General features: G+C 71.6%; 84 protein-coding genes, 2 tRNA genes and 2 pseudogenes (1 of these 88 running past the window's edge). 46 read left to right on the top strand and 42 right to left on the bottom strand.

Annotated elements, in window-relative coordinates; translation table 11 throughout:
- From ACH4EB_RS20435 to ACH4EB_RS20425, 3 genes are all read right to left on the bottom strand, one after another.
- Window positions 1-828, bottom strand: partial view of a carbohydrate ABC transporter permease gene (locus ACH4EB_RS20435; protein ID WP_398348947.1) — the 5' portion only. The gene continues 15 nt to the left of window position 1, outside the view; 828 of the gene's 843 nt are visible here — the first part of the coding sequence; the start codon lies at window positions 826-828; its stop codon lies beyond the left edge, outside the window.
- Between the two features lie 9 nt (window positions 829-837).
- Window positions 838-1,800, bottom strand: coding sequence for a carbohydrate ABC transporter permease (locus ACH4EB_RS20430; RefSeq protein WP_398348946.1), 963 nt, complete (start codon window positions 1,798-1,800; stop codon window positions 838-840).
- An 87-nt stretch (window positions 1,801-1,887) separates the two neighbouring features.
- Window positions 1,888-3,219, bottom strand: a complete 1,332-nt coding sequence (locus ACH4EB_RS20425; protein WP_398348945.1) for an extracellular solute-binding protein — start codon at window positions 3,217-3,219, stop codon at window positions 1,888-1,890.
- Between the two features lie 191 nt (window positions 3,220-3,410).
- Between ACH4EB_RS20425 and ACH4EB_RS20420 the strand changes: the two genes are divergently transcribed.
- Window positions 3,411-4,478, top strand: coding sequence for a LacI family DNA-binding transcriptional regulator (locus ACH4EB_RS20420; protein ID WP_398348944.1), 1,068 nt, complete (start codon window positions 3,411-3,413; stop codon window positions 4,476-4,478).
- Window positions 4,479-5,374: 896 nt separating this feature from the next.
- Here ACH4EB_RS20420 and ACH4EB_RS20415 read toward each other — a convergent pair.
- A complete protein-coding gene (locus ACH4EB_RS20415; protein WP_398348943.1) occupies window positions 5,375-6,490 on the bottom strand; it encodes a helix-turn-helix domain-containing protein in 1,116 nt (371 codons plus the stop codon).
- A gap of 124 nt (window positions 6,491-6,614) precedes the next feature.
- On the opposite strand from ACH4EB_RS20415, the gene ACH4EB_RS20410 reads away from it, so the two are divergent.
- Window positions 6,615-7,265, top strand: a complete 651-nt coding sequence (locus ACH4EB_RS20410) for an NAD(P)-dependent oxidoreductase (RefSeq protein ID WP_398348942.1) — start codon at window positions 6,615-6,617, stop codon at window positions 7,263-7,265.
- A 572-nt stretch (window positions 7,266-7,837) separates the two neighbouring features.
- Here the strand turns inward: ACH4EB_RS20410 and ACH4EB_RS20405 are convergent.
- The 4 genes from ACH4EB_RS20405 to ACH4EB_RS20390 all read right to left on the bottom strand — a co-directional run bounded on the left by ACH4EB_RS20405 (window position 7,838) and on the right by ACH4EB_RS20390 (window position 10,750).
- A tRNA-His gene (locus ACH4EB_RS20405) sits at window positions 7,838-7,913 on the bottom strand.
- 108 nt (window positions 7,914-8,021) lie between these two features.
- A complete protein-coding gene (gene orn / locus ACH4EB_RS20400; RefSeq protein WP_398348941.1) occupies window positions 8,022-8,630 on the bottom strand; it encodes an oligoribonuclease in 609 nt (202 codons plus the stop codon).
- 5 nt (window positions 8,631-8,635) lie between these two features.
- Window positions 8,636-10,129 (bottom strand): GlxA family transcriptional regulator, encoded by a 1,494-nt coding sequence (locus tag ACH4EB_RS20395; RefSeq protein WP_398348940.1) that lies wholly within the window; start codon window positions 10,127-10,129, stop codon window positions 8,636-8,638.
- A 348-nt stretch (window positions 10,130-10,477) separates the two neighbouring features.
- On the bottom strand, window positions 10,478-10,750 hold the full coding sequence (locus tag ACH4EB_RS20390; RefSeq protein WP_398348939.1) for a hypothetical protein: 273 nt from the start codon (window positions 10,748-10,750) through the stop codon (window positions 10,478-10,480).
- Window positions 10,751-11,169: 419 nt separating this feature from the next.
- Here ACH4EB_RS20390 and ACH4EB_RS20385 point away from each other — a divergent pair, with 419 nt between their 5' ends.
- Window positions 11,170-11,691, top strand: coding sequence for a universal stress protein (locus ACH4EB_RS20385; RefSeq protein ID WP_398348938.1), 522 nt, complete (start codon window positions 11,170-11,172; stop codon window positions 11,689-11,691).
- Window positions 11,692-12,206: 515 nt separating this feature from the next.
- Here the strand turns inward: ACH4EB_RS20385 and glmS are convergent.
- Entirely contained in the window at window positions 12,207-14,036 is a 1,830-nt protein-coding gene (glmS, locus tag ACH4EB_RS20380) for a glutamine--fructose-6-phosphate transaminase (isomerizing) (protein WP_398348937.1), read from the bottom strand.
- Window positions 14,037-14,108: 72 nt separating this feature from the next.
- Window positions 14,109-14,384 carry a hypothetical protein gene (locus ACH4EB_RS20375; RefSeq protein WP_398348936.1) on the bottom strand — a complete coding sequence of 92 codons (276 nt, stop codon included), beginning with the start codon at window positions 14,382-14,384 and terminating at the stop codon, window positions 14,109-14,111.
- A 203-nt stretch (window positions 14,385-14,587) separates the two neighbouring features.
- Between ACH4EB_RS20375 and ACH4EB_RS20370 the strand changes: the two genes are divergently transcribed.
- Entirely contained in the window at window positions 14,588-16,198 is a 1,611-nt protein-coding gene (locus ACH4EB_RS20370; RefSeq protein ID WP_398348935.1) for a beta-N-acetylhexosaminidase, read from the top strand.
- Between the two features lie 96 nt (window positions 16,199-16,294).
- On the opposite strand, the gene ACH4EB_RS20365 is transcribed toward ACH4EB_RS20370, so the two are convergent.
- The 4 genes from ACH4EB_RS20365 to ACH4EB_RS20350 are packed head-to-tail and all read right to left on the bottom strand — an operon-like array spanning window position 16,295 to window position 22,039.
- Window positions 16,295-17,449: an acyl-CoA dehydrogenase family protein gene (locus ACH4EB_RS20365; protein ID WP_398348934.1), complete on the bottom strand. Its 1,155-nt coding sequence runs from the start codon at window positions 17,447-17,449 to the stop codon at window positions 16,295-16,297.
- Window positions 17,450-17,452: 3 nt separating this feature from the next.
- Window positions 17,453-18,391, bottom strand: a complete 939-nt coding sequence (locus ACH4EB_RS20360; RefSeq protein ID WP_398348933.1) for a hydroxymethylglutaryl-CoA lyase — start codon at window positions 18,389-18,391, stop codon at window positions 17,453-17,455.
- Window positions 18,388-20,376: a biotin carboxylase N-terminal domain-containing protein gene (locus ACH4EB_RS20355; protein ID WP_398349132.1), complete on the bottom strand. Its 1,989-nt coding sequence runs from the start codon at window positions 20,374-20,376 to the stop codon at window positions 18,388-18,390. Before ACH4EB_RS20355 ends, ACH4EB_RS20360 begins: the two co-directional genes overlap by 4 nt.
- 31 nt (window positions 20,377-20,407) lie before the next feature.
- Complete coding sequence (locus ACH4EB_RS20350) at window positions 20,408-22,039, bottom strand: carboxyl transferase domain-containing protein (protein WP_398348932.1); 1,632 nt, start codon at window positions 22,037-22,039, stop codon at window positions 20,408-20,410.
- A 159-nt stretch (window positions 22,040-22,198) separates the two neighbouring features.
- Here ACH4EB_RS20350 and ACH4EB_RS20345 point away from each other — a divergent pair, with 159 nt between their 5' ends.
- From ACH4EB_RS20345 to ACH4EB_RS20335, 3 genes are all read left to right on the top strand, one after another.
- The gene (locus ACH4EB_RS20345) at window positions 22,199-22,870 is read left to right on the top strand and encodes a TetR/AcrR family transcriptional regulator (protein ID WP_398348931.1); all 672 of its coding nucleotides are present in this window, start codon (window positions 22,199-22,201) and stop codon (window positions 22,868-22,870) included.
- 78 nt (window positions 22,871-22,948) lie between these two features.
- Window positions 22,949-24,106, top strand: coding sequence for an acyl-CoA dehydrogenase family protein (locus ACH4EB_RS20340; RefSeq protein ID WP_398348930.1), 1,158 nt, complete (start codon window positions 22,949-22,951; stop codon window positions 24,104-24,106).
- A gap of 103 nt (window positions 24,107-24,209) precedes the next feature.
- Window positions 24,210-25,109 (top strand): acyl-CoA thioesterase, encoded by a 900-nt coding sequence (locus ACH4EB_RS20335; RefSeq protein ID WP_398348929.1) that lies wholly within the window; start codon window positions 24,210-24,212, stop codon window positions 25,107-25,109.
- A gap of 305 nt (window positions 25,110-25,414) precedes the next feature.
- Here ACH4EB_RS20335 and ACH4EB_RS20330 read toward each other — a convergent pair whose 3' ends face one another.
- Window positions 25,415-26,209, bottom strand: coding sequence for a phosphatase (locus ACH4EB_RS20330; protein ID WP_398348928.1), 795 nt, complete (start codon window positions 26,207-26,209; stop codon window positions 25,415-25,417).
- A 112-nt stretch (window positions 26,210-26,321) separates the two neighbouring features.
- Between ACH4EB_RS20330 and speB the strand changes: the two genes are divergently transcribed.
- The gene (speB, locus tag ACH4EB_RS20325) at window positions 26,322-27,308 is read left to right on the top strand and encodes an agmatinase (RefSeq protein WP_398348927.1); all 987 of its coding nucleotides are present in this window, start codon (window positions 26,322-26,324) and stop codon (window positions 27,306-27,308) included.
- A gap of 135 nt (window positions 27,309-27,443) precedes the next feature.
- Here the strand turns inward: speB and ACH4EB_RS20320 are convergent, their stop codons facing one another.
- The 7 genes and pseudogenes from ACH4EB_RS20320 to ACH4EB_RS20290 form a co-directional block, all read right to left on the bottom strand.
- A complete protein-coding gene (locus ACH4EB_RS20320) occupies window positions 27,444-27,728 on the bottom strand; it encodes a hypothetical protein (RefSeq protein ID WP_398348926.1) in 285 nt (94 codons plus the stop codon).
- A 213-nt stretch (window positions 27,729-27,941) separates the two neighbouring features.
- Window positions 27,942-28,289: pseudogene (locus tag ACH4EB_RS20315) on the bottom strand (LysR substrate-binding domain-containing protein); the annotation flags it as partial.
- A gap of 15 nt (window positions 28,290-28,304) precedes the next feature.
- On the bottom strand, window positions 28,305-28,478 hold the full coding sequence (locus ACH4EB_RS20310; RefSeq protein WP_398348925.1) for a hypothetical protein: 174 nt from the start codon (window positions 28,476-28,478) through the stop codon (window positions 28,305-28,307).
- 44 nt (window positions 28,479-28,522) lie between these two features.
- Window positions 28,523-29,422 (bottom strand): nitroreductase/quinone reductase family protein, encoded by a 900-nt coding sequence (locus ACH4EB_RS20305; protein ID WP_398349131.1) that lies wholly within the window; start codon window positions 29,420-29,422, stop codon window positions 28,523-28,525.
- A gap of 605 nt (window positions 29,423-30,027) precedes the next feature.
- The gene (locus ACH4EB_RS20300; protein WP_398348924.1) at window positions 30,028-30,735 is read right to left on the bottom strand and encodes a TetR/AcrR family transcriptional regulator; all 708 of its coding nucleotides are present in this window, start codon (window positions 30,733-30,735) and stop codon (window positions 30,028-30,030) included.
- Complete coding sequence (locus tag ACH4EB_RS20295; RefSeq protein WP_398348923.1) at window positions 30,732-33,146, bottom strand: YhgE/Pip family protein; 2,415 nt, start codon at window positions 33,144-33,146, stop codon at window positions 30,732-30,734. Before ACH4EB_RS20295 ends, ACH4EB_RS20300 begins: the two co-directional genes overlap by 4 nt.
- A complete protein-coding gene (locus tag ACH4EB_RS20290) occupies window positions 33,118-33,927 on the bottom strand; it encodes an ATP-binding cassette domain-containing protein (protein ID WP_398348922.1) in 810 nt (269 codons plus the stop codon). The genes ACH4EB_RS20295 and ACH4EB_RS20290 overlap by 29 nt, the downstream gene beginning before the upstream one ends.
- 205 nt (window positions 33,928-34,132) lie before the next feature.
- Between ACH4EB_RS20290 and ACH4EB_RS20285 the strand changes: the two genes are divergently transcribed.
- The 5 genes from ACH4EB_RS20285 to ACH4EB_RS20265 all read left to right on the top strand — a co-directional run bounded on the left by ACH4EB_RS20285 (window position 34,133) and on the right by ACH4EB_RS20265 (window position 45,693).
- Complete coding sequence (locus tag ACH4EB_RS20285; protein WP_398348921.1) at window positions 34,133-36,961, top strand: discoidin domain-containing protein; 2,829 nt, start codon at window positions 34,133-34,135, stop codon at window positions 36,959-36,961.
- Window positions 36,962-37,190: 229 nt separating this feature from the next.
- Window positions 37,191-38,828: a penicillin-binding transpeptidase domain-containing protein gene (locus ACH4EB_RS20280; RefSeq protein WP_398348920.1), complete on the top strand. Its 1,638-nt coding sequence runs from the start codon at window positions 37,191-37,193 to the stop codon at window positions 38,826-38,828.
- A 96-nt stretch (window positions 38,829-38,924) separates the two neighbouring features.
- The gene (locus ACH4EB_RS20275; RefSeq protein ID WP_398348919.1) at window positions 38,925-40,142 is read left to right on the top strand and encodes an esterase-like activity of phytase family protein; all 1,218 of its coding nucleotides are present in this window, start codon (window positions 38,925-38,927) and stop codon (window positions 40,140-40,142) included.
- A 163-nt stretch (window positions 40,143-40,305) separates the two neighbouring features.
- A complete protein-coding gene (locus tag ACH4EB_RS20270) occupies window positions 40,306-44,136 on the top strand; it encodes an ABC transporter ATP-binding protein (protein WP_398348918.1) in 3,831 nt (1,276 codons plus the stop codon).
- Between the two features lie 135 nt (window positions 44,137-44,271).
- Window positions 44,272-45,693, top strand: coding sequence for a S28 family serine protease (locus tag ACH4EB_RS20265; protein WP_398348917.1), 1,422 nt, complete (start codon window positions 44,272-44,274; stop codon window positions 45,691-45,693).
- 109 nt (window positions 45,694-45,802) lie between these two features.
- Here the strand turns inward: ACH4EB_RS20265 and ACH4EB_RS20260 are convergent, their stop codons facing one another.
- From ACH4EB_RS20260 to ACH4EB_RS20240, 5 genes are all read right to left on the bottom strand, one after another.
- Window positions 45,803-46,450 carry a hypothetical protein gene (locus ACH4EB_RS20260; protein ID WP_398348916.1) on the bottom strand — a complete coding sequence of 216 codons (648 nt, stop codon included), beginning with the start codon at window positions 46,448-46,450 and terminating at the stop codon, window positions 45,803-45,805.
- Between the two features lie 269 nt (window positions 46,451-46,719).
- Window positions 46,720-48,558 (bottom strand): glycoside hydrolase family 3 protein, encoded by a 1,839-nt coding sequence (locus ACH4EB_RS20255; protein WP_398348915.1) that lies wholly within the window; start codon window positions 48,556-48,558, stop codon window positions 46,720-46,722.
- A gap of 791 nt (window positions 48,559-49,349) precedes the next feature.
- Window positions 49,350-50,159, bottom strand: coding sequence for a sugar phosphate isomerase/epimerase family protein (locus ACH4EB_RS20250; RefSeq protein WP_398349130.1), 810 nt, complete (start codon window positions 50,157-50,159; stop codon window positions 49,350-49,352).
- 29 nt (window positions 50,160-50,188) lie between these two features.
- On the bottom strand, window positions 50,189-51,166 hold the full coding sequence (locus ACH4EB_RS20245; protein ID WP_398348914.1) for a GNAT family N-acetyltransferase: 978 nt from the start codon (window positions 51,164-51,166) through the stop codon (window positions 50,189-50,191).
- 28 nt (window positions 51,167-51,194) lie between these two features.
- A complete protein-coding gene (locus ACH4EB_RS20240; RefSeq protein ID WP_398349129.1) occupies window positions 51,195-52,445 on the bottom strand; it encodes a LacI family DNA-binding transcriptional regulator in 1,251 nt (416 codons plus the stop codon).
- Window positions 52,446-52,669: 224 nt separating this feature from the next.
- Between ACH4EB_RS20240 and ACH4EB_RS20235 the strand changes: the two genes are divergently transcribed.
- The 5 genes from ACH4EB_RS20235 to ACH4EB_RS20215 all read left to right on the top strand — a co-directional run bounded on the left by ACH4EB_RS20235 (window position 52,670) and on the right by ACH4EB_RS20215 (window position 59,866).
- A complete protein-coding gene (locus tag ACH4EB_RS20235; RefSeq protein ID WP_398348913.1) occupies window positions 52,670-53,821 on the top strand; it encodes a Gfo/Idh/MocA family protein in 1,152 nt (383 codons plus the stop codon).
- Window positions 53,818-54,990: a dihydrodipicolinate synthase family protein gene (locus ACH4EB_RS20230; RefSeq protein WP_398348912.1), complete on the top strand. Its 1,173-nt coding sequence runs from the start codon at window positions 53,818-53,820 to the stop codon at window positions 54,988-54,990. Before ACH4EB_RS20235 ends, ACH4EB_RS20230 begins: the two co-directional genes overlap by 4 nt.
- On the top strand, window positions 54,987-55,862 hold the full coding sequence (locus tag ACH4EB_RS20225; protein WP_398348911.1) for a sugar phosphate isomerase/epimerase family protein: 876 nt from the start codon (window positions 54,987-54,989) through the stop codon (window positions 55,860-55,862). Before ACH4EB_RS20230 ends, ACH4EB_RS20225 begins: the two co-directional genes overlap by 4 nt.
- Window positions 55,863-56,196: 334 nt before the next feature.
- Window positions 56,197-58,461 carry an ATP-dependent RecD-like DNA helicase gene (locus tag ACH4EB_RS20220; protein ID WP_398348910.1) on the top strand — a complete coding sequence of 755 codons (2,265 nt, stop codon included), beginning with the start codon at window positions 56,197-56,199 and terminating at the stop codon, window positions 58,459-58,461.
- A 115-nt stretch (window positions 58,462-58,576) separates the two neighbouring features.
- Window positions 58,577-59,866, top strand: a complete 1,290-nt coding sequence (locus tag ACH4EB_RS20215; RefSeq protein WP_398348909.1) for a citrate synthase — start codon at window positions 58,577-58,579, stop codon at window positions 59,864-59,866.
- A gap of 508 nt (window positions 59,867-60,374) precedes the next feature.
- On the opposite strand, the gene ACH4EB_RS20210 is transcribed toward ACH4EB_RS20215, so the two are convergent.
- Window positions 60,375-62,684, bottom strand: coding sequence for a heavy metal translocating P-type ATPase (locus ACH4EB_RS20210; RefSeq protein ID WP_398348908.1), 2,310 nt, complete (start codon window positions 62,682-62,684; stop codon window positions 60,375-60,377).
- Between the two features lie 5 nt (window positions 62,685-62,689).
- Window positions 62,690-62,986, bottom strand: a complete 297-nt coding sequence (locus tag ACH4EB_RS20205; protein ID WP_030018930.1) for a heavy-metal-associated domain-containing protein — start codon at window positions 62,984-62,986, stop codon at window positions 62,690-62,692.
- A gap of 920 nt (window positions 62,987-63,906) precedes the next feature.
- Between ACH4EB_RS20205 and ACH4EB_RS20200 the strand changes: the two genes are divergently transcribed.
- Window positions 63,907-65,127 carry a cation:proton antiporter gene (locus ACH4EB_RS20200; protein WP_398348907.1) on the top strand — a complete coding sequence of 407 codons (1,221 nt, stop codon included), beginning with the start codon at window positions 63,907-63,909 and terminating at the stop codon, window positions 65,125-65,127.
- An 81-nt stretch (window positions 65,128-65,208) separates the two neighbouring features.
- Here ACH4EB_RS20200 and ACH4EB_RS20195 read toward each other — a convergent pair whose 3' ends face one another.
- From ACH4EB_RS20195 to ACH4EB_RS20165, 7 genes are all read right to left on the bottom strand, one after another.
- Window positions 65,209-66,297, bottom strand: coding sequence for a Gfo/Idh/MocA family oxidoreductase (locus ACH4EB_RS20195; RefSeq protein WP_398348906.1), 1,089 nt, complete (start codon window positions 66,295-66,297; stop codon window positions 65,209-65,211).
- 196 nt (window positions 66,298-66,493) lie between these two features.
- The gene (locus ACH4EB_RS20190; RefSeq protein WP_398348905.1) at window positions 66,494-67,444 is read right to left on the bottom strand and encodes a 2-dehydropantoate 2-reductase; all 951 of its coding nucleotides are present in this window, start codon (window positions 67,442-67,444) and stop codon (window positions 66,494-66,496) included.
- 75 nt (window positions 67,445-67,519) lie between these two features.
- Window positions 67,520-67,723, bottom strand: a complete 204-nt coding sequence (locus tag ACH4EB_RS20185; protein ID WP_030018934.1) for an AlpA family transcriptional regulator — start codon at window positions 67,721-67,723, stop codon at window positions 67,520-67,522.
- A gap of 280 nt (window positions 67,724-68,003) precedes the next feature.
- The gene (locus ACH4EB_RS20180; protein ID WP_398348904.1) at window positions 68,004-69,512 is read right to left on the bottom strand and encodes a sugar porter family MFS transporter; all 1,509 of its coding nucleotides are present in this window, start codon (window positions 69,510-69,512) and stop codon (window positions 68,004-68,006) included.
- Window positions 69,509-70,372: a sugar phosphate isomerase/epimerase family protein gene (locus ACH4EB_RS20175; protein WP_398348903.1), complete on the bottom strand. Its 864-nt coding sequence runs from the start codon at window positions 70,370-70,372 to the stop codon at window positions 69,509-69,511. The genes ACH4EB_RS20180 and ACH4EB_RS20175 overlap by 4 nt, the downstream gene beginning before the upstream one ends.
- Window positions 70,373-70,837: 465 nt before the next feature.
- Complete coding sequence (locus ACH4EB_RS20170; RefSeq protein WP_398348902.1) at window positions 70,838-71,860, bottom strand: Gfo/Idh/MocA family protein; 1,023 nt, start codon at window positions 71,858-71,860, stop codon at window positions 70,838-70,840.
- Between the two features lie 34 nt (window positions 71,861-71,894).
- Complete coding sequence (locus ACH4EB_RS20165; RefSeq protein WP_398348901.1) at window positions 71,895-72,815, bottom strand: sugar phosphate isomerase/epimerase family protein; 921 nt, start codon at window positions 72,813-72,815, stop codon at window positions 71,895-71,897.
- Window positions 72,816-73,100: 285 nt separating this feature from the next.
- Between ACH4EB_RS20165 and iolC the strand changes: the two genes are divergently transcribed.
- From iolC to ACH4EB_RS20135, 6 genes are all read left to right on the top strand, one after another.
- Entirely contained in the window at window positions 73,101-74,117 is a 1,017-nt protein-coding gene (gene iolC / locus ACH4EB_RS20160; RefSeq protein WP_398348900.1) for a 5-dehydro-2-deoxygluconokinase, read from the top strand.
- A 121-nt stretch (window positions 74,118-74,238) separates the two neighbouring features.
- Window positions 74,239-75,132 carry a deoxyribose-phosphate aldolase gene (locus ACH4EB_RS20155; RefSeq protein ID WP_398348899.1) on the top strand — a complete coding sequence of 298 codons (894 nt, stop codon included), beginning with the start codon at window positions 74,239-74,241 and terminating at the stop codon, window positions 75,130-75,132.
- Window positions 75,133-75,185: 53 nt separating this feature from the next.
- Window positions 75,186-76,106 (top strand): 5-deoxy-glucuronate isomerase, encoded by a 921-nt coding sequence (gene iolB, locus ACH4EB_RS20150; protein WP_398348898.1) that lies wholly within the window; start codon window positions 75,186-75,188, stop codon window positions 76,104-76,106.
- Window positions 76,103-78,013 (top strand): 3D-(3,5/4)-trihydroxycyclohexane-1,2-dione acylhydrolase (decyclizing), encoded by a 1,911-nt coding sequence (gene iolD, locus ACH4EB_RS20145; protein WP_398348897.1) that lies wholly within the window; start codon window positions 76,103-76,105, stop codon window positions 78,011-78,013. Before iolB ends, iolD begins: the two co-directional genes overlap by 4 nt.
- Window positions 78,014-78,094: 81 nt before the next feature.
- Complete coding sequence (locus tag ACH4EB_RS20140; protein WP_398348896.1) at window positions 78,095-79,588, top strand: CoA-acylating methylmalonate-semialdehyde dehydrogenase; 1,494 nt, start codon at window positions 78,095-78,097, stop codon at window positions 79,586-79,588.
- A gap of 236 nt (window positions 79,589-79,824) precedes the next feature.
- Window positions 79,825-80,304: a GNAT family N-acetyltransferase gene (locus ACH4EB_RS20135; RefSeq protein WP_398348895.1), complete on the top strand. Its 480-nt coding sequence runs from the start codon at window positions 79,825-79,827 to the stop codon at window positions 80,302-80,304.
- 102 nt (window positions 80,305-80,406) lie between these two features.
- On the opposite strand, the gene ACH4EB_RS20130 is transcribed toward ACH4EB_RS20135, so the two are convergent.
- Window positions 80,407-81,648, bottom strand: a complete 1,242-nt coding sequence (locus tag ACH4EB_RS20130) for a styrene monooxygenase/indole monooxygenase family protein (RefSeq protein ID WP_398348894.1) — start codon at window positions 81,646-81,648, stop codon at window positions 80,407-80,409.
- 211 nt (window positions 81,649-81,859) lie between these two features.
- Between ACH4EB_RS20130 and ACH4EB_RS20125 the strand changes: the two genes are divergently transcribed.
- The 3 genes from ACH4EB_RS20125 to ACH4EB_RS20115 all read left to right on the top strand — a co-directional run bounded on the left by ACH4EB_RS20125 (window position 81,860) and on the right by ACH4EB_RS20115 (window position 86,464).
- On the top strand, window positions 81,860-84,721 hold the full coding sequence (locus ACH4EB_RS20125) for an alpha/beta fold hydrolase (protein WP_398348893.1): 2,862 nt from the start codon (window positions 81,860-81,862) through the stop codon (window positions 84,719-84,721).
- Window positions 84,722-84,837: 116 nt separating this feature from the next.
- Complete coding sequence (locus tag ACH4EB_RS20120; RefSeq protein ID WP_398349128.1) at window positions 84,838-85,638, top strand: ABC transporter permease; 801 nt, start codon at window positions 84,838-84,840, stop codon at window positions 85,636-85,638.
- Window positions 85,639-85,924: 286 nt separating this feature from the next.
- A complete protein-coding gene (locus tag ACH4EB_RS20115) occupies window positions 85,925-86,464 on the top strand; it encodes a hypothetical protein (RefSeq protein ID WP_398348892.1) in 540 nt (179 codons plus the stop codon).
- Between the two features lie 87 nt (window positions 86,465-86,551).
- Here ACH4EB_RS20115 and ACH4EB_RS20110 read toward each other — a convergent pair whose 3' ends face one another.
- Entirely contained in the window at window positions 86,552-87,574 is a 1,023-nt protein-coding gene (locus ACH4EB_RS20110; RefSeq protein ID WP_398348891.1) for an alpha/beta hydrolase, read from the bottom strand.
- Window positions 87,575-87,899: 325 nt separating this feature from the next.
- Here ACH4EB_RS20110 and ACH4EB_RS20105 point away from each other — a divergent pair, with 325 nt between their 5' ends.
- The 3 genes from ACH4EB_RS20105 to ACH4EB_RS20095 all read left to right on the top strand — a co-directional run bounded on the left by ACH4EB_RS20105 (window position 87,900) and on the right by ACH4EB_RS20095 (window position 92,636).
- On the top strand, window positions 87,900-90,173 hold the full coding sequence (locus ACH4EB_RS20105) for an FUSC family protein (protein WP_398348890.1): 2,274 nt from the start codon (window positions 87,900-87,902) through the stop codon (window positions 90,171-90,173).
- Window positions 90,174-90,603: 430 nt separating this feature from the next.
- Window positions 90,604-91,683: a rod shape-determining protein gene (locus tag ACH4EB_RS20100; RefSeq protein WP_398348889.1), complete on the top strand. Its 1,080-nt coding sequence runs from the start codon at window positions 90,604-90,606 to the stop codon at window positions 91,681-91,683.
- Window positions 91,684-92,159: 476 nt separating this feature from the next.
- Window positions 92,160-92,636, top strand: coding sequence for a DUF4288 domain-containing protein (locus ACH4EB_RS20095; protein ID WP_398348888.1), 477 nt, complete (start codon window positions 92,160-92,162; stop codon window positions 92,634-92,636).
- A 77-nt stretch (window positions 92,637-92,713) separates the two neighbouring features.
- Here ACH4EB_RS20095 and ACH4EB_RS20090 read toward each other — a convergent pair whose 3' ends face one another.
- Window positions 92,714-93,538, bottom strand: coding sequence for a TetR/AcrR family transcriptional regulator (locus tag ACH4EB_RS20090; protein WP_398349127.1), 825 nt, complete (start codon window positions 93,536-93,538; stop codon window positions 92,714-92,716).
- Window positions 93,539-93,694: 156 nt separating this feature from the next.
- On the opposite strand from ACH4EB_RS20090, the gene ACH4EB_RS20085 reads away from it, so the two are divergent.
- The 6 genes and pseudogenes from ACH4EB_RS20085 to ACH4EB_RS20060 all read left to right on the top strand — a co-directional run bounded on the left by ACH4EB_RS20085 (window position 93,695) and on the right by ACH4EB_RS20060 (window position 99,551).
- Window positions 93,695-94,939 (top strand): FAD-dependent monooxygenase, encoded by a 1,245-nt coding sequence (locus ACH4EB_RS20085; protein WP_398348887.1) that lies wholly within the window; start codon window positions 93,695-93,697, stop codon window positions 94,937-94,939.
- A 799-nt stretch (window positions 94,940-95,738) separates the two neighbouring features.
- Window positions 95,739-97,331: pseudogene (locus ACH4EB_RS20080) on the top strand (sensor histidine kinase); the annotation flags it as partial.
- A gap of 323 nt (window positions 97,332-97,654) precedes the next feature.
- Window positions 97,655-98,062, top strand: coding sequence for a roadblock/LC7 domain-containing protein (locus ACH4EB_RS20075; protein WP_030018953.1), 408 nt, complete (start codon window positions 97,655-97,657; stop codon window positions 98,060-98,062).
- Between the two features lie 73 nt (window positions 98,063-98,135).
- Window positions 98,136-98,498: a DUF742 domain-containing protein gene (locus ACH4EB_RS20070; protein WP_398348886.1), complete on the top strand. Its 363-nt coding sequence runs from the start codon at window positions 98,136-98,138 to the stop codon at window positions 98,496-98,498.
- Complete coding sequence (locus tag ACH4EB_RS20065; protein ID WP_398348885.1) at window positions 98,479-99,102, top strand: GTP-binding protein; 624 nt, start codon at window positions 98,479-98,481, stop codon at window positions 99,100-99,102. The genes ACH4EB_RS20070 and ACH4EB_RS20065 overlap by 20 nt, the downstream gene beginning before the upstream one ends.
- A 239-nt stretch (window positions 99,103-99,341) precedes the next feature.
- Window positions 99,342-99,551, top strand: coding sequence for an MbtH family protein (locus tag ACH4EB_RS20060; RefSeq protein WP_030018958.1), 210 nt, complete (start codon window positions 99,342-99,344; stop codon window positions 99,549-99,551).
- A gap of 313 nt (window positions 99,552-99,864) precedes the next feature.
- Here ACH4EB_RS20060 and ACH4EB_RS20055 read toward each other — a convergent pair whose 3' ends face one another.
- Window positions 99,865-101,157: an acyltransferase family protein gene (locus tag ACH4EB_RS20055; RefSeq protein ID WP_398348884.1), complete on the bottom strand. Its 1,293-nt coding sequence runs from the start codon at window positions 101,155-101,157 to the stop codon at window positions 99,865-99,867.
- Window positions 101,158-101,419: 262 nt separating this feature from the next.
- On the opposite strand from ACH4EB_RS20055, the gene ACH4EB_RS20050 reads away from it, so the two are divergent.
- Window positions 101,420-102,022, top strand: a complete 603-nt coding sequence (locus tag ACH4EB_RS20050; protein ID WP_398348883.1) for a DUF1707 domain-containing protein — start codon at window positions 101,420-101,422, stop codon at window positions 102,020-102,022.
- 238 nt (window positions 102,023-102,260) lie between these two features.
- On the opposite strand, the gene ACH4EB_RS20045 is transcribed toward ACH4EB_RS20050, so the two are convergent.
- Window positions 102,261-102,333 (bottom strand) — tRNA-Arg (locus ACH4EB_RS20045).
- A gap of 312 nt (window positions 102,334-102,645) precedes the next feature.
- On the opposite strand from ACH4EB_RS20045, the gene ACH4EB_RS20040 reads away from it, so the two are divergent.
- From ACH4EB_RS20040 to ACH4EB_RS20010, 7 genes are all read left to right on the top strand, one after another.
- A complete protein-coding gene (locus tag ACH4EB_RS20040; protein WP_398349126.1) occupies window positions 102,646-104,376 on the top strand; it encodes a dynamin family protein in 1,731 nt (576 codons plus the stop codon).
- 272 nt (window positions 104,377-104,648) lie between these two features.
- Entirely contained in the window at window positions 104,649-106,958 is a 2,310-nt protein-coding gene (locus ACH4EB_RS20035; protein WP_398348882.1) for a YfjP family GTPase, read from the top strand.
- 275 nt (window positions 106,959-107,233) lie between these two features.
- Window positions 107,234-107,875, top strand: coding sequence for a single-stranded DNA-binding protein (locus ACH4EB_RS20030; protein ID WP_398349125.1), 642 nt, complete (start codon window positions 107,234-107,236; stop codon window positions 107,873-107,875).
- A gap of 313 nt (window positions 107,876-108,188) precedes the next feature.
- Window positions 108,189-109,598 carry an LAETG motif-containing sortase-dependent surface protein gene (locus tag ACH4EB_RS20025; RefSeq protein ID WP_398348881.1) on the top strand — a complete coding sequence of 470 codons (1,410 nt, stop codon included), beginning with the start codon at window positions 108,189-108,191 and terminating at the stop codon, window positions 109,596-109,598.
- An 875-nt stretch (window positions 109,599-110,473) separates the two neighbouring features.
- Window positions 110,474-112,138, top strand: a complete 1,665-nt coding sequence (gene ettA, locus ACH4EB_RS20020) for an energy-dependent translational throttle protein EttA (RefSeq protein ID WP_398348880.1) — start codon at window positions 110,474-110,476, stop codon at window positions 112,136-112,138.
- Window positions 112,139-112,143: 5 nt separating this feature from the next.
- Window positions 112,144-112,587 carry an acyl-CoA thioesterase gene (locus ACH4EB_RS20015; protein ID WP_398348879.1) on the top strand — a complete coding sequence of 148 codons (444 nt, stop codon included), beginning with the start codon at window positions 112,144-112,146 and terminating at the stop codon, window positions 112,585-112,587.
- Entirely contained in the window at window positions 112,584-113,351 is a 768-nt protein-coding gene (locus tag ACH4EB_RS20010) for a hypothetical protein (protein WP_398348878.1), read from the top strand. Before ACH4EB_RS20015 ends, ACH4EB_RS20010 begins: the two co-directional genes overlap by 4 nt.
- 252 nt (window positions 113,352-113,603) lie before the next feature.
- On the opposite strand, the gene ACH4EB_RS20005 is transcribed toward ACH4EB_RS20010, so the two are convergent.
- Window positions 113,604-114,008 carry a globin gene (locus ACH4EB_RS20005; protein ID WP_398348877.1) on the bottom strand — a complete coding sequence of 135 codons (405 nt, stop codon included), beginning with the start codon at window positions 114,006-114,008 and terminating at the stop codon, window positions 113,604-113,606.
- A gap of 74 nt (window positions 114,009-114,082) precedes the next feature.
- Here ACH4EB_RS20005 and ACH4EB_RS20000 point away from each other — a divergent pair, with 74 nt between their 5' ends.
- Window positions 114,083-115,162, top strand: a complete 1,080-nt coding sequence (locus tag ACH4EB_RS20000; RefSeq protein WP_398348876.1) for a methyltransferase domain-containing protein — start codon at window positions 114,083-114,085, stop codon at window positions 115,160-115,162.
- Window positions 115,163-115,343 lie beyond the last annotated feature (181 nt).

Here is a 115,343-nt window from a genome sequence, read left to right as displayed (position 1 = left end):
ACCCTGCATGATCCCCCCGACGATCTGCCTGCCGAACAGGACGAACGCGACGAGCAGCGGCAGCGTGCCGAGCAGCGCGCCCGCCATGATCACGGACTGATCGGGGATGTAACCGCGCCCGAGACCGGTCAGCGCGACCTGCACGGTCGGGTTGCCGTTCTGCGTCAGCGCGATGATGGGCCAGAAGAAATCGTTCCACGCCTGCACGAAGGTCAGCAGGCCGAGCACCGCCATCGCCGGCCGGGCGGCCGGGAAGACGACGTGCCACACCACGCGCCAACTGTTCGCGCCGTCCGTGCGCGCCGCCTCGATCAGCTCGGTGGGCAGCGCCTGGAGCAGGTACTGCCGCATGAAGAAGACCCCGAAGGCACTGACGAGGGTGGGCAGGATGACGGCCTGGAGCTGGTCGGTCCACTCCAGCTCGGCGATGGTCATGAACAGCGGTACGACACCGAGCTGCGGCGGCACCATCATCGTGCCGATCACCAGCAGCAACAGCAGCTTCTTCGCCCGGAAGCGCAGCTTGGCGAACGCGAACCCGGCCACGGTCGAGAAGACCACCGTGCCCGCCGCGATCGTCGTGGCCACCACCGTGGTGTTCAGCAGCGCCACGCCCATGTTGGCGTCGGACCAGGCCGTACCGAGGTTCTTGAGCAGGTTCCCGCCGAACCAGAACGGGGGCGGCGTCCGGGCGAGCCGGGTGTTGTTGCGGGAGGCGGCGACGGCGGTCCACAGCAGCGGGAAGAGCGAGCCCGCGGTGAAGAGGATCAGCACCGCGTAGGTCACCTTCCCGCCGTGCGACGGCCGGCCGGCGCGTCGGGTCGTCATGGCTCCTCCTCACTCGCCCGACGCGCGCAGCCGTCGGGCGACCAGCGCGTTGACCACGGCGACCACCAGCAGGATCAGGAACATCGTCCAGGCGATGGCCGAGGCCCGGCCGAGATGGAGGTTCACCCACCCCTGCTCGTACAGATACAGGCCCAGCGTCTGGTACTGGTGGTCGGCGCCTCCCGAAGCACCGGCGCTCCCGCTGAACAGCAGCGGCTCGCCGAACAACTGCGTGGCCCCGATCGTCGAGACGACGCAGGTGAACAGAATCGTCGGCCGCAGCGACGGGACCGTGACGTACCGGAACTGCTGCCAGCGGGAGGCGCCGTCCAGCGCCGCCGACTCGTAGAGGTCGTGCGGTATGGCCTGCATGGCGGCGAGGTAGATCAGCGCGTTGTACCCCGTCCACCGCCAGATGACGATGGTGGAGACCGCCAGCTTGGCGCTCCAGGAACCGTTCTCCCAGTCGACGCCGTCCACCCCTACCGTGCTCAGCAGCCAGTTGACCATCCCGTAGTCGCGCCCGAAAAGCAGCACGAACACCAGCGTCGCGGCGGCCACCGAAGTGGCGTACGGCGTGAGCACCGCCACCCGGAAGAACATCGAGCCGCGCAGCCGGTAGTTGAGCAGGTGCGCGATGCCCAGGGCCATCAGCAACTGCGGCACGGTCGAGATGACACCGATGACGAACGTGTTCCCGAGGGCGTTCCAGAAGAAGTCGTCGCCCAGCAGTCGGGTGAAGTTGCGCAGTCCGGCCCACTCCATGTCGGTGGGCGCGGTCAGCTCCACGCGGTGCAGGGCGGCCCACCCCGTGTAGAGAAGGGGGAAGAGCCCGAAGGCGGCGAAGAAGAGGAAGAAGGGGGCGACGCAGACGTACGGGCTCCAGCGCAGGTCCCGCCGGTAGCGGCGGCTGCGGCGCTCGCGCGCGCGGACGGCGGCGGGGCTGTCGGCGGAATCGGCCCCGGAGGACACACCGGAGCCGGCCCGGGAGGCGGCACCGGGCCGCCGCGCGGCACTCGGTCCGGAGGGCCTGGAACGGGGCGGTCGGCCGTCCACGGTTCACCGGTCCAGCGCGTTGTCGATCGACTCGACCGCCGCCCGCCAGCCCTGCTCGGGCGTCTTGCCTTGCTGGTCGACCTGGAGCACTCCCACGTCGGTGATGTTCTGGTTGACGGTGAGGTCCTTCGGGCCGAGCACCTGGTCGGGAATGCCGTCGGCCGCCGCGGCGAAGATCTTGCCGATCGGCGCGTCGCCGAAGTACGGATGCTTGGCCCCCGCCACGGCGGGCAGCCCGTACGCCGCCCGGGCGCTGGGGAAGCTGGCCTGCCGGGTGAAGAGCTTCGCCTGCTGCTCCGGCGCGGTCAGCCAGGCCGCCAGCTTGACCGCCTCGCTCTTGTGCCGGCCCGCTTCCGGTACGGCCAGGAACGAGCCGCCCCAGTTCCCCGGCTTGGGCGCGGCGGCCACGTCCCACTTGTCGCGGCCCTGGTCCCCGGACTTCTCCTTGATGTAGCCGAGCATCCACGGCGGGCAGGAGACGGTGGCGAAGCGCCCGTTGGCGTACGCCTGGTCCCAGGATTTCTGGAACTGCTGGAGCCGGGCGGTCAGCTTCCCCGTCGCCGCCCGCATCGCCGCGTCCCACGCCCGCCGCACGGACGGGCTGTTCTTGTGGACGAGCTTGCCGGCGGCGTTGTAATAGCGTTCGGCGCTGCTGGAGATCACCGCGTTGTAGACGCCGGAGGCGGAGTCCACGAAGGACGTGCCCGCCGGCGCCTTGGCCCGGTAGCGCTCGCCGACGTCCAGATACTTCCCCCAGTCGCCCGCCCAGAGCCGGGCCACCGCGTTCCGGTCGGTCGGCAGCCCGGCCTTGGCGAAGAGGTCCTTGCGATAGCAGACCGCCATCGGCCCGATGTCCGTGCCCAGGCCCACGGTCTTGCCGCTCGCGTTCGTCGCCTGCGCCCACTTCCAGGGGATGAAGTCCGCCTTCCGTACACCCGGTGCCTTCGAGAGGTCGACGAGCTTGCCCGCCTGGGTGGCGGTGACCTCGGCGATGTTGTTGACCTCGACCGCCTGGATGTCGGCGAGCCCGCTGCCCGTGCTCAGGTGGGTGAGGAGCTGCGGGTAGTAGTTCTCGTTCCGCTCGATCGAGGTCTCTTTGATCGTGATGTCCGGGTGCAGCTTCATGTACGCGTCGTAGAGCCCGGCCTGCCGGTAGCCGAAGACGCCGAAGACTCCGACGGTCAGGGTGGTCTTCCCGGCGCCGGCCCCCGACGAGCCCTGGGTGTCCGGGGCGTCGCTGTCCTCGGCGCAGCCGCCGAGCAGGGCGGCCCCGAGCACGGCGGCGGTCGTGAGGGCCACCGCCCGCCGGCGGGTGCCGCGGATCGTCGTTCGCATTGCGTCTCCTCCTGGTGCCCTGCAGACCGTGCGTGCGGGATGTGGGGTGTCCAGTACGGTGGGAGCGCTCCCAGACGTGATGAGGTGAAGAGTCGCCGTTTCCCAACGCGCGTGTCAAGGGCTCGCGCACCAACGCCCGTTGAGTGGTTCGTTGTTGAATGTACGGCCCAGGACGGCAAGCGGAGGCGGCGATGACACCAGGCGGACGGCGAGGGGGCGGCAGGCCCACACTCGAAGAGGTCGCCGCGCGCGCGGGCGTCGGCCGCGGCACGGTCTCCCGCGTGATCAACGGCTCGCCCCGGGTCAGCGAACGGACCCGCGCCCTGGTGCAGCAGGCCGTCGCCGACCTCGGCTACGTACCCAACCGCGCCGCCCGCGCCCTGGCGGGCAACCGCGCCGACACGGTCGCCCTGGTCGTCCCGGAAGCCGAGACCCGGCTCTTCGCCGAGCCGTACTTCTCCGGCATCCTGCGCGGCGTCAGCGCCGGACTGGCCGACCACGACATGCAGTTGCTGCTCACCCTCACCCGTACGTCCAAGGAGCGGCGCCGCTTCGCCGACTACCTCGCCGCGCACCGCGTCGACGGCGTACTCCTCGTCTCCGTGCACGGCGACGACCCGCTGCCCGACCTGCTGGGACGGATGGCGATACCGACCGTCCTCAACGGCCGCCGCGCCGCCGGGGAAACGGTTCCGTACGTGGACTCCGACAACACCGGCGGCGCACGGAGCGCCCTGGAACACCTCATCGTCCGCGGCCGGCGCCGGATCGCCACCATCACCGGACCGCCCGACATGTACGCGGCCCACTGCCGTCTCGACGGCTACCACCAGGCCGTACGCGCCGCCGGCCACCCCGCCGACTCCGCGCTCGTCGCACACGGCGACTTCACCGAGGAGGGCGGCCGGCGCGCCATGCGCGAACTGCTCGCCCGTCGCCCCGCCCTGGACGCCGTCTTCTGCGCCTCGGACGTGATGGCCGCGGGCGCCCGGCAGGAACTGCGCACGGCGGGTCGCCGCGTCCCGGACGACGTGGCCCTGGTCGGCTTCGACGACTCCGCCATCGCCCGGCACATGGACCCGCCGCTCACCAGCGTCCGCCAGCCGATCGAGGAGATGGGCCGGGCCATGGCGACGCTGCTGATGGAGCAGATCACCGGGGGACCGGGCGGCAGCGGACCGGACCCGCGCTCCACGGCCGACCCCGCAGGTTCCCATCTGGTGCTTCCGACGGAGCTGGTACGGCGGGAGTCGTCCTGAGAGGTGGGAGGGGGGCCGGGCCGGGGCAGTGGTTCGGTTGCGGGAGGTTCCGGCGATTCGGGCCCGACCTAGGGGTCCGGCTGGGGGTCGTTGCGGCGATCCGGGGGCGGCCCGGTGGTCCGGCTGCGGGGCGTTCCGGGGGTCAGGGATCGCAGCCGGAACCGGGGCGGGGCCACGGCCGGAACGGTGCCCGGGCCACGGCTGGAGCCGGCGCGGCGCCACGACCGAGCGGCGCCACGACCGAGCGGGGCCGCGGCCGGAGCGGGGCCGCGGCCGGAGCGGGGCCCAGGGCCACGGCCGAACGGGGTTGCGGCCGGCCTGGGGCACGGCCGAACGGGCCGCGGCCGAATGGGGCCGCGACTGGAACGGGCGCGGGGCCGGGCGGGGTCGCTCCTGGGCGGGGTTGCTCGCGGGGGCCGCACCTGGGCGGGGCTGCTCCTGGGCGGGGCCGCACCTGGAGAGCGAGCATCGCGGCCGCCGCCAGGGCGTACAGCCGTAACTGGCTGCGCGTAGGGGCTTTCCTAGGATGCGTGCGTGCGCCCGGCCCGGGGCAGCCCGCGACGGGTGGAATCGCTTCCCCTGATTTCGTGGCGGCGGGCGCTGCATTTCCGGGATTCACAACGTAGTTGTGTGTATTGCGCCGCCCGTTGGCGCAGCAAGGGCGCGGGCCCCTCTCGACGGCATGCCCGCCCGCCCCGGCCCATTGCAAGCCCCCCGAACCTCGGGGGCACCCCAGCCCATGGGAGCGCCCCGGCCCTTGGGAGCGCCCCGGCCCTTGGGAGCGCCCCGGCCCTTGGGAGCGCCCCCAGTGGGAGTGGCCCCCGAGTGGGAGCGCTCCCACTGCCCCTCTGGAACGCCCCGCTCCCGCGGCCCCGCGCATTCGGCTCTCCCGCACGTCACGCCGGGCCGCGTACCTCCGTACGGAAGGAGATCGGCGTACTGCCCGTACGGTGCTGGAAGAACTTGGCGAAGTTCGCGGCGTCGGCGAAGCCGAGGCGGACGGCGATCCGGGCGGCGGTCTGGTCCCCGTGGGCCAGCAGCCGCTTGGCCTCCAACACCACGCGACGGTCGATGAACTCCTTCGCGCCCACGCCGGTGGCGGCGGTGGTCGCGCGGGACAGGGTGCGGGGCGAGTAGCCGAGCGCCCGCGCGTAGTCCTCGACGCGGCGGCTGCGGGTGAAGCCGCGCTCCACCGCGTCGCGGAAGCGGAGGAAAGTCTCGCTCGCCTCGCAGACACCGTCGCCACCCCCGTCCGGCGCGCGCCCGCCCCGCCCGCCCCCATCCCGCGTACCTCCGCCCCGCTCGCCGCCGTGCGGACCGCCGTCCCGCGCACCCGCGTGCGTGCCCCCGCCCCGCTCGCCCCCGCGCACACTCCTGCCCCCATGCGCGCCCCCGCTCCGAGTGCTCCCACCCCGCCCGCCCCCAGTCCGCACGCCCACGCCCCGCGTCTCCCCGCCCCCGGAAGGCGCGGACAGTCGGGCGGCCCGCAGGACCAGGACGGCCAGCAGGTGCCGCAGTACCTCGATGTGCGTCTCCAGCGGCAGCCCGCGCAGCGCTCCGAATTCCTGATGGAGGTGACGCAGGGCACACTCCAGCGCCTGTGCTTCCTCCCCCTCCGGACGGTGCACCGCCGGGCCGAACCAGTCCTCCAGGCGGGCCGCGGCCGCCGTGGCCGCATCGAGGAAGCCGGATTCGAACAGGACCAGTCGCCCCTCCGCCTCGGACAAGTTGCCGAAGTGGTGCACCTGTCCTGGACGCACCCACATCCAGTCATTCGCGGTCAGCTCATACTTTCGGAAGTCCACGGTGTGCCGGAGGTGTCCGCCGTCCACCACGAGGAGGTGGTGGAAGTCCGGACGGTGCGGCACGGCGAGGGCGCAGGCGCTGGCGCGGTCGCGCAGTTCGGCAAGGGTGAGTACCTCCACCCCCGCCGGCCGCCCGGCCGGGGCGATGAAGGCGACTTCCGGGATGTCTTCCCCGGCCCCTTGCGCAGCGTGTCGTTTTTTCACCATCTCTGGTCCCGTGCCTACCCCGGTATGCCGTGGTTGTGCCCCTAGCGTGGAAGGCGTCAGCACGGCTGATGACGGAAAAAGGAAATCCAGAGTATGCCCCGGCAGGGGCACAGGGAGTATCGCTATGTCCAAGATCGCCATTTTCGGAGCCAACGGCACCATCGGCAGTCGCGTCCTCGACGAGGCGCTGCGCCGCGGCCACCAGGTCACCGCGGTCGTCCGTGACCCCGCGAAGATCACCAAGGCCGACCCGAACCTGACCGTGACCACCGGCGACATCCTCGCTCCGGACTCCGTCGCGGCCGTGGCCAAGGGGCAGGACGTGCTGGTCAGCGCGGTGGGCGGCGGCGACGGCCCGGGGCACCTCGCAACGATCAAGCCCTCCGCCGAGTCCCTGGTCGCGGGTCTGCGCACCCTCGGCGAGGCCGCGCCCCGGCTGATCGCCGTGGGCGGCGCCGGCTCGCTCCGTACGCCGGACGGCAAGCAGGTCTGGGACGCGGAGGGCCTGCCCGAGTTCCTGCTCCAGATCATGCACGCGCACGGCGACGCGCTGGACTTCTACCGCACCGTCACGGACGTGCGCTGGACCAACGTGAGCCCGGCCGCCCTGATCGAGCCCGGGGAGCGTACGGGCAGCTACCGCACCGCCCTGGACGACCTGGTCGCCGACGCGGACGGCACCAGCCGGATCACCGCCGAGGACTACGCCGTCGCCCTCCTGGACGAGATCGAGCAGCCGCGGCACATCGGACAGCGCTTCACCGTCGGTTACTGAGCCCGCAGGGCACCGAGGCCACACGGTGCGGAGCCCGCAGGGCTCGGGGGGGGCTGGACGCCGAGCCTGTGGGGCGCCGAGCCCGCGGGATGTCGAGCCTGTAGGGCGCCGGGGTTGCGGGGCACCGAGGCCGTTGGACGCCAAGCCTGCGGGACGCCGGGGCCGCAGGACGCCGAGCCCACGGGGTGCCGAGGTCGTGGGGTGCCGAGCCTGCGGGGCGCCGAACCCACGCGGGCCGAGGCCACGGGACACCGGCCACGGGGCGCCGTGGCCGAGGGATATTGAGCCCAGGGCCCCCGAGCCCAGGGCTCCGAGCCCGCAGGCCACCAAACCCGAGGAGCGCCCGCTCCGAACCCCCGCGCCCGATGAAGCCCCCGGCCCCTCAGCCGCCCGGCTCCCGAACCGTCCCAGCTCCCGGCCCCTTAGCCGCCCGCCCCACGCCCGCCCGGCTCCAGGCGCCGACGCCCCTCGCCGCAACAGCAAACGCCCCCGCCCCCAGCAGCTAGCCCCCCGACAACTGGCCCCAACGAGTAGGGCCCCCGGTCGCTTTCGCGTCCGGGGGCCCTACTCGTTGGGGTGAGTAACGGGACTTGAACCCGCGACATCCTGGACCACAACCAGGTGCTCTACCAGCTGAGCTATACCCACCATGACCGGTGCTGTGTGGTGTCTTGTTCCCCACCGGCTGAGAAAAAGTGTACAGGGTCTGGAGGGGTGCTCGCTCCCGGCTTTGGGTCAGGCCGGGAGCGAGCTACGTCACTCCGGGTCCGCGGGCAGGACGTGCCTGGCCGCGATCTCCTTCGCGGTGTCCGAGTCCGGGCCGGGCTGCGGCACGAAGACCGCCTCCCGGTAGTAGCGGAGTTCCGCGATGGATTCACGGATGTCCGCCAGCGCCCGGTGGTTCCCGTTCTTCTCCGGACTGTTGAAGTACGCCCTCGGGTACCAGCGCCGGGCCAGTTCCTTCACGGACGACACGTCCACGATCCGGTAGTGCAGGTGGCTCTCCAGCTTCGGCATGTCGCGGAGCAGGAAGCCCCGGTCGGTGCCGACGGAGTTGCCGCACAGCGGTGCCCGGCCGGGTTCCGGTACGTGCTGCTTGATGTACTGGAGCACCTGTTCCTGTGCGTCCTCCAGGGTGGTGCCGCTGTCCAGCTCGGCCAGCAGCCCGGAGGAGGTGTGCATCTGGCGCACGACCTCGGGCATGGTGGTCAGGGCCTCGGCCGGGGGGCGGATCACGATGTCCACCCCGTCGCCCAATACATTCAGCTCCGAGTCGGTGACCAGGGCGGCCACCTCGATGAGCGCGTCGTTCGCCAGCGAGAGCCCGGTCATCTCGCAGTCGATCCACACCATGCGATCGTTCATACGTCTCACCCTACGGGGCGCTCCCGCTGACTGGGCAGCACCGGGCGGCCGGCCGGCCGCCCGGTGGGCTGCTCCGGGAGCCGTGGCGCGTACGCGTCGGATTCCGGTTTGCCCGTTTCTGTCGGGGCGAGCGCCGTGGCCTGGCTGTGCACCGGCTGGGTGTGACCGGCCGTACTGTGCCCCGGCTGGCCCCCCGACCCGTGCCCGCCCGGGCCCCCGTGTCCGCCGTGCGAGCCCTGGGGGTGCCCGCCCGGACCGTGGCCGCTCTGCGGGTGCCCTTGCGTATGGCCGCCGGGGCCGAGGCCCCCCTGGGCGTGCGTCGCCTGGCTGTGCGACGTCTGCCCGTGATGCAGCGGACCATGGCCCCCCGGCAGATGGCCCGCCGCGGCCGCGGCGAACCGGTCCGCACCGGCACCGGGGCGCTCACCGCGCTCCGGACGGTCCGCCCGGGTGGCCTGCTCGGGCACTCCGTTCTGCGGCCTGCGCGCGCGGTAGGCCGCGCGGTAGGCCGCGGGTGAGGCGCCCAACTGCCTGCGGAAGTGGCCGCGCAGGGCGACCGGCGACCGGAAGCCGCAGCGTCCGGCGACCTCGTCCACGGAATAGTCCGAGGTCTCCAGCAGCCGCTGCGCCTGCAGGACGCGCTGGGTGATCAGCCACTGCAGCGGAGCGCTCCCGGTCAGGGACCGGAAACGGCGGTCGAAGGTACGGCGGCTCATGTAGGCGCGGGCCGCCAGCGTCTCCACGTCGAACTGCTCGTGGAGGTGCTCCAGTGCCCAGGCCACGACCTCGGCGAGCGGATCGGCGCCGATCTCCTCCGGTAATGACCTGTCCAGGTACCTCTGGTGTCCCAGGTCCGACGCGGTGCGCCGGGGCGGGACCACCAGCCGCCGGGCGAGCGCGTTGGCCGCGTCCGCCCCGTGGTCGGTACGGACGATGTGCAGGCACAGGTCGATGCCGGCGGCGGTCCCCGCGGAGGTCAGCACATCGCCGTCGTCGACGAAGAGCTCGCGGGGATCGACGTGGACGGACGGATAACGCTTGGCGAGCGTCGGCGCGTACATCCAGTGGGTGGTCGCGGGGCGGCCGTCGAGGAGCCCTGCGGCGGCGAGCACGAAGGCCCCCGTGCAGAGCCCGACGATGCGGGCCCCTTCTTCGTGTGCCCGGCGCAGCGCGTCCAGCGCGGCCGGTGGTGGTGCCTGTGTGATGGACCGCCAGGCCGGCACGACGACCGTGCCCGCGCGGGCGATCGCCTCCAGCCCATAGGGGGCCGAAAGTTCCAGCCCCCCGGTGGTGCGCAAAGGCGCATCTTCGCCCGCGCACACAAGTAGTCGGTACCGCGGAACACCCGCGTCCTGGCGGTCGATGCCGAAGACCGAGAGCGGAATGGAGCTCTCGAAAATCGGGCCGCCACTGAAGAGGAGCACCGCGACTATTTCGCGGCGTCGTCGGGCGGCGAGCTTGCGTGCGGCATCTGGTACGGCAGCGGAGTCCTGGCTCATGGCACTTAAGCCCCCCTCGGTCGTCTCGCCCTCTCGGTCCTGCACTGTTCCCCCGCCGTGATTGCCAAGATCGAATCTACTGCGTCCCGTGAGGATGGAGTGCCAAGTTCACCACCCGCTCGTATGTCGATATGGCAACTTGGCGCGAAGCATTCGATCACGAAGCGTTCCACTCGTCGGGCCTGCTGGGAAGTACGCCTCTCGCCTCTGCCCGTGAGCCGTAGGGCGCAATCACGCCCCGTGGTCCTTTCCTCGCAGCTCAGGCCCAGGTTGTGGGTCGCTTTTGCCAAAGGATGCACCTGAGCGCGAAGTTGGCCGAAAACGAACCTGGGCAGGCTTGCGAGCGCGTCATTCCTCCGGCGTACGCCCCTCGGAACGGCGTCCTCCCCGGTGGGCTCCGGTCCCGGTACGGCTGTGCCGGCCGCGGTGCGGGGCGATCTCGTCGGGCGACGGCCGGGAGGCGGTGCGCTCGGACTGGCGCAGCAGGGCCCGGCAGGCGGCCGTCACCGTCGCCAGCCCCACGGCGGTGCCGAGCGCTCCGGTGGCGGACGCGCCGCACAGGACGAGGACGAGGGGCACCACGGCGCAACTGAACGCCGCCCAGCGGACGAGATCGCTCACCGGATCGGCTGATGTGTTCGACGGACCGGGCACGGCGTACTCCCTCCAGGCAGGCTGGTACTACAACGGCCGCGGGGGTCCATGGGTCACCGCGATGGGTACGTACGGGGGCAGGCCGGGGCATTGCCATCCGGGCCACGCTCCGGCATGCTCCGGGGAATGTTCGAGCGGTACCCCACCCGTGTGGTCGTGGGGCCCGTCCCTGCATCAGAGGCCCTCCGTCCGCGCGGGGCTCTGGGCAGCGGGGGACCGGCGCCGTACTCTTGGGGTAAGGCATTGGGAAGATGATTCCCGGTCGTGTTGTTCCCCTTTGAACTATGGGGCCGACCTCTCGATCAAGCCAGCTCAGTCAACTGCCGGATCAAGTCAATCGCCGCTCCCGTCCGCCCCTCCGCAAGGACCTCCTTCGCCGAGACACCATGGCCGGTCACGAAATCCCCGAACCCGCGGACCGCAAGCAGGTCGCCGATCCGACGGCGGACCTCCGAGCGGCGGAACAGACACGCCACTCCTGCGACCCCGCCTTCCGGCACGGCGTCGTGGTCGGCTTCGACGGCTCGATGTCGAGCGAACGAGCGTTGGCGTATGCAATCGGTATGGCGCGGCGCTCCGGCTCCGGCCTGATCATCGTCCATGTGGCCAACCGGCTGCCCACGACGGTCTGGGCGGGCTGTGAGCCCCCGGTCTTCGTGGACGTACCGGACCACCGTACGGAAGTGCTGGGGCTGGAGCTCGCCTGCGCCGACCACCTCGCGGAGATCCCGTGGATCCTGGTGGAGCGCGGCGGCGACATCTGCCACGAGCTCGAAGAGGTCGGGCACGAGTACGAGGCCGACGCGATCGTGGTCGGCTCGACGCACGGCATCGTCGGGCGGATCTTCGGCTCGGTCGCGGGGCGGCTGGCCCGGCGGGCGCAGCGGCCCGTGATCGTCATTCCCTGACCGCCCGCGCCTCCCCGGCGCCCGGCCCCACGCCTCCGCCCCCGCGACCTGATGGGGCGTGAGGTGAAGCAGCGTCACCAGGGCCCCGTACACCCGCAACCGGCATATCTACTGGCCCGTAGAGGTGGAAAGCACGGTGGTGAGGGGTAGAAATCCGATCAAGAGGGACGCGAACGGAGCGTGAACGGCCGGGGCGGCCGGGCACGGCCGGCGTCACTCCCGGGGCGCGCGGCGTCCGGCGGACGGGACGGTCCGCCACCGGCTCCCCGGTCGTCAACAGCGTGCTGCCGCCCGGGAGGTGACGGTTCCCGGGAAGGTGGCCACCGCCGGCGTAAGGGCGACGCCGGCAACAGGGGAGGCGGGGCCCCGCGCGTATGGTGGCACGCGCGGGGCACCGCCTCCCGCCCCCTCGAAGGACGTGTCGTCCGACCGGGCGGCCCCCCGTAGGCCGCCCGCCCCCTCGGACGAACGCCCGTGACCGCGGGGTGGACAGGACCCCGCGGCACGTCGGGTGGCTACTCGACCGTGACCGACTTCGCCAGGTTGCGCGGCTTGTCGATGTCCCGGCCCATGGCCAGCGCCACGTGGTAGGCCAGCAGTTGGAGCGGGATGCCCATCAGGATCGGGTCCAGTTCGTTCTCGTTCTTCGGCACGATGATGGTGTGGTCGGCCTTGTCCTGCTTCTGGTGCGCGACGGCCAGGATGCGGCCGCTGCGGGCCTTGATCTCCTCCATCGCGGCGCGGTTCTTCTCCAGCAGGTCGTCGTCCGGGACGATCGCCACGGTCGGCATGGCCGGCTCGATGAGCGCCAGCGGGCCGTGCTTGAGCTCGGACGCCGGGTACGCCTCGGCGTGGATGTAGGAGATTTCCTTGAGCTTGAGGGACGCCTCGCGGGCGACGGGGTAGCCGCGCACCCGGCCGATGAACATCATCGACCTGGCCTCCGCGTACTCGGCCGCCAGCTTCTTGACCTCGTCCTCCATCTCCAGGATCTCCTGGATCTGGCCGGGCAGCTTGCGCAGGCCCGCGATGATCCGCTTGCCGTCGGCGACGGACAGGTCACGGATGCGGCCCAGGTGCAGGGCGAGCAGCCCGAAGGCGACCACGGTGTTGGTGAAGCACTTGGTGGAGACCACGCAGACCTCCGGGCCCGCGTGCACGTACACGCCGCCGTGGGTCTCCCTGGCGATCGCCGAGCCGACCACGTTCACGACGCCCAGGACGCGCGCGCCCTTGCGCTTGAGCTCCTGCACGGCGGCCAGCACGTCGTAGGTCTCGCCGGACTGGGAGACCGCGATGTAGAGGGTGTCGGGGTCCACGACCGGGTTGCGGTAGCGGAACTCGGAGGCCGGCTCGGCGTCCGAGGGGATACGGGCCAGCTCCTCGATCATCTGCGCGCCGATCTGGCCCGCGTGGTACGAGGTGCCGCAGCCCAGGATCTTGACCCGGCGGATGGAGCGCGCCTCGCGGGGGTCGAGGTTCAGGCCGCCCAGGTGCACGGTGGAGAAGCGGTCGTCGATGCGTCCGCGCAGCACGCGGTCGACCGCGTCGGCCTGCTCGCTGATCTCCTTGTGCATGTACGTGTCGTGGCCGCCCATGTCGTACGACTCGGCCTCCCACTCCACGGTGGTCGGCTCGGCGGAGGTGTGCGAGCCCTCGGTGGTGTAGGTGCGGTAGTCGTCGGCCTTGATGGTGGCCATCTCGCCGTCGTCGAGGGTGACGACCTGGCGGGTGTGCGAGACCAGCGCGGCGACGTCGGAGGAGACGAACATCTCCTTCTCGCCGATGCCCAGGACGACCGGCGAGCCGTTGCGGGCCACGACGATGCGCTCGGGGAAGTCGGCGTGCAGCACGGCGATGCCGTACGTGCCCTCGATGACCCGCAGGGCCTCGCGGACCTGCTCCTCCAGAGTCGGCGCCTGGGAGCGGCCGATCAGGTGGGCCAGCACCTCGGTGTCGGTCTCGGAGGCGAACTCCACGCCGTCCGCGGTGAGCTTGGCGCGCAGCTCGTCGGCGTTGTCGATGATGCCGTTGTGGACGACGGCGACCTTGCCGTCGGTGTCGACGTGCGGGTGCGCGTTCTCGTCGGTGGGGGCGCCGTGGGTGGCCCAGCGGGTGTGCGCGATGCCGGCGGTGCCCGCGAAGCGCTTGGGCAGGCGGGACTCCAGCTCGCGGACGCGGCCCTTGGCCTTGGCGGTCTTCAGACCGCCGGCGGCCTTGCCGGTGCCCTTGGCGTGGATGGCGATACCGGCGGAGTCGTACCCGCGGTACTCCAGGCGCTGCAGTCCTTCGAGGAGCAGCGGAGCGACGTCCCGCTTACCGATGTAGCCGACGATCCCGCACATGAAGTGACCCTCCCGGTCAGGCAGTTGGACAGGTGGCGCACGATGCGGCGCGCGCCGGTGTGCTCGGCCGGTTCAGCCGTAGACGAGGCGGCGCAGTTGGCGCGCCGAGAGGTCGGGCGGGCGGACCGCGCGGTGCGGCAGCTCCTGGCCGATGCGTTCGAAGATCGCCTCGTTGCGCAGTCCCTGCGACTGCAGCTCCCGGTGGCGTCTGCGGACGTAGGTCTCCGTCGTCTCGTCAAAGTACGCGAGCACGTCGAGAACCACCCGGGCAGCTTCGCCGCGCTGTAGCGGCGTGCTGCGCACCAGATGGTCGACGAGGTCCTCATGGGGCGAACGGCGATCGAGCACCCGATGAATACTGATGGGTCACCGCGACTAACGCAAGAAACCTGCCCGATATCGGGCAAGCGACACGCCGGATGACGCCAGACGTGGCCCCCACCTTGACCACTAGGGGGGTGAGCGGTACTCAATGTTGACGTTCGGTTGCTCCACGCCACGTACGACGTCCACGCACGGCCCTGCACGATGAGCCCACCGAAGGGAATCTCGTGAGACGAAGCAGACTGTTCTGCTCGCTGCTGCTGGTCGCGGCGGCCGGCCTGTCGACGGCCGGATCGCGGCCCGTCGCGGACGCACCCGGTCCGGCCGCCCGCCACGCCAAGCCGATAGCCCTCGACCAGGTCATCCCGGCACCCGCCTCCGTCAAGCCCGGCAAGGACCCCTACACCCTCGGCGACCGCACCCGGATCCGGGTGCCCGGCGCCTCGGGCGAGGTCAGGCGGGTGGCCGGCTATCTGGCCGACGTCCTGCGTCCGTCCACCGGCTACCCGCTGCCGATCACCGGCAAGGACGGCCGGGACGGCATCGTGCTGCGCCTGGGCGGCAGGGACACCAGGAAGCTCGGTGCCGAGGGCTACCGCCTCACCTCCACCCGGCACGCGGTGACGATCACCGCCGCCCGGCCCGCCGGTCTCTTCCACGGCGTGCAGACCCTGCGGCAGCTCCTGCCGCCGGCCGTCGAGAAGCGCGGCAAGCAGCACCGCCCCTGGAAGGTCGCCGGCGGCACCATCTCCGACACCCCGCGCTACGGATACCGCGGCGGGATGATCGATGTGTCCCGGCACTTCTTCACGGTCGAGCAGGTGAAGCGTTACATCGATCAGTTGGCGCTGTACAAGTACAACAAGCTGCATCTGCACCTCACCGACGACCAGGGCTGGCGGCTCCAGATCAACTCCTGGCCACGGCTCGCCAGCTACGGCGGCAGCACCCAGGTCGGCGGCGGCCCCGGCGGCTACTACACCAAGGCGCAGTACCGCGAGATCCTGCGGTACGCCGCCGGCCGTTACATGGAGGTCATCCCCGAGATCGACACCCCGGGGCACACCCAGGCCGCGCTGGCCTCGTACGCGAAACTGAACTGCAACAACATCGCGCCTCCCATCTACACGGGCGTCGAGGTCGGCTTCAGCTCGCTGTGCGTGCCCAAGAAGGTGACGTACGAGTTCCTGGACGACGTCTTCCGCGAGGTCGCGGCGCTGACCCCGGGCCCGTACCTGCACATCGGCGGCGACGAGGCCTACTCCACCAGCCACGCCGACTACATGACCTTCATGAACAAGGTCCAGCCGCTGGTGACCAAGCACAAGAAGAAGGTCATAGGGTGGCACCAGATGACCGCCGTGACCCCGGCGAAGGGCGCCGCGGTGCAGTACTGGGGCTACGACAAGACGCCCGCCAAGGAGCGCGAGCAGGTCGCGGCGGCGGCCAGGAAGGGCGCCGGGCTGATCCTCTCGCCGGCCGACCGGTCCTACCTCGACATGAAGTACACCAAGGACACCAAGCTGGGTAAGGCGTGGGCCGGGTACGTCGAGGTCCAGCGGTCCTACGACTGGGACCCCGCGACGTACCTGAAGGGCGCGCCGCAGAAGTCGATCATGGGTGTCGAGGCGCCCATCTGGACGGAGACCCTCGCCACCGACCAGCACCTCGACTACATGACCTTCCCGCGGATGCCCGGCATCGCCGAGCTGGGCTGGTCACCGAGGTCCACCCACGACTGGAACGCCTACAAGCACCGGCTGGCGGCCCAGGCGCCCCGCTGGGAGGCCATGGGCTTCGACTACTACAGGTCGCCGCAGGTGCCCTGGCGCAGGTGACGCCCGGCGGCTGAGACGACGGCAGGGCGGGTCCGGATCGCCGGGCCCGCCCCGCGCCGTACGGAGCTGCCGTACGGAGCTGCCGTACGGGCGCGTCTACACGCCCAGCTCGCGGGCGATCAGCAGCCGCTGCACCTCGCTCGTTCCCTCACCGATCTCCAGGATCTTGGAGTCGCGCCACATCCGGGCGACCGGGTACTCGTTCATGAAGCCGTAGCCGCCGTGGATCTGGGTGGCCTCGCGGGCGTTGTCCACCGCGATCTCGGAGGAGTACAGCTTGGCGAGCGCCGCCTCCTTCTTGAAGGGCTCGCCGTGCACCAGACGGGACGCGGCGTCGCGCCAGGCCAGCCGGGAGGTGTGGGCGCGCATCTCCATGTCGGCCAGCTTGAACTGGATGGCCTGGTTGTGGCCGATCGGCCGGCCGAAGGCGTGCCGCTCCTTGGCGTACCGGACGGACTCGTCCACACAGCCCTGCGCGAGGCCGGTGGCCAGCGCGGCGATGGCGATCCGGCCCTCGTCGAGGATGCGCAGGAACTGGGCGTAACCGCGGCCCTCCGTGCCGAGGAGGTTGCCCACCGGAACGCGGACGTCGGAGAAGGACAGCTCACGGGTGTCCGAGGCGCTCCAGCCGACCTTGGAGTACGGGGCGCCGACGGTGAAGCCCGGGGTGCCGGACGGCACGATGATCGAGGAGATCAGCGGGCTGCCGTCGTCCTTGCGGCCGGTGACGGCGGTGACCGTGACCAGGCCGGTGAGGTCCGTGCCGGAGTTGGTGATGAAGCACTTGCTGCCGTTGATCACCCACGCGTCGCCCTCGCGGACGGCCGTGGTGCGGGTGGCGCCCGCGTCCGAGCCGCCGTCCGGCTCGGTCAGGCCGAAGGCGCCGAGTACCTCGCCCGTACACATCCGGGGCAGCCACTCCCGCTTCTGTTCCTCGGTACCGAAGTGGAAGACCGGCATGGCGCCGAGCGAGACGCCCGCCTCCAGGGTGATCGCCACGGAGGAGTCCACGCGGGCCAGCTCCTCCAGGGCGATGCCGAGGGCGAGGTAGTCACCGCCCATGCCGCCGTACTCCTCGGGGAAGGGCAGGCCGAACAGCCCCATCCGGCCCATCTCCCGCACGATCTCGTACGGGAACTCGTGGTGCTCGTAGAACTCGCCGATCTTGGGGGCGACCACGTCGTGGGCGAACGCCTCGACCGTGCGCCGCAGCTCTTCGAGTTCGGGGGACAGGCGGTGGTCCAGGGACATCGTTCACTCCTTGTGGGAGAGGGCACGGACGGTGCGGGACGGGCTCGGACGGCCCAGTTGTCCGGCCATCCACACGCTCGTGGCGGTGAGCCGGCCCAGCTCGACCCCGGTCTCGATACCGAGGCCGTGCAGCATCCACACCAGGTCTTCGGTGGCGAGGTTGCCGGTGGCGCTCTTGGCGTACGGGCAGCCGCCGAGGCCGCCCGCCGACGCGTCGACGGTGCTGACGCCGTGCTGGAGCGCGGCGAGGGTGTTGGCCAGCGCCTGACCGTACGTGTCGTGGAAGTGCACGCCGAGGCGGTCGGTGGGTACGCCCGCCTCGTTCAGCGCGGCGAGCAGCGCGTGGACGTGGCCGGGGGTGGCCACGCCGATGGTGTCGCCCAGGCTCAGCTCGTCGCAGCCCATGTCGAGCAGGGCGCGGCAGACCCGCACGACCTGCGCGAGGGGCACCGGGCCTTCCCAGGGGTCGCCGAAGCACATGGAGAGGTAGCCGCGGACGTGCGCCTGCTCCTCCTTCGCGCGGGCGACCACCGGAGTGAACATGGCCAGCGATTCCGCGACCGTACGGTTCAGGTTGGCCTTGGCGAACGACTCCGTGGCGCTGCCGAAGACCGCGATGCGGCGGGCGCCGAGGGCCAGCGCGCGGTCCAGGCCGCGGTCGTTGGGCACCAGGACGGGCAGTTGCGCGTCGAGGCCGTCCAGCATCGGGTAGAGCCGCTCGGCGTCGGCGAGCTGCGGCACCCATCGGGGATGCACGAAGCTGGTCGCCTCCACCGTCGTCAGCCCGGCGTCCACCAGGCGGCGGATGAACTCGGCCTTGACCTCGGTGGGGACGACGGCGGACTCGTTCTGGAGGCCGTCGCGGGCGCCGACCTCGTGGATGCGGACCCGGGCCGGCAGGCCGGGGGCCGGGACGGGCATCGGGAGTCCGGGCGCGGTCATGTCGCTGCCTCCTCGGCCGGGCCGGACGCCGGGTCCTGTGGCGCGCTCTCGTGCGGGTCCACGACGGCGAGCACCTGGTCCATGGCGACGGTGCTGCCGGGGGAGACGCCCAGCTCGCTGACCGTGCCGGCGTGCGGCGCGGAGATGACGTGCTCCATCTTCATCGCCTCGACGACCAGCAGCCCCTGACCTGCCGCCACTTCGTCGCCGACGGCCACCTTCACGACGGTGACCGTGCCGGGCATCGGCGCGGTCAGCGCGTCCATCCCGTGCGCTCCGGCCGCGCCGCGCAGCGTCTCGGCGACCGGGTCGTGGTCCGTCACATGCCAGGTGTCGCCGTCCCGGCCGAGCCAGTCGCCGGCCCGGTGGAAGGTGTGCACGACCCCGTCGACGGTGACGCGGACCCGGTCGGCGGTGACATGGCCGGTGCCGGTGGCGGCCACCGGGTCGTGGCCGGGGACCTTGACCCGGTGGGCGACGGGCGCCGGGCGGCCGCCGATCCGCCAGCCGTCCGGTACGGCGAACGGGTCCACCCAGCCGCCGGCCGGCACCGGCTCCAGCGCCGCGTTCCGTACGGCGGCGGCCGCCGCGTACACCTCGGCGGGCACCTCCCGCGGCACCAGCGCGTCCATCTCGCGTTCGACCAGGCCGGTGTCCAGTTCGCCGGCCTCGACGGCCGGGTGGGCCAGCAGGCGGCGCAGGAAGCCGGTGTTGGTGGGGACGCCGAGCACAACCGTTTCGGCGAGCGCGGCGCGCAGTTTGCGCAGGGCGGTCGCGCGGTCCGGACCGTATGCGACGACCTTCGAGAGCATCGGGTCGTACAGGCTGCCGACCTCCGTGCCCTCGGCCAGGCCGGAGTCCGTGCGCACCCCGTCGCCGCGCGGCTCGGCGAGCGCCAGGACCGTACCGCCGGAGGGCAGGAAGCCGCGCGCGCCCTCCTTGACCGACACCGTCTCGGCGCAGATCCGGGCCTCGACGGCGTGTCCGGTCAGGCGGACGCCGTCCTGCCCGAACGCCAGCGGCTCCCCGGCGGCGATCCGTAGCTGCCACTCGACCAGGTCGAGGCCGGTGACGAATTCGGTGACCGGGTGCTCGACCTGGAGGCGGGTGTTCATCTCCATGAAGTAGTACGAGGCGGGGTCGTCGCCCGGGACGATGAACTCGACCGTGCCCGCGCCCCGGTAGCCGCACGAGCGCGCGGCCTGGACGGCGGCCTCGCCCATCGCGGCCCGCGTCGCCTCGTCCAGCAGGACGGACGGCGCCTCCTCGATCACCTTCTGATGGCGGCGCTGGAGCGAGCACTCGCGCTCGCCGAGGTGGACGACGTTGCCGTGGCCGTCCGCGAGGACCTGGATCTCGATGTGCCGGGGGCGGTCCACCCAGCGCTCCACCAGAAGGGTGTCGTCACCGAAGGAGCCGCGCGCCTCGCGCCGCGCGGCGGCGATCTCGTCGGCCAGCAGGGCTTCGTCACGGACCAGCCGCATGCCCTTGCCGCCGCCGCCCGCGGACGGCTTCAGCAGCACCGGCATGCCGATTTCGCGTGCCGCGTCGGCCAGTTGGGCGTCGGACAGGCCGCTGCCGGAGGAGCCGGGAACGACCGGTACGCCGGCCGACCGCACCGTCTCCTTCGCGCGGATCTTGTCGCCCATCAGCTCGATGGCCTCGGCGGACGGCCCGATGAAGACCAGCCCGGCGTCGGTACAGGCCGCCGCGAACGCCGCGTTCTCGGCGAGGAAGCCGTACCCCGGGTGCACGGCCCGCGCGCCGCTGCGGTGCGCCGCCTCGATCAGGCGACCCGCGTGCAGATAGCTCTCGGTGGCCGGCGGCGGGCCGATCCGTACCGCGGTGTCGGCCTCGCGGACATGGCGGGCGTCGGCGTCCGCGTCGCTGAAGACGGCGACCGAGCGGACGCCGAGCGCGCGCAGCGTCCGGATGACGCGGACCGCGATCTCGCCCCGGTTGGCGACCAGGACGGTGTCGAACATGCTCATCTGTTCCTTCACTCCCCGCACTCCCTCACATCCGGAAGACGCCGTAGCCCGGCTCGCCCAACGGCGCGTTGCCGCACGCCGTCAGCGCCAGCCCCAGCACCCGGCGGGTGTCCAGCGGGTCGATGACCCCGTCGTCCCACAGGCGCGCGGTCGCGTAATAGGCGCTGCCCTGCGTCTCGTACTGCTCGCGGACCGGGGCCTTGAAGGCGGCCTCCTCCTCGGCGCTCCACTCCTCGCCGCGCGCCTCCATTTGGTCGCGCTTGACCGTCGCGAGGACGGACGCGGCCTGCTCGCCGCCCATCACCGAGATCTTGGCGTTCGGCCACATCCACAGGAAGCGGGGCGAATAGGCCCGGCCGCACATCGAGTAGTTGCCCGCGCCGTACGAGCCGCCGATGACGACCGTCAGCTTGGGGACGCGGGTGCAGGCCACCGCCGTGACCATCTTCGCGCCGTGCTTGGCGATGCCGCCCGCCTCGTAGTCGCGGCCGACCATGAAACCGGAGATGTTCTGGAGGAAGACCAGCGGGATGCCGCGCTGGTCGCACAGCTCGACGAAGTGCGCGCCCTTCTGGGCGGATTCGGAGAACAGGATGCCGTTGTTGGCGACGATGCCGACCGGGTGGCCGTGGATGTGCGCGAAGCCGGTGACCAGTGTCGTGCCGTACTCGGCCTTGAACTCGGCGAAGCGGGAGCCGTCCACGACGCGGGCGATGACCTCCCGTACGTCATAGGGCGTACGGGAGTCGGCGGGCACCGCGCCGTACAGCCCCGCCGGGTCCACCTTGGGCTCCTCGGCGGGCCGCACCGTCCAGGGCAGCGGGCCGCGGCCGCCGAGCGTGGCGACGATGGTGCGCACGATGCGCAGCGCGTGCGCGTCGTCCTCGGCGAGGTGGTCGGTGACGCCGGACGTACGGGAGTGCACCTCGCCGCCGCCCAGCTCCTCGGCCGTGACGACCTCGCCGGTCGCGGCCTTCACCAGCGGCGGGCCGCCCAGGAAGATCGTCCCTTGATTCCGCACGATCACGGCCTCGTCGCTCATCGCCGGTACGTACGCGCCGCCCGCCGTGCAGGAGCCGAGGACCGCCGCGATCTGCGGGATGCCCGCGCCGGACATCCGGGCCTGGTTGTAGAAGATCCGCCCGAAGTGCTCGCGGTCGGGGAAGACCTCGTCCTGCATCGGCAGGAAGGCGCCGCCGGAGTCGACCAGGTACAGGCACGGGAGGCGGTTCTCCAGCGCCACCTCCTGGGCGCGCAGGTGCTTCTTGACCGTCATCGGGTAGTAGGTGCCGCCCTTGACCGTCGCGTCGTTGGCGACGATCACCGTCTCGCGGCCGGAGACCCGCCCGACGCCCGCGATCACGCCCGCGGCCGGCGCGGCACCGCCGTACATGCCCTCCGCCGCCAGCGGCGCCAGCTCCAGGAACGGCGAGCCGGGGTCCAGCAGCGCGTCCACCCGGTCGCGGGGCAGCAGCTTGCCGCGCGCCGTGTGCCGGGCCCTGGCCTTCTCGCCGCCGCCCAGGCGAACCGCGGCGAGGCGGGCCCGCAGGTCGTCGGCCAGCTCCTGGTGCGCTGCCTCGTTGGCGCGCCAGGTGTCCGAGGCGGGATCGGCCGTGCTGTCGAGCACCGGGGCCTGCTGCGTCGGGTCCATCAGCATCGGTCCCCCGTCTCCGTCGGCTCCATCGCTACCGGCTGCATCGCTACGGCCTCTCTCGTCCGGCTGCCGCGGGCGCCGGGGATCGCCCGGCGTTAATGGGCGTTAACTTCATTTCTCCCAGGTTAACGACCACTAACCCGCCTGTCTACAATCAGTTGTATGAGCAGCACACATGCCCCGGCAGTCACCAGCCGACGCGAGCAGATCCTCAAGGAGGCGGCCCGGCTCTTCGCCGAGCGCGGCTTCCACGGCGTCGGTGTGGACGAGATCGGTGCCGCCGTCGGCATCTCCGGGCCCGGCCTCTACCGGCACTTCGCCGGCAAGGACGCGATGCTCGCCGAACTGCTCGTCGGCATCAGTGAACGGCTGCTGGAGGGCGGTCGCATCCGCGCCGCCTCCGGTGGCGACACTCCCGCCGCGGTGCTGGACGCCCTGATCGAGGGGCACATCGACTTCGCCCTCGACGACCGGCCGCTGATCACCGTCCACGACCGCGAACTGGACCGGCTGCGCGAGGCCGACCGCAAGCGGGTGCGCCGCCTCCAGCGCGAATACGTGGAGCTGTGGGTGCAGGTGGTGCGCGAGGTGTACCCGGCGTACACGGAAGCGGACGCGCGCGCCTCCGTGCACGCCGTGTTCGGCCTGCTCAACTCGACACCACACCTCAGCCGCCCCGGCGCGCTCCCGGGCCGTACGGAGATGTCGGCACTGCTGCACCGGCTGGCCCGGGGGGCCTTCGCGGCGGTGGCGGCGGACGGCGGCGCGAGCGGCGCCGGAGCCCCCGCCGGGATCCCCTCCGCCCCCTCGGGCCCCTCTGGACAGCGCGACTGACCGCCGGGTAGCTTTCGGCTGAGCAAGCGCTTAGTCGAGGGGTCGGCCCGGCCGGCCGGCGGACCGGAGGAGGCGGCGATGCGTCGTACGGTGTTCAACGAGGATCACGAGGCGTTCCGGGAGACCATCCGCGACTTCATCGCCGCCGAGGTCGTCCCCGTCTACGACGAGTGGCTACAGGCCGGACAGGCTCCCCGCGACTTCTACAAGAAACTCGGCGCCCTGGGCGTCTTCGGCATCGAGGTCCCGGAGGAGTACGGCGGCGCCGGCGAGACCAGCTTCAAGTTCAACGCCGTCATCACCGAGGAGTGCGCCCGGGCCGGCGTCAGCTTCGGCGGCTCCGGTGTGCACACCGCGCTGTGCCTGCCGTACTTCCTCAAGTACGCCACCGAGGAGCAGAAACGGCGCTGGCTGCCGCCCTTCGTCTCCGGCGACATGATGACCGCCATCGCCATGACCGAGCCCGGCACCGGCTCCGACCTGGCCGGCATGCGGACCACCGCCAAGCTCTCCGAGGACGGCACCCACTACGTCCTCAACGGCGCCAAGACCTTCATCACCGGCGGCGTCCTCGCCGACCGCGTCATCGTCTGCGCCCGCACCGCTGCTCCTGCCCCGGAGGACCGCCGCGCCGGCATCACCCTCCTGGCCGTCGACACCGCCTCCGAGGGCTACGCGGTCGGCCGCAAGCTGGACAAGCTCGGCCTCAAGAGCTCCGACACCGCCGAACTGTCCTTCACCGACGTCAAGGTGCCCGTCGAGGACCGCCTCGGCGAGGAGGGCAAGGCCTTCTCCTACCTGGGCCGGAACCTCCCGCAGGAACGTCTCGGCATCGCCGTCAGCGCCTACGCCCAGGCCGCCGCGGCCGTCCGGTTCGCCAAGGAGTACGTCCAGGACCGCGAGGTCTTCGGCAAGTCCGTCGCCTCTTTCCAGAACACCAAGTTCGTCCTCGCCGACTGCAAGTCCGAGGTGGACGCCATGCAGGCCGTCGTCGACCGCGCCCTCGACGCCCACGACGCGGGCGAACTGACCGCCGCCGACGCCGCCTCCGCCAAGCTCTTCACCACCGAGCGCGCCGCCGTCGTCATCGACAAGTGCCTCCAGTTGCACGGCGGCTACGGCTACATGCAGGAGTACCCGATCTCCCGCCTGTACGCCGACACCCGCGTCACCCGCATCTACGGCGGCACCAGCGAGGTCATGCGCTCCATCATCGCCAAGTCCATGGGGCTGTGAGACGCCGCGCCCAGCCTCCGCGCGGAGCCCACCGCCGGGCCCCGCACCAGCCTTGCGCCCCCGCGCGCGCCCCGCGCCGCGCACGAGTGAAAGCCGTACGCGTGTGAACGACGCCCTCACCGCCCTGCTCGCACAGCTCGACCTGGAACGCATCGAGCAGGACATCTTCCGCGGCACCAGCCGCCCGTCCGTCGTACCCCGGGTCTTCGGCGGCCAGGTCGCCGCCCAGGCCCTGGTCGCCGCCGGGCGCACCGTCCCCGAGGACCGCCCGCCCCACTCCCTGCACGCGTACTTCCTGCGCCCCGGCGACCCCGGCGCGCCCATCGTCTACACCGTCGACCGCATCCGCGACGGCCGGTCCTTCACCACCCGCCGCGTCGTCGCCGTCCAGCACGGTCAGCCGATCTTCCACCTCTCCGCCTCCTTCCAGGTGTACGAGGAGGGCATGGAACACCAGGAGCCGATGCCCCACGCACCGGACCCGCTGACCCTGCCGACCGCCGCCGAGATGCTGCCCCACTACGCCGACCGCTTCCGCGAACCGGGCGTCGCCCAGCGGCTTCTGGAGGCGCGGGCCGCCGTCGACCTGCGCTACGTGGACGCGCCCCCGTTCGGTACGGCAGGCGAGCCGCGCGAACCGCGCTCCCAGGTCTGGTTCCGTACACACGGCAAGCTGGACGGCGACATCGACCAGCCGCTGCTGCACATCTGCCTGGTCACCTACGTCTCCGACATGACCCTGCTGGACTCCGTACTGCTCGCCCACGGGCGCGGCGGCTGGGCCGTCGGCGACGTCGTCGGCGCGAGCCTGGACCACGCCATGTGGTTCCACCGGCCGCTGCGGGCCGACGACTGGCTGCTGTACGACCAGGAGTCACCCACCGCGCAGGGCGGGCGGGGGCTGGGCAAGGGACGCATCTTCACGGCGGACGGGCGGTTGGCGGTGTCCGTGATCCAGGAAGGGGTCATCCGGGTGCCGCGGGGGGCGCAGCCTCTGGCGTGACCGGCAGGGGGCGGGCGTCCGGTCGGGGGATTGCGCCGGGGGTATCGGGGGATGACGCGGGGGGGGCATGGGGGATGACACAGGGCCCGAGGGGCCGGGTCTTTGGGTGGGCGGGCCGCCACCCTTGGGGGCCGGAGGGCAGGGCCCGTCTACCCGAGGGGACGGGCCACAGGCCCTCCGCCCACCGGGGGCGGGGGTGTCGGCTCCCGCCTACCGGAGGGGAGGAGGGCGCAGGCTCCCCGCCCACCGGGGGTCGCGCTTTCGCGGACCGGCCCGTTCCGAGCTTTCGCAGGCCGGTCGTCCGTTCAGTCCGTCAGGCCTGCCGCGCCCAGCAGGTAGGCCGTCAGCGGGTCGTAGTAGCGCGGGCTCAGTACGTGGTCGTCCAGCGGGATGGTCACCTGAAGGGTGCCTTCCGCCTCGCCCAGGAACAGCGCCGGGTCGTTGCAGTCCGCGAACCCGATGGCGTCGAGACCGCGCCGGCCCGCGCACCCGGCCCAGCCGTGATCGGCCATGACCAGATCGGGCAGTGCCTCGCCCGCCCGCTCCAGACCGTCCAGTACGGCGGCCATCGGCGCGGGGGAGTGGGTGTGCCACAGCGTCGCGCCGCGCTCCAGCATCGCCACGTCGGCGAACTGGAACACCACGCCGTCGTCCGCCCGCAGCCCGTCCGGTACGACGACGATGTCGCAGCCCCGCGCGCGCAGCGCCTCGGCGGTGGCCCGGTGCACGTCCAGCAGCCCGCCCGGATGCCCGGTTGCGAACAGGACGCGCTCCCGGCCGGCGGCGGCCTTGCGCAGCCGGGCGCCCGCGCGGTCCAGCGCGTCCACCGTCAGCTCGGGGTCGATGGTGTCCTGACCCATCCGGTGGCGGGCGTCGTCGTTGACGCCGCACCGCTCGGCCATCACGGCGAGCACGTCCTGTTCGTCGGTCCAGCGGTCGCCGAGTTCGAGGCCGAGCCAGTAGTGACGGTCTCCGTTGGCCAGCTTGCGGTAGTGGTCGAGGTTGTTCTCGCGGGGAGTGGCGACCTCTCCGGCGATCCGGGTCCGTACGAGATGGTCGACGAGTTCGGTGCGGCTGGGAACAGGCGGCAGTATCGGCATGAGGTCATTGTCCCTTGAAGCACCACTCCATGGACGTGATGTCCACCGGCCGACGCCACATCACCACAAATGTCCATGGGCACCCCGCCCGCCGCTGCCTACGCTCACCCTCATGACCACCGCATCCGCCGCTTCCGGCGCCTCCCAGGAACCCGTCGGCCCCGTCGACTCCTCCCGCGTCCCCCGCTACGCGGGCCCGGCGACCTTCGCCCGGCTGCCCCGCCTCGACCAGGTGGGCACGGCCGACGTCGCGGTGGTCGGCGTCCCCTTCGACACCGGCGTCTCCTACCGCCCCGGCGCCCGCTTCGGCGGCAACGCCATCCGCGAGGCGTCGCGCCTGCTGCGCCCGTACAACCCGGCCCAGGACGCGTCCCCCTTCGCGCTCGCGCAGGTCGCCGACGCCGGCGACATCGCCGCCAACCCCTTCAACATCAACGAGGCCGTCGAGACCATCGAGGCTGCCGCCGACGACCTCCTGGACACCGGCGCCCGCCTGATGACGCTGGGCGGCGACCACACCATCGCGCTGCCCCTGCTGCGCTCCATGGCCAAGAAGCACGGCCCGGTCGCCCTGCTCCACTTCGACGCGCACCTGGACACCTGGGACACCTACTTCGGCGCCGAGTACACCCACGGCACCCCGTTCCGCCGCGCCGTCGAGGAGGGCATCCTCGACACCTCCGCCCTCTCCCACGTCGGCACCCGCGGCCCCCTCTACGGCAAGAAGGACCTCGACGACGACGCGAAGATGGGCTTCGGCATCGTCACGTCCGCCGACGTCATGCGGCGCGGCGTCGACGAGGTAGCCGATCAGCTCCGGCAGCGCATCGGCGACCGCCCGCTGTACATCTCCATCGACATCGACGTCCTGGACCCGGCCCACGCCCCCGGCACCGGCACGCCGGAAGCGGGCGGCCTCACCTCCCGGGAACTCCTGGAGATCCTCCGTGGCCTCGCCGGCTGCCACCTCGTCTCCGCCGACCTCGTCGAGGTGGCCCCTGCCTACGATCACGCGGAGATGACGTCGGTGGCGGCCTCGCACACGGCGTACGAGCTGACGACGATCATGTCGCGGCAGATCGCGGCGGCCAAGGGCTGAGGGCGGGCTCGGGCGGTCGGTGTGTGGGGCGGTCGGGGCGTGCGGGAGTGAAGGGTCGGCTGCACGACCGGAGTGCTCGGTTCCATCGCCCGTACGCCGCGATCGGGCCAGGATCGGGTGTCGTGTCGGCACCTGTCAGGACGTGCCAGGCCGGTACCAGCGGTGATACATCTCCACCGCTTCCTTTGGGGGGTGGTTCGGCAGATGGGTCACATCACCGTTGACCTTGGAGATCGCCACGTTGCTGCCGCCCGGGCCGGCCGGCGGCGCCTGCGGGTCCGCCGGGGCGGGCCAGCTCGCGCGTACCAGGTAGCCGGCATCGAATTCGTGGACGAAGAGGCCGGACGGGCCACCGGGCGAGCCGATCTCGCGGAAGTAGCGGCGGCCGATGTCCAGCGCCTCCTCAGGGGACGTCGGCACCGGACGCGGGCCTTCGTTCGCTGATCCCGTGTGCGGCGGGGGCGGGGGCGGGGGCGGGGGTGGCAGAGGTGGCAGTGGAGGTGAGGGAAGAGCGGGAGGTGTGGGGGGTGACTGGCCGGAAACTTGGCCCGTGATGTTGGGATCTGCCACGAATTGCTCCTCCTTCAGCGCGGATTCCGCCGGTGATCACGCCAGGGTTTGCGTCAGTGCTGGTCAACTTGGCACACGTCGTTCCCGCCCGTCCGGTTCTCCTCGGCAGCGACTTTCAGCCCAACGGCGGATTCTCCCGAGCCCGGCCCGCACGTGAGCGTCGAGGCAGGCGCGGACGGGAGGGCATTCCGCACGGGAGCGCCAGGCCACCTGCACATGGCGGCGCAGCGGCGGGCCCGTGGGTACGCACCGGACACCCGCCGGTATCTGCTGCCGCGTCGCGTCCGGTATGAGCGCGGCGGTCAGGCCGTCCGCCACCAGGAAGAGCTGGGTGGCGTGGTCGCTGATGCTGTAGCGGCCCTCCGGCTCGGCCCCGTGGGTACGCGGAGCCTGTACGAGCGCTTCGCGCGGTTCGGCCCCCGGCGGTCAGGCCGCCCACGGAATGCCACCGAGGTCGGCGAGATGGAGGACGGACCGGTCACCGAGCGGATGGTCCGCGGGCAGCAGGGTGCGGACGGCGCTGCCGACGGTCCGGGCCGATGTGTCTTCGTCGATGACCAACCCGGCCCGGCCACGCGTCCACCCCCGAGGCTTACTCAACTGCCGGCGTTCTTCACGGCAGCACCGTCAGCCAACCCGTCCGCTCAAGGCGCGGGCGGCGGCCACGGCACCTCGGCCAGCGCGGGAATCAACTGCTTCTCTTCGCAGGCGAGGTGGGAGCGCAATTCTCCGGACATTCGCTCCAGGTCGGTGAGGAAACGTTCCGGGTCGACGGTGCCGATGTTTGCGAGGAGGCCGAGCAGGTCGTTCTGAATGCGGGCGATCGTCCGGTGTTCCTCCTGAAGCCGGTCGAGGGCGGAGCGCAGTTCGGGGTGATGGCGGGCGACGGCGGGAAATATGTGCGCGTCCTCGCCTGTGTGGTGGAACTCCAGGCTTTGGCAGAACGCCAGGCAGTGCTGCCGGATCTGTAGCCCGAGCCCCGGCGCCGGCGGCGCGCCCGGGCCCTGGTGGGCCGCCCGCGCCGCGAGGTGGGCTTCGGCCTCGTCGCGTACGTGCCGCAACTGCGCGCGCAGCCATGTGTGGACCTGCACGAGTTTGTCGGCGAGCGAGGTGACGGTGCGCGGATTCTCTCCATCCGCTTCCACGTACCCGGGCGCGGCGGGTTCCAGCACCACGACCGGCAACGTACGGGACGTCGCCGCCCGGTACTCGCCGTACCCGGGAGCCACGCTTACGACCTGCGCGAACAGCCGGTCGCGGCGCTCACCCTCGGTGGGCACCGCGATCGCCTCGTACGCCTCGGTACCGATCTCGACCTGTACCTGCGGGCGGGCGAGCAGGTTGCGGTACCAGTCCGGATGGCTCGCCGCGCCGAGGTCCGACCCGACGACGAGCAGCAGGTCACCGTCACGGACGCAACCGAGGGGCACGGTGTGCGACTTTCGGCGGTGCGGTGAAAGGGAAGAAATGAAGGTGCGGGGGAGCGCGCCCGCACAGCACACGGCAGTTACCGCGCACGACCCTCGTCCGGAGAATTCACCGATTACGTGTTATGCGTTGCCTGTCATGGCCGGAGCGCGGCGTACCTCGTACGGACGCGGCGTCGAAAGCGGAGCACTCAACGCGCGGCCCTAACGCACCGTGCGAACGCACCCACGCGGCGCAACAGAGGCCAGAAACCAGAAACCAGAAACCAGAAACCACAACACACGGACAGGGGAACCGAACCAAGAAGCCGGGCATGCGATGGGCCGCCGCGCGCACTCGGCGCGCTGACGCGGATGTCGGGACCGGCCTGGGAAGTGTGAACTCATGAGGTAGTCCCTGAAAAAAAGGTGTGTCGCCCGACTGCCGGCCGGCTCACTGCTTTTTGGCCGACGTCACGCGCACACGCATTCCCATTAGAGCCACTGCCCGACGGCTCGTTCGTCTCCTCCTGCGGCGACATCCTGGCTGTTCTTCCGCCCCAGCTCCCGCGTCCCGCGTCCTTCGCGTCCCCCACGTCTCCCGCGACCCCTGCGCGCTCTGCGCTCCGTATGCCCGCTGTAGGTCCGCCGCCCCCCGCCGGGCCGCTCTCGCGCGAGAGCCCCGCTCTCGCATCCTTTGGATCCGAGAGCGGGGCTCTGACAGCATTTACGCGAAAACGTTGTTAGTCCGGGCGCATAGGGCTGACCCGGCCCTGAAGCAGGCGCGACAGGGAGGCGTGCACATCCTCCACCGAGCGGTGCGGCTGGAACGACAGCCAGTCCAGCGCCGCCACGAGCACCATGCCGAGCAGCGCGGAGGCCGTCAGAGGAACGTCCAGTTCCTCGGACAGCTCGCCGACGGCGATGGCGTCCCGCAGTACGGACTCGACGACGGCGATCGCCCGGCCCCGTACGGACTCAAGAGTCGGCTGCCACACCCGGTTCGTACGCCACAGTTCCGCGACGTAGAGCTGGGTCAGGGACGGCGAGCCGGCGATGAAGTCCAGGCCCGCCCGGATCATCGCGTCCAGCGCGTCGACCCGGGTGCCGCCGCCCGCCCGTACCGCCCGGTCGGCGGCATCCTGGAGGGAGGCGGCGAGCAGGTCGACGCCGTCCCGCAGAAGCTCCTCGTAGAGCACGTTCTTGCTGGCGAAGTTGTAGTAGACCGTGCCCTTGGCGACGCCGGCGCGCTCGGCGATCTCGTCCACCGTGGTGGCGGAGAAACCCTGCTCGGCGATGAGCGTGACCGCCGCGTCGAACAGCTTGCGCCGCGTGGCGCCGCGGCGGGGGCCGTGGGCCGGGGCGGCGGCTTCGGGCCCGGCGCCGGGGGCGGCGTCGTCGCGAACGACGCCGCCCCCGTGCCTGCCGCGGTGCGCGGTCCGCGTGCTCACAGGCTCAGTTCCGGATGCAGGTCCTTCATCCGTACGACCTGCCGGCTGCGCGCGGTCAGCGACGTGAGCGCCAGCGCGCCGACCGTGAACGCGGCCAGGACGATGGAGCCCTGCCACACGATCCCGAGGTCACCGCCGGTGATGAGCCGGCGCAGGCCGTCCACCACGTAACTCATCGGCAGGAACGGGTGGATGAAACCGAAGAATCCGGGACTCGTCTGCACCGGGTACGTACCGCCCGCCGACGTGAGCTGGAGCATCAGCACAACGAGGGTCAGTACGCGGCCCGCCGGACCGAACTGCGCGCCGAAGAACTGGATGATGGCCGTGAACGCGGCCGTCGCCAGCAACAGGAAGCCGATGGTGGCCCCCGCGTGTTCCATCTCCAGGCCGAGACCCCAGTGCAGTACGGCCATCAGGGCCAGCACCTGCACGACGCCGATGGCGAAGGCCGGCAGCCAGGAACCGAGCGCGATCCGCCAGCCCGGCGCCCCCGCGGCGAGCGCCCGCTTGCCGAGCGGCGCGAGCAGCATGTACGCGACCATCGCGCCGACCCACAGGGACAGCGGAATGAAGTACGGGGCGAGCCCGGTGCCGTAGTTGGGCGCCTTGTGCATCGACTTCGAAGCCAGCTCGACCGGGTTGGACATGACGTCGGTACGGGCGTCACGGTCCTTCTTGTCGTAGTCCGGGATCTTGTCCACGCCGCTGTTCAGGCCACCGGCGAGCTGGTTGGAACCGTCCTTGAGCTTGTAGACGCCGCCCTTGAGGTCGAGCGCTCCGTCCTCCAGCTTCCCGAGCCCGTCACCGATCTGCCCGGAGCCGCTCTCGGCGTCCCCGAGCTTGTCGTGCAGTTGGCCGGCGCCGTTGGCGAGGTCACCGGCGCCGTTGGCGAGCTTGCCGCTGCCGTCGGCGAGCTTGCCCGTACCGTCCACGAGCTTGCCGCTGCCGTCGGCCAGCTTGCCGCTGCCGTCGGCGAGCTTGCCGCTGCCGTCGGCGAGCTTTCCGATGCCCTGGGCGAACTGCCCCGCTCCCTGGGACACCTTCTGGGCGCCGGCATTCAGTTCGTTGATCTGACGGATCGCGGTGTCCGCGTTGTCGGCGATCGCCGGAACCTTCTCGGCGACCATCGCGGCGCCGCGGTGGAGGTCGCGGAGCTGAGTGCGCAGGTGCTGGAGATCGGTCCGGGCGATAATGGCATTGACCTTCTCCGCCGCGTCGGCGGCCACGGCGCTGCCGACCGCGACGCCCTTGAGCTTGGCGCAGTCCACCTTGCCGGTGGCGGAGCCGCCACAGCTCTCCTGGTAGAGGGCCCGGGCGTCGTCGGCGTTCTTCCGAGCCTCGGCAGCGGCCTTGGCGGAGTTCCCCGGCAGCTTGCCGAGGTCGTCGTCGAGAGCCTTGCTGAGGTCGGCGACGACGCGTGCCTTGTCGGCGATCTCCTTGCTGTGCTCCTTCAGGAAGGGCAGGTCCGTCTTGGCGATGCCGTTGACCTTGTCGGCGAGCTGCTTCGTTCCGGCGGCTACCTGACCGGCGCCGTCGCTGAGCTGCTTGGCCTTCGTACCGGCGGTGGCGACGCCCGAGTTGAGGTCCTTGGCGCCCTTGCTCAGCGCACCGGCGCCGTTGTTGAGATCCTTGGCGCCCTTGTTCGCGTCGCCGAGGCCGCGGCTCAGCTCACCCGTCTTGTCGCGCAGCGTGCCCGCGCCCTCGCTCAGGTCGCCGGACCCCTTGCCCAGCTTCCCGAGCCCATCCGTCAGCTCACCGTTCTTGTCCTTGGCGGTGCCGAGGCCGTCGGCGAGCTTGTCCGTGCCGTCCTTGGCCTTGCCCAGGCCCTTGTCGAGTTCGTCGGCACCGTTCGCCGCCTTCTCGGTCTGGTCGTGCAGGTCCGAGAACGACACGAAGATCTTGTCGAAGAACTCCCGCGACGACTTCGCCGAGGTCTTCGCGCGGATCTCCGAGAAGATCGTCTTGGAGATCGAGCCGACGATGTAGTTGTTCGCGTCGTTCGTGCGGACCTGGAGCGCGCCCGTCTCCGGGTGGTCACCCGAGCTGGAGGCGATCCGCTCGCTGAAGTCCTTCGGGACGGTCAGGGAGAGGTAGTACGTACCGTTCTCGACGCCCTTGGCGGCGTCGGCGGAGCTGACCTCCTCCCAGTTGAACGTCTTGCTGTCCTTGACGTTCTTGACGAGTTCGTCGCCCGCCTGGATCTTCTTGCCGTCGGTGGTGGTGCCCTGGTCGTCGTTGACGAGCGCGACCGGGATCTTGTCCAGGTTCGCGTACGGGTCCCAGAACGAGCACAGGTACAGCGCGCCGTACAGCAGCGGGATCAGCATCAGGGCGACGAGGCCCAGCCGGGGGAGCTTGCCCCTGCCGAAGCGCTTGAGCTCAAGCGCGGCGAGCTTCGGCGAGCGCATGGGCTGCTTCCTCCTCGTGGGTGTCGGTCGTACCGGCCGTGCCGGTGGTCGAAGTGGGGGCGGCGGAGGCGGGCTCCGTGGCCGCCGGCGCGGTCCGTACGACGATCGCGTCGCCCGGGGCGGTGCTGGCCGCGGCCACCACCGTCGTGCCGGCCAGGGCCAGATCCCGCAGCATCTGCCAGGCCTGCGAACGCTCGTCCTGGGAGAGCTTGAGGTCGACGTCGTCGACGGCCACCAGCCGCGGGCCGTGCATGACGGCCAGCGCCATTGACAACCGCAGCGCGTCAATGCGCTCCAGGTCCCGTACGGCCGTACGCAGTCCCTTGGGCAGCGTGGCGGGATCGAGGCCGACGGCGGTCAGTGCCGCCTGGACGCGGGCCCGCGTCGCCTCCTTGTAGCGGCGGCCCCAGGGCAGCCGGGCGCCGAGCGAACCGGCGATCCGGCGGCCCAACAGGGCCTGCTCCTCCAGGTGTTCCCCGGCGGTCAGGGCCGGTTCCAGGTCGGCGACCCCGGGGACGTGCGCGATGGCGGTGAGGCTGCGCACCGTACCCATGCGCTTGGGGAGGGGAAAGCCGGCGACGGTGGCGTGGCCTTCGGCGAGCTGCATGCGGCCGGTGAGCGCCAGTAGGAGGCAGGTGCGTCCGGAGCCCGACGGGCCCTCGACGGCGATCAGTGCCCCCGGGTCCGCGGTGATGTGGACGTCTCTGAACGCCCACCCCCGCGGACCTTTCACTCCGATTCCCCTGGCGTTGACCGCCGCCCCCTGGCGGGTGGTGTCCACGGCCCCTCCTTTGTTCTGACTGGTCAGTCTAAAAGTGTGCCGTATGGAGAGGGCTATTGACCAATCAGCAGACGATCCTGTGAACTCCGTCATGTGGCGGGTGGGGCGCTCCGATGCTTTTGGGGCATTTGTTGGTGATGTTCTCGGTGTGGTCTGTGGCGCCCAGCGCGCAGCCGCACCGGTTGGACACTTGCGACGGAGACCGATGACTCACTCGGCCAAACTGATCGCCCCGCTCCTCGCTGGGGCCCTCGTCACGACGCTGCCGTCGGCATCGGCGTCGGCATCCACCCAGGTGACGCGCACCGCGGCAGCCTCTGGAGCGGCGCAGCCCGCCACTGGAGCCGCCCAGCCGTCCAGCGCCTCCTGCGCGCCGCGGGACCTGGAGCGCGCCGACGCGAAACATGCGGGGCAGAAACGTTCCACCCCGGACGACGGCAACGGCTGGACCCCCACCGCCACCCGCATCGACCCGAAGGACGGCCATCACGCCTTCGTCGGCAACGGTTACCTCGGCCAGCGCATAGCCCCCAACGGGACCGGATACGCGGCGCCCGGCGAGACGACCGGCTGGCCGCTCAAGACGCCGCGCTACGACGGCTCCTTCGTCTCCGGCCTGTACGCACGCGGCCCGGAGAACCTCAAGGGCCGCCAGGCCGTCGCCGCGCTCCCCACCTGGACCGGGCTCGACGTCACCGCCGCCGGCGACCGCCCGCAGACCTTCGACTCGGCGACCCCGGCGGGCCGCATCTCGCACTACCGCCAGACCCAGTTCATCCGCTGCGGCCTGGTCCGTACGTCACTGACGTGGACGGCCGCCGACGGCCGGGCCACCGACCTCGTGTACGACGTACTCGCCGACCGCGCCAACGCCCACACCGGCGCCGTACGGCTGCGCATGACGCCGCACTGGGGCGGCCGAGCCACCGTCACCGACCGCCTCGACGGGCGCGGCGCGCGCCGTATGGCGCAGACCGGCGGCGGCGCTCGGCCCGGCGGCCGGACGATGGACGTGACCTTCCGTACGGACGGTACGAACACGGACGGCGCGGTCGCCTCGGCTCTGCGCCCCGGCGCCCAGGTCCGCCGGCACGCGACGACGCGGCGCGCGGGCGCGGCGCAGGACCTGAGCAACCAGCAGAGCGTGACGTTCCCCGTACAGGCCGGGCGTTCCTACGAGCTGACCAAGTACGTCGGCGTCGACACCGCCCTCACCTCCCGTACTCCGCGCGCCGCCGCGACCGCGGCCGCGCAGCGGGCCGCGGACCGGGGCTGGGACGCCCTGTACCGCAACCACGCCGCCGCCTGGCGGAAGCTGTGGCGCAGCGACGTCGAGGTGAACGGACGCGGTCAACGGGAACTGCGGTCATGGGTGCGCGCGGCGCAGTACGGCCTGCTGTCCAGCACCCGCGCCGGAAGCAGCGACAGCATCAGCCCGGCCGGGCTGACCAGCGACAACTACGCGGGGCAAATCTTCTGGGACGCCGAGACCTGGATGTACCCGGGACTGCTGGCCGCCCACCCCGAGCTGGCCAAGTCCATCGTGGACTACCGCTACAAGACCCGGGCCGGAGCCGCCGCGAACGCGAAGAAGCTGGGCTACAAGGGACTTTTCTATCCGTGGACCAGCGGCAGCAAAGGTGATCTGTGGAACGAGTGCCACAGTTGGGACCCGCCGCACTGCAAGACCCAGAACCACCTGATGGGCGACGTGTCCCTGGCCACCTGGCAGTACTACCTCGCCACCAGGGACACCACCTGGCTCCGCGAACGCGGCTGGCCGGTGATGAAGGGCATCGCGGAGTTCTGGGCGTCCCGCGTCACCCGTAACGCCGACGGCAGCTACTCGATCAAGAACGTGGCCGGGCCGGACGAGTACAGCAACGGCGTGAATGACGGCGTCTTCACCAACGCCGGCGCGGTCACCGCGCTGCGCAACGCCGAACGCGCCGCCGCGCTCCTCGGACAATCGGCCCCCGCCGCCTGGAAGGACATCGCCGACCACATCCGCATCCCGTACGACGCGCAGAACAACGTCTTCCAGCAGTACGACGGCTACCGGAACACGATGATCAAGCAGGCCGACACCGTCCTGTTGATGTACCCGCTGGAATGGCCGATGTCGCAGCGCGACAAGGTCAGCACGCTGGATCACTACGCCGGGCTCACCGACCCGGACGGCCCGGCCATGACCGATTCGGTGCACGCCGTCGCCGCCGCCGGGACCGGTGAGCCGGGCTGCTCGACGTACACGTACATGCTGCGTGCCAGTAAGCCGTTCGTCCGCGGCGCCTTCCACCAGTTCTCCGAGGCGCGCGGCGACAAGGCGGGCGCCGGTGACCCGCACGCCGGGTCGCCCGCGCAGGACTTCCTCACCGGCAAAGGCGGTTTCCTCCAGACCTTCACCAACGGGCTGACCGGCCTGCGGATGCGCGAGGACCGGGTGCGCCTGGACCCGATGCTGCCTCCGCAGTTGTCCGACGGCGTCACGCTGCGCGGGCTGCGCTGGCAGGGGCGTACGTACGACGTGGCGATCGGGGCGCACAGTACGACGGTGCTGCTGACGGCCGGCGCGCCGATGCGCGTCGAGTCGCCGGAGGGCGAGCGGACGGTGAGCCGTGGCGAACCCCTGACGCTCAAGACCCGCCGCCCCGACCTCGCGGCGACGGACAACGCGGCCCGGTGCACCGCGGCGCAGGCCACGTCGGAGGAGCCCGGTATGTACGCGGGCGCCGCGGTGGACGGCAACGCGGCCACCGCCTGGGTGCCGGACGGCCCCGACGGCACCCTGACCGTCGACCTCGGCAAGTCGTCGCGCATCGGTCGGATCACCCCGCACTGGAAGGGCGGCGAGCCCGCCTCGTACGTTGCGCAGGTCTCGACGGACGGCAGGCACTGGTACGGAACCGGTTACGACGGACGTACGACGGCCCGCTACATACGGCTCGCGGTGCGCGGCGCCGACACGGCGAAGGACGGCCGGCGCCCCGGACTCGCGGAGTTGACGGTGCAGAAGGTGGAGGAAGAGAAGTAGAGGAAGCGGACGCCGGGCCATCCGGGCCGCGCGGGTCGCGCAGCCGGAAAGCCGGCGGTGTCCTCCGGTCCCGGGGCTTCGGCTCCAGGACCGGAGCCTCCCTTCCCTCCTGACACAGTCACTGGTCTGGACCGAAAGTGATCAATCCGTCCCCTGACCGAGACATCCGTGACCCCTTCCGTCACATAGTGTCCGGACACGCACGGTGTGTCTGACCTGGGAGGGAACTGTGCGTACGGGTGCGAAGTACGTGGTCGGCGGGGTGTTCGCCGCGATGGTAGGGGTGGCCGGTGTAGGCGCGTACAACGTCTACGAGGCGTTCGCCGGTGGTTCCGACGCTTCCGGGCCACCGGCAGGCACGAACGCGTCCAGACAGACCGGGCCACCGACCGAGGAAGAAGTGCACGACACCGCGCGCGACTTCCTCGCCGCCTGGAGCAAGGGCGACACGGAGACCGCCGCCCTCCTCACGGACAACGCCGCGGGCGCGCGCCAGGCGCTGACCGGGTTCCACGACGAGGCGCTGGTGTCGAAGGTGACCTTCGAGGCCGGGCAGGGCAACGGCGCACAGGTCCCCTTCCACGTCACCGCCGAATTGTCGTTGGGCAAGGGCGAGGCGGATCACGCGACCTGGTCGTACGACTCCGCGCTGCGCGTCGTACGCGGCAAGACCACCGGCAAGGCGCTCGTCGACTGGCAGCCCGCCGTGGTCCACCCCGCGCTGCGGCGCGGCGAGAGCCTGCAGACCCGCTCCGACGGCGCGCCGCCGGTCAAGGCGGTCGATCGCAACGGCACCGCCCTGGACGCCGAGGAACTCCCGTCACTCGGCGCCGTCCTGCCCGCCCTCCGGGAGAGCTACGGGGAGAAGGCGGGCGGCGTCCAGGGCATCGAAGTACGCGTCATGAGCGAGGGCGGCGAGCCGGGCAAGACGCTGCACACCATCGTCAGGGGCCGCGAAGGAACGCTCCGCACGACGCTGGACGCGAACGTGCAGCGGGCGGCCGAGGCGGCGGTCAAGGACTACCGCGAGGCGTCGGTCGTCGTGGTCGAGCCCGGCAGCGGCGACATCCTCGCGGTGGCCAACCACCGTACGGACCAGTTCAACGCGGCCTTCCAGGGCCGGCTGGCGCCCGGCTCCACGATGAAGGTCGTCACGGCCGCGATGCTGATGGAGAAGGGCCTGGTCTCCGCGGGCAAGAGCGTGGAGTGTCCGAAATACGCCTCGGCCGGCGGGCGCTCTTTCCACAACCAGGGGATGTTCGCGATCAACGGCGGTACGTTCGCCGACAGTTTCGCGCGCTCCTGCAACACCGCCTTCATCGGCCTGGCCGACCGCATCTCGGGCGCGGACCTGAGCAGCGAGGCCCAGGAGGTCTTCGGCCTCGGCATGGACTGGAAGGTCGGCCTGCCCACCTTCGACGGCAGCGTGCCGCAGAGCGACGGGGCGGACACCCCGGCGGCGCTCATCGGCCAGGGCCGCATTCAGGCCAACCCGCTGAACATGGCGTCCGTGGCCGCCACCGCCAAGGCCGGCTACTTCTCCCAGCCCGTCCTGGTCTCGCCGGAGCTGGACGGCCGGCCGGTCGCCCACGCGAGCCGCGCCCTGCCCTCCTCGGTCGCCGCGCAGTTGCGGGCCATGATGCGGCGTACGGCCGTGAGCGGCACCGGCGCGCGGGCGATGGCCGGTCTCGGCGGTGACATCGGCGCGAAGACCGGCTCGGCGGAGGCCGACGGCCAGGGCGACGCCAACAGTTGGTTCCTCGGTTACCGCAACGACGCCGCGGCGGCCGCGGTCGTCCAGCAGGGTGGCCACGGCGGCGACGCGGCGGGACCGATCGTCCGAAGAGTGCTCGCGGCGCGCCGCTGAGGGGAAGGGTCGACACTGGGGCGGGCCCGCGTCGGGGCCTGCCCGCCACCCGGGGGCACGCCTGCCCCCGGGCGTCGACGAACGGGAGGACCCCTCGTGCGCGTACGTTCCGCGGTTGTCCGTGCCACCGCAGCAGTACTGGCCGCCGGCTGTCTCACGGCGTGCGCCGAGGGGGCACCGGCAGCGGCCCCGGACCCGGCGGCCTCGTCCACCGCGGACCGGAACGCGTCGACCGCCACGGGCCCGGGGACGTCGGCCGCCTCCACGCGGACGGACAGCAGCGGTGCCTCCTCGGCCACCGGTGGACGGACCTCGGGCGGGAACGACCGCCCCTCGGACGCAAGCGGTCACCGCTGCTCCCCATCCGTCTCGATCGACCGTTACTCCGACGCGCTGGACAAGACCACCTTCCAGGGCACCTTCGTAGGCAACCTCTCCGCACTCACCCGCGACACCGATGGCTCCCTCGCCGCCCTCTCCGACCGTTCCGTACTCATCGGCCTGGACGGACGCAGCCACCGGCCGGTACGGGCAGCCAAGATCACCGACGAGAAGGGCGCCGTCCTCGACGCCGAGGGCCTGGCCGTCGAGCCGGGCGGGGACCGTCTCATCTCGTCCGAGACGGAGCCTTCCGTACGGCGTTACGACCGTTCCGGCGCGCTCCTCGGGCGCCTGCCCCTTCCCGACGCACTACGGGTCGCGCCGGTCGGCCGGGCCCAGAGCAACCAGACCTTCGAAGGTCTCACCCTCAAGCCCGGCGGCAGCACGCTGACCGCCGCCATGGAGGGGCAGCTCACCGGCGACGGCAAGGACACCGCGGGCCGCCGGCTGCTGCGCTTCCAGAGCTGGCAGCGGCAGGGCAGCGGGGCCCGCCCCGTGCCGTACCGGCTGAGCAAGCAGTACGCGTACCCCGTGGACGCCGGACTGGGAGTCTCGGAGATCGCCGCGCTCCCCGACGGCCGGCTGCTCGTCCTGGAACGCGGTTTCACCGCCGGCGTCGGCAACATCGTGCGCCTCCACCTCGCCGACCCGCGCCGGGCGAGTGACGTCAGCGGCGTCACCGAGCTGCCGGGCGGCAAGGCCGTACGCCCCGCCCACAAGAAACTCCTCGCCGACCTCGGTGCCTGCCCCTCCCTGGGCGCCCCCGCCCACCAGCCGCAGGCCAATCCGCTGCTGGACAACATCGAGGGCATGGCGATCACCGGCCGTGCGCCCGGCGGACGGCTGCGCCTCCTCCTGGCCAGCGACGACAACGAGAGCCCGAAGCAGATCACGCGCCTGTACAGCCTGACGGTGCGCCCCGGCGACCGCTGACGTCCGCCGCGCCATGGCGGCCGCTGACTCCCGCCGCGTCCCGGTGGCCGCTGACCGTTGCCGCCGTCAAGGATTTCCGTCCGCGACTGTTGCGGCGGGATGAAATTCGCTGCCCACGGCGTTGGTGCCTCCTGGTTGGACGACGAGACGCGGGAGGCAGTGCGTGACGGGGACGGGGACGGGGACGGAAAGCAGTCCATCAGGAAAGGGCGGCTGGGCACGGCGGCTGACGCGCCTGTGCTGGCAGTACAAGAAGGACGTACTGCTCGCACTCGGCTCGTCACTCGCCGGGATGGGCGTGCTGGCCCTCGTCCCGCTCATCCCGAAGCTGATCATCGACGATGTCATCGTCAGCGGTGACCGCCCGCTCGCGCCGTGGGCCACCCTGCTGGTCGTCGCCGCGCTCGCGGTCTACGCGCTGACGTACGTACGCCGCTACTACGGCGGACGGCTTGCGCTCGACGTACAGCACGACCTGCGCACCCGGATGTTCCGGTCGATCGCGCGGCTGGACGGGCACCGGCAGGACGAGCTGAGCACCGGACAGGTCGTCGGCCGCGCCACCAGCGATCTTCAACTCATCCAGAGCCTGCTGTTCATGCTGCCGATGATGATCGGGAACGTGCTGCTCTTCGCGATCTCGCTGGTCGTGATGGTGGTGCTCTCCCCGCTGCTCACCGTCGTCGCGCTCGCCGTCGCCCCCGCCCTCTGGTTCATCGCCCAGCGCAGCCGCAACCGCCTCTACCCCGCCACCTGGTACGCGCAGGGGCAGGCCGCCGCCGTCGCGGGCGTCGTCGACGGCGCGGTCTCCGGTGTCCGCGTCGTCAAGGGCTTCGGCCAGGAGGAGCAGGAGACCGGCAAGCTGCGCACGGTCAGCCGCCGTCTCTTCGCCGGCCGGCTCCGTACCGTACGGCTCAACGCCCGCTACACCCCCGCGCTCCAGGCGGTGCCGTCCCTCGGGCAGGTCGCCATGCTGGCTCTCGGCGGCTGGCTGGCCACCAACGGGCAGATCACCCTCGGCACCTTCGTCGCGTTCTCCACCTATCTCGCCCAGCTCGTCGCGCCCGTGCGGATGCTCGCGATGATGCTGACCGTCGGGCAGCAGGCGCGGGCCGGCGTGGAGCGGGTCTTCGAACTCGTCGACACCGAGCCGATGATCGAGGAGCGCGAGGACGCGCTCGAACTTCCCGCCGACGCGCCGGCCACCGTCGAGTTCGAGCACGTCTCCTTCGGGTACGGCACCGGCCGCCCCGTCCTGGAGGACTTCTCGCTGCGCATCGAGCCCGGCGAGACCGTAGCCGTCGTCGGTACGTCCGGCAGCGGTAAATCCACCGTCTCGCTGCTGCTGCCGCGTTTCTACGACGCGACCGAGGGCCGGGTCCTGGTGGGCGGCCACGACGTACGGGACCTGAGCCTCACCTCGCTGCGCGCGGCCATCGGCCTCGTACCGGAGAACAGCTTCCTGTTCTCCGACTCGCTGCGGGACAACATCGCCTATGGAACGCCGGACGCCACCGACGAGCAGATACGTATCGCCGCACGTGCCGCACAGGCCGACGGTTTCATATCCGCCCTGCCGGACGGATACGACACCGAGGTCGGCGAGCAGGGCCTGACCCTGTCCGGCGGCCAGCGCCAGCGGGTCGCGCTGGCACGCGCGATCCTCACCGACCCGCGGCTGCTGGTCCTGGACGACGCGACGTCCGCCGTGGACGCCCGCGTCGAGCACGAGATTCACGAGGCGCTCCGCGGCGTGATGGCGGGCCGTACGACGCTGCTGATCGCGCACCGGGCCTCCACCCTCGCCCTCGCCGACCGCGTCGCCGTCCTGGACGGCGGCCGGCTCGTCGACATCGGGACGCGCGAGGAACTGGAAGGCCGCTGCGAGCTGTACCGCCGGCTGCTGACCGACCCGGACGAGCTGGGCAGCACCGACCGTGACCCGGCCGGCGCGACGGCCGAGACCGCCGCTCCGGACCACCGCGTACAGGGCGTCACCCCCGAGCTGTGGGTCCGCGCCGACCAGGAAACCGACACCGGATCGGGCGCCGCGGCACCCGAGTCCGCGCCCGGCATGCCCGCCACCCCCGAACTCCTCGCCCAGGTCGCCGCCCTCCCGCCCGCGACCGAGACCCCCGACATCGACGAGGAGCGGGCCGCCCGCCCCGAGAAGTCCTACGGGCTGCGGCGCCTGCTGAGCGGTTTCGGCGGCCCGCTCGCCGTCGCCCTCGCACTGGTGGCCGTCGACGCCGTGGCCGGGCTGCTGCTTCCGGTTCTCATCCGGCACGGCATCGACGACGGCGTACGGCGTGCGCAACTGGCGGGCGTCTGGACGGCCGCCGGGCTCGCGCTCTTCGTCGTACTCGCCCAGTGGGCGGCGCAGGTCGGCTCGAACCGCATGACGGGCCGTACCGGTGAACGCGTGCTGTACTCGCTGCGCGTCAAGATCTTCGCGCAGCTCCAGCGGCTCGGCCTCGACTACTACGAGCGCGAACTCACCGGCAAGATCATGACCCGGATGACGACGGACGTGGACGCCCTGTCCACGTTCCTGCAGACCGGCCTGGTCACCGCTGTCGTCTCCGTACTGACCTTCTTCGGCATACTCGTCGCCCTCCTGGTCATCGACGTCCAGCTCGCCCTGGTCGTCTTCGCCACTCTCCCGCCGCTGATCATCGGTACGTACTTCTTCCGCAAGCAGAGCGTGAAGGCGTACGAACTCGCCCGCGAACGCATCAGCGTCGTCAACGGCGACCTCCAGGAGAGCGTCGCCGGGCTGCGGATCGTGCAGGCCTTCCGCCGCGAACGCAGCGGCGCCGACCGGTTCGCGGAACGCAGCCACGCCTACCGCGCGGCCCGCGTCCGCGGGCAGTTCCTGATCTCGGTCTACTTCCCGTTCGTGCAGTTGCTGTCCTCCGTCGCCGCGGCGCTCGTCCTGATCGTCGGCGCCGGCCGGGTCGGCGAGAGCACCCTCACGGCGGGCGCGCTGGTCGCGTATCTGCTCTACATCGACCTGTTCTTCGCCCCCGTACAGCAGCTCTCGCAGGTCTTCGACGGCTACCAGCAGGCCGCCGTCTCGCTCGGCCGCATCCAGGAACTGCTGCGCGAACCGACCACCACGCCGCAGGCCGACCATCCGCGCGCGGTGCGCGAGCTGTCGGGCGAGATCACCTTCGAGGACGTGCACTTCCGGTACGGCGGAGCGGACGCGCCCGGCGCCGCTGCCCCGCAGAGCCCCGGCGCCTCGCACGAACCCGGCGGCTCACAGGACCCCGGCGCCTCCGACGGCCGGGACGCCACCGCGCTCTCCGGCATCGACCTGACCATCCCCGCCGGGCAGACCGTCGCCTTCGTCGGCGAGACCGGCGCGGGCAAGTCCACCCTCGTCAAGCTGGTGGCGCGGTTCTACGACCCGACCGCGGGCGCCGTCCGCGTCGACGGAACGGACCTGCGCGAACTGGACCTCACCGGCTACCGGCACCGCCTCGGCGTCGTACCGCAGGAGTCCTACCTGTTCGCCGGTACGGTCCGCGACGCCATCGCATACGGGCGACCGGACGCCACGGACGCCGAGGTGGAGGCCGCGGCCCGGGCGGTCGGCGCGCACGACATGATCGCGGGGCTCGACGGCGGCTACCTCCACGAGGTCGCCGAACGCGGCCGCAACCTCTCCGCCGGCCAGCGCCAACTGCTCGCGCTCGCCCGCGCCGAGCTGGTCAATCCCGACATCCTGCTGCTCGACGAGGCCACCGCCGCCCTCGACCTGGCCACCGAGTCCGCCGTCAACGAGGCCACGGACCGGCTGTCCGGACGGCGCACGACGCTCGTCGTCGCGCACCGCCTGACCACCGCGGCCCGCGCCGACCGGGTCGTGGTCCTCGCCCACGGACGCGTCGTCGAGGACGGAACCCACGCCCAACTCCTGGCCAAGGGCGGCCGGTACGCCGAACTGTGGCGCACGTTCACGGGCGAGGAGGAATCGGTGGCGGCCTGAACGATCGCCGCGCCGACCGGCCGTCGGCCGGACCGCAACGGTCCCACCGCCCCTCCATGAAAAGAAGGGGCTGGTGGGACCGTTGCCGCGCCGATAGGTTCAGCCCGACCTTTGCTATCCCAAGGGGAGGGTGCAATGCGCAAGGCCATCAGATGCCTGCTGTCGTTCGCGGTGCTCATAGGCACGGCGAGTGCGGGTACGGCGTCGGCGACCGCGGCCACCGCCGCCACGCCGAAGGCGACCGACATCAAGGACCGGGTCCTGGCGATCCCGGGGATGAGTCTCGTCCAGGAGAAACCGGTCGACGGTTACCGCTTCTTCGTCCTGAACTACACCCAGCCGATCGACCATCAGCACCCCTCCAAGGGGACGTTCCAGCAGCGGCTGACCCTGCTGCACAAGTCCGTCGACCGGCCCACGGTCTTCTTCACCTCCGGCTACAACCTCAACACGGATGTACGCCGCAGCGAGCCGACGCAGATCATCGACGGCAACCAGGTGTCGATGGAGTATCGGTACTTCACGCCGTCGCGGCCGCAGCCCGCCGACTGGAAGAAGCTCACCATCCGCCAGGCGGCCAACGATCAGCACCGCATCTTCAAGGCGCTGCACCGGATCTACGACCAGAACTGGATATCCACCGGCGGCAGCAAAGGCGGCATGACCGCCACGTACTACCGCCGCTTCTTCCCGGACGACATGGACGGCACGGTCGCCTACGTAGCGCCGAACGACGTCAACAACAAGGAGGACTCGGCGTACGACCGGTTCTTCCGCACCGTCGGCACCGCGCAGTGCCGCTCCGACCTCGCGACGCTGGAACGCGAGGCGCTGCTGCGCCGCGGCGAGATGGTCAACCGCTACACGAAGTGGGCGCAGGCGAACAAGAAGACGTTCAAGGTCGTCGGCAACGTCGACAAGGCGTACGAGGTTCTCGTCACCGACCTGGTGTTCGGCTTCTGGCAGTACCAGCCGGCCGCCACCGCGTGCGCCGAGGTGCCCAAGAAGACCGCCACCACGGACGAACTGTGGAAGTGGATGGACAAGATCGGTGGTTTCGACAGTTACACCGACCAGGGCCTCGAAACCAACATGCCGTACTACTACCAGGCGGGCACCCAGCTCGGTGAGCCCGGTTACAAGTACGACCACCTCAAGGACCTGCTGCGCTACCCGGGCATCAACAATTCCCGTACCTTCGTGCCGCGCGACATCCCCTTGACCTTCGACAAGCACGCGATGCGCGACGTGGACCGGTGGGTGCGCCACCACGCCGAGCGCATGATGTTCGTCAACGGCGAGTGGGACCCGTGGAGCTCCGAGCCGTTCCGGCTGGGTTCCGGCTCCGAGGACTCGTACGTCTACAAGGTCCCGGGCGGCAACCACGGCTCGAACATCGCGAAGCTGCGCGAGGCCGACCGCAAGAAGGCGACCGAGGCGCTGCTCGAATGGGCCGATGTCGACGCGCCGCAGGGCGCGGGGTCCGCGCCGCTGGCCCCGTACGACAAGAAGCTGGACAAGCGCGACGAGTCGCGCAAGCAGATGCTGCGCCCGTGACGCGCGACGGCTGACGGACCGGCTCGGGAAATCTCAGAACGGTCCGAGCCCGGGAGGACATCGGCCCGGACCGGCCCGCAGGAGGACATGCGTCCTCGGGCCGGAATGTTCACAGGCGGCGGGCGCACCCGATCGGTGCCCCGCCGCCGAGCTGTACGTACAGGTCCGTGCCGGCCGGGCAGGCGGCACGGGCGCGGACCGCCGCCGTCACCTTGAACCGCGGCACGTCTCCCCCCGAGCCGTCACAGGCCGTCTCCTTCACCTCGCCCTGCCGCGACGGGCGGACACAATCCCCGACGATGGTGCGCGGACCACCGCCCTCGCCCGGGTCGCCGGGATGCGGCGCTTCCAGATTGCGCATACAGGCGTAACCCTGCGGCACCGCGTCGTCGCCGTTCTCGTCGGAGGCCGGCCGGTGTGCGCTGATGTGCAGGACGAAGTCCGTACGCTCCGGACACAGCGGACCCTGCGCCCGCGGCCCGTCGTACCGGGCGAGCACCAGGGCCGCGGCCTTCTCGCTACGGCAGGACACCTGGTGGAAGACGGTGCGCCCGCGGGTACTGCACGTACCGGGAGCGAGAAACGTGACCGCCGGAGACGGGGGCGCGGCTGCCGAACCGTTGCTTCCGCCCCCGCTCCCGTCACCGTTCGCGGCCGCGCCGCTGCCGTCGCGCTGGCAGCCGGACAGCGTTACGAGCAGCAGGGCCACCGCCACGCAGCCCAGCGCGCCGCCACCGTGCCCCTTGACCCCGCGCATCGCGGCCCCCCTGCGTTCCCCGGTGCGTGCACCTCAGCGTGACCCGCCCATTCGGGCGCACGCCAGGCGTAACGGACGCATTGCGCACGAAGGTACGGGACGCGCAGTACGCACTGCTGCGGGGCCGGCGGTACACGGACCGAACGGGGGCGGTGGGGTCCAAATCCCGTACGGAGCCGCGTTCCGTCACCGGTCGGGCGCGCGCCCATGCCCGCCCCCGGTTGCCGGCTGCTCTGTGTCGCAGTCGGCAACCGGGGGCCGTCGGCGTCTCAGTACGAGAGCCCGTGCCCGACCGGGTAGAGAACGCTCCCCGACGCGTCAGCACGCATCACCGGAACCGGCAGTTTCCCCTCCGGTTCGCGCCGCCCGGCGATCACCCGGGCCGCCGCCCGCAATTCCACATCCGTCCAGGAATAGGTGGCCAGCGCTGCCCGTACGCCCGGCAACTGCGCGATGTCGTACGGATTGCGCACGGCCACCTGCACAACCGGTTTGCCGGTGGCCAGCAGCGCGTCGACCAGCGCGCGCTGCGGCGAAGCCGCCGTGACGTTGTACGTGGCCACGACTGCCGCGTCCTGCGCGCGGAGCGCCGTGACCGCCTGATCGATCAGTTCCCGGGTGGGCGCCGTGCCGGTGGAGAGCGCGGTCGCCGTGAAACCTAGCCGCTCGAAGGTTTCTGCGAGCACCTTGGTGGGCGGCCCCCCGGTGCCGGACGGTGACGCCGGGTCGGCGCCGGCCACCAGCAGACGCGGCTGCGCGCGCCGCGACAACGGCAGCGTCCCGCCGTCATTGACGAGCAGCGTGGTGGTGTGGTCCGCGATGCGGTCCGCCGTGGCGAGATGCCGCCGCGTGCCGACGGAACGTTCCACCGCGCGGTGCGTCGTGTACGGGTCGTCGAACAGCCCGCGCCGCTCCTTGAGCAGCAGGACGCGGAACAGCTTCTCGTCGATGGCGCGCTCGGTCAGCTCGCCCGTCCGCACCGCCTTGAGCACGCCCGCGTAGGCGACGGCGATGTCCGGCGGATTGAGCAACTGGTCGACGCCCGCCTTGAGCGCGAGCACCGCCACGCGGGCGTCACCGTACTTCGTCCGTACGCCCTGCATCCCGAGTGAGTCGGTCACCACCACGCCGTCGAAGCCGAGGCGTTCGCGCAGGATGCCGGTGAGGATCGGGCGGGACAGCGTGGCCGGGTCCTCGCTCGCGTCGAATGCGGGGACGACGATGTGCGCCGTCATGATCGAATCGACGCCGGCCTCGATGGCCGCCCGGAACGGCGGGGCGTCCAGCCGCTCCCACTCCTCGGCGGTGTGACGGATGTAGGGCAGCCCGACGTGGCTGTCGGTGGCGGTGTCGCCGTGCCCCGGGAAGTGCTTGGCCGTCGCGGCCACGCCGGCACGCCGGTACCCCTGGATCTGTGCGGTGACCAGACGCGCCACCGCCTTCGGGTCGGAACCGAAGGAGCGGACGCCGATCACGGGATTCGCGGGATTGACGTTCACGTCGGCCACCGGCGCGTAGTCCTGCCGGATGCCCATCGCGTACAGCTCTTCGCCCGCGATCCGGCCGGCCGTGCGGGCGTCCTCCCGCGAGCGGCCGGCGCCGAGCGCCATCGCGCCGGGGAAGAGCGTGGCGGGCGCGCCGATCCGGGCCACTATGCCGTGCTCCTGGTCGACGGAGATCAAGAGCGGTACGGGAACGCGCTGGGCGGCGGCGGCCCGCTGGATGCCGTTGGAGAGGTCGGCGATCTGGTGGGGCTCGCGGGTGTTGTGCGCCCAGCCGAAGTAGATGATGCCGCCCAGGTGGTACTTGGCGATCAGTTCGGCGGCGTTGGAGACGCCCATCTCCTTGCGGTTCGTCTCGGCGTCGGCAGGGTCCGGGTCGGTCGCGGAATGCCCGTAGACCCGCATCACGAACAACTGCCCGACCTTTTCCTCCATATTCATGCGGGAAATGAGCCGGGCCGCCCGGGTACGGGCGTGAGCATCGGCGGCTTCGGCGGCTTCGGCGGCACCTGGGCCGGAAGCGACGGCGTGAACGGCGCCGCCGCCCGTGCTCATGGCACAGGCGGCGGCCGCGGCGGTGGTCAGGACGGTACGTCTGGAGTGCATCTGCGCTCCTTCCGGAGAGCTTCCTCGCCGAGCGCTGCCCCGGCGGCCTGAAGGAAACTTCCAAGAAGTCACGAGTAACCGGAAAAGTATTGCCGGTCAATGCTCGACGGCTCTGCCAGTCGGGGGACGGGCGGCGCCGAGCGGAGAAAGCGTGCGGGCGGGAAGAGGGGGAGCGGGCGCGCGGAGGGGCGTGAGGGACGGGCACGCGGGGGCGGGCGCGCGGAGGCCGACGCGTGGCATGGCGTGGGCGGTCCGGGGGCCGGAGATCCGCCACCGGCGCGTATGGAGGGGGTGCACCGGTGGCGGGTGCTGTCGGCCGCAGGCGGCGGAGAGGGTGGTCAGCAACGCAGCCAGCAGCGAGGCCGACACCGCACTGCGGGGACACACAGCACACCGTTTTGACGGTCGGCGGCCCGGGTGGGTTCCCTGGTTCGGCGGGAATACGGGAAATGGTGCGGGTGTGGGGGGATGTGTTCTTGAGGCGGGCGCGGGTGGTGCGGAAACGTTTCTGAAGAGGGGGGGTGGCGGGCTGGCTCTGTGTACGTCGGCGCCTCGATACGTGGACGCGGGGGCCTTGCGGCGCGGGTGTGAAGAGGTGCGCGGACGCGGGAGACGTGCGCCGGGGGTGCGAGGAGGCGCGTGGGGGCGCGTGTGCAGGGGGCTCGGGCCGCGAGCCCGGCGCTCCAGGCCGCAGCCCGATGGCGCATGGCCTTTCCGGCGCTCGCGCCCGGCTGCCCCTCAGCCCGATGCCGACGCCGTCGGCCGCTTCAGACGCTCGCCCCTCGCGTTCCTCAGGCCGTGGCCGCTGTCACCAAGCGCTCCAGGTGCTCGCGTCCCGCGCTCAGCAGGCCGGGGAGGTCGGCGGCGCGTGGGTACCACCGCTTCTCGTACTCCCAGCACAGCCAGCCGTCCCACTGCGCGCGGGCGAGCGCGCCGACGCAGTCGGCCAGGGGAACCGTCCCGGCGCCGAGCGGCAGGGGAGTGGGGTCCTCGGCTGAGGCAACGTCCTTGACCTGCACGAACCCAAGGTACGGAGCGAGCGCCGCGAACGTGTCGGCCGGCGCCTCACCGCCGAGCCACGGGTGGAGCACATCCCAGAGCGCACCGATGTGCCGGTGCCCTACGGGGCCCACGACCCGCGCCGCGTCGGCGCCGCGCGGGTGCGAGTCGTGTGTCTCCAGAAGAACGCGCACGTCCCGCTCCGCCGCGAACGGCGCCACCGCCGCCAGGTGCCGGGCCGCATCAGCGTCGGCTTCCCCGGCGGGCCGGTCGCCACCACCGGGGAACACCCGCACGAACTTCGCATCCAGGTCCGAAGCGAGCACGACCAGCTCGGTCAGCTCCGCCGCCAGTTCCTCCTCGCCGCGTTCGTCATGGGCCGCGGCCACCCGTGCGTACCCGGAAACCGCCAGGATCTTCACACCGGCATCGGCGAACTGCTCACGAACCGCAGCCCGTTCGCGCAGCCCGATGCGCGGATGGACCTGCTCTTCGGGGTGGGCCCGCAGCTCCACCCCGTCGAATCCGGCGCCGGCCGCCAGCCGCACGACCTCGCCCACCGGCATCCCGGGCACTCCGAGTGTCGAGAACGCATATCGCATATCGCTCATGAGAACCATGTGAACACAGATCAGAGCGGCAAACGCCAGTCCTGTCCGACGAGCTCCCGGCCGAAACGGTGATGCGGCTTCTCGGCGGTCAGCTCGAAGCCCGCGCGCTCGTACAGGACGCGCGCGGCGCTCAGTACGGAGTTCGTCCACAGGACCAGTTCGCGGTAGCCGGCCTCGCGGGCGAAGTCGACGCCTGCGGACACCAGCGCCCGTCCGATGCCGCGCCCGCGCATGTCCGGCTCGACCAGGAGCAGCCGCAACCGGGCCGTACGGGGTGCTGTCCCGCTCGCCGGCCCCGGGGAGGTGTGGATTCCGTCCCGTGCTCCGTCCCGTACGCACATGGCCGAGCCCACGCGTTCGCCGTCCAGCTCGGCGACCCAGGTGCGGTCCCAGCGCGGGTCGCCGTGCTCGGCGTATTCGGCGACGGCACGGGCCACCAGGGCCTCGTAACCGCGGTCGAAGCCGTACTCCCGCGCGTACAGAACGGCGTTACGCTGCACCATCCAGCCGAGGTCGCCGGGCTCGGGGGCGCGCAGCCGCAATACCGGGGCCGGGCGTTCCGTCGTGTTGCCGAGAATTTCTCGTATGGTCGCCATCGATTCGGCGAGCCGCGCCCGGTCCCAGGGGGGAAGGCGGCTGAGGAGCACCCCGGCGGAATCGCACGAACGTTCCTCCAGGAGATCCGCGGCCGCTCGGCCGTCCTCGGTGAGCGTGATGCGCTGCCGTCGCCTGTCCCGCTCCGAGGGGCCGCGGGTGATCAGGCCGTTCTGCTCGAACCTGGTGAGCAGTCTGCTGAGGTAGCCCGCGTCCAGGGAGAGCGACGTGCGCAGATCGGCGGCGTCCACGTGCTGGGCATGCGCGATCTCGAACAGGACCCGGGCTTCGGTGAGGGTGTACGGGGTGTAGAGGTGGCGACCGTAGTCGAGCGCGCCGATGAGGTTCGTGTAGAAACGGTTGAACCTGCGGACTTCCTGAACCTCGTGGGCATGGGCTGACATGGCGCATCCCGCCTTACCGTTGACCCAGTCAAGGTTGACTGCGGCAAGAGTACGGTACGGAGGTGGACTCGCGCACCATCAACTCAGCGCGAACAGTGGCGACTTCTCCCGGCGGCGGCGCCTCACGCCCCATCGCCAGCCGCCCGGCCCGCGCACCGGCTTCCTGGAGCGGTAGCCGTACGGTGGTCAGCGCCGGCGCCGCGTCCGCGCTGAACGGAAGATCGTCGAAGCCCGCCACGGAGAGGTCGCCGGGTATCCGCAGACCACGGTCGCGCAGGGCGGCACACACTCCGAGGGCGGCGGTGTCGTTGGGCGCGACGATGGCCGTCAAGGAAGCGTCCCGGCGTAGCAGTTCTCGCGCGGCGTCGTAGCCGACGGCGCGGTCGTAAGTGCCGTGGACGGTGCGGTGGGCCGGGTCGGGGATGCCGTGCGCGGCGAGGGCGGCGCGATGGCCCTCCAGGCGGTGGCGAGTGGTGGTACGGCCGACCGGCCCGGCGACGTACCCGATGTTCCGATGGCCGAGCGAGACCAGGTGCTCGGTGAGCCGTCGTGCGCCGCCGCGATTGTCGAAGGCGAGGGTGATAGGGGAGGGGGCGACGGGACCGGCCGGGGCAGCGGCCCGGGGAGCGGAACGTTCCACGGCAGCGCGCGTCCGAGGAATCAGTCCGGCCTTGAGCGCGCCGGCTTCAGACTCGTTGGCTCCCGGCCTAACGGGCGGACGCCCACACAACACCACTCGGGTGCCGCCTGCGGCGAGCCGAGACAGCGCCGCAGCCACAGCCGCTTCGTGTTCCGCGTCCTCCACCGCACCACCGGTCAGAATCACCGCGGCCGCGCGCTGACGCTGGAGCAGCGTGAGGTAGGTGATTTCGCGTTCAGGGGAGCCGCCGGTGTTGCACACGACGGCCAGTTTCTCGTCGGCGGGCACCAGCCCGTATGCGCCGGCCGGGCTGCGGCGCGTATCGCCGTCACCCGTTCGGGTGTCCGCTCCCCTGGGCGTTCGCCTGGTTGTGCCGCCGCTCACCTCGGACTGCACGGCCGAGGCGATGATTGCGAAGAACGGGTCGGCGATGTCATTGACGAGAATGCCCACCAGGTCCGAGGTGGCGGCGGCCAGCGCGCTGGCCGGGCCGTTGACCACGTACTCCAGGTCCGCCACGGCGCGCAGCACTCGGGCGCGGGTGTTCTCGGCGACCGGATAGTCGCCCTTCAGTACGCGCGAAACGGTCGCCGTCGAAACGCGCGCCCGCGCCGCAACATCCGCCAGCGTCACTGCCATCGGTCGCCCCGCCCCCTGTCGTGCCTCTTGTCCTTGCCTCGCGCCGCAGGCTAGCTTCTCCCGCGATGGAAAGCGCTTACTACGCGTTTCTGGTCCGCGCTTCGCCGTCGGCTTGGCCACCGCCGTCATGAACCGTCAATCGCTGTCTTTCGCTTGCCGTGCGCGCCGGCGCTCGCATCGCGCCCGCCACGGGAGCCGCATTCCTCCAAGGGAAGGGCCGGACCGTGACACGTACGACCGTACGCATCGCCATGAACGGTGTGACCGGACGCATGGGCTACCGCCAGCACCTGGTCCGTTCCCTCCTCGCGTTGCGCGAACAAGGCGGCCTGGACCTCGGCGACGGCACGGTGATCTGGCCCGAACCGATTCTCGTGGGCCGCTCCGAACACAAACTGCGGGCGCTTGCCGAGCGCCACGGCTTGGAGCACTGGAGCACCGAACTCGACGCGGTGCTCGCGGACGACAGCGTCGACATCTACTTCGACGCGCAGGTCACCGCCGCCCGCGAGGAGTCCTTGAAGAAAGCGATTGCTGCCGGGAAGCACCTGTACTGCGAGAAACCCACCGCCATCGGTCTCGACGGCGCGCTGGAGCTGGCCCGGCTGGCCGACGAAGCCGGCGTCAAGCACGGCGTCGTCCAGGACAAGACTTTCCTGCCCGGCCTGCTCAAGCTGCGCCGCTTGGTCGAAGGAGGCTTTTTCGGTCGTGTCCTCTCCGTACGGGGGGAGTTCGGCTACTGGGTCTTCGAAGGCGACTGGCAACCGGCGCAGCGCCCGTCCTGGAACTACCGTGCCGAGGACGGCGGCGGCATCGCGGCCGACATGTTCCCCCACTGGGAGTACGTCCTGCACGAACTCTTCGGCCCCGTACGGACTGTCCAGGCCCAGGTCACCACCCACGTACCACGCCGCTGGGACGAGAACGGCGAGCCGTACGAGGCCACCGCGGACGACGCCGCGTACGGGATCTTCCAGTTGGACGGCGGCATCGTCGCGCAGATCAATTCCTCCTGGGCGGTACGGGTCCACCGCGACGAACTGGTCGAGTTCCAGGTGGACGGCACGGAAGGCTCCGCCGTTGCCGGACTGCGCACATGCCGCGTCCAGCACCGCTCCGTGACTCCCAAGCCGGTCTGGAACCCCGACATCCCGGTGGCCGAACCATTCCGCGACCAGTGGCAGGAAATCCCGGACAACGCGGATTTCGACAACGGCTTCAAAACCCAGTGGGAGCTGTTCCTGCGCCATGTCGTACGGGACGCGCCCTGGCGCTGGGACCTGACAGCGGGCGCGCGCGGCGTTCAGCTCGCCGAACTGGGACTGAGGTCGTCGGCGGAAGGCCGCCGCCTGGACGTGCCGGAGCTCGGGCGATGACCGGGCAGGGGAGCGGGACGGCCGACACGCCTCCATACGGAGACGGGCGCGGGGCCGGGCGGCCGCCGACTGCGGCCGGCCGCGGAGCGGAGGTCGCCTTTACCTCCCGTACCATCTTCGCCGCTGCTCATGTGGTCGCCGACCCCTTCGCCGACACCACCCCCGACGGTCCCGCCGCCATCGACTGGGACGCCACCCTGGCTTTCCGCCGCCACCTGTGGTCGCACGGCCTGGGCGTGGCCGAAGCCATGGACACCGCGCAACGTGGCATGGGACTCGACTGGCCTTCGGCGGCCGAGCTGATCCGCCGCTCCGCCGCCGAAGCCGCGGCCGTGGGCGGTCGCATTGCCTGCGGAGTCGGTACGGACCAACTGAACGCGTCCGTGGTGAGCCTGGCCGGCATCCGGGCTGCTTACGAGGAACAACTGTCACTCGTGGAAGGGGCAGGCGCGCGGGCCATCGTCATGGCCTCCCGGCAACTCGCCGCGACAGCCGCAGGGCCGGATCCGTACGTGGAAAACTACGGTCACCTGCTGCGCCAGGCCGCTGAGCCGGTGATCCTTCACTGGCTCGGCCCGATGTTCGACCCAGCGTTGGAGGGTTACTGGGGCAGTGCGGATCTGGACGCCGCAACCGATACGTTTCTTCAGATCATCGCCGAGCACCCCGGCAAGGTGGACGGCGTGAAGGTGTCGTTGCTGGACGCCGAGCGCGAGGTCCGGCTGCGCCGACGCCTTCCGGAGGGAGTGCGCTGTTACACGGGCGACGACTTCCACTACCCCGAACTGATCGCCGGCGACGCACATGGCTTCAGCGACGCCTTGCTGGGCATCTTCGATCCTCTCGCACGGTTGGCAGCCGATTCCGTATGCCTTCTGGACAGCGGGGACACGGCGGGCTTTCGCAAGCTGCTGGATCCGACCGTCGCGCTCTCCCGTCACCTCTTCGAGCCACCGACGCGTTACTACAAGACAGGTGTTGTCCTGCTCGCCTGGCTATCGGGCCACCAGTCGCACTTCACCATGGTCGGCGGCCTCCAGTCGGCGCGCTCGCTGCCCCATTTGCAGCGAGCGTACGAAATGGCGGACGGGCTGGACCTGTTCCCGGACCCGGACCTGGCGGCGGCCCGTATGCGTCAACTCGCTGCGGTTTACGGAGGCGTGGCATGAACAGTGCTCGTCCGACGTGCCCGGAAGAAACGGACGACTTCCTCGCCCGCTTCAGCCTCAATCAGCAGACCGTCAAGCAATGGTCGCTGCCCGAACTCGTCGACGGCTGCGCGAGAGCGGGAGTGCGCGGCGTCGGCCTGTGGCGCGCCCCGGTGCAGGAATACGGGGTGGCGGCTGCCGGCCGTCTCGTACGCGATGCCGGGCTGACCGTCACCAGCCTCTGCCGCGGCGGTTTCTTCACCGCCCTGGACCCCAAGGAACGCGCGGACGCCCTGGACGACAACCGGGCCGCCATCGAGGAAGCCGCCACCCTCGGCACCGACACCCTCGTCCTGGTCTCGGGTGGGCTGCCGCTGGGCAGTCGCGACCTGCACGGCGCCCGTGAACGGGTAGCTGACGCACTGGCCGAGCTCGCCCCGTACGCGGCCGACGTAGGGGTGCGCCTGGCGATCGAACCGCTCCACCCCATGTACGCAGCGGACCGCTGTGTCGTCTCCACTCTCGCCCAGGCCCTGACGCTCGCCGAGCGATTCCCGGTCGAGCGGGTGGGTGTGGTCGTGGACACGTACCACGTGTGGTGGGACGACACGATCGGCTCGCAGATCGGGCGCGCGGGCGCCGGGGGGCGTATCGCGGCCTTCCAGCTCGCCGACTGGGTGACACCACTGCCGGCCGGCGTACTGCTCGGGCGCGGCCAACTCGGCGATGGGGCAGTGGATCTGCGCTGGTTCCGCGAGCAGGTGGATGCCACCGGTTACCGGGGGCCCGTCGAGGTCGAGATCTTCAACCCGGCGCTGTGGGAGCGGCCGGGCGCGGAGGTACTGGCCGAAGTCGTCGAACGGTTCACCACTCACGTCATGCACGCCAGGTAACGAAGTAATAACTCACCGGATCCGTGCAACCGTTCTCGGGCCGGACGGGTCGTACTTGTCGTCAGGCTCCCGAGGGGAGAGGGAACCGGGGGGATCCGAGGGGGGATCAGGGGGCCGCACGGAGGGGGAATCGAGGGGCCCGGTCGTCGGACCGGGCCCCTCGAAGCGTCTGCGGACCGGTGCGGCGGAACCCTCCGCACCGGCGCGGTGGAACCCGCCCGCGACGGCTGCGGAAGCCGCCGGAACGCCGCCCGCGCACCGCGCCGCAGAGCCTCACAACCGAGTTATCCACAGGCCCGAACGCGATGTCGGACCTCGGCGGTACCGTCGGTTCATGTTCATTCCAGCCGTGGTCGAAGGGGTCCTGGAGCGGATCACCTACGCCAATGAGGACACCGGTTACACGGTCGCGCGTGTGGACACGGGCGGCTCCGGTGATCTCCTCACTGTCGTCGGTTCGCTGCTGGGCGCGCAGCCGGGGGAGTCGCTGCGGCTGGAAGGCCGTTGGTCCTCCCACCCGCAGTACGGACGGCAGTTCACCGTCGAGAACTACACCACCGTCCTGCCCGCCACGATCCAGGGCATACGGCGCTACCTCGGCTCCGGACTCATCAAGGGCATCGGCCCGGTCATGGCCGACCGGATCACCGGGCACTTCGGTCTGGACACCCTCGACATCATCGAGCAGGAACCCAAGCGTCTCGTCGAGGTGCCCGGGCTCGGCCCGAAACGTACGAAGCTGATCGGTGACGCCTGGGATGAGCAGAAGGCCATCAAGGAGGTCATGATCTTCCTCCAGGGGGTGGGCGTCTCCACCTCCATCGCGGTGCGCATCTACAAGAAGTACGGCGATGCCTCGATCTCCGTCGTCAAGAACCAGCCCTACCGTCTCGCCGCCGACGTCTGGGGCATCGGCTTCCTGACCGCCGACCGCATCGCGCAGGCCGTCGGCATCCCGCACGACAGTCCGGACCGGGTCAAGGCGGGTCTGCAGTACGCGCTCTCGCAGTCCACCGATCAAGGCCACTGTTACCTCCCGGAGGAGGAGCTGATCGCCGCTTCGGTCAAGTTGCTCCAGGTCGACACGGGGCTGGTCATCGATTGTCTGGGGGAGTTGGCGGCGGATCCGGAAGGTGTGGTCCGCGAGACCGTGCCGTCCCCGGAGGGCAAGCCGGTCGCCGCCATCTACCTGGTGCCGTTCCACCGCGCCGAGACCTCTCTCGCGGCGCAAATACTGCGGCTGTTGCGGACGCAGGAGGACCGCATGCCGGCGTTCCGGACCGTGGCGTGGGACCGAGCGCTGGCCTGGCTGGCCAATCGGACGGGGGCCACGCTGGCACCCGAGCAGGAGGCCGCCGTACGACTGGCGCTCACCGAGAAGGTGTCCGTGCTCACCGGCGGGCCCGGCTGCGGCAAGTCCTTCACGGTCCGCTCCATCGTGGAACTGGCCCGCGCGAAGAAGGCCAAGGTGGTGCTCGCGGCTCCCACGGGCCGGGCCGCCAAGCGCCTGGCGGAGCTCACCGGGGCCGAGGCGTCCACGGTGCACCGGCTGCTGGAGCTCAAGCCGGGCGGGGACGCCGCGTACGACAAGGACCGACCGCTCGACGCCGACCTGGTGGTGGTCGACGAGGCCTCCATGCTCGACCTGCTGCTCGCCAACAAGCTCATCAAGGCGGTGCCGCCCGGGGCCCACCTCCTCCTGGTCGGCGACGTGGACCAGCTCCCCTCGGTGGGCGCGGGCGAGGTGCTGCGGGATCTGCTCGCCGAGAACTGCCCGGTCCCGGCCGTACGGCTGACCCGCATCTTCCGCCAGGCACAGCACTCCGGCGTGGTCACCAACGCGCACCGCATCAACGAGGGCCTACTGCCGATCGTCGAGGGAATGACTGATTTCTACCTCTTCGTGGAGGAGGACTCCGAGGGGGCCGGCCGGGTCACGGTCGACGTGGTCGCGCGCCGTATCCCCGCGAAGTTCGGCCTCGACCCGCGGCGGGACGTCCAGGTGCTCACCCCCATGCACCGCGGCCCGGCCGGCGCCGGCCCGCTGAACGGTCTCCTCCAGCAGGCCCTCACCCCGGCGCGGCCCGAATCGCCGGAGCGGCGCTCCGGCGGCCGGGTGTTCCGGGTGGGTGACAAGGTGACGCAGATCCGCAACAACTACGAGAAGGGCAGCAACGGCGTCTTCAACGGCACGGTCGGCGTCGTCGCCAAGATCAACCGGGACGAGCAGTGGCTGACGGTGCTCACGGACGAGGACGAGGAGATCTCGTACGATTTCGACGAGCTGGACGAGCTGACGCACGCGTATGCGGTGACCATCCACCGTTCCCAGGGCAGTGAGTATCCGGCTGTGGTGATTCCGGTCACCACCGGCGCCTGGATGATGTTGCAGCGAAACCTGCTCTACACGGCCGTCACGCGGGCAAAGAAGCTGGTGGTGCTGGTCGGCTCGCGCAAGGCTTTGGGGCAGGCCGTACGCACCGTGTCCGCCGGTCGAAGGTGGACCGCACTGCGCCACCGACTCGCCGGTGCGGTGCGCGGTCACCTCTTCCCCAATCGGGGCGAAGGGGAGCAGGATGGGCGGCTGAAGCGGCACTGAGTGCCGCCCACAGGCCCTATGGCCGACCCCGAGTGCACAGCCAAGGTCCAAATGGGGGAAGGTATAGGCAGTCAGGGCACCTCGAAGAAGAGGCACAACGTCGGTGAGGGATGACGTGAGCGACAACTCTGTAGTACTGCGTTACGGGGACGGCGAATACAGCTACCCGGTCGTCGACAGCAGCGTCGGCGACAAGGGCTTCGACATCTCGAAGCTGCGCGCCCAGACCGGTCTGGTGACCCTGGATTCCGGTTATGGCAACACTGCCGCGTACAAATCCGCGATCACCTATCTGGACGGTGAGAACGGGGTTCTTCGGTACCGCGGCTACCCGATCGAGCAGCTCGCAGAGCGCAGCACGTTCGTCGAGACCGCCTACCTGCTGATCAACGGTGAGCTGCCCACCGTCGACCAGCTCGCGACCTTCAAGCAGGACATCACCTACCACACCCTGCTGCACGAGGACGTCAAGCGGTTCTTCGACGGCTTCCCGCGGGACGCCCACCCGATGGCGATGCTGTCCTCCGTGGTCAGCGCGCTGTCGACGTTCTACCAGGACAGCCACAATCCGTTCGACGAGCGGCAGCGCCACATCTCGACGATCCGGCTGCTGGCCAAGCTTCCGACGATCGCGGCGTACGCGTACAAGAAGTCGGTCGGCCACCCGGTGGTCTACCCGCGCAACGACCTCGGTTACGTCGAGAACTTCCTGCGCATGACCTTCTCGGTGCCGGCCGCCGAGTACGACCTCGACCCGGTCGTGGTCAGCGCTCTGGACAAGCTGCTCATCCTGCACGCGGACCACGAGCAGAACTGCTCGACCTCCACCGTGCGCCTGGTCGGCTCCTCGCAGGCGAACCTCTTCGCCTCGATCTCGGCCGGCATCAACGCGCTGTGGGGCCCGCTGCACGGCGGCGCCAACCAGTCGGTGCTGGAGATGCTGGAGGGCATCCAGCGCGACGGCGGTGACGTCGACTCCTTCATCCGCAAGGTGAAGAACAAGGAAGACGGCGTGAAGCTCATGGGCTTCGGGCACCGCGTCTACAAGAACTTCGACCCCCGGGCGAAGATCATCAAGGCGGCGGCGCACGACGTCCTCTCGGCGCTCGGCAAGTCCGACGAGCTGCTGGACATCGCGCTCAAGCTGGAGGAGCACGCGCTCTCCGACGACTACTTCGTCTCGCGCAAGCTCTACCCGAACGTGGACTTCTACACCGGTCTGATCTACCGGGCCATGGGCTTCCCGACCGAGATGTTCACCGTGCTCTTCGCGCTCGGCCGGCTGCCCGGCTGGATCGCCCAGTGGCACGAGATGATCAAGGAGCCGGGTTCCCGTATCGGCCGCCCGCGCCAGATCTACACCGGGGTCGTCGAGCGCGACTTCGTCCCGGTCGAGGAGCGCTGAGCGACTCCGTCCTCCGGGAAGGCTGCTGACCGGCCGGCCGCCCGCGTGGCGGCCCGGGCCGGTCCGTCCAGCAGAAAGCGCCCCGCCTCCAGATCCCCCCACGGGTCCGGAGCGCGGGGCGCTTCCCTTGTTCCCCGGGTCGGATTCCCCCCACGGGATCCGTCCGGGCGCTTCTTGGTGGTGCCGCGATCTGCCGGGACGCGCACGTACGGGAGGGCCGCTCAAAGCTCCCCGGGCACGTCGCCCCGGCCACGCGTTGCCGGGCGTGGTCCCCCAAGACCAGCCTGGCCGTTGCGGTACAGGCCCCGCCGAGGTGCCTGCACCGCACGGTTAGACTCGCGACCCCCCGCAATGGTTACGTTAGAAGTGATGTGATCTGGGTCTCTTGCCATAAGTGGGCGAATACGGTCAAGGGCCTCGATCTGGAGATCGGGGCCCTTCCGTATGGGTGTTGTGTCAGATGTAGGGAACTTGTGAAGGCGAAAAGAATCCGCGCCGCACACATCCGTCAGCGGAAGTGCCGCAACCGGAGGCTGTTGCCGACCACGAAGACCGACGAGAAGGCCATCGCCGCCCCCGCGATCATCGGATTGAGCAGACCGGCCGCCGCGAGCGGAACCGCCGCGACGTTGTAGCCGAAGGCCCAGAAGAGATTGCCCTTGATCGTGGCGAGTGTCCGGCGGGCGAGCCGGATGGCGTCCGGCGCGACCCGCAGATCGCCGCGTACGAGGGTGAGGTCTCCCGCCTCGATGGCCGCGTCCGTGCCGGTGCCCATCGCCAGGCCCAGGTCGGCGGCGGCCAGGGCGGCCGCGTCGTTGACGCCGTCGCCGACCATCGCCACGCTGCGGCCCTCGCCGCGCAGCCGCTCGATCACCGCGACCTTGTCCTCGGGCAGCACCTCCGCGATCACCTCGCCGATGCCCACCTCCGCCGCCACGGCGTCGGCCACCGCCTGGTTGTCCCCGGTCAGCAGCACCGGAGCCAGCCCCAGCGCGCGCAGTCGGCGAACCGCCTCGGCGCTGCCTTCCTTGACGGTGTCGGCAACCGACAGCAGGCCGCGTGGCTGCCCGTCCCAGGCGACGAGTACGGCGGTCCGTCCCGCGGCCTCGGCGGCCTCCCTGGCGGCGGTCAGCGCCTCCGGAGGGCCATCGGGGCCGGACGCCGCCCCGCCTTCGGCGTCCTCGCGCAGCAGCCGCGCCCGCCCGACGAGGACGCGGCGGCCTTCCACCACGCCGCGTACGCCGAGCCCCGGCACGTTCTCGAAGTGCTCCGGCTCCGGAAGTGCGCCCAGACGCTCACGTGCCCCCTCCGCGACGGCGCGCGCGATCGGATGTTCCGAGGCGTGTTCCAGCGCGCCCGCCAGCCGCAGCAACTCGTCCTCCGCGACACCCGGCGCGGGCACGGCCTCGTACAGGCTCATCCGTCCCGTGGTCACCGTGCCGGTCTTGTCCAGGACGACGGTGTCGATGCGGCGGGTGGACTCCAGGACCTCGGGGCCCTTGATGAGAATGCCGAGCTGGGCGCCGCGGCCCGTACCGACCATCAGGGCGGTGGGTGTCGCCAGACCGAGAGCGCACGGGCAGGCGATGATCAGTACGGCGACGGCCGCCGTGAACGACGCGGTTGCATCACCGGTCACCAGGAGCCAGCCGGCCAGGGTGCCGAGCGCCACCAGCAGCACGACGGGGACGAAGCCTGCGGAAACCCGGTCGGCGAGCCGCTGCACCTCGGCCTTGCCGCTCTGCGCGTTCTCGACCAGCGCTGCCATCCGCGCCAGCCGCGTGTCGCCGCCGACCCGGATGGCCTCGACCACCAGCCGGCCGCTGGTGTTCACCGTCGCGCCCGTCACGCCGTCACCGGGAGCCACGTCGACCGGTACCGATTCGCCGGTCAGCATCGAAGCGTCCACGGCGGACGATCCCTCGACGACCGTGCCGTCCGTGGCGATCTTCTCTCCGGGGCGTACGACGAACCGTTCGCCGACGGCCAACTGCTCCACCGGGACGCGCACCTCGTGCCCGTCCCGCAGCACCACCACGTCCTTCGCGCCCAGCTCCATCAGCGCACGCAGCGCGGCGCCGGCCTTCCGCCGGGAACGCGCCTCCAGACAGCGGCCGAGCAGCAGAAAAGCCGTCACCCCGGCCGCGGCCTCCAGGTAGATGGCCGAGGAGCCCTCCGTACGGGCCGCGGTGAAGTCGAAACCGTGCCGCATACCGGGCATGCCCGCGTCGCCGAAGAACAGTGCCCACAGGGACCAGCCGAAGGCGGCGAGTGTCCCGATGGACACCAGGGTGTCCATCGTGGCGGCGCCGTGCCGCAGGTTCGTCCAGGTGGCCCGGTGGAAGGGGTACGCGCCCCAGACCACGACGGGCGCGGCCAGCGTCAGGCAGAGCCACTGCCAGTTGTCGAACTGGAGCGAGGGGATCATCGACAGCAGGACCACGGGAACGGCCAGCACGGCGGAGACGAGCAGTCGCCGGCGGAGGTCGGCCAATTCCTGGTCGTGCGCGTCGGAACCGCCTTCCGTGGTGGACGGGGCGGCGGAATCCTGATCGGAGCCGTCGGCCGGGGACGGTGCCGCGGATTCCGCGGGCGCCGGCCGTCGCGCGGTGTAGCCCGTCTTCTCCACCGTGGCGATCAGATCGTCGACCGAGACCCCGTCGCCGTACTCGACGCGCGCCTTTTCGGTGGCGAAGTTGACGGTGGCGCTGACGCCCGGCATCCGGTTGAGCTTCTTCTCCACGCGCGCCGCGCACGAGGCGCAGGTCATGCCGCCGATGGCGAGCTCGACCCGCGCCTGCGTGGTCGTACCGGTCATCGGACTCAGGCCGCCGGACCCTCTAGTTCGTAACCGGCCTCGTCGACCGCCGCGCGCACGGCCGCCTCGTCGAGCGGCGCCTTGGAGGCGACGGTCACCAGGCCGGTGGCGGCGGACGCCTGCACCGAGTGGACGCCCGGGATCTCGGAGATCTCGGCGGAAACGGCGCCTTCGCAGTGACCGCAGGTCATGCCGCTCACCTTGTAGGTGGTCGTGACGTCGCCCACCTGGACGTCGGTGGCGCCGGAGTTGCAGGAGCCCTCGGGGGAGCAGCAGGAACCGTTGGTCTGTTCGGCAGTCATGGGTCTCTCCTTGGTGCGTGTGGTCGCCGTGCTCGAAGTTTTCACTGACATGCACGTGTGGCGTGGGAAATCCGGAGTCCCGAGAGTCCCCGGCGTTTCCCGACAACCACAACTTTATACCCCTAGGGGGTATGCATGCCAGGTGTGTACGCGTACGACGTCGCCGAGTGACGTGCCGCGAAGTCGGCCTTGAGGCGGCGGCCCCGGGGAGGCGAGGGGGCGGGAGTCCTGGACGCGCGCTCCCGGTACTGGCTGCCGTTGTTCACCACGCCGCCGTCTCCGGCGCCCCACGCCGCCCTGCTGGTCCGCCGGAGCGCGCTTCCTGTGACGTTCCGGGGGATCCGTCGTGTTGCTGGTCGCCGCAGGCGGCGCGACCTGCGGTGACCTGCTGATGTGCCTGGTTGCGCGGCGCTTCGGCGGTCCCGTACGGTCCTGGATGCCCCGACGGGCGCGGCCGCGGGCGCCCTTGGAGTGGGTTTTCTCGCGGACGGGGCGCCATGGTGTGCCGTCCGTCCGTCGCGGTGGTGCGCTTCCTGCCCGGCGGGCGGATCGTGGGTGCGTCGACGTCCGGGGTGGTGTGCAGGCTCCCCGGCTGGGATGGCCGCTCCGGGCGCGTCGGCGCAGTGGACGGCGCCTCGGTGTGCCGGGCGCGCCGGGTCCTCCGGGCGACCTTCAACAACGAAGAGAACGAAGAGAACGAAGAGAACGAAGGGAACTCGGACAACGCACCCCTCGCAGACACCGCAGAGCGGAACGCCGCCCTGTACGGCTGTGCGCCGCCCGTCGGCGCGCCTCCGCAGGGGCGGGTCCGGGCCCGTCGACGTACGGACGGGCGCGTCGACTGACGGGCCGTAAGGAGTGCCCGGTGATCCGGCCCGCGAAGCGGGAGCAAGTGCACCTTTGTGGTAGAAAAGCGGCTTATGTCGCAGTCCGCAACGCTCGTATTGATCATGGCGATCGCCGTGGCCGCCCCGCTCCTCGCATACGGTCTCGGCCGCTGGCTGCCCGTGCCACTGGTCATCTTCGAGATCGTGCTGGGGATCCTGATCGGCCCGGATGTCCTGGGCTGGGCCCACTCCGGAGAGGTCATCAATGCCCTCTCCGACCTCGGGCTGGCCACCTTGATGTTCATCGCCGGGTACGAGATCGAGTTCGCCAAGGTCCGCGGGGACACCCTCAAACGCGCCGGTTACGCCTGGACCGTCTCGCTCGTCCTCGGCCTGGCCATCGCCTTCGGCTTCGCCGCCGGCGACCTCACCAAGGCGATCGTCGTCGGTACCGCCCTCACCAGTACGGCGCTCGGCACCGTCCTGCCCGTACTGCGCGACTCCGGCGACCTGGGAACCCGCTTCGGTTCGGTGATGATGGCCACCGGCGCGGTCGGCGAATTCGGGCCCATCATCGCCATGACGCTGCTGCTCAGCGGGCGCGACCCCGGCGAATCGACCATCCTGCTCTTCGCTTTCGCCCTGCTGACCGCCGGTGCCGTCTACTGGGCCCTGAAGCCCAGCCCCATGTGGTTCTACCGCATCATCGCCCGGACCCTGCACAGCAGCGGCCAGTTCGCCATCCGGCTGTTCGTTCTGCTGCTGGCCGTCATGCTCGGAATCTCGCAGGTGTTCGGACTGGACATCCTGCTCGGCGCGTTCGCGGCCGGCATCATCATGCGGCTGGTGCTGCACGAGGCCGCGCCGGACAGCAGCCAGGAAATTCTCGGACGGCTGGAGGCGATGGGCTTCGGCTTCCTGGTGCCGCTGTTCTTCATCGTCACCGGAGTCGAGTTCGACCTGTCGTCCCTCTTCGAGAACGCGCGCTCGCTTCTGCTGCTCCCGCTCTTCCTCGTCCTGCTGCTGGTCGTACGCGGGCTGCCGCTCGTCCTGCTCGCGCCCCGCGATCTGGGCCGCAAGGACCGCGCCGCACTGATGCTGTACGGGTCGACGGCGCTGCCCCTGGTCGTCGCGATCACCACGATCGGCCAGGACAGCGGCGTACTGGACGCCGGCGAGGCGGCGGCCATGGTGGGCGCGGCGATGATCTCCGTACTGGTCTTCCCGCTGGTGGCCATGCGGCTGCGGGCCGGAGCGGAAGGGCTGGCGCCGCTCCCGGAAGGGCCACGGAAGGGCGCGTCGGAATCCTGGTGAGCCACCGCCCCGCGCTCCGTCCGCTTCTTCTCCGCTCTCACGGCAGGGGAGTGACGCCGAACAGTGCGGCGCCTGGTCGGGTCATGTCCGGGAAGTGTCGGCGAGGGTGCCCGCCGAGGGGCGTACGGCGTCGGAGCCGTACGCATCGTACGTATCCGCCTGTCCTGCGGCAGCGCGTACGTCCGCGACCCTGACCGGTTCGCCGGTGCGACGGGAGCGGTCGCACGCCTCGGCGATGTACAGCGCCTCCAGCGCTTCGGCGGGCGAACACGGGCTCTCCGCGCGGCCGGCGGCCACGTCCACGAAGGCGCCCAGCTCGGTGACGTACGCGTCATGGAAACGTTCCATGAAGGTCGTGTACGGAGCGGACCGCTGCCACGAGACGTGCGGCTCGGCGCTCGGCAGCGGGGCCCGGTCGTCGAGCCCGACGACGCGCGCGCCCTTGGAGCCGCACACCTCCAGGCGGACGTCGTGCCCCGCGCCGTTGTAGCGCGTCGCGGTGACCGTGGCCAGCGTGTCGTCGTCGAAGCGCAACAGCGCGGCGCAGGTGTCCACGTCGTCGCCGTCGGCGAAGAAGGACGCGCCGCGGTTGGCGCCTTGCGCGTACACGGAGACGACTTCGCGGCCGGTGAGCCAGCGCATGATGTCGAAGTCGTGGATGCCGCAGTCGCGGAACAGTCCGCCGGAAGACGGGATGAAGTCCGCGGGCGGCGGCGACTGGTCGCTGGTGCAGGCGCGGAGTGTGTGAATCCAGCCGAGGTCACCGGACCGCAGGGCCTCGCGGGCGGCCCGGTAGCCGCGGTCGAAGCGTCGTTGGAAACCGATCTGTACGGGGACGGCGCTGGTTCGGCAGCGTTCCACGACGGCGAGTGTGCCCGCGACGTCCAGCGCCACCGGCTTCTCGCAGAAGACCGGCACCTCGGCGTCCAGCGCCTGGTGGATCAGCTCGGCGTGCGCGCTCGTCGCGGCGGCGATCACCACGCCGTCCAGACCGGCCGCGTACATCCGGGGGAGGCTTTCGGCGGCCTCGGTACCGAGAGTGTCCGCGAGGACGCGTGCGCGGGCCGCGTCGGCATCGGCGACGACGACGCCGTCCACGCCGGGAACGGACTTCAGGGTCTCGGCGTGGAACGCCCCGATGCGTCCCGTACCGATCAGGCCGATCTTCATGTGCCAGCTCCTGTGACGGACGGTGGATGCGCTTCGGCGCGACACGCGCGGCGTGCCTTTGGGGCGTTCGGAGTCACGAAGCCGGGGCTTGGGCGCGTCGAAGCTCCGCCGCAGCCTGCATGTCCTGACATATTGATGTCAAGGTCTGAGCCGGAACTGATCGGAACTGACCGGGCGGGGGTGCGCCGACGCCTTGTCAGGTGGCGCGTCCCGACGGGAGTTCGGCGTTCTTTCCGGCGGCGATTTCGCGGTCGACCGCGCGCAGGAGGGTGAGCAGCATTCCGTTGAGGGGCGTGGGGATGCCGTGCCGCTCTCCGGCGCGAACCACCGCCCCCGTGATGTGCTCGTGCTCCAACGGGCGGCCGGCCAGGCGGTCGTAGAGCATCGACGAGCCGCCGTCCGGTGGGACCATCGCGTACATCTCCAGTACGCGGTCGATGTCGGCGTTGTGGAGATCCGCGCCCTCGGCCCGCGCGACCGCCGCCGCTTCGCCCAGGATGTCCCGGGTGAGGGCGGCCATGCCGGGGTCGGTGAAAATGCCCATGCGCTGCTGGAGGAGGGCGGTGAGCGGGTTGGCCGCGAGGTTGGTGAGCAGCTTTCGCCAACTGGTCGTCGTGAAGTCCGCGACGGGTACGACCTTGAGGCGGCCGGCGGCGAGGAGGTCGGCGAGGCGCGCGGCCAGGGGGCCTTCGGGTACGTGGATCTCGTTGCCCGCGTAGTGCCTGACCCGGCCGGGGGTGGTGCACTCGACCGACACGTAGACGACCGCGGGCAGGACGGCCGTACCGTCGGGGGCGTGCGGGGCTACGCGTTCGGCGTGGTCGATGCCGTTCTGGAGTACGGCGACGACCGTGCGGGAGTGGCAGAGCCGCCGCAGCCAGCCGGCGGCGCCGGCGGTGTCCTGGGCCTTGGTGGCCAGGAACACCCAGTCCGCGGGCTCGACCGTGCCCGGGTCGACGGCGAAGCGTACGGGGGCTTCGATGACCTCGCCGTCCGTTTCGAGGGTGAGCCGGTCCAGCGGTGTGCGTACGCACAAGGTGATGTCGTGCCCCGTCGGATGAGCCAGCGCGGCCACGAATCCGCCGATCGCGCCACCCCCGATCACCGCGATGCGCAGGGGCGTGGCCGGTACGGCTATGGGCGGCATGTGCCGAGCGTAACCCCCATGGGGGCGGGTTGCGGAGGCCCCGCGCGACGATTGCGCGGGGCCCGGGGAAGGGAGTCAGTCCTTGTCGCGGCGTCCGCCGTGTCCGGGGCGCTGGGCGACCCAGGTGCGGATGGTGTCGGCGAACCAGTACGGTCTGCCGCCCTCCACGAGGTCCGGTGGCGGCAGTAGCCCGTGTTTCCGGTAGGAGCGCACGGTGTCGGGTTGGACTCGGATGTGTGCGGCGATCTCCTTGTACGACCAGAGTCTGCGGTCGGTCATATGTCTCGCACCTCCCTCAGCCGCCCGCAGTGACGGCCCGGGGGAGCCGACGGAAAACTGCGCGCGGTCTGGTGATCACTCAGCCTTGCCCGGTGAACGACGGTGAGTGAGCAGGAGCGAGGGCCTGTTGATCGGCTGTGACGTAAGACCCGCGTAACGGTGACAGCCGTGACGAACAGGGCATCGCTGTCACGAGGCGAAGAAGGGGACGAAGAAGAGAGGGGGGAGGGCGGGCCTCGTCTCTGCGGCCCCTGCCCTCCAATCCACCAGTCCTTCGGCCCTACCCCTCCGTTTTCGCCCCCGCAGCCGTCTTGCGCAGTTCGTGTTCCAGGTCCTCCAGGGCCATCCCCTTGGTTTCCGGGGCGTTCCGCTTGCAGAAGAGCAAGGACAGTACGCACATCAGGCCGAAGAGCCAGAAGGTGACGCTCGGGCCTGCCGCATCGAGAAGCACCGGGAACACCAGGGCCACCGTGAAGTTGGCCAGCCACATCACGAACACCGCGGCGCCCATGGCGAGCCCGCGCACCTTCAGCGGGAACATCTCGGCGAGCAGCAGCCAGACACCGGTGTTCAGGGTCGCTTGCATGAAGCCCATGTAGAGGACCATCAGGCCGAGAACGAGGCAACTGACGGCGGTGGACTTCGGAAGGTGGAAGGAGGCTCCCAGGAGGGCCAGCGATACGGTCATCCCGGAAAGGCCCGTGATCAGCATCGGTCGTCGTCCGACCTTGTCGATCAGTGACATGCCGATCGCGGTGGCGACGACGGAGACGGCGCCGATCGCGATGGTGGCGGTGATCGCGGCGTTGGTGCCCAGGCCGGTGGATTCCAGGATCTTGGGTGCGAAGTAGATGACCGCGTTGACGCCGGTGATCTGCTGGACGATCGCCAGCCCGATGCCGATGAGCAGGATGCGCCGTACCCACGGCGTACGCAGGTCCTGCCAGGCGCCGCGCCGTGCGCCGGCCTCCAGGGCGCGGGCCTGGTGGATACGGCCCAGCTCCGCGTCGACCTCGTCGGCGGGCAGCGTTCGCCGCAGGACCCGCGCGGCCTGCTCCGTACGCCCCTTGCCGATGTACCAGCGCGGCGTGTCCGGCAGGAAGAAGAGGCCGACGAACAGGGCCACGGCCGGCAGCGCCGCCAGTCCCAGCATCCAGCGCCACGCCTCCCACCGGGCGAGCACCGCGTTGATCAGGTACGCCAGCAACTGCCCGCTGACGATCATGAGGGAGTTGAAGGAGACCAGTCGGCCGCGGATGTGCGGTGGCGCGATCTCCGAGAGGTACAACGGTGTGATCACCGAGGCACTGCCCACCGCGAGACCGAGCGCGAAGCGCGCCACGACCATGAAGGGGACGGTGGGGGCGAGTGCCACGGCCAGGGCGCCGCCGATGAACACCGCGCCGGCCCACAGCAGGGAAGTGCGCCGTCCCAGCGTGTCCGACATCCGCCCGCCGGCCAGCGACCCGAACGCCGCGCCGATCAGCAGTGCGCTGGTGATGATGCCTTCGCCGAGCGACGTGAGGCCGAAGTGCGACTCCATGAAGGGGAGCGCGCCGGAGACGACTCCGGTGTCGTAACCGAAGAGGGCACCGCCGAGAGCGGCGATGGCAGCGATGCCGATGATGAAGCGCTTGGCGTTACGGGCGGCGGCAGATGAGGCCGGTGGGGTGGGAGGAGCAGATGGGGTGGGTGGGGCGGAGGTGCGTGGGGAAGCCGACGGGTCGGGACCTGCGACATCGGGGCCGTCCGTGGAGGTCGTCGGCCTGCTGGCAGCGGCCATCGTCATCGGCTCCAGTTCTTCTTGACGTACGCGTCGATCTGCTCGCGCATGAAGCGGGACGACTCCTTGGCGCGCTCCTCCCATGCGAACACGGAGGAGACGAGAGTGCCGTCGAACCCGTTGGCGGCCAGTTCGCGGAAGAGCTCGTCGAAGTCCACTTCGCCCTGTCCGATGTCCAGGTGCTGGTGGACGCGGACGGCCGAGCCCGGAGGATTGACGATGTAGCGCAGCCCGGAGGACGCGGTGTGGTCGAAGGAGTCGGCGAGGTGCACCGCGGTGGTCAGCCCGCCGGCGCGCTTGAGGATGCCCGGGGCGTCATTCCCCTGGTGGAAGGTGTGCGGCGCGCAGTAGAGGAAGGACACCAGCGGTGAGTTGATGCCGCGGATCAGGTCGACGGCGGCGTGCCCGTCCTCGATGAAGTCGTCCGGGTGCGGTTCGAGCGCGAGCGAGATGCCTTCGCGCTCGAAGACCGGCAGCAATTCTTCCAGCGACCGCCAGAATCGGCTCTCGCTGCGGTCCGCCCGTTCGGGGCGGCCGTTGAACTCCGAATTCATGGTGTCGACGCCGAGGTCGGCGGTGATCTGGATGGCGCGCTTCCAGTAGCGGACGGCGGCCTGCCGCTCGTCCTCGTCAGGAGAGGACCACTTGTACAGGGGGAGTACGGAGGAGATGCCGACGCCCGCGGCGGACAGTGCCCCGCGGAACGCGCGGATGGTGGCGTCGTCGATGCGCGGGTGCAGGAAAAACGGATTCACATCGTCGCGCGGTGAAAGTTCCATCCATTCGTAACCCAGCTCGGCCACCAGGGAGGGGAGGTCGAGCAGCGGTACGTCGCGGAACATGTACGGGTCGAGAGCGATCTTCACGAGGGGGAGACCTTTCGGGAGGCGACACGGGCCGCGTCACCGGCCCCAGGGCAGGCCGCGGCGCTGGCCCCGCGGCGCGAATGCGGCCCCCGTGGCGCGGGGCGGGGCATGGGCGGCCGTGACGCGGGGCGGCGCGCCGGCGTGGCATGCGGGGGGCACGCTGGCCGTGGCGTGCGGAGACACACCGGCCGTGGTGGGGCACATCGGCCGTGGGGGCATCGGCTGTGGCGGCGGGCCCATCGGCCGTGACAGAGGCACGCACCGACCGTGACGGGGGCATCGGCGATGACGGGGGACGCATCGACCGTGACGAAAAACGACGCGCCGGTCACACCGGAAGACGACGCACCGGCCATGACGAAAAACGACGCACCGGCCACGGAAAAGGGCGCCGCCGCGCCGACCGCGACACAAGCTCGTGACAAGAGCCGACCCGCGAAGAGACGGCAGGCCGTCGGCCGTGGCTCAGCGGTACAGCGCGGGCCGCTCGCCCAGCTCGACCTCGACGCGTTCGCCGGTGGTCTGGGCGCGTACGCCCGCTTCGCAGACCACTGCCGCCGCGTAGCCGTCCCAGCAGCTCGGGCCCGTGACCTCGCCGCGCCGCGTGGCGTCCACCCAGCGCTGCACCTGCCGGTCGTACGCCTCCTCGAAGCGTTCCACGAACCCCGGGGTGATCGAGCCGCCCCACTTGCCGGCGGCGTTGACGAACACTCCGTGGTCGTCGCCGATCCGCGCGGTGCCGCCTTCGCAGACCGCCTCGCAGCCGACCTGGTAGCCGAAGCCGCAGTTGACGAACAGTTCGGTGTCGACGAGCTGCCCGGCGGCGGTCTCGAAGAGGATGAGCTGGGGGTCGCTGAGCCCCTCGGGCGCGTTGCCGCCGGGCGCCGGGCGCAGGACGCGTACGGCGGTGATCTCCTCGTCCAGCAGCCAGCGCGTCACGTCGATCTCGTGGACGACCGAGTCGTGGATCATCATGGCGTTGGTGAAGCCGGGGGGTGTGCCGGCGTTGCGGTGCTTGTTGTGCAGCATCAGCGGGCGGCCGTACGCGCCCTGGTCGAGCAGCGACTTGAGCCTGAGGTAGTCGGCGTCGTACCGGCGCATGAAGCCGACCTGTACCCGCCGGTGGCCCAGTCGCTGCTCGGCTTCGAGAACGCGCAGCGCCGAGGCCGGGTCCGGCGTGAGCGGCTTCTCGCACAGCACCGGCAGGTCGCGCGCGAACGCGGCGAGCAGCGCGTCCTCGTGGGCCGCGCCCGGCGAGGCGATCAGTACGGCGTCCACGCCAGGATCCGCCATGGCGGCCGCCGGGTCGGTGTAGGGCGTGCACTCCTCGATGGCGTCGGCGACGCGCTTCACCCGGTCCGCGTCGATGTCGACGACCGCCGCCACCCGTGCTCCGCTGATGACGCCGCTGATGCGGCGTACGTGGTCGGCGCCCATGCGGCCGGTGCCGATGACGGCCACGCCGAGCGTTCCGTGCTGCTGGCTCATCTCGTGGAACTCCTCGCTCCGTACGGACGGTGACTCAGGCGCCGCAGGAGCGCAGGAAACGGCGGGTGCGCTGGGCGATGGGCAGGGGCTGGTCGGCGGGGCAGGGATACATGTCCTGCTCGACGATGGCGAAGAGGTCGACGTCCAGGTCCTGGGCGGCCTCCAGGACGGGTGCGAGCGCCGGGACGCCCAGCGGCGGTTCGCACATCACGCCCTGCCGGACCGCGGGCCCGAAGGGCGTGCCCTTCTCGACGACGTCCGCGAGGATCTCCGGGTCGACCTGCTTGAGGTGGAGGTAGCCGATCCGCTCGCCGTAGGTCTTGATGAGCTTGACGTTGTCGCCGCCGCAGTATGCGTAGTGCCCGGTGTCCAGGCACAGGTTGACCAGCGAGGAGTCGGTCCCGTCGAGGAAGCGTTCGACGTGTTCCTCGGTGTCGATGTGGGTGTCGGCGTGCGGGTGTACGACGATGTCGAGGCCGAATTCCTCGCGTACCTGCTTGCCCAGCCGTTCCATGCCGCTGTTCAGGTGGCGCCACTGTTCGGCGGTCAGTTCGCGCGGCTCCAGTTCCTCGGCGGTCTTGTCGTCGCGCCAGAAGGACGGGATGACCACCAGGTGCTTGGCGTCCATCGCCCGGGTGAGGGTGGCGACCTCGCTGACGTGCGCCCAGGTCTTGTCCCATACGTCCGGGCCGTGGTGCAGCGAGGTGAAGACGGTGCCGGCCGACACCTTCAGGTCGCGCCGGTCGAGTTCCGCGTGGAGGACGGCGGGGTCGGTGGGCAGGTAGCCGTAGGGGCCGAGTTCGATCCATTCGTACCGGGCCTCGGCGACCTCGTCCAGGAAGCGCTGCCACGGGACCTGCTGCTCGTCGTCGGGAAACCAGACTCCCCAGGAGTCGGGGGCCGATCCGATGCGCAGGCGGTCCAGAACGCGCGGGACGGCATGGGGAACGGTCATGCTGCGGCTCTCCTCTCGCCGGTCGCCGGTGACCGGGAGGCGCGGGGCTGGGTTGTGGGGCACAGCCTCCATCCCGGTCAGGGGAGTGTCAAGACTTCGTCCTGACATAAGGACTTAAGGACTTTGTACTGGGGATAGGCCGCAGGGCGACCGCCGTGTGGGCGCCGGGTGGTTGACGGGCGGAGGTTCCGGTGACCCATGACGTCAGAATGTAAGGACAAAGTATTGACAGCGTCTCGGCCGCCCGGTTAGACCTGTGCTCAGTGACGAACCGGAGGGGCGCACATGACCGAGCCGCGGCAGACCGCAGAGACCGGCCCGTACGACCTGATCACCATGGGCCGCATCGGCGTGGACATCTACCCGTTGCAGACGGGGGTTCCGCTGTCCCGGGTCGAGACGTTCGGGAAGTTTCTCGGCGGTTCGGCCACCAATGTCGCGGTCGCCGCCGCCCGTCTGGGACGGCGTACGGCGGTCATCAGCCGCACCGGCCGCGACCCCTTCGGCGAGTACGTCCACCAGGCGCTGCGCGACTTCGGTGTGGACGACCGCTGGGTGACGCCCGTCGCGGAGTACCCGACGCCCGTCACCTTCTGCGAGATCTTCCCGCCGGACGACTTCCCGCTCTACTTCTACCGCCGCCCCAAGGCGCCCGACCTGGTCATCCACCCCGAAGAGCTGGACCTCGACGCCGTACGGGCCGCCCGCGTCTTCTGGACGACCGGCACCGGCCTGTGCGAGGAGCCGAGCCGTACGGCCACCCTCGCCGCGCTGGAGGCCCGCGCCAAGGCGGGCACCACTGTCTTCGACCTGGACTGGCGGCCGATGTTCTGGGGCGGCGAGGGCGGCGCGTCCGGTGCCGGCGGCGTCACCGGCGCGGCGGCGAGGGACCGGGCGCGGCCGCACTACGAGGCCGCGCTCGCCCACGCGACGGTCGCGGTCGGCAACGTCGACGAGGCCGAGGTCGCCACCGGGGTCCGCGATCCGGCGCGGTGCGCGCAGGCGTTGCTGGACAGGGGCGTCGAACTGGCCGTCATCAAGCAGGGGCCCAAGGGCGTCCTGGCCGTGCACCGCGACGGCCGTGCCGCCGAGGTGCCGCCCACGCCCGTCGAAGTCGTCAACGGCCTGGGCGCCGGTGACTCCTTCGGGGGCGCGCTGTGCCACGGGCTGCTGTCCGGGTGGGAGCTGGAGCCGATGATGCGGTACGCCAATGCCGCGGGCGCGATCGTCGCGTCCCGGCTGGCCTGTTCGTCCGCCATGCCGACGCGCGACGAGGTCGAGGAATTCCTCGCCACGCGCTGAGCGCCGGGCCGGCCAGGGCCCGTCGCGCCCCGCCCCCGACGCCCCCCCCGCGGCGGCCCTCCCGTACGTCCCCGCTCGTTCCGGAAACCTCCCAGAACCTTCCCGGAAGGTGAGAACCGCCTTGACCACTCGGATCTCCGACCTCGTGACGCTGCGGGCCCGGTACCCGAAAGCCGTCGCGGAGGCCGCGGCACGCCGCACCCGCCGCCCCCTGATCGGCGACAGCGGCCGGCTGATGATCATCGCGGCCGACCATCCGGCGCGCGGCGCGCTCGCCGTCGGCGACCGCGAACTGGCCATGGCCAACCGCCTCGACCTCCTGGAGCGCCTGTGCCTCGCGCTGTCCCGCCCCGGCGTGGACGGCGTGCTCGCCACCGCCGACATCCTGGAGGACCTGCTCCTGCTCGGCGCCCTCGAAGGCAAGGTCGTCATGGGCTCCATGAACCGCGGCGGCATCGCCGGCGCCTCCTTCGAGATGGACGACCGGTTCACCGGACACCGTCCGCAGGACATCGCCCGGCTGCGCTTCGACGCCGGCAAGCTGCTCCTGCGTATCGATTACGGCGATCCCGGCTCGCTGGCCACGTTGGAGTCCACGGCCCGCGCCATAGACACCATGGCCGAGTTGGAGCTGCCCACGTTCGTCGAACCGTTCCTCTCCCGCCGGGTGGACGGAAAGGTCCGCAACGACCTGAGCGCGGCGGCCGTGACGAAATCCGTGGCCATCGCTTCGGGTCTGGGCGGCACCTCCGCGTACACCTGGCTGAAGCTGCCGGTCACCGACGACCCCGACGCCATGGCGCAGGTCTGCGAGACCTCGACGCTGCCGACGGTGCTGCTCGGCGGCGACATCAAGGGCACCGCCGAGGACCAGGAAGCGGCGTACGAGAAGTGGCGCAAGGCGCTGCGCCTGCCGACCGTGCAGGGGCTCGTGGCGGGCCGTTCGCTGCTCTACCCGGCCGACGGGGACGTGACGGCGGCCGTGGACACCGCCGTGTCGCTGCTCCGGCGGTAGGCGGCCGGGCCCGAACGCGGTAACTGTCAGTGGTGAGGAGGAGACTTGCAGCCATGAGCACCGAGTTTCACATCAGGGCCCAGGACGGGGCCGAGAAGGCCGACGGGCCGTACGCACTGGACATCGGTCCGGACCGGGCGGGCTGGGGCCACTCGTCCCTGCGCGTCCTCCAACTGCCGCCCGGCGGCGGGCATACGTTCGCCACCGGGGACAGCGAGTGGATCGTGCTGCCCCTGAGCGGCGGCTGTACGGTCGCGGTCGACGGCGGCGGGCCGTCCCTGACGTTCCCCCTGGCGGGGCGGAAGGACGTCTTCAGCGGAGTCACCGACTTCGCCTATGTCCCGCGTGCCGCCGAAGCGGAGATCACCAGCGTCGACGGCGGCCGGTTCGCGCTGGCCGGCGCCCGCTGCGCCCGCCGGCTGCCCGCGCGCCACGGCCCCGCGAGCGCCGTGCCCGTGGAGCTGCGCGGTACGGGCAACTGCTCGCGTCAGGTCAACAACTTCGGCGCGGCCGGTGTCTTCGCCTGCGACAAGCTCATCGCCGTCGAGGTGCTCACCCCCGGGGGCAACTGGTCCTCGTATCCGCCCCACAAGCACGACGTGTGCCGGCCGGGCGAGGAGAGCGAGCTGGAGGAGATCTACTACTTCGAGATCGCCCCCGCCCACGGCTCCGCGGGGTTCGGCTACCAACGCGTCACCCCCTCCGGCAACGGACGCGGCACGGACGTGCTCGCCGAGGTCCGCAGCGGTGACGCCGTGCTCATCCCCGACGGCTGGCACGGCCCGTCCATCGCCGCGCCCGGCCACGACATGTACTACCTCAACGTCATGGCGGGCCCCGGCGAGGAGCGTGCCTGGCTGATCTGCGACCACCCGGACCACGCCTGGGTCCGCGGCACCTGGCCCGGCCGGCCCGTCGACCCCCGCCTGCCCCTGTACGACGCGCCCTACGCCCCCGAGGGAGACCCACGATGACCACTCGACGCCTGACGGTGGCGCAGGCCCTGGTCACCTTCCTGTCCCGCCAGTACACCGAACGGGACGCCCCCGCGGCCCCCGGCGGCCAGGACGGCGCGCCCGCCAGGCACCGCCTGATCAACGCCTGCTGGGGCATCTTCGGGCACGGCAACGTCGCCGGTGTCGGCCAGGCCCTCCTGGAGGCGGGTCCGCAGACGATGCCCTACCTCCAGGGCCGCAACGAGCAGGCCATGGTGCACGCCGCGGTCGGTTACGCCCGGCAGCGCGACCGCCTGTCCGCGCACGCCGTCACGACCTCCATCGGCCCCGGCGCCACCAACCTCGTCACCGGCGCGGCCCTCGCCACGGTCAACCGCCTCCCGGTGCTGCTGCTGCCCGGTGACGTGTTCGCCACCCGCCCCGCCGACCCGGTGCTCCAGCAGCTCGAAGTCCCGTACGCGGGCGATGTGTCCGTCAACGACGCCCTGCGTCCGGTCTCGCGGTACTTCGACCGTGTCACCCGCCCCGAGGCGCTGATCCCGGCCGCCCTCCAGGCGATGCGGGTGCTCGCCGACCCGGTGGAGACCGGCGCCGTCACTCTCGCGCTGCCGCAGGACGTACAGGCCGAGGCGTACGACTGGCCGGAGGAGTTCTTCGCCGACCGCGTGTGGCGGGTGCCCCGCCCCGCGCCCGACGCCGCCGCGCTGGCCGAAGCCGTACGGGTGGTGCGCGCCGCCGAGCGGCCGCTGATCATCGCGGGCGGCGGCGTCCACCACAGCGAGGCCGAGGACGCCCTGCGCGCCCTCGCCGACGCCACCGGCATCCCCGTCGCCTCCACCCAGGCCGGCAAGGGCTCGCTGCGCCACGACCACCCGGCCGACGTGGGAGGCATCGGCCACACCGGCACCGCCACGGCCGACGCGCTGGCCGCCCGCGCCGACCTCGTCCTCGGCGTCGGCACCCGCTACACGGACTTCACCACCGCCTCCGCCACCCTCTTCGCCGACCCCGGCGTCCGCTTCGTCAACCTGAACATCGCGTCCTTCGACGCCCACAAACTCGCCGCGACCTCCCTGGTCGCCGACGCCCGAGCCGGCCTCGAAGCGCTCGCCGAGGCGCTGTCCGGGCACCGCGTCGAACCGGCGTACGAGGCGGAGTACGGCGCCGCCAAAGCCCGCTGGGAATCCCTCGTCGACGCCGCCTACGCCGCGCCCGACGACTCCGTACGCCCCTCCCAGACCCAGGTCCTCGGCGCGCTGGACGCCACCGTCGGCGACCGGGACGTGGTCATCAACGCGGCCGGCTCGCTCCCCGGTGACCTGCACAAACTGTGGCGCGCCCGCTCCCGCCGCCAGTACCACCTGGAGTACGGCTACTCCTGCATGGGGTACGAGATCCCGGCCGCCATCGGGGTCCGGCTGGCCGCGCCCGACCGGCCCGTATGGGCGCTGGTCGGCGACGGGACGTATCTGATGATGCCCACCGAGATCGTCACCGCGGTCCAGGAAGGCGTCAACATCAACGTCGTGCTCGTCCAGAACCACGGTTACGCCTCCATCGGCGGCCTGTCCGAGCAGACCGGCGGTGAGCGCTTCGGCACCGCCTACCGCTACCGCGCCGCCGACGCCTCGTACACGGGTGCCCCGCTGCCCGTGGACCTCGCCGCCAACGCCGCGTCCCTGGGGATGCACGTCATCCGCGCCGCGACCGTCGGCGAACTGCGCGACGCGCTCGCCGCGGCCCGCGCCGACGACCGCCCCACATGTGTCTATGTCGAGACCGCAACGGCCGACACTGTGCCGGGCGCGCCCGCGGCCCAAGCCTGGTGGGATGTCCCTGTGGCCGAGACCGCGACACGTCCGGCGGCGGTCGGGGCCCGTAAGGACTACGACCGGCACGCCGCCGCGCGCCGCCGCCATCTCTGACCCCGCCCGCAGCCGGCCGATGGCCCGAACCGCTTGCGACCCGACCTCCGCTCACCGTCGTCCCCGCAGAAAGGCCCCCGCATGAAGACCATCAACCACTGGATCGGCGGCAAGCCCGCCGAGGGTGTGTCCGGCTCGTTCGGCCCGGTCTACAACCCCGCGACCGGCGCCCAGGAGAAGCAGGTCGCCTTCGCCTCCGTGGACGAGGTGGACGCGGCCGTCGCCGCCGCCAAGGAGGCCTTCCGCACCTGGGGCACCAGCTCGCTGGCCAAGCGCACGGCCGTGCTGTTCGCCTACCGTGAGCTGATCGACGCGCACCGCGAGGAGCTGGCCGCGCTGATCACCGCCGAGCACGGCAAGGTGCACAGCGACGCGCTGGGCGAGGTGGCCCGCGGCCTGGAGATCGTCGAGCTGGCCTGCGGCATCCCGCAGCAGCTCAAGGGCGAGCTGTCCACCCAGGTCTCCACCCGCGTGGACGTGGCCGCGATCCGGCAGTCCCTCGGTGTCGTCGCCGGCATCACGCCGTTCAACTTCCCGGCGATGGTGCCGATGTGGATGTTCCCGCTGGCCGTCGCCTGCGGCAACACCTTCGTCCTCAAGCCCAGCGAAAAGGTGCCGTCCGCGGCCCTCAAGCTGGCCGAGCTGGCCGCCGAGGCGGGTCTGCCGGACGGCGTGCTGAACATCGTCAACGGCGACAAGGTCGCGGTGGACCGCATCCTGGAGCACCCCGACATCGCCGCCGTCTCCTTCGTCGGCTCCACCCCCATCGCCCGTTACATCCACACCACGGGCACGGCCAACGGCAAGCGCGTCCAGGCGCTGGGCGGCGCCAAGAACCACATGCTGGTCCTGCCGGACGCCGACCTCGATCTCGCCGCGGACTCCGCGATCAACGCCGCGTACGGCTCGGCGGGCGAGCGCTGCATGGCGATCTCCGTGGTGGTGGCCGTCGGCGACACCGCCGACCCGCTGATCGAGAAGATCAAGGAGCGGGCCGCCGCGCTGACCATCGGTCCCGGCGACGACCCGGCCTCCGAGATGGGCCCGCTCATCACCAAGGCGCACCGCGACAAGGTCGCCTCGTACGTGACCGGCGCCGCGGCCCAGGGCGCGGACGTCGTCATCGACGGTACGGACTTCACGGTCGCCGGCCACGAGAACGGCCACTGGGTCGGCGTCTCCCTGCTCGACAAGGTCACGCCCGAGATGGACGCCTACCGCGACGAGATCTTCGGCCCCGTGCTGTCCGTCGTCCGCGTCGGCACCTACGACGAGGCGATCTCGCTGATGAACTCCTCGCCGTGGGGCAACGGCACCGCCATCTTCACCCGGGACGGCGGCGCGGCCCGCCGCTTCCAACTGGAGGTCGAGGCCGGCATGGTCGGCGTGAACGTCCCGATCCCGGTCCCGGTCGGCTACCACTCCTTCGGCGGCTGGAAGGACTCCCTCTTCGGCGACCACCACATCTACGGCAACGACGGCGTGCACTTCTACACCCGCGGCAAGGTCGTCACCACCCGCTGGCCGGACCCGTCCGACGGCGGTATCAACCTGGGCTTCCCCAGCAACCACTGACATCGGCAGGCGGACGCGGGCCGTGCGGGACGAGTCCGCGGCCACGATCGGCGGGCGCGGCCGGGACGCCGGGGGGCCGGAGGGGCCCCAGGCGTCCCGCCGTTCACCGCCGTCGCGGAAAACCCGCCGTAATACCGGGGAACCGTTCCGGCCGGATGGCGCATGATGCTGCGTATGAATGTCGAACAACGCCCCACGGGCGCCGTGGAGATGCCGTGCGCCGCGACGGGCGCGCCATGACGGGGGGACCGGTCATCCGCCACGCGGTCCGTACGGACCTGCCGGACGTGGTCGCGCTGGCCGCGGAACACGCCGCGTACGAACGCTCCGCGCCGCCCGCCGCCGATCTGGCGGACCGGCTCGCGGACGCGCTCTTCGGGCCGCGTCCGCCGTGGCTGCGCTGCCTGGTCGCCGAACTGTCCGGCGGCGAACTGGCCGGGTACGCCACCTGCTCGACGGCCTTCGACACCTGGCAGGGCCGCGCATACCTGAGCCTGGACTGCCTGTACCTGCGCGCCGAGCACCGCGGCCTCGGGCTGGGTGCCCTGCTGGTCGAGGCGGTCATCGCCGAGGGCAAGGCGCTGGGCGTCGCGGAGGCGCAGTGGAACACGCCCGACTGGAACGCGGGAGCGATCCGCTTCTACGACCGGTTCGGCGCGACCCGCAAGGACAAGAAACGTTTCACCCTGTCGCTGGAGACGGGCGGCAGGAGCTGAGGGACGGGGAGTTCGGCGGATGCACGTACCAACGGGGCCCGCACGCGGGCCCACGCGGTGCGGCGGAGTACGCGGCACGGGCGACCGGAGCCCCGCCGCCTGTCACCCCCTGGCGCCGGCGGTGGCGGCCGCCAGATAGGCCTCGGCCTGCGCCGCCGTCATCAGCCAGTCGTGGTAGTCCGCCGGGTCGGCGTACCCGTTGACGAAGCGGTGCGCCACGGCGGGGTGTTCGGCGGCGGCCGCCAGCAGCCGCTGCACGTGCTGCGGCAGCGGCTCCAGCATCAGGTTGGTGAATTCCGTGACCCGCCGCGCGTGCCGCCAGAACGCGGCGAAGGCCGAGTGCATCCACTCCGGCCCGAAGGGCGCGTCACCACGCGCCAGGACCGCGTCCAGGTAGACGGCGGCGGCGCGGGCCGCGGTGTTCGAGCCCTGGCCGGTGATCGGGTCGTTGGCCACGACCGCGTCCGCCATGCCCAGGACGTACGTGCCCGGCGCGACCTCGGCCACCGGATGCCGGACGACGGGGGTGACCGCGCCGTACAGGGTCGCGCCCGCGTCCGTGGGCCTGGCGTCCTTGCACAGCTCGTACTCGCCGGGCGCGTATGTGCGCAGCAGTTCGAGCGCGCGGGCCACGCAACCGTCCGGCGACGGCTGATCGTGCCAGCAGTCGAACGGCCCGCCCGGCAGCGCCTCGAACAGCACGATGCCGCACGGCCCGCCCGTGGTGAGCGCCGGCAGCACGAACACCTCGCCGGCCCCGGCCACCGCGTTGATCCGCGTCTGCGGCTCGGGTTCGCCGGCCGGCGCCGCGATGCCGTGCACGTACACGCAGGCCAACGTGCGCTGCGGGCGGTCGAACGGGCAGTACAGCGGATTGCGGGCGAAGATCCGGGTGAGGTCGCCGCGCCCGGAGGCGACGATGGTCAGGTCGTGGTCGGCGGCGAGCGCGGGCAGCATGTCGGAGGTGACGGAGCCGTACCGGACCCGGCCGCCCCGGGCCTCGTACAGACCGAGCCAGCCGGCCATCTTCACCCGCTGGTCGACGGAGTGCGGCGGCTCGTCGAACTGCCCGGTGAAGGCCAGCGCGGACTTCCCGGGCGGGTCCCACACCGTCACCCGCAGCGAGCGCGCGCCGGGCGCGGTCGCGTCCCAGAGGTTGAGCCCGGCGGCGCGCTCCAGGCGCCGGGCCGGGCCGAACACGAGCTGCGTCGACATCACCCGCCCGGTGCGCACCTCTCCCGCCGTACGGTCGGTGACCAGCGTGATGTCGTAGTCCGCGGCGAGGAGGGCCAGGGCGAGATGCAGCCCCGCCTGCCCGGCGCCGACGATGGCGATCCTGCGCATTGCCGCCTCCCCTGGGCCGACCCGGCCCGCCCCCACATCGTCTTTTGTAGCGGCGGGGTGGTGCGGTGTACAGGGGGCCACGAGGCGCACGGGCGCGTTGCGCGTACTGCGGGCGCGGTACGCGCGGCGGCGGCCGTACTGCCGGGGCAGGCGCGCGGGTTCGCCCCGGCGGCTCGGTGCCCCGCCGCGGAACGTCCTTAGGATTCACCGTATGACTTTCCGACTCCGCGGACGACGGCTGTACGCGACGGCGGCCGTGCTGGCCGTACTGGCCGGGTCAGGCACCTGGGCGGCCGTGGCCGCGGACGACCCGCCCGCCGTGCACCGGGAGGACCGGGCGTTCACCATGCCCGAGAGCACCGCGGGCGAGAGCGCCGGGGCCGCGCCCCGGGGCGAGGTCCGGGTGGACACGTCCTTCTTCACCGCGGGCGGCAGCGGCCGCCGCCCCGCCGTTCTCCTCGGGCACGGGTTCGGCGGCAGCAAGGAGTCGGTACGCACACAGGCCGAGGAACTGGCGCGCGACGGGTACGCCGTGCTGACCTGGTCGGCGCGCGGCTTCGGCAGGTCCACCGGGAAGATCGGGCTCAACGACCCGGACCGGGAGGTGGCCGACGTCCGCCGGCTGATCGACTGGCTGGCGAAGCGCCCCGAGGTACGGCTCGACGGCGCGGGCGACCCGCGGGTCGGTGTGGCCGGCGGCTCGTACGGGGGCGCGATCGCGCTGCTGGCGGCCGGGTACGACAAGCGCGTCGACGCGATCGCCCCGCAGATCACGTACTGGAACCTGGCCGACGCGCTCTTTCCCAACGGCGTCTTCAAGAAGCTGTGGGCCGGCATGTTCTTCTCCACGGGCTCGGTCGGCGCGGCCGAGACGGCGGGGGGCTCCGGCGGCAGCGCAGGAACCGGGAACGGGGGCGCAGCCGGCGGTGGCGCCGGAGCGGGGTCGGGTTCGGGCCCGGATGCGGGCGCGGAATCGGATCCGGGCGCGGGCAGCGGCGGCCCCGGGAAGTCCGCCACCGGGAGCGCGCCCCGGGACGTCACCGACGGATGCGGCCGGTTCGAACGGCAGTTGTGCGCGATGTACGAGCGGATCGCGGTCTCCGGCAAGCCGGACGCCGCCGCCCGCGCACTCCTCGAAGCGCGCAGCCCCTCCGCCGTCGCGGACCGCATCAAGGTGCCGACACTCCTCATGCAGGGCAGAACCGATTCACTGTTCCCGCTCGGCCAGGCCGACGCGACGTACCGGGCGCTCCGCAAGAACGGCGCACCCGTCTCCGTCGACTGGCTCGCCGGCGGCCACGACGGCGGCGACCGCGAGACCGGCCGCCTCACCGGCCGGACGAAGGCGTGGTTCGACCGCTATCTGAAGGACGAGAAGGACGCGGACACCGGGCCCGCCTTCCGCGTCAGCCGCGGCGGGGCGGTGGACTCCACCAACGGAGCCGCCCGGCTGCGCGGCGCGAGCGGCGACCGCTACCCCGGCCTGGACAACGATCCGCGCCCGGTCCGCCTGACCGGCCGCGAACAGCGCTTCGCCAACCCGGCGGGGGCGAGCCCGCCGTCCATCTCCACCGTGCCCGGCGTCGGTGCCCTCAACAGCCTCTCCGGTGTCGGCGCCGGGCTCTCCCTCGACTCCGCGGGCCAGTACGCCCGGTTCGATTCGCAGCCGCTGGGCGACCCACTGCGCGTCACCGGCGCGCCGACCGCCCGCGTACACATCGGCTCCACCGGCGACGACGCGGTGATTTTCGCCAAGGTGTACGACGTCGGGCCGAACGGCAGCAGCCGGCCGGTGCTGCCCGCCGGGCTCGCCGAGCCGTACCGCGTCACCGGCGCCCGGGGCGGCAAGAGCGTCACCCTGCGGATGCCCGCCATCGACCACGAGTTCGCGGCCGGGCACCGGCTGCGGCTGGTGCTGTCCTCGACGGACCTCGCGTACGCCTCGCCCGCCGAGCCCGCCACGTACACCGCCTCGCTCGAAGGCGACGGCGTCCTGAGCGTGCCGACCGCGCCCGGCGTCAGGAGCGCGGCGACGCCGCTGCCCGTGTGGACCTGGGCGCTGCCCGCCGCCGGCGCGGTCGTCGCCGTACTGCTCCTGCTCGTCGGACGGCGCCGGGCCGCGGCCGGCGCGCCCGACCCGGCCCTGGCGGACGTCCCGTTGCAGATCACCGGCCTGAGCAAGCGGTACGCCAAGTCCGCCGACCGCTACGCCGTGCGGGACCTCTCCTTCCGCGTCGAGAAGGGACAGGTGCTCGGCCTGCTCGGACCGAACGGCGCGGGCAAGACCACCACCCTGCGGATGCTCATGGGGCTGATCGGCCCGGACGCCGGCGGCATCCGTGTCTTCGGGCACGCGATCCGGCCGGGCGCGCCGGTGCTGTCGCGGGTCGGCGCGTTCGTCGAGGGCGCCGGTTTCCTGCCGCACCTGTCCGGGCGCGCCAACCTCGACCTGTACTGGCAGGCCACCGGCCGCCCCGCCGAGGACGCGCACATCGACGCGGCGCTGGAGATCGCCGGGCTGGGTGACGCGTTGCAGCGCGCGGTCCGCACGTACTCCCAGGGGATGCGGCAGCGCCTGGCCATCGCGCAGGCCATGCTGGGCCTCCCGGACCTGCTCATCCTGGACGAACCGACCAACGGACTCGACCCGCCGCAGATCCGCGAGATGCGGGACGTGATGATCCGGTACGCGGCCGGCGGACGCACCGTGATCGTCTCCAGCCACTTGCTGGCCGAGGTTGAACAGACCTGTACGCATCTGGTCGTCATGGACCGTGGCCGCCTCGTGCAGGCGGGACCCGTCGCCGACATCGTCGGCACCGGCGACACCCTGCTCGTCGGCGTGGCGGACGGCGAGCCGCTGTCCGACGTCCTCCTGGAGAAAGTCGCCGCGCTGCCCGGAGTGGCGGCGGCCGTCCGGGCCGACGAGGGCCTGCTCGTCACGCTCGACGGCACGACGAGCACCCCGCGCCTGCTGCCCGAACTGCTCCGGCTGGAGATCCCGGTGGCCCGTATCGGCCCCCACCGCCGCCTGGAGGACGCCTTCCTCACCATGATCGGAGGTGACCGGTGACCCCCGTCACCGAGCCCGGCACCAGCGGCGGGCACGCACTCCCCGGCGGGCCCACGGGCTCGTCCGTCCCCGGCGCGCCGCACGCCCCCGGCTACCGCCCGCGCCGCACCCTTCCGCTGCGCGTCGAAGCGGTGCGGCAGCTCAAACGGCGCCGTACGTTCGTCATCGGCGCGATTCTGGTGGTGCTGCCGTTCGTCCTGATCGCGGCCTTCGCGATCGGCGGCGACCCGAGCGGCCGCAACAACCGGGTCACCCTGATGGACACCGCGACCGCCTCCGGCGCCAACTTCACCGCGACCGTCCTGTTCGTCTCGGCGGGCTTCCTGCTGGTCGTCCCGGTGGCGCTGTTCTGCGGGGACACGGTCGCCTCCGAGGCGAGCTGGTCCTCGCTGCGCTATCTGCTCGCCGCCCCCGTCCCCCGCACTCGGCTGCTGCTCAGCAAACTCACCGTCGCCCTGCTGTTCAGCGCGGCGGCGATGGTGCTGCTGCCGCTGGTCGCGCTCGGCGTCGGAACCGCCGCGTACGGCTGGGGGCCGCTCCAGCTCCCCACCGGAGGCGCGCTGGCCGCCGGCGACGCGCTGCCCCGCCTCGCGCTCGCCGTCGCGTACATCTTCGTCAGCCAGTTGGTCACGGCGGCCCTCGCGTTCTGGCTGTCGACGGTGACGGACGCGCCGCTGGGCGCGGTCGGCGGCGCGGTCGGCCTGACCATTGTCGGCAATGTGCTGGACCAGGTCACGGCTCTGGAACAGTGGCGCGACTTCCTCCCGGCGCACTGGCAGTTCGCCTGGGCCGACGCCCTACAGCCCCAGCTCGACGGCACGGGGATGATCCAGGGGGCGGCGGTCTCGGTGGCGTACGCGCTGGTGCTGTTCGCGCTGGCGTTCCGGGGGTTCGGGACGAAGGACATCGTGTCGTAGCGGAGAGCGGAGAGCGGAGAGCGGAGAGCGGAGAGCGGGGAGCGGGGAGCGGGGAGCGGGGAGCCCGGGGGCCGTGGGGGCGCCTTGGGGCCCGGGGCGGGCTCGGTCAGGCGCTCGTGGATGCCTGCCGTCGGCGGGAACCCGCGGTCGTACGCCTGGGCCGGCCGCTGCTCCAGGCGGGTGGTGTCCCCGGCGGTCCGCAACCATCTCCGGACCCCGGTTGTCTCAGTCGGTGAAGAACCGGCAATGCGCACATGGAACAGAAGTCGGAAGTCGAGGACATCTCATGCTCCGTCATACTTCGCGCACCTCCGCCATCGCCGTCGCGATCGCCGTCGCCCTCGGCCTCACGCTGACCGTAGCCGCGACCCCGGTCGCCGCCGCGGACACTTCCGTACAGAAGCAGTCCCGGCCGGACGCCCGCGACGACCGTACGGACCGGACCGAACACGCCGACCGTACGGACCGTATCGACCGCGCCGCCCGTACCGACGCGAACGGCCGCTACACCGCCGAGGAGATCCGCCGCTTCCTGGTCTCCTTCTACGGAAAGCACGGCCCCAGCGCCTGGGAGCGCGAGCACCAGGTCTCCGCCGAACTGAAGAAGAAGGCCGCCGAGACGCCCGACCACGACCTGCTGCTGTGCGCCCAGAACACGCCGCGCGACATCTCCGTCGGCAAGGTCACCACCGCGCAGTCCGCCCGGGTCGGCTGGGCGACCATCACCACGTACTGGAGCGGAGACCGCAAGGAGCAGTTCACCGCGTACGTGGATCTGGACGCGACGCGCCCCATCGAACTGCTGGATGTCGCCTGTTCGGTGTGAGGCCCGGGCTCCGGTAAGGCCGGGGGCGAGGAGGAGGGGACACGGTGCCGTGGGTCGCGCGGGGCCCGGGTGCGGGGAGGGGCGGGACTACTCCGCCGGCCCCTGCATATGGGCGCTGACCCACTGCATCGTGCCTTCGCCCATGCCCTTCACATAGGTGTCGGCGCCGTGCGTGCCGCCGGCCACCGTCTGGAGCCGCGTCTTGACCGGGCCGTGTCCGTAGCGTGCGATGAACTTCTTGACCTTCGGCACGACCGTGGCCTCCTTGGAGCCGTCCTGGAAGGCCAGATAGACCTCGGGCCCGCCCTTGCCGATCAGCCGCTGGGCCAGCACCTCCGGGTTGTTCTCCCGCTGCTCCTTCGCGTGACCGCGCCACAGTGGCGAGTCCGGCACGATGTCGGGGCCGCTCGGTATCGCGGCCTTGAAGGTCTCCGGGTGCTGCAGGACGTTCTTCAGCGCGGCGAAGCCCCCGGACGACGAGCCCATGATCGCCCAGCCGTCCCGGCTCTTGAGCGTACGGAAGTTCTGCCGGACGAAGTCGGGGACGTCCTCGTTCAGCCAGGTGCCCATCTTCGGCCGGCCGGGTATGTCGCTGGCGTCGTAGTACTGCTTGGCGTCGGGATTGAGCACCGGCATCACGACGATGAACGGCAGGCTCTTGCCCTCCTTCGACCACTGCGCCAGGCTCTCCTCCAGCTTGAGGTCGCCGCCGATCCAGTAGTTGACGGGGTAGCCCTCGGCGCCGGGCAGCGCCATCAGGACCGGGAACCCCTTGTCGGCGTTCTCCTTCTCGTAGTACTCCGGCGGCGCCCAGACCCACACCTTCCCGGTGAACCCGGACTTCGGCCCGTGATACGTGGCCACGCCGATCGGGGTGCCGTTCCCGGCGCCGCCGACCTTGCGCTGCTCCTTGAAGCTGATCGGGTTGGTGGGCATCCGGGCGAGCGACGCCTGGCCCGGACGCGTGGCACCGTGCGCACCGGACCCCTTCGCGTCACCGAAGCGCACCGGGGCGTCGTCGGAACCGCCGCCCGATCCGCAGCCGGCGGTGGCTGCGAGGGCGGCCAGGGTGGTCAGCACGACCACCGGGGTGAGCAGTGTCTTGCGCACGGGTACTTCTCCTTGCTGAGCGGGCCGGAGGGCGTCCGGCTGCCGAGCAAGAGGGCGCGGCCGGTGCCGGGGTTTCCCTCTTCGGCTGTCGCGTTGCCCGCGCGAACCGGTCACGGACGCGAGACACGTCCGTGACCTGCGCGGTTTACCCGTAGCGGAAGCCGGCTTTACGGTGATTTTCTCGACGAATCGATGGGCGGGGGAGCGGCTGGGCGCCCCACTCGTACGACACGCCGCCGACCTGCCCGGGTTCCCGCCGCAACCCGTCCACAAACCGGCGCAGATCATTCCGTTTCGACGCTTCCGAGTACGTATTCTCGGTGGCATGACCTGGTCGCGAGCGCTGAAGAAGACCGCCCGCTCCGGGCTGACCATCGAGAAGGCCAAGCTCACCCCACTGATCGCGATCCGCGGCTCGGTCGGCGTCGCCATCGTCATCGGCCTGTGCCTCTACCTCGACAACCCGGCCCTCGCCGTCTCGTCGGCCTTCGGTGCCTTCGCCGCCGGCATCGCCACCTTCCAGCGGAGCTGGCGCCCGCGGCCCGTCCTGGCCCTCGCCGTCGCCGGCGGTCTCTCCGTCTCCACCTTCCTCGGCTACCTGGCCGCCGCGCACATCGTCGGCTTCCTGATCCTGCTCTCCCTGTGGACCTTCCTGGCGGGCCTGGCCTGGTCCGTCGGACCGGTCTCCGGGCTGGTCGGCACGCAGACCGTCGCGGTCATGCTCGTCACCGTCACCCTGCCGACGTCCGTCCTCGGCGCCCTGGAGCACGCGGCGATCATCGCGTTCGGCGGATTCGTGCAGGCCGCGCTCATCGTGCTCTTCCCCGTACGGCCGTGGGGCGTGCAGCGCGACGCGCTCGCCGACGCGCTGGCCGCGGAAGCCGACTACGCACGCCGGCTACGGCACGACCCGGTCGCCCCCTTCGACCCGCAGCCCCTGATGAACGCGCGCCTCGCCTCCGCCGTGACCCCGCGTCAGGCCAAGCGCCGGCCCGTCCAGCTCCACGGCCCCCGGACGCTGGCCGAGCAGGTCAGGCCGGTCCTGGCGTCGCTCGCCGACCCCGTCGTCGGCGCGCCCGTGGAAGGGCCCGAACGCGACCGGGCGCGCGAACTGCTCGGCGCGGCCGCCACCGTACTGGACGCCGTCGCGGCCGCCATCCGGCACGACAAGCCCGTACGCCTGCCGCCCGAGGCGATGGCCACCCTCGAAATGCCCCAGGACGGCGACGGACCGCGGCTGACCGGCGCCGCCCGCCGCTCCGCGCTACGGCTGATCTCGCTGCTCGCCGACGCCGTCGAGTTCACCGACGAGCCCGTCCAGGCCACCCGGCCCACCACCGAGGCGGAGCGCGGGCACCTGCTGCGCCCGAGCGTGCCGAAGCTGGTGCCGGTGGCGCTGCGCGCCGTACGCCGCGAGATCCGCTGGTCCTCACACATCTTCCGGCACGCGCTACGCGTCAGCGCGGTGGCCGCCGCCGGCTACCTCATCGGCCAGGCGCTGCCCTTCGGCCACGGGTACTGGGCGCCGCTGGCCTCGGTGATGGTGATGCGGCCCGACTTCGGGCAGACGTACTCGCGCGGCGTCGCCCGGTTCATCGGCACCCTGGTCGGGGTCGCGGTGGGCGGCGCGATCATGGGGCTCAGCCACCCGAACCTGTACGTCAGCGCGGCGCTGGCGATCGTGTGCGTCCTGGCGATGTACCTGCTGATGCGTACGGGCGTGTCGGTCACCTCGGCGTGCGTCGCCGCGTACGTCGTCTTCCTGCTCGGCATCGCGGGCGCCGGCTGGGAACAGACCGTTCAGGAACGCATCGTCCTCACCCTCGTCGGCGGGCTGCTGGCCATGCTGTCCTACGCGCTCTTCCCGGCCTGGGAGACACCGCGGCTGCGCGAACGGCTGGCCCGGTGGGCGGAGGCCAACGGCCGGTACGCCCTCGCCGTCTTCGACAGCTACGCGCGGCCCGCCGAACGCCGCCCCCGCCAGGTGCGCGAGGCCCTCCTGGACGCCCGCGCGGCCCGCGCCGCCTGGGAGGAGAGCGAATCGCGCGCCGAGAAGGAGCCGGTGCGCCACCGCGGGCTGTCGCTGAGCGCGGCAGCGGCGGCACAGTCCGCCCTGTCCACGATGGGCCGGGTGACGATGATCCTGGAAGCACACCTTCCGGACAAGGACGCGGAACCCTCACCGGGCGCCCAGACGTTCACCGAAGAGCTGCGCGCGTCCCTGCCGCGCGCGGTCGACGCCGTACGGGAGCGGCGCGACCTGGACTGGAGCGCGCTGCGCGCCGTGTGGGAGGAGTGGGCGGCGCAGTCGGAGACCCGCGGCGTGGCGCTGCGCGGCGCCGAACTGCTCCTGGACTCACTGGAGGACGTGGCCGAGGCCCTGTCACGGGGCCCCGGCGGCAAGAACCGGGCGACGCGGGGAGCCGGGGACACGGGAGGGACGCGGCGTGTGGGGGACACCGGGGGCACGCGGAGGGTTACGGACACGGGAGGGACGCGGAGAGCGGAGGGCGCCGGGGCGACGGGGAAGGGCACGGATACCGGAGGGGCGGGGAGGGGTGCGGACACCGGCGGGCCGCGGAAGGCCGCGGAATCCTGAGGGACGGGAAGGCCGCGGGTTACGGAGGGACGCGGAAGACCGTGCGGATTCCGGTGGGACGCGGCGAGCCCGGGACACGGGAGGTGGCGAGCCCGGGACACGGGAGGCGCGTGAAAACCGCCCCCCTGCCCCGCGCTGCCCACCCTCCCGCCGTCCCGTCCCCTCGCCGCCCCGTTCCTCCCGCCGTGCCGTCCTCCCGCCGTGCCCGGCGTCCGCGTCGAGCTGAACGCGTCGGCCCGGAACCATTCGGCCCCGCCTGTAGTCTTGATAATTGCCCGCAAATGGCGCCATTGGCGAGCTTGACGAGCTCGGTGGACTTCACGCTTGCCGAGCGGATCGTCGAGCCACACGTGCCGCCCGGGGCGCGATGTTCGAGGGTCCTGCGTGCGGGGCCCTGTCGTCCAGTCGAGAGAGAGCAAGCGAACCTCCCATGGCGTCCAGCACTTCGTCCGGTACGTACGACATAGGCATCGACCTGGGAACGGCCAACACCCTGGTCTACTCACGCGGCAAGGGCGTCGTTCTGAACGAGCCGTCCGTCGTCGCCGTGAACGCGGCCGGTGAGGTGATCGCCGTCGGTTCGGAGGCCAAGCGCACCATCGGCCGCACCCCGTCCGGCATCACCGCGATGCGCCCCCTCCAGGAGGGCGTGATCGCCGACTTCGACGCGGCCGAACAGATGCTGCGCGCCCTGATGAAGAAGGCGCTGCCCACCCGCCGCTTCTCCAGGCCGCGGGTCGTCATCTGCGTGCCGTCCGGCATCACCGGCGTCGAGCGGCGGGCCGTCATCGACTCCGCGCGCAGCGCCGGCGCCCGCGAGGTGCACCTGATCGAGGAGCCGATGGCGGCGGCGATCGGTGCCGGTCTGCCGGTGGCCGAGCCGGTCGGCTGCATGGTGGTGGACATCGGCGGCGGCACGACCGAGGTGGCGGTGGTCTCGATGGGCGGCATCGTCACCGCCCAGTCGGTGCGGGTCGCGGGCGACGCGCTGGACGCGGCGATCATCTCGTACGTGAAGAAGAAGCACTCGCTGGCGATCGGCGAGCGCACCGCCGAAGACATCAAGATCGCGATCGGCTCGGCGGCCTGGACCCCGGTCGACGTGGACGAGGAGGGCGAGCCCGAGCGCCGTACGTCCTACACCGTCCGCGGCCGGGACCACGTCAGCGGGCTGCCGCGTATCCAGGAGATCACCGAGGAGGAGATCCGTTCGGCGCTGGCCGAACCGGTCGACGCGATCGTACGGGCCGTGCACCGCACCCTCGACGAGTGCCCGCCCGAGCTCTCCGGGGACATCATCGAGCGCGGTATAGCGCTGACCGGCGGCGGCGCGCTGCTGCGCGGCCTCAGCCAGCGGCTGCGCCAGGAGATGGGCGTACCGGTGGTGGTCGCCGACGACCCGCTGGACTGCGTGGTCAACGGCACGGGCCGGTGCGTCGACGAGTTCGCCATGCTCCAGGGGCTGTTGGCCGGGGCCATGGAGCAACCGCGCAAGGCGGTACGGCTGTAACGCGGAGCGTGCGGGGGCGTGTGAGGCGCGCGTACGAGTGTGGGGCGGGTGGGGCACGGGGTGTGTCCGCGAGCCCGATCGCTCCCTGCCCGGCCGGTTCCCGTCCGGCCGCTGCGTGCTCGTCCGTTGCGTGCCCGCCCGCTGTGCGTGGAGTCCGGCGGCCCGCTTCCCGCGTCACCCTCGCCGGATGCGTCGACGTGCGGTAACCCCCGGAACGGGTGAAGATGATTGCGCCGGCTGCGAGGCCGGTCGCGGTGAGTCATCGTGTCACCTGGAGGAACGATCATGCCGAACCGCATGGCGCCCGTGATCGATACGGGGTCGCTTCCGCCCGGTCCGGAGGTGACGTGGCCGACGGGGCCACCGACCTTCGCGAGCACGCGCGCACCCGGGACAAAACCGGTATCCGTCCCCATACCGGAATTCATGGGCTCACCCGTATCCCTGCCCGCACCTGGATACGGAAGCTGACTTCGATGCTGAACGCAAAGATCCTCCAGCCGGCCGAATGGGTGCGGACGGGCTCGGTGCCACCGAGCCGCTGGGCCGTCGCCCACGGCCGGTCGGTCACCGAGGCCGGTGAGTGCGCCGTGGCGACCGGCGGCGAGCAGGAGGTCCCGGTCAGGGGGCCCAGACCGTACATCGCGATGGTCCTCATGGAATCGCCGGGCGAGGACGGCCGTGATCCGCTGTACGAGGAGAGCGTGATGCTCGTCTACGCGACGGACGACGCGGACGCCCGGCACCGGGCCGAGCGGCGGGCCCGCTCCCGGGAGACGAGCTACCTCAACGAGTTGGGCGAGACCGTGTCCTGGAGCTTCAAGTGTGTGGTGGACGCGAGCGCGGCACTCGACGAGGATCTGACCCAGGACGCCGACCTGTACGCCCGGCACTTCCGCGACTACGCGGCCTACGAACGCTTCGAACCGCTGCTGTCGGGCGAGGAACTGTGACCTGACGTCTCCCCTTCGGGCTCCGTGGTCGCCCCTTGGCCGCCCTTCATCCACTCCCGGTCGCCACGTGTGTCTTCTCAGAGCGTGGAGTCGGGCGCCGCCGTGTCGGACGGAGCATCGGACGAGGCGGCAGGCGCGGAACCTCGCGCCGCCTGCCGGGACATATAGCTCTCCAGGCCGTCCAGGATCCGTTCGAGACCGAACTCCAGAGCCTGCTCCCGGGAGTCACCGGCCGCCGCGGAAGCGAGGGCGGCGGCAAGTGCGGGGTAGCGGTCGGAGCGGCCGACCAGGAGTTCGTTCAGTGCCGCGCTCAGGACCTGCTCGGTGCCTTGTGGGGCGTGGCCGGGCTCCTTCGGCCGTGCACTGCCCACACCCATGGACGCCGCGACCTGGGCCAGGGCGCGGATGTGGCCGTTCACCACGACGAGCGCGTCCAGTTGTTCGGCGCCGTCGAGTGCCGTGTCCGCGAGGGCGGCGAGGGCCCTTTCCGCCCAGCCGAGTTCCTTGGGGCCCATGACGCGAGGACCCACCGTGGCCGACAGCAGCCAGGGGTGCCGGTGGAGGACCGCCGAGAGGGCCTCGGCCCATTCGCGCAGCGTGGTACGCCAGCCCGCGTCCGGCCGGAGGGCGGGCGGCTCGCCCATAGCGGTGTCGATCATGAGAGCGACCAGCTCGGCCTTGCCCGGGACGTAGCGGTACAAGGACATCTTGGTGAAGTTCAGTTCGCCCGCGACCCGCTGCATGGAGACGGCGGCCAGCCCTCCCGTGTCGGCGAGGGCGATCGCCGTGCGCGTGATCCGGTCCAGGCTCAGGGCGGGCTTGGGGCCTCGGCTGGGACGTCCGCGACCGCCCCACAGCAACTCGATGCTTCCCGCCTGGCCGGCGAAGACATCAGCCGCCACCTCGGGAAACCGTTCGCCGTTCCGCTCGCTGCCCTGCTCGTTCTTCTCGTCTCCGGCCACCTCCGCATCCTAAAACTGTGTCCGGGGTACACGAAACCGTGTCCGTGGGATACAGTTTGTCTCGTCGAAGTGACGGATCAGCGTGGGGAGCGTGTGATGACGTACGGAACGACGCGGGCGGCGGCCGGTGGACCGACCGTCCTGATCTCGGGGGCGAGCGTCGCCGGGCCGGCTGTGGCGTACTGGCTGCGGCGTTTCGGCTACCGCCCGACCGTGGTGGAGGTGGCTCCGGAGCTGCGCGATGGTGGCTTCGCGGTGGACTTCCGGGGCAGTGCGAGCCTGGCGGTGCTGGAGCGGACGGGGGTGCTGGAAGAGATCCGGCGGCATCGCACGAGCGGCAGCCCGATGAGCTTCATCGACGAGCAGGGGCACGAAGTGGCGTCCCTGCCGCCGGAATTCGCCGGCGGAGAAGTGGAGATCCTCCGCTCGGACCTGTCCCGCATCCTCTACGAGCACAGCCTGCACGGACCTGCGGCCTGCGCGGACGGGGCGGAGGCGCCACCCACCGAGTACGTCTTCGGCGACTCCATAACGTCTCTGGTCGAGACGGCGGACGGGGTGCGTGTCACCTTCGAGCGCGGAGCCCCGCGCACCTTCAGCCTCGTGATCGGCGCGGACGGCCTGCATTCCACCGTGCGGCGGCTGGCCTTCGGGCCCGAGGACGAGTTCGTCAGCCACCTCGGCTACTACATAGCGGGCTGGGACCTGCCGGCCTCCGACACGGACCTCGCCACCCGGCCCGTGGGCTACAACGAACCCGGCCGCCTGGTGAGCGTAGGCCGTACGGCCCGGCGCGCGGGCGACCCGGAGTGCGCGGGCGAGGTCTTCGTCGTCTTCGCCTCGGATCAGCTCATCCACGACCGACGCGACACGGAAGGACAGAAGAAGCTGATAACGCAGGCGTACGAGAGGTGCGGCTGGCGGGCGCCGGAGGTGATACCCACGGTGTGGGGCGCTGACGGCCTCTACTTCGACTCGATCAGTCGGGTGGACGTGCCGCGCTGGTCGACCGGCCGCACGGCCCTGCTCGGCGACGCGGCATACGGAGCCACCGTCGGCGGCATGGGGACCGGGGCGGCCGTTGTGGGGGCGTACGTCCTTGTGGGCGAGCTGGCGGCCGCCGACGGTGACCACGTCACGGCGTTCACGCGCTACGAGAAGCGGATGCGGCCCTTCGTCACGCGATGCCAGGAAGGCGGCCGTCGGGCCGGCGAATTCCTGGCCCCGCCGACCCGTGAAGCAATCAACGCCCGCAACGCCCTCTTGAATGACCCACAGGCTCTGGCCGCGATGCTGCGTGAGGGCGAAGAGATGTCGGCGGCCATCGAACTGGACGCGTGAGGGAACGGCAAGATCGCCAGGCGGGGGAGGGGTGGGGGCGGGGGGGGGGAGGCGCAGAAGCCCTGGCCCGTCGGGTGCGCCCACCCTGGCGCCCCGGGTTATCGGGTGCGCTCGCCCTGCCGCCCGGGTCATCGGGTGCGCTCGCCCTGGCGCCCCGGTCATCGGGTGCGCCCGCCCTGCCGCCTCGGGCCGGCGGGCGCGCCCGCCCTGCCACCCCGGCCCGTATCGTCTCCCCCCGCCCGCGCGTATCCGCATCAGGCGGCAGGTGCGTTCGGCGCCGTCGAGGTTCTGACCTCCGTTGCCTGCGTCGGCGTGTTCAACTCAACAGAGGGCGCCCCTGTCCGCGATCCGGTGCTGTGTGGCTCGGCCCGCGCCGTTCAAGGTGTCGTCGCTCGTCTCGAAATCAACGCGTCGTCACTCGTCACGGGCCGTGGTCGGCGTCGTGAACTCGTAATGAACGATGAGCTTGTCGTGGCCGCGACAGGGGGTCCGGCGTACCGTCTTCGGTGGCAGCGGCCTGGGCCGGGATCGCTGGTCGTTCGGCTTGCGGTTGCCGGGCCATTGCCAACGGGTTTCCGGTGCACGTCTCGCCTGCCTCGGCCCGGCGGAGCGGTTGGATCCGCCGCTGTGGGGCGGGGAGTGACCTGGCGTCAGTCCTTGATCAAAGGCGGTTATGCTACTACCGGCCCAGTGTATGAAGGCAGTTACCGCAGGTATCTCTGCGGCGGCGCCGAACGGGGAGCTGGGACCCGCTAGACGTCCTGTGATCTGTCGATGTTTTGAGGGTTTTAGGGTGCAGATGGTTCGAGAAGGATCGTCGCCCGAGGGGCCGCGTCCTGCCTCGGTTCTCGCGTGGATACTGCCCGCCGCGGCGACCGCCGTGGCCACGGTCGTCGCCGCGGTGATGGTCTCCCCGCAGGCGAGTACGCCGGTGGTGTGGATCGGCGCGGTCGCCACCGCGGCGGTGGCGCTGGCCACCGCCGAGGTCACCCGTCGCGGCCGCGCGCTCGCCGCGCTCCGTGAGCAGGCCGCGGCACAGCAGGCCGCGCTGGACCGGCAGGAGGCCGAGACCATCCGGCTGGCCGAGGAGCTGCTCCCCGAGGTGGTGGCCCGGCTCGGACGCGGCGAGTTCCCCGAGGACGTGCACGCGGCGATCATCGAGCAGGTGACGCGGCAGGGGCGGGAATCCGGGCTGACGCCGGAGTTCACCGCGGCGCACCAGGCGGTGCTGCGCTCCGTCCTCGACGCCGTCGTCGCCGAAGAGGACCTGCGCGAGTCCGCGCAGCGCGCGTTCGTGAACATCGCCCGCCGTGTGCAGGCGATCGTCCACCAACAGGCGCAGGAACTCCGGGACATGGAGGACCGGCACGGCCAGTCCCCCGAGGTCTTCGGCGATCTGCTGCGTTTGGACCACGGTACGGCGCTGATCGGCCGTCTCGCCGACTCCATCGCCGTTCTCGGCGGCGCCCGCCCGGGCCGCCAGTGGAGCCGCGCGGTGCCGCTGTTCAGCGTGTTGCGTGGCGCGATGTCGCGGATCATCGACTACCAGCGCGTCGAACTGCACTCCGTATCGGAGGTCGCGGTCGTCGGCACCGCCGTCGAGCCGCTGATCCACGCGCTCGCCGAGCTGCTCGACAACGCCACCCGCTACTCCCCGCCGCAGACCCGGGTGCACCTGACCGCCGTGGAGGTGCAGTCCGGTATCGCCGTGGAGATCGAGGACGGCGGTGTCAGCATGAGCGAGGAGGCCCGCAAGCGGGCCGAGCGGATGCTCCAGCAGGCGCAGCAGGGCATCGACGTCAACGACCTGGGGGAGACCCCGCGGCTGGGGCTGGCCGTGGTGGGTCGGCTGGCTCAGGCGTACAACTTCCAGGTGTCACTGCGGCCTTCCGCGTACGGCGGTGTCCGCGCGGTGCTGATCGTTCCGCAGGACCTGATCACCACCGCCGCCGCAACCGGCCGTGCGCACGGCATCGGCGCGTCCTCGGGCCCGCGTACGGCCCGTACGGAGCGCCGTGGGGTGAACGGGACCCCGCAGGCCGCCGGCCCCCGGCACGCCGCGACGCCCCCGGCGGCCGTTCGGCCTGCCCCCGCTTCGGCCCCGGCTCCGGCCGCACCGTCCATTCCCCCGGCCCCGGCCGTGCCCCCGCAGCGCCGGGGCGACCTCCGGGAGGAGACCCAGGACGACCTCCCCCTCGTGACCGAGCGGACCGCCAACGGGCTGCCGCAGCGGCGCCGCAAGTCCCGCGTGACCGCGCCTGTGCCTCCGGCGGCTCCCGGCGCCCATGCGGCGCCCGCCGCCGCTCCCGCCGCCGGGGCGGAGGACGCCGCGCCCGTACAGCCCGGCATGTGGCTCGCCGCGTTCCAGAGCGGTCTGTCCGGTGAGAGCCCGTCGGGCCAGCCGGCCCCGCCCGAGCGGAATCCGTCGGCCCAGGCCCAGGTTCAGAAGCAGGCCGATGCTCAGGCCCAGACGCAGACTCAAGCCCAGGACCAGTACCAAGCCCAGGACCAGGCCCAGGCGCAGGCCCAGAGTCAGCCGGAGCACGGCCGGTACGGTCAGCCGGGCGGCCAGTGGGGCGGCGGCGTCGCGCGGCCCGGGTCGATGAACGGCCGGGCCGGGCAGCCGGACGCCGGGGCCGGAACGGGGACTTCAGCCAGTGCCGCAAGTGCAGCCAGTGAGAAGAGTGACGAGTCGTCGGAAAAGAGTGAGTAGCCATGATTCAGCACCGGCCCAACATGGACTGGATGCTCAAGGATCTCGCGGAGAGTGTTCCGCAGACCCGTCACGTGGTCGTGCTGTCCTCGGACGGCCTGCGCATGGCCCAGTACGGTACGGAAACCGATACCGCCGACCGACTGGCGGCGGCCTGTGCCGGACTGCAGAGTCTGGCGGGCGCGGTGTCCGCGGAGTTCCCGCACAGCGACGGCCGGATGCGCATGGTCGTGATCGAACTGGACGGTGGCTTCTTCTACTTGATGGCGGCGGGGGCCGGCGCCTACCTGGCGGTCCTGGCCGATGAGGGGGTGGACGCCGGGCTGATAGGGCAGCGGATGCGGGACCTGGTGGCCCGTATCGGCGAGCATCTCAGCAGCCCACCGCGCCACGACGGCCAGGACGCATGAGCGGGCGCGGCGAGCGGATCGGCAGGCGGCGTGGACCGCGCGCGGTTACGGCGGGGCGAAGCGGGGACACGGCATGAGCGAAGCGGACCAGGACTGGGAGGACCAGAGCCCCGAGCGGCTCTATGTGATCACCGGTGGGCGCAGCGGCGCCTCCGGCCACACCGCCTCTCTCGACCTGGTCACGCTGATCGTGTCGAAGGCCGGACCGAAGCCGGGGATGCAGCCGGAGCAGGCGTCGATCATGCGGCTGTGCCATTCCCCGCTGTCCGTGGCGGAACTGTCCGCCTACCTGCACTTGCCGGTCAGCGTGGTCACCGTCCTGCTCGGTGACCTGCTGGCCGACGGGCGGGTGGTGGCACGCGCGCCCGTGCCGCCCGCCCAACTTCCCGACCGTGCCCTTATTGAGGCGGTGATCCATGGACTTCAAAAGCTCTGAAACGCTCGTCGAGCGCCCCGCCCAGGGGCCGCGGAGCGAGGACGAACTGCCCGAGACGGCCGCCGCCGCGGTCAAGGTCGTGATCGTGGGCGGTTTCGGCGTCGGCAAGACGACCCTGGTGGGATCGGTGAGCGAGATCCGCCCGCTGACGACCGAGGAGACGATGACACAGGCCGGTGTCGGCGTGGACGACATCGTCGGGGTCGAGCGCAAGACCTCGACGACCGTGGCGATGGATTTCGGCCGCATCAGCCTCAACGACGAACTGGTGCTGTACCTGTTCGGTACGCCTGGGCAGCAGCGTTTCTGGTTTCTGTGGAACGGGCTGTTCGACGGCGCGCTGGGCGCGGTGGTCCTCATCGACACCCGTCGCCTGGAGGTCAGCTTCGACGTCATCGGGCGCCTGGAGGAGCGTGGTGTCCCCTTCGTGGTCGCCATCAACTCCTTCCCGGACGCCCCCGTCCACCCCGTCGAGGAGATCCGGGGCGCCCTCGACCTGGCCCCCGAGGTGCCGATCATCGACTGCGACGCACGGCTGCGTACCTCCAGCCGTGATGTGCTGATGACGTTGATGCGTTATCTGCACTCGCTTGCGGCGGGTTGATCGCCCGGAGCCCGTTGCGGGTGCCGAGCACCGAGGTTCAGCCGCTGTCCGGTGACCGCCGTCCGCCTCCGCCCACCGCCCGGTGACCGCCGTGACACCGGCGATCGTCGGGCGGTGCCGCGGCGCTCACGGCCCACAGGCCGAACCCGGCCGAATCCCTCCCCGCGCTTCAGTGGCGGCGCGACCTCACGCATAATCCAATTCTCCACCGGTAACTCCCTCACCGAGAGGTCACGCGCATGACGAACCCCTTCGAAGACCCGGAGGCGCAGTACCACGTCCTGACGAACGACGAGAACCAGCACTCGCTGTGGCCGTCGTTCGCGGAGATCCCGGCCGGCTGGCAGAGCGTCTTCGGCCCGGAGGGCCGGCAGGCGTGCCTGGACTACGTCGAGGAGCACTGGACCGACATGCGGCCCCGCAGCCTGGCCGAGGCCATGGCCGACTGAGCCCCCCGCCCGCACGAAAGCACCCGTTCCGGTCCCGGGACGGGTGCTCTTCGCTCCAGACATTCCTGGCATTTCGGCGCCCGGAGCTTTCCAGGTGTTTCCAGATGTTTTCTGGTACTCCTGGCGTTCCTGGTGTTTTGGGCCGTGCGGCATTTCGGTGTTCCACGCGTTCCGGGTGTTAATGGCGTGCCGGGCCGTGCGGCGTTTCGCGTGGTGCGGAGCTTCGGGCCGTACGGTGCTTCAGGCCATACGGCACCCCAGGTCGCAGAGCGTGTGAGGCGCAGCCGCTCGCTACGCCACCGTCACGCCGCGCTCACACCGCCGTCAGCCGCAGCGCGAACGCCGCGAACCCCACCGCCAGCACCCCCGCGCACACCCGCTGCCCCCGGGTCGCCCCCGTCCACGGCATCTCCAGCCGTCGCGCCACCCGGGCCATGAGGACGAGCGTGACGGCGAACAGCGGCAGCCACGGCAGCCGGGTCGCCATCCAGGCCGCGAAGTCCGGCGCGGTGGTCAGCCCCTCCACCGTCGTACCGACGCAGGCGGCCGGTACGGCAAGGGCCAGCATGGCGGTCTGATGCCAGCACAGGATCGTCATCGCGGACCGGTTGACGGCCGTGACCGGTGCCCACAGCGCGGGCCGCCGCAGCAGGGCCGCGATCCGGTCACGCAGCAGGATCGCCGCGCCCGACTGCGCCGCGGCGAGGGCGATCACCAGCAGCGACGGCGGGTGGGAGTTCGCCCGGTCCTGGCCGGGGACGCCGACCATGCTCGCCGGGTAGTGGAAGACGAGGAGCAGCAGCGCGAAGAGCGCGGCGCCACCGGCGAGCAGCAGCCAGGCGCCGCGCCTGCCGAGCCGCTTCTCACCCCAGCAGACGCCCAGTTGGTAGCCGAAGAGCCAGCCCGGGACCAGGCTGATCAGCGTGACCTCGTACGGGATCGAGTCGCCGTACGGGCCGTAGCGCAGGACGTCCACGACCGCGATGACCGCTGCCAACGGGGCGGCCGCCCAGCCCCCGAGCCGCCTGGAGGCCGCCACGCAGTACGGCGTCAGCGCCGTCACCACCGCGTACACGCCCACGAACCAGAGGGGCTGGACGACCAGTGTCGCGGCCGTGTGCAGCGTCGTGACGGGCACTCCGGCCGCGTACAGGACGGCGGCGAGCACGGCCCAGACGGCGGTGACGCCGACGGCGGGCCGTAACAGCCGGGCCAGCCGCCCGCGCAGCCAGTCGCCCCGCGACATGCCTCGTCCGGTGGCGCGCCGGAAGGACAGCACGGAGGCGTAGCCGCCGACGAGGAAGAAGATGCCCAGCATCTGGAGCACCCAGGTGATCGGTGCGAGGGGCGCGAACGCGGACAGCGGGCTGGCGTTGTGCAGCGCACCGTCGGCGTCGCGGACGAGACCGCCGACGAGCCAGTGGCCGGTCGGCACGGCCAGCAGGGCCAGCGCCCGCAGCCCGTCGACGGCCCGGTCGCGCTGGACCGCCGGGCGGCCACCGGCTGCACCGGGCGTGCAGGCTGCACCGGCTGCACCACGTATGCCAGGTATGCCAGGTATGCCGGGCAGCGGTCTATGGGGACGGGACCGTTCGTCCAGGCTCATGCTCCGGCACCCGCTCCTTCTGTGGGACGCGGCATGGCAGCTTTCCTCTCCTCGCGTCCGGCCGGTCCGTGGGCGTGCCACAGGCCGGCCGGGAGTCCGTCATGAAGGTGATCGCCGATCGCCTTTCATGCTGGTGCGAGAAGCCGGCGGAAACAGTCGGGCCAGGACCCGGATCAGGGTGGGGTAAACCGCACCGCTCCCTGGGGGGTTGGCGCCCCTGGCCACCCCCTCTCTGCGGCGCGATTGTTCGTATCATCGGCCCATGACCGCCAAGACTCCGGAACCCGCCTCCTGGGGCGAACTGCGCGCCTCCCACGCCGACCGGGACGCCGTGGTGGAACGGCTGCGGGAGGCGGCGGCCGAGGGCCGTATCGATCTCGCGGAGCTGGACGACCGGCTGGAACAGGCGCTGACCGCCAAGACCTTCGCCGACCTGGCGCCGCTCACCGCCGACCTGCCACGGGCCGTCTCCGTGGTGGACCCGGGTGAGCCGCTGGTCCTCAAGGGTGGCTTCCACGGCGCGTCCCGTACCGGACGGTGGGAGGTGCCCGCGCACATCACCGCGCACGGCGGCATGGGCGGTGTCCGGCTCGACTTCACCCGGTCCGAGTGCCGACTGCCCGAGGTCGCGGTGGAGGTGTACGGAGAAATGGCGGGCGTCACGGTCGTCCTCCCGGAGGAGTGGGCCGCGGACTCCACCGGTGTCGCGACCGGCCTCGGCTTTCTCAAGGACAAGACCACCGCCGAGCGGCGTCCGGGTACCCCGCTCATCCGGCTCACCGGGTCCACCGGTATGGCCGCCGTGGTCGTCCGCCACCCCAACGCCCGTGAACGCCGCCTCCTGAAGCGCGAGCGGGCGAAGTAGCCCGACGGCGCGAGCGGGAACCGACGGGAACTCTCAGGGGCCGCTCAGCCGTTTTCCTGGTGCGCCGGTCGACATCACCCCACCGGCTCCAACGGACCGGGCTCCGCGCCCCGGCGCCGTACGGCACGTGGGCCGCGGCCGGGCCGTACGTCACTCGACGCCGCGCGGCATCGACTCCGGCGCGTCGGTCGGCGCCTCTGCGCCCCACGGAAGGGCTTCGACGGCGCGAAGGGCGCGGCGCCCCCGGCAGGACTCGAACCTGCGGCCAAGTGCTTAGAAGGCACCTGCTCTATCCACTGAGCTACGGGGGCCAGGTGGTGGGCGTGGATCACGGGCCGCCGACAAGGATAGGGCTCCGTGTGCCTCGTCCCGGTTGCTTCACCTCCGTGGCACGTTGTGGAGGTTCGGTGAAGCGGTCCCGATAATCGCAGGCAGGTACGAATTCTGCACCGTTTTTGGCGCCTCACGCGTCGGGTGTTGTGCACTCGTTATGCCTGAGCCTCTCTGATCGCGACTGCCACATGCGTCGCTGATCCCGATCTGTACGGGTTTACTCGGCACGCACAGAGGGCTATACGCTTCAAAAACCTGTCAAAATTGGGCATTCTGCACGAGTGGCAACCTTGGATGTACAACCCCGGCTCCTTGACGTCCTGTCCGCGCTGCGCGACCGCGTCGACGCCGCGCGCTTCCCGCTGCCACTGCCCGGCGCCGCCCGCGCCCGGCGTACCCGGTCCGAGTTGCTGGACCAGCTCGACGACTATGTGATGCCCCGGCTACGCGCTCCTCAGGCCCCGCTGCTGGCGGTCGTCGGCGGATCCACCGGTGCCGGCAAGTCCACGCTGGTCAATTCGCTGGTGGGCCGACGCGTCAGCGAGGCCGGCGTACTGCGGCCGACGACCCGTACGCCGGTGCTCGTGTGCCACCCCGACGACCACCACTGGTTCGCGGGGCGGCGCGTACTGCCGCAGTTCACCCGGGTCTGGGTGCCGGAACAGGACGGCCCCGAGGAACTCGACGCGTACGACGACGCGTGTGAACGCGAGTGCGCGTACCCGTACGAAGGTCAGGACGGGGCGGAGGGCGGCGGCGAAGCGGAGAACGCGGCGGGCCTGGCCCCCCTGCGCATCGAGACGGAACTGGCGCTCCCCAGTGGACTGGCCCTCCTGGACGCCCCCGACATCGACTCGCTGGTGGCGCGCAACCGGGAGCTGGCCGCCGAGCTGATCTGCGCGGCCGACGTATGGGTGCTGGTCACCACCGCCGCCCGGTACGCGGACGCGGTGCCGTGGCACCTGCTGCGTACGGCCAAGGAGTACGACGTCACGCTGGTCACCGTGCTGGACCGGGTGCCACACCAGATCGCCGCCGACATCTCGGCGCGGTACGCCGCACTGCTGACCCGCGCCGGGCTCGGGGACGTACCCCGCTTCACCATCCCCGAGCTGCCCGAATCGGCCGGCGGCGGCAGCGGGCTGCTGCCCGCCACGGCGGTGGCGGCGCTGCGGCGCTGGCTGGAGCGGCACGCGCAGGACCCCGCGGTCCGGAACGCGGCGGCGGCCCGTACCACCGCCGGGGTCCTGGCCTCACTGCGCTCCCGTATGCCGGCCCTCGCCGGAGCCTCCGCCTCCCAGCACGCCGCCACGCTGCGGCTGGCCGACCAGGTGGAGCAGGCGTACGAGGAGGCCGCGGCCCGGGTGCGGCGGGAGGTCGAACAGGGCGAGGTGCTGGCCGGCGACGCCCGCGCCCACTGGCGGGACCACGAACTGGGCGGCCGCCCCGACGAACTGCTGGACGCGCTGACCCACGGGCTCACCTCCCTGCTGCGCTGCGCGGTGGAAGAGGCCGACGAGCGGGCCGCCGAGGCGTGGCGCCGGGACCCCGCGACGGCGGACGCGGCCCTGACGGAGGTGGCGGACGCCGCGGCCTCGGCCGCCCGCCTGGGCGTGGTCGTACGGCGGTGGCGGCGCTGCCTGGAGGAACTGGCGGAGGAAGCCGTACGGGAGGCGCGCACGGCGCGTGGCGGACGCGCGGCGCGCGGCGCGCGGGCCGGGGAGCGCGCGAAGGCTGCGGCCGACCCGGAGGAGGCAGCCGCGTTGCTGGCCACCACCTTGCTGGGCGGGCGCCGGGCCCGTACAGCGGGCGAGGCCCTCGCCGATCTGCTGGGTGCCCAGGCCGCGGTACGGCTGCGGGACCGGGGCGGCCGACTGCTCGACACATATCTGCGGCGCGCGTTGGACGGCGAACGGGAGCGGCGCCTGACGCCGCTGGAGTCGCTGGGCGTACGGCCGGACCATCAGGCCGCGCTGATCGCCGCACTGTCCCTACTGCAGAAGGAGAAGGTGACGCGGTGACTGCTCCTATCGGGCGCACGGACGGGGACGAAGGCGGGGGCCGGGACGTGGATCGGGGGCGGGCGGCGGTGACGAGGGAGCCTGCCGGTGAGCCGGGGGCGGGGGCGAGCGGCCCGGGAGTACGGGGGGCTGCCGCAGGGGAGGCCGCGGCCGTACGGGAGCCAGTCGTACGGGACACCGCCGTACGGGAGCCAGTCGTACGGGAAGCCGCCCTATGGGAGTCGGCTGTGCATGAGGCCGCTGAACGGGAGGCCGCCGTACGGGAGCCAGCCGTGTACGAGCCCCCTGCAGGGGAGCCGGAGCCGGAGCCGGAGCCGCATCCGCGTCCGCAGTCGGAAGCGGCGGCGGCCCCGGCGGCGGCCGTGGAAGCACCTGCGCCGCTGCCAGGGGCCGCCACGGCGTCGGCCTCGGCGCCCGCCACGGGGGCGGACGCGGCGACGGCGGCCCCGGCCCCGGAAGCGCCTCGGCCGGGCCCGGGGCCGGCCGAGGCGCTCACCTCCTGGAACGACGGGCTGATCGCACGCCGCGCGCAGGACGGTGCCGACACGAAGTCCACCGCCGGGCGGCGCCACGCTCGTGCACGGGAAGCGGCGGAGTCCCGGGAGGGCCGACAGCCTGAGTGGCGTGAGTGGCCCGAGTGGCTGGAGTGGGAAGACCGGGATCGGGGCGCCCACCAGGAGGGGGACGGGGACGAGTGGCACCAACAGCGCGACTGGCAGGAGTGGGAGGACGAGGGGGACAGCGAACTCGAAGCCGTCCTGGCCGCACTCCAGGAGCCCGGCGAGCCCGTACAGGAGCCGCGGGGCAGGCACGGCCGTACCCGGGAGCCGAAGCCGTGCGCGCCCGCTCCCGGGCCCCCCGGCGGGCTCGGAGGCCCCAGGGAGCGGCGGTCGGCCGGGCAGCGGCTGCGGCCACGCCTGGACGCGCTGCGGGAACTGGTCGGACTGTCCCGGACGCGTTTGGACGGGGCGACGCTGGCCGAGGCGGGGCGGGTGATCGGGGCGGCGGACGAGCGGTACCGGCTGTCCGGGGAGCACACCGTCGTCGCCCTCGCGGGAGCCACCGGCAGCGGCAAGTCGTCCCTGTTCAACGCGCTCGTGGGGGCGGACCGGTCGGACGTGGGGGCACGTCGGCCGACGACCGCGGAACCGGCGGCCTGCGTGTGGTCCGGCGGGCAGCCGGGCGCCCACGGACTCCTGGACCGGCTCGGAGTGCCGGCGCGCCGCAGACACACACCGGTCGGCGGTTCGGCCACGCTGCCCGGCCTCGTCCTCCTGGACCTGCCCGACCACGACTCGGCCGCGACCGGGCACCGTGAGCAGGTCGACCGGATGCTGGAGCTGGTGGACGCGGTGATCTGGGTGGTCGACCCGGAGAAGTACGCGGACGCGGTGCTGCACGAAAGGTATCTGCGGCCGATGGCGGGCCACGCCGAGGTGATGTTCGTCGTCCTCAACCAGGTGGACCGGCTGCCGGGTGACGCCGCCGTCCAGGTGGTCGACGATCTGCGGCGGCTGCTCGACGAGGACGGGCTGGCCCTCGGAGAGCACGGCGAACCGGGTGCCGCCGTACTGGCGCTGTCCGCGGCCACCGGCGAGGGCGTCGGAGAGCTGAAGGAGGCGCTCCGGCAGTTCGTCGCGGAGCGCGGGGCGGCGGACCGCCGGCTGACCGCCGATGTGGACGCGGCGGCGGGGCGGCTGTGGCCCGCGTATGTGGCGGACGGGCGGTACGGGCTGACGGAACCGGCCCGGGAGGAGTTCGAGGACTGGCTCGCCGAGGCGGTCGGCGCCGGGGCGATGGGCAGCGCGGCGGAGCGTGACTGGCTGCGGCACGGGGAGCGGGCGTGCGGCACCCCGTGGCTGCGTCTGCGGCTGCGCAGGCGGCGGTCGGGTGCGGCGTGCGGACGGTCCGGGCGGACGAGCCCGGGGCGTACGGGGCCGTCGAAGCTGTGGCACCGGGACGCGTTCCCGGAGGCGGACGCGGCCGGCGAATCGGCGGGCGGCGACGCGTACGGCACGGTGAGCGGCTGGGTGCCGGTGGACGGGCGGGCGACGGCGCGGCCGTTGGTCGAGCAGGCCGTACGGGCCGTGGCGGCGGAGGCGTCGGAGGGGCTGCCGGCGCCTTGGGCGCAGGCGGTGCGCGAGGCGGCGGTGCGGGGCGCCGAGGGGCTGCCGGAGGCGCTGGACCGGGCGGCGGCGGTCTCGGAAGGCGAGCTGCGCGCCGGGCCGCAGGTGCGACCGCGGTGGTGGACGGTGGCCGGAGTGGTCCAGGGGCTGCTGACGATGTCGCAGGTCACCGGGGCGCTGTGGCTGCTGGCCGTGGTGGTGGGCGCGGCGGAGACGGGGGAGTGGCTGTCCGCGCTGCTGGTGACGGTCATCGGGACGACGGGCGGCCCGGTGCTGTCCTGGGTGTGCGGAGTGGCGGGGCGCGGCGCGGCCCGCCGGTACGGCCAGGAAGCAGAGCGGCGGCTGCGTACGGCCGCGGCGGGCTGCGGGCGCGCCGCGGTGCTGGAACCGGTCGCCGCCGAACTGCTGCGCTACCGGGAGGTACGGGAGCAGTACGCGGTCGCGGCGGGGTTGTGAGGGGCGCGGGCGGGGGGACGTGGTGACGGCGGGGCTGTGACGGGTGGGTTGGGGCGGGCGTGGTTACGGCGGGGCTGGGGTCGGAGTCGGGGCTGGGGAGCCGGAGCCTCCAGCTCGGTGCGAAGTGCTCGCAGGGATGACGGAGTTGTCCACAACCCGGTGGTAACACACAGGCCCCGGCGGGCTCCGCCGAATCCGTGCAGCATGGGTTCCACGCAGGCCCGGGACCGGGCCGAAGGGCCCGCCGGGGGCCCATGACGGGGGAGGCGATGGCGATGTACGAGACGATGGTGACACTGGTGGGGAACGCCGCGACGGCGGTGGAGCACCGGCAGACCACGACCGGCGCTTCGGCGGTGCGGTTCCGCCTGGCGACGTCCGCGCGGCGCTGGGACAAGGAGCGCGGATGCTGGGTCGACGGCGACACCAGCTTCTACACCGTCCGGGCGTGGCGGGCGCTCGCGGACCACGTCGCCGCTTCGGTCTCGCGCGGCGAACCGCTCGTCGTGCACGGCCGCATGCGGGTGTGGGACCGGGAACTGCCTGAGGAGAAGGGCGGACAGCGGCGGGTGTCGGTCGAGGTGGACGCCGTGGCCGTCGGACACGACCTGTCGCGCGGCACCTCCGCCTTCCGGCGGACCAACCGGACGAGTACGGGGTCGGCGCCCCCGAACGTCCCGGCACTCGACCCCGAAGCACCCGCCGCTCAAGCCTTCTCGCCGGCTCCCGCGGCCGCGGCCGAACCTGACTGGGCGTCGCCACCGCCGCCGACCGGAACGCCGAGCGTCTCCCGGAGCCAAAACCCGAAGCCCGACAGCGAAGCAGACGCGGCATCAACTCCCGACGGGAACGATGACGACCACCGCGCCGCACCGGCCGCAAGCGACTCACAGGAGCCGAGTATTGCCGCGCACTGACACGGCGTCCGGCAATCTCCTGATGCCGCCCCGCGCCCCCGATGCGCGCTACGTCTGAGAAGTGGGCAGTGCCCGGAAAGTCCCGGTGATTTGTCGATATTGCCAGGTCAAGAGGGGTGTAGTCGGTAACGATTGCGATTCGGATCGCTTATGGGACGGTATGACGGGACACCCTGTTGCGCCCGCTCTCTAGGATCCGTCGGGTACTCACGAGTACTCACGGGGGCTGACTGTATTCGGCTGTTGAGTTCTTTGGGTTCATTCCGGCGAGGCATCTCCCCTATCGACCCCGCCTCGCCCAGAGGGGAAATTCATGATTTCAGTGAAGAGGCGGGGCGCAGCCCGCCTTGCCGCCGCGGTCCTGGCGTCGGGCCTGGTCGCGGCGGGAGCGATAGCCACCGCGGGGCCCGCCGCGGCTGACGACGCGGCGCCGGTCCACGGGGGCACCAGTGCCACACTCGGCGGACTGAAGACCTACGGCCAGGCGGTTCTGCACGCCAACGGCCGCGACCAGGAGATCGGTGCCGGTCTCTTCGAGATGACCGTCGACAACGGCGGCACCCTCCAGACGTACTGCATCGACATCAGCACGCCGACGCAGCAGATGGCGAAGTACCAGGAGGTGCCCTGGAGCGCGTCGTCGCTGCACGCCAACGAGGACGCCGGCAAGATCCGCTGGATCCTGCAGAACTCCTACCCGCAGGTCAACGACCTGGCCTCGCTCGCCCAGAAGGCCGGGGCCGGGAGCCTGACCGAGAAGACCGCTGCCGCCGGTACCCAGGTCGCCATCTGGCGCTTCTCCGACCACGTGAAGGTCGACGCCGTCGACCCGGCGGCCGAGAAGCTCGCCGACTATCTGGAGAAGAACGCGAAGAGCCTCACCGAGCCCGAGGCGTCGCTGAAGCTGGACCCGCCGGCCGTCTCCGGCAAGTCCGGCAGCAAGCTCGGCCCGGTCACGGTCCACACCAACGCCAACAGCGTGACCGTTTCCCCGGCCGCCGGCACCCCCGCCGGTGTGCGGGTGGTCGGCGCCGACGGCAAGCCCGTCACCAAGGCGGCCAACGGCACCAAGCTCTTCTTCGACGTGCCCGCCGGCGCGAAGGACGGCACCACCTCGCTGACCGCGCAGGCCGCCACGAAGGTCTCGGTCGGCCGCGCCTTCACCGGCAGCGTGGGCCGGATCAAGAGCCAGACCATGATCCTGGCCGGCTCCAGCGAGTCCACCGCCACCGCGGCCGCCACCGCCTCCTGGAAGAAGGAGGGCGCGGCTCCGGCCGTCACCGCGGAGAAGAACTGCTCCAAGGGCGGTGTGGACGTCACGGCCGGCAACAAGGGCGACGCGCCGTTCCGCTTCCAGCTCTCCGGCAAGGAGCACGTGATCGCTCCGGGCAAGTCCGAGACGATCACCGTCCCGGTCGACGAGGACCAGGCGTACGAGATCACGGTCAAGGGTGAGGGCGGCTACAAGAAGACCTTCACCGGGGTCCTCGACTGCAAGACCGCGGGCACCGGCACCGACAAGCCCTCGTCGCAGCCCAGCCCGGCCTCGGCCGGCGGCACCAGCGGCGGCGGCACCGGTGGCGACACGGGCGGCGACCTCGCCGAGACCGGCTCCAGCAACGCCACCCCGGTGATCGCGGGCGTCGCGGTCGCGCTGGTCGTCGTCGGCGGCGGCGCGGTCTTCTTCCTCCGCAGGAAGAAGGCGGGCACCACCACCGCGTAACCGAGGTACGGGCGTCACCCGACGGCTGAACGGTCGGGTGTCATCCGGCGACCCGTTCGAGATACGGGCGTCACTCGGCGGCCGAACGGTAGGGCGCCCGGTGGCTGGGCTGCCGATGTCATCCGGCGGCCGGACGGTACGGGCGCCGGCCGGGCCCCGGGGTGCGGAAGCCCCCGGGCCCGGCGTGACCGTGGGGCCCGGCGAGGCCGCTCCTTCCACCGGTGCGGTTCGGCGAGGCTGATCCCGCCGCGCGGCGTGGCGTCCCCGCTCCCACGGTGCGGCGCGGCGTCCCGTCCCCGCTCCGACGGCGCGGCATAGCGCCCCTGGAGTCCCCGTTCGCCCCGTGACCGTACGCGTATTACCCACCGCCCTCCGTGGCCGAGCGGGAACCGCTCCTCGGCCACGGAGGGCGGCGGCGTACCCGCCCCGGGCCACAGCGCGGCGAACCGCAGGCCACACACCGCAACCCGCGAACCCCGGACCGCGAACCCCGGACCGCGAACCCCGGACCGCGAACCCGGACCCCGGACCCGGGCCTGCGGCCCCCCCAGCCCCGGCCCCCCAGCCCCGGCCCCCCAGCCCCGGACCCACAGCCTCAGGCCCGCCCCCCGAACCCGCCGCCCAGGCCAGCCACCCCGAGCCCGCCGCCCCGGCCCCCGGGTCGCGTCCTCTACGGACCGCGACCCCGTCCCCCACCACACCCCCGCCCCATCCCACCCCCACCCCGTACCGCCGCCCCCGATGTACTCGTTTCCATCGCGGGCCGGCCGTACGGCAAGATGGGTGTATCTGCCCTCGCGCGGCGGAGCCGCTCATCGGCCCACGCGGCGGAGCCGCATTGACCATGACAGATCCAGACTGCCGGACGGTTTCTCTTGGCTGAGTACATCTACACGATGCGCAAGACGCGCAAGGCGCACGGCGACAAGGTCATCCTTGACGACGTGACGCTGAGCTTCCTGCCGGGCGCGAAGATCGGTGTCGTGGGACCCAACGGCGCCGGCAAGTCGACGGTGCTGAAGATCATGGCCGGTCTTGAGCAGCCGTCGAACGGCGACGCGTTCCTGACGCCGGGCTTCTCCGTCGGGATGCTCCTCCAGGAGCCGCCGCTGGACGAGACCAAGACGGTCCTGGAGAACGTCCAGGACGGCGCCCGCGAGATCATGGACAAGCTCAGGCGCTTCAACGAGGTCGCCGAGCTGATGGCGACCGACTACTCCGACGCGCTGATGGAGGAGATGGGCAAGCTCCAGGAGGACCTGGACCACGCCAATGCCTGGGACCTGGACACCCAGCTCGAACAGGCCATGGACGCGCTGGGCTGCCCGCCCGGCGACTGGCCGGTCACCAACCTCTCCGGTGGTGAGCGCCGCCGCGTCGCGCTGTGCAAGCTGCTGTTGGAGGCCCCCGACCTGCTGCTCCTCGACGAGCCCACCAACCACCTGGACGCCGAGTCCGTGCAGTGGCTGGAGCAGCACCTCGCCAAGTACGCCGGCACCGTCGTCGCCGTCACCCACGACCGGTACTTCCTCGACAACGTGGCCGAGTGGATCCTGGAGCTGGACCGCGGCCGCGCCATCGCCTACGAGGGCAACTACTCCACGTACCTGGACAAGAAGGCCACCCGTCTGAAGGTCGAGGGCCAGAAGGACGCCAAGCGTGCGAAGCGTCTGAAGGAAGAGCTGGACTGGGTCCGCTCCAACGCCAAGGGCCGGCAGGCCAAGTCCAAGTCGCGACTGACGCGTTACGAGGAGATGGCGGCCGAGGCGGAGAAGACCCGGAAGCTGGACTTCGAGGAGATCCAGATCCCGCCGGGCCCGCGCCTGGGCAACGTCGTCGTCGAGATCGAGAATCTGAGCAAGGCGTTCGGCGACAAGGTCCTCATCGACGACCTGTCGTTCACCCTCCCGCGCAACGGCATCGTCGGTGTGATCGGCCCGAACGGCGCCGGCAAGACCACGCTGTTCAAGATGATCCAGGGCCTGGAGGAGCCGGACTCCGGTCAGATCAAGGTCGGCGACACGGTCAAGATCTCCTACGTCGACCAGACCCGCTCCAACATCGACCCCAAGAAGACGCTGTGGGCCGTCGTATCCGACGAGCTGGACTACATCAACGTCGGTCAGGTCGAAATGCCGTCCCGCGCCTACGTGTCGGCGTTCGGCTTCAAGGGCCCGGACCAGCAGAAGCCGGCCGGCGTGCTCTCCGGAGGTGAGCGCAACCGCCTGAACCTGGCGCTCACCCTCAAGCAGGGCGGCAACCTGCTGCTCCTCGACGAGCCGACCAACGACCTCGACGTCGAGACCCTGTCCTCGCTGGAGAACGCGCTGCTGGAATTCCCCGGCTGCGCCGTGGTCGTCTCCCACGACCGCTGGTTCCTGGACCGCGTCGCCACGCACATCCTGGCGTACGAGGGCGAGTCCAAGTGGTTCTGGTTCGAGGGCAACTTCGAGTCGTACGAGAAGAACAAGGTCGAGCGCCTGGGCCCGGACGCCTCCCGTCCGCACCGCGCCACGTACAAGAAGCTCACCCGGGGCTGAGCCGCGTGCGACACCTCTACTCCTGCCCGCTGCGCTGGTCGGACATGGACGCCTTCGGCCATGTCAACAACGCGGTGTTCATCCGCTACCTGGAAGAGGCGCGGATCGATTTCATGTGGCGGCTGGCGCCGGGCGAGGGCAGCACGTCCTTCTCCGGCGGGTCCGTCGTGGCCCGCCACGAGATCGACTACGTCCGGCCGCTGGTGCACCGGCACGCGCCGGTGACCGTCGAGTCGTGGGTGACGAAGATAGGCGCCGCGTCGATGACGATCGCCTACGAGATCAAGGACGAGGACGCGGTGTACGTCCGCGCCTCGACCGTCGTCGTCCCCTACGACTTCGCCCAGGGGCGGCCCCGCCGCATCACCGCCGAGGAGAAGTCGTTCCTCGCGGAGTACCTGGACGCCGGGGCCGGCACGGAGCAGCAGGAGGGGGCCGTCGCCGCATGACGGCGTTGCGCCTGGCCGATGCCGGGGAGGCGGCGGACCTCGCCGCCTTCCTGGCCCGGCTGATCCATTACGACCGCGCCGCCGCGGTGCGGTTGCAGGCGGGGAACGGGGTGCTCGCGGTGTTCGGGCGCCCGCCGTCGTTCGAGGTGCTGGCGATCCGTACGGCGCGCCTGGCGCCGGACGTGCCCGGCCCGCAGACCGGTACGGGCGCTTCGCCCGCCGTCGGCCTCGACCGCACCGTCTCCGCCGGTGACCTGCTCGAAGGCATCGACGAGGCGGCGGACGGCCTGACGCTGCCCGCCGCCGTCACCGGCCCGCCGTGGGCCGGGGTCCTGCCGCCGCGGGGCGGCTGGCAGCAGGTGCCGGGGCTGCCCTCGCCGCAGGCGCTCGGCCGGGCCGTGGCGCTCGCCGTCGCCGAGTTCCGGGCCCGGGACGAGGCGCTGCCGCCGGAACGCCGTACGCGCGCCGAGCGCGACCGCATCGGCCGCGAGATCTGGTCCCGTACGCTCGGCGACACCCATCTGCCGCTGCGCGCCGCGCACGCCGCGCAGTCCCTGGGTTTCCTGCGCCCCGCACGGGCCGAAGCGCAGGCCGGCGCGCACGGGCCCACGGGCGGGGGCCCCGGCTCCGCGGGAGCCGCACTGGCAAAACCGCCGACGCTGACCCTGCTCGCCGCGGGCGGCTGGCTGCGGCTGCGGACGCCGTACGGGTCGGTCGCGGTCCGCACGGGCGGACCGTCGGCACTCCCGGTGACACCGGCCTGAACATCGGCCTGGCCACCGGCCCGACCACCGGCCTGCACCTGAACACCGGCCTGACCAGCGGTGGCGACCAGCAGCCTGCCCCAGCGATCCGTCTGCTGACCCGCCCCCGGCCCGACTGCTGACCCGCCTCAGGGCCCGACCACCACCCCGACGCAGCGCCTCAGAACCGGGCGCGGCCCCAGACTCCCGGGCGCGGTCCCAACCCCCGCGCCCCGCCTCACTCTGCCCGGTTCCGGCCGTCCACCGCGGCGCTCAGTCAGCCGCGTTGATCATCGACGCGGCCGCATACGTCAGGTAGTTCCACAACTGCGTCTCGTGCTCGGGTGCCAGCTCCAGGGAGTCCACCGCGTCCCGCATGTGCTTGAGCCAGGCGTCGTGAGCGGCGCGGTCCACCGTGAAGGGCGCGTGCCGCATCCGCAGCCGCGGGTGGCCACGGCCGTCGCTGTACGTACGGGGGCCGCCCCAGTACTGCATGAGGAAGAGCGCGAGCCGCTCCTCGGCCGGTCCCAGGTCCTCCTCCGGGTACATCGGCCGCAGCAGCGGATCCCCGGCCACCCCCTGGTAGAAGCGGTGCACCAGGCGGCGGAAGGTCGGCTCGCCGCCGACCTGCTCGTAAAAGGTCTGTTCCTGAAGCGTGCCGCGCGGAATCTTGTTCACCCGTCCATGGTGTCAGACGACTCGGCGGTGCCGGCGTGCTCGGCCGAGGACCCGCGACGTAGGACAGTGGAGACATGAGCGGTACACCGTCCGGTCCGCAGCCGGGCCGCGAGCCGACGGCCGCGGCCCGTGCCGAGCTGGTCCGGCAGATCAGGGCAGGCGGCCACCTCGGCGATCCGCGGTGGCGGGCCGCCTTCGAGGACGTGCCGCGGCATCTCTTCGTCCCGTACTACTTCGTGGCCACGGCCCGCGGCTACCAGCGGCTGTCCGGCTCCGACCCCGACCCGCAGCGCTGGGCGCGCTGGCTGGAGGGCGTCTACACGGACAGCGCGCTGGCGACGTGCGTGCGGGACGGCGAGCTGGTCTCCTCCAGCAGCCAGCCGTCGCTGATGGCCATGATGCTGGAGGAACTGCGCGTCGAGGAGGCGGAGGAACAGAGCCCGGCCACCGGCTGCCGCGTCCTGGAGATCGGCACGGGCACCGGCTACAACGCGGCCCTGCTCGCCCACCGGCTGGGCCCGGAACAGGTGACCACCGTCGATCTGGACGAGGAGATCACCGGCCCGGCGTGTGACCGGCTGGCCGCGGCGGGTCACCGGCCGACCGTGGTGACCGGCGACGGCGCCCTCGGCCATCCGGAACGCGCACCCTACGACCGGATCATCGCCACCTGCGCGCTCCCGTCCGTACCGGCCGCCTGGATCGGACAGTGCACGCCCGGAGCGCTCATCCTGGCCCCCCTCGCCACCGGCCTGATCGCCCTGCGCGTGACCGACCCCGAGGACGTACGGGCGGAAGGCCGCTTCCTGCCCACCCCGGCCTATTTCGTGCCCCTGCGCACCCGCCCGGACCTCACGGAGTCCACCGCACAGCCGCCCCGCCCCGACACCCCCGAGGACCCCGCCGCCGCGACCGACGGGCAGCCCTGGAGCGCCCGCCGTGGCCTGCCCCGCGAAGCGCTGCGCGACGAACGCTTCCACTTCCTCCGCGCCCTGAGCGCCACCGGCCTCACCCTGGACGAGGCCCATGCCCTGTGGCAGCGCGAAAACCGTCCCCACCGCGAACGCTTCGGCCTCACCGTCCACCGCACCCGCCAGTACGCCTGGCTCGATTCCCCGGACGGTCCTCATAGGTGGGCGCTGCCCGGAAGCTAGCGCGTGCTGCCCACGAGCCGAGCCCCGACCCGGCTCGTGGGGAAACGGCTCGACAGCAGGAAGCGGGGGGGGGGCGCCCGGGGGGGGGGGGGGGGGGGGGCCGCGCGGGGGGGGGGGGGGGGGGGCCCCCCCCCGGCCGCGCCCCCCCCCCCCCGCCCCCCGCCGCGGGGGGGGGGGCGCG

Source organism: Streptomyces sp. NPDC018045, from assembly GCF_044327445.1.
Taxonomy (GTDB): domain Bacteria; phylum Actinomycetota; class Actinomycetes; order Streptomycetales; family Streptomycetaceae; genus Streptomyces.
This window is presented reverse-complemented; position numbering and strand designations above follow the sequence as displayed.

Bases quoted from the DNA above. Each gene is read 5' to 3' on its own strand.
- ACH4EB_RS20250 (WP_398349130.1), bottom strand. From the start codon at position 50,159: ATGCGATATGCGTTCTCGACACTCGGAGTGCCCGGGATGCCGGTGGGC.
- ACH4EB_RS20010 (WP_398348878.1), top strand. From the start codon at position 112,584: ATGACGGCGTTGCGCCTGGCCGATGCCGGGGAGGCGGCGGACCTCGCC.
- ACH4EB_RS20350 (WP_398348932.1), bottom strand. From the start codon at position 22,039: ATGCTGATGGACCCGACGCAGCAGGCCCCGGTGCTCGACAGCACGGCC.
- ACH4EB_RS20225 (WP_398348911.1), top strand. From the start codon at position 54,987: ATGAACAGTGCTCGTCCGACGTGCCCGGAAGAAACGGACGACTTCCTC.
- ACH4EB_RS20345 (WP_398348931.1), top strand. From the start codon at position 22,199: ATGAGCAGCACACATGCCCCGGCAGTCACCAGCCGACGCGAGCAGATC.
- ACH4EB_RS20230 (WP_398348912.1), top strand. From the start codon at position 53,818: ATGACCGGGCAGGGGAGCGGGACGGCCGACACGCCTCCATACGGAGAC.
- ACH4EB_RS20295 (WP_398348923.1), bottom strand. From the start codon at position 33,146: ATGCGCTCGCCGAAGCTCGCCGCGCTTGAGCTCAAGCGCTTCGGCAGG.
- ACH4EB_RS20355 (WP_398349132.1), bottom strand. From the start codon at position 20,376: ATGTTCGACACCGTCCTGGTCGCCAACCGGGGCGAGATCGCGGTCCGC.
- ACH4EB_RS20210 (WP_398348908.1), bottom strand. From the start codon at position 62,684: ATGACCGGTACGACCACGCAGGCGCGGGTCGAGCTCGCCATCGGCGGC.
- ACH4EB_RS20140 (WP_398348896.1), top strand. From the start codon at position 78,095: ATGAAGACCATCAACCACTGGATCGGCGGCAAGCCCGCCGAGGGTGTG.
- iolB (WP_398348898.1), top strand. From the start codon at position 75,186: ATGAGCACCGAGTTTCACATCAGGGCCCAGGACGGGGCCGAGAAGGCC.
- ACH4EB_RS20125 (WP_398348893.1), top strand. From the start codon at position 81,860: ATGACTTTCCGACTCCGCGGACGACGGCTGTACGCGACGGCGGCCGTG.
- ACH4EB_RS20265 (WP_398348917.1), top strand. From the start codon at position 44,272: ATGCGCAAGGCCATCAGATGCCTGCTGTCGTTCGCGGTGCTCATAGGC.
- ACH4EB_RS20420 (WP_398348944.1), top strand. From the start codon at position 3,411: ATGACACCAGGCGGACGGCGAGGGGGCGGCAGGCCCACACTCGAAGAG.
- ACH4EB_RS20410 (WP_398348942.1), top strand. From the start codon at position 6,615: ATGTCCAAGATCGCCATTTTCGGAGCCAACGGCACCATCGGCAGTCGC.
- ACH4EB_RS20170 (WP_398348902.1), bottom strand. From the start codon at position 71,860: ATGAGCCAGCAGCACGGAACGCTCGGCGTGGCCGTCATCGGCACCGGC.
- ACH4EB_RS20385 (WP_398348938.1), top strand. From the start codon at position 11,170: ATGGCCGGTCACGAAATCCCCGAACCCGCGGACCGCAAGCAGGTCGCC.
- iolD (WP_398348897.1), top strand. From the start codon at position 76,103: ATGACCACTCGACGCCTGACGGTGGCGCAGGCCCTGGTCACCTTCCTG.
- ACH4EB_RS20240 (WP_398349129.1), bottom strand. From the start codon at position 52,445: ATGGCAGTGACGCTGGCGGATGTTGCGGCGCGGGCGCGCGTTTCGACG.
- ACH4EB_RS20360 (WP_398348933.1), bottom strand. From the start codon at position 18,391: ATGACCGCGCCCGGACTCCCGATGCCCGTCCCGGCCCCCGGCCTGCCG.
- ACH4EB_RS20060 (WP_030018958.1), top strand. From the start codon at position 99,342: ATGACGAACCCCTTCGAAGACCCGGAGGCGCAGTACCACGTCCTGACG.
- ACH4EB_RS20255 (WP_398348915.1), bottom strand. From the start codon at position 48,558: ATGCACTCCAGACGTACCGTCCTGACCACCGCCGCGGCCGCCGCCTGT.
- iolC (WP_398348900.1), top strand. From the start codon at position 73,101: ATGACCGAGCCGCGGCAGACCGCAGAGACCGGCCCGTACGACCTGATC.
- ACH4EB_RS20190 (WP_398348905.1), bottom strand. From the start codon at position 67,444: ATGCCGCCCATAGCCGTACCGGCCACGCCCCTGCGCATCGCGGTGATC.
- ACH4EB_RS20165 (WP_398348901.1), bottom strand. From the start codon at position 72,815: ATGACCGTTCCCCATGCCGTCCCGCGCGTTCTGGACCGCCTGCGCATC.
- ACH4EB_RS20205 (WP_030018930.1), bottom strand. From the start codon at position 62,986: ATGACTGCCGAACAGACCAACGGTTCCTGCTGCTCCCCCGAGGGCTCC.
- ACH4EB_RS20115 (WP_398348892.1), top strand. From the start codon at position 85,925: ATGCTCCGTCATACTTCGCGCACCTCCGCCATCGCCGTCGCGATCGCC.
- ACH4EB_RS20185 (WP_030018934.1), bottom strand. From the start codon at position 67,723: ATGACCGACCGCAGACTCTGGTCGTACAAGGAGATCGCCGCACACATC.
- ACH4EB_RS20065 (WP_398348885.1), top strand. From the start codon at position 98,479: ATGGACTTCAAAAGCTCTGAAACGCTCGTCGAGCGCCCCGCCCAGGGG.
- ACH4EB_RS20180 (WP_398348904.1), bottom strand. From the start codon at position 69,512: ATGACGATGGCCGCTGCCAGCAGGCCGACGACCTCCACGGACGGCCCC.
- ACH4EB_RS20195 (WP_398348906.1), bottom strand. From the start codon at position 66,297: ATGAAGATCGGCCTGATCGGTACGGGACGCATCGGGGCGTTCCACGCC.
- glmS (WP_398348937.1), bottom strand. From the start codon at position 14,036: ATGTGCGGGATCGTCGGCTACATCGGTAAGCGGGACGTCGCTCCGCTG.
- ACH4EB_RS20245 (WP_398348914.1), bottom strand. From the start codon at position 51,166: ATGTCAGCCCATGCCCACGAGGTTCAGGAAGTCCGCAGGTTCAACCGT.
- ACH4EB_RS20425 (WP_398348945.1), bottom strand. From the start codon at position 3,219: ATGCGAACGACGATCCGCGGCACCCGCCGGCGGGCGGTGGCCCTCACG.
- ACH4EB_RS20030 (WP_398349125.1), top strand. From the start codon at position 107,234: ATGTACGAGACGATGGTGACACTGGTGGGGAACGCCGCGACGGCGGTG.
- ACH4EB_RS20220 (WP_398348910.1), top strand. From the start codon at position 56,197: ATGTTCATTCCAGCCGTGGTCGAAGGGGTCCTGGAGCGGATCACCTAC.
- ACH4EB_RS20055 (WP_398348884.1), bottom strand. From the start codon at position 101,157: ATGAGCCTGGACGAACGGTCCCGTCCCCATAGACCGCTGCCCGGCATA.
- ACH4EB_RS20085 (WP_398348887.1), top strand. From the start codon at position 93,695: ATGACGTACGGAACGACGCGGGCGGCGGCCGGTGGACCGACCGTCCTG.
- ACH4EB_RS20365 (WP_398348934.1), bottom strand. From the start codon at position 17,449: ATGTCCCTGGACCACCGCCTGTCCCCCGAACTCGAAGAGCTGCGGCGC.
- ACH4EB_RS20260 (WP_398348916.1), bottom strand. From the start codon at position 46,450: ATGCGCGGGGTCAAGGGGCACGGTGGCGGCGCGCTGGGCTGCGTGGCG.
- ACH4EB_RS20095 (WP_398348888.1), top strand. From the start codon at position 92,160: ATGCTGAACGCAAAGATCCTCCAGCCGGCCGAATGGGTGCGGACGGGC.
- ACH4EB_RS20105 (WP_398348890.1), top strand. From the start codon at position 87,900: ATGACCTGGTCGCGAGCGCTGAAGAAGACCGCCCGCTCCGGGCTGACC.
- ACH4EB_RS20340 (WP_398348930.1), top strand. From the start codon at position 22,949: ATGCGTCGTACGGTGTTCAACGAGGATCACGAGGCGTTCCGGGAGACC.
- ACH4EB_RS20000 (WP_398348876.1), top strand. From the start codon at position 114,083: ATGAGCGGTACACCGTCCGGTCCGCAGCCGGGCCGCGAGCCGACGGCC.
- ACH4EB_RS20415 (WP_398348943.1), bottom strand. From the start codon at position 6,490: ATGGTGAAAAAACGACACGCTGCGCAAGGGGCCGGGGAAGACATCCCG.
- ACH4EB_RS20135 (WP_398348895.1), top strand. From the start codon at position 79,825: ATGACGGGGGGACCGGTCATCCGCCACGCGGTCCGTACGGACCTGCCG.
- ACH4EB_RS20100 (WP_398348889.1), top strand. From the start codon at position 90,604: ATGGCGTCCAGCACTTCGTCCGGTACGTACGACATAGGCATCGACCTG.
- ACH4EB_RS20050 (WP_398348883.1), top strand. From the start codon at position 101,420: ATGACCGCCAAGACTCCGGAACCCGCCTCCTGGGGCGAACTGCGCGCC.
- speB (WP_398348927.1), top strand. From the start codon at position 26,322: ATGACCACCGCATCCGCCGCTTCCGGCGCCTCCCAGGAACCCGTCGGC.
- ACH4EB_RS20130 (WP_398348894.1), bottom strand. From the start codon at position 81,648: ATGCGCAGGATCGCCATCGTCGGCGCCGGGCAGGCGGGGCTGCATCTC.
- ACH4EB_RS20025 (WP_398348881.1), top strand. From the start codon at position 108,189: ATGATTTCAGTGAAGAGGCGGGGCGCAGCCCGCCTTGCCGCCGCGGTC.
- ACH4EB_RS20395 (WP_398348940.1), bottom strand. From the start codon at position 10,129: ATGAGCCAGGACTCCGCTGCCGTACCAGATGCCGCACGCAAGCTCGCC.
- ACH4EB_RS20330 (WP_398348928.1), bottom strand. From the start codon at position 26,209: ATGCCGATACTGCCGCCTGTTCCCAGCCGCACCGAACTCGTCGACCAT.
- ACH4EB_RS20070 (WP_398348886.1), top strand. From the start codon at position 98,136: ATGAGCGAAGCGGACCAGGACTGGGAGGACCAGAGCCCCGAGCGGCTC.
- ACH4EB_RS20200 (WP_398348907.1), top strand. From the start codon at position 63,907: ATGTCGCAGTCCGCAACGCTCGTATTGATCATGGCGATCGCCGTGGCC.
- ACH4EB_RS20285 (WP_398348921.1), top strand. From the start codon at position 34,133: ATGACTCACTCGGCCAAACTGATCGCCCCGCTCCTCGCTGGGGCCCTC.
- orn (WP_398348941.1), bottom strand. From the start codon at position 8,630: ATGAACGATCGCATGGTGTGGATCGACTGCGAGATGACCGGGCTCTCG.
- ACH4EB_RS20075 (WP_030018953.1), top strand. From the start codon at position 97,655: ATGATTCAGCACCGGCCCAACATGGACTGGATGCTCAAGGATCTCGCG.